The organism is Nocardioides sp. GY 10113, assembly GCF_004919105.1.
GTDB lineage: Bacteria > Actinomycetota > Actinomycetes > Propionibacteriales > Nocardioidaceae > Nocardioides.
In genome coordinates this window covers 1-113,789 of record NZ_STGK01000014.1, presented here as the reverse complement: position 1 = coordinate 113,789, position 113,789 = coordinate 1, and the positions used below count along the sequence as shown (strand labels likewise).

The window sequence follows — 113,789 nt, the reverse complement described above, 5'->3', positions numbered from 1 at the left end:
TGGCCCCGACCGCCGTCCAGGCGGCCTAACCCCAACTGTCACCTGTCCGTGCAGCAGTCCCGGGTGCCTGCGTGGGTCGTGTGCCTGAGGCATCGGTATACGGGGGTGTCAGGCACACGAGCCAGCTGATCACGCGGCGCGCGGAACCAAGCCGAGCGCGATCAGGTCGCGCGCGACCTCGTGGGGCTCGTGACGCACCTCGAACGCGGTCGCCCTGATGAGCAGGCGACCGGGCGCGGTGAGCCTCCGGGAGCGGCGGATGTCGGCCTCCCACTGGCTCGCCGCCATGTGGAAGCTGCCGTCGACCTCGAGGACCAGCGTCGTCCCGTCGCCCAGTCGCCACTCGCAGTCGGTCCAGCGCTGGCGGCCGTCGGCATCGGTCCGCGTGTTCTGCGTCTGCGGTTCGGGCCAGCCGTAGCGACGACACATCCGCAGCACGTCCCGCTCCGCCGTCGAGTGCGCGCCGCCCTCGATGTCACGCATCATCGCCCGGAACCCCGGAGCTCGTCGCAGCGGCTTGAGCACCCTGATCCACTCCAGCAGGCGGTCGGGGGTGGTCAGCCCCTGCTGGACAGCCGCCGCGAGCACCCCGTACGCCGGCCGCAAGGGGGCGTCGTACGCGGCCCACAGCAGCAGGGCGGGTTCGAGGTGGCAGGACGGCAGCCCCGACTTGGGCGACGCGAGCAGTCCGAACGGGCGGCGGGATCGGAAGAAGCGCACTCCCGGCACCGGTTCGAACGCGAGCTCGTCGTCGACCAGCACCGTGATGGTGGCGCGCTCCCACCCGACCAGGCCGTGCCGCGCGCCCGCGGTCAGACCGCCGAGCAGGCTGCATGGGCCAGCGTGGAGTACGCCCAGCCAGCGCTGTTGGTCGACGGTCAGCTCGCCGGTGAACGTGCTGATCACACGGGGCGTGCGAGTCGCCCATCGGCCGGCCGCGACCTGGCGGTCCACCGCGTTCCACCCGATCCCGCGGGCGGTCAACTGGCGCCGGGCGAGCATGCCGGACTGGCGGCGTGCGAGTGCTTCGATGTCGTGGTTCATGCCGCCTCGATGCCTCGTCAGGTGGCCCGGCAATCCTGCGATGTTCGTTGTCCACAGGATTGCCCTGGCCAGACTCTGGTGGGTCGTGTGCCTGAGGCATCGGAATTCCGGGTTGTGGGGCACACGAGGCGGTTCGGCGTGGGCGGCTGCACGGGCCGTGTGCCTGAGGCATCGGTATAGCGGGGTGTGGGGCACACGGCGGCTCTCAGGCACACGCCCCACCACCGCCGCGGGGTCTGAGGCACACGCCCCACCACCGCCGCGGGGTCTGAGGCACACGACCCACCACCGCCGCGCGCTCCGACGCACACGACCCACCACCGCCGCGGGGTCTGAGGCACACGACCGCACCCCTCCCGACCCGACTACCGTGGCGCCCGTGATCCGTGCGCACACCGTGGAGCAGGTCCGCGCCGCCGAGCAGGCGCTGATGGCTCGTCTGCCCGAGGGCACGCTGATGCAGCGCGCGGCCACCGGACTGGCGCACGCGGTGGCCGGCCTCCTCGGTGGGGTGTACGGACGCCGGGTCGTGCTGCTGGTCGGTCCCGGCGACAACGGCGGCGATGCCCTGTACGCCGGAGCGCAGCTCGCCCGGCGCGGCGCAGCCGTCGAGGCCTGGCTGCTGGCGGCCCAGGCCCACCCCGCGGGCGGCGACGCCCTGCGGGCGGCCGGCGGACGCCTGGTCGACGCCAGCGACGGCCCACCCCGCACGAGCACGAGCCCCAGCGCCAGCCCGAGCCCCAGCGCCAGCCCCAGTACCCCCGACGTCGTGGTCGACGGCATCGTCGGCATCGGCGGGCGCCCCGGCCTCCGCGCCAACGCCGTCGCCGCCCTGGCCGCCCTCCAGGGGGTCCCGGTGGTGGCGGTCGACGTGCCCTCGGGGGTGGACGTGGACACCGGCGAGGTCGACGGGCCGCACGTGGTCGCCGACCTCACCGTCACCTTCGGCACCCACAAGGTGGCGCACCTGGTCGATCCCGCGGCCCACGCCGCCGGCGCGCTGCACCTGGTCGACATCGGACTCGACATCGGACTCGACACCGGCCCCGACGGTGACCTCGCCGACCGCCCGGCCGACGTGACCGCGCTGCAGCCGGCGGATGTCGCCGCGCTGCTGCCGCGCCCGGCCCCCGACGCGCACAAGTACTCCCGCGGCGTGGTCGGCGTCCGCGCCGGCTCGGCGACCTACCCCGGGGCCGCTCGACTCAGCGTCGCCGGCGCCTCCTGCGGCCTGGTCGGCATGGTCCGGTACGTCGGCGACGCCAGCGTGCGCGCCGCGGTCCAGGCCGACCATCCCGAGGTGGTCGGCGACGGTCGTGTCCAGGCCTGGGTGGTCGGCTCCGGCAGCGACGAGGGGGCGCGGGCCGCGCTGGAGGAGGCGCTGGCCGACAACGTACCGGTCCTGGTCGACGCGGATGCGCTGGCGCTGCCCGACCTGGCCGACCTGGTCCACGGCCGCCCCGGGCCACGGCGCGCGGTGCTCACCCCGCACGCCGGTGAGCTGGCCCGGATGCTCGGCGTCGACCGCGCGCGGGTCGAGGCGCGGCCGTTGGCGCACGCCCGCCGCGCGGCACGCGAGTACGACGCCGTCGTGCTGCTCAAGGGCCACCACACCCTCGTCTGCCGGCCCGACGGGCGGACCGCGGTGACCACCACCGGCACGCCGTGGCTGGCCACGGCCGGCGCGGGCGACGTGCTCGGCGGGGTGATCGGTGCGCTGCTCGCCGCGGGGCTGGATCCGTTCGACGCGGCGGCCGTCGGATCGTGGCTGCACGGTGCCGCCGCGACCCTCGCCGCGGGCCGCGGGCCGATACGCGCCGGCGACGTCGCCGCGGGGCTGCCGGCCCTGATCGGGCGAGTGATGGGAGAATCGATGGCATGAACCCCACCCCGGGCCACCCGGAGATCCGCGTCGATGTCGGCGCGATCCGGGCCAACGCGCGCCTGCTGCGTGCCCATGCCGGGGTGCCGCTGATCGCCGTGGTCAAGGCGGACGGCTACGGGCACGGGATGGTCGAGTCGGCCCACGCGGCCCTGGCCGGAGGAGCGGACTGGCTCGCGGTGGCCACGCCCGAGGAGGCGCTGGCGCTGCGCGAGGCGGGACTCCCGGGCCGCATCCTGTGCTGGCTCACCACGCCCGACACCGACTACAAGGCGTGCCTGCGGGCCTCCCTCGACGTCACGGCGTACTCGGTCGCCGAGCTGGACGAGATCGCGGAGGCCGCCGCCACGCTGACCGGTGCGGGCGCGGGTGACGGCCGGGCGCGGGTCCAGCTGAAGGTGGACACCGGCCTCTCCCGCGGTGGGGCACCGCGCAGCGAGTGGGCGGAGCTCTTCGAGCGCGCCCGCCGGGGCGAGCGGGAGGGCTCGTGGCGGATCACCGGCGTGTGGTCCCACCTGGCGTGCTCCGACGACCCCGAGCACCCGGCCAACGACGCCCAGGAGGCCTCGTTCCGCGAGGCGATCACGGCGGCGCGGGCCGCCGGCCTGACGCCCGAGATCTGCCACCTGGCCAACTCGGCGGCCGCGATCCTGCGCCCCTCGGCGCGGTTCGACGCGGTGCGCTGCGGGATCGCCCTCTACGGCCTCGACCCGGCGCCCGGGAACACCCCGGACCTCGGGCTGCGGCCCGCGATGACGGTCCGCGCCCCGCTGGTGATGGTCAAGGACGCCGCGCCCGGCGCGGGTGTCTCCTACGGCCACCTCTGGCGGGCACGGCGCGAGACCACCCTCGGCCTCGTGCCGTTGGGCTACGGTGACGGCATCCCGCGGCACGCCTCCTCCGCGGACCCCGCCACCGCCGCCGAGGTCCTGGTCGCCGGACGCCGACGTCCGATCCGCGGGCGGGTCTGCATGGACCAGTTCGTCGTCGACCTCGACGGGGACCGGCCGCCGGTCGGTGCCGACGCGGTGCTGTTCGGACCCGGCGACGACGGCGAGCCGACCGCGCAGGACTGGGCCGAGGCGTGCGGCACCATCAACTACGAGATCGTGACCCGGATCGGAGGACGCATGTCCCGGACGCACCACGACGGCGGCGACGTCGGGGGCCCCGGCCCGGACGGGAGCACGCCGTGAGCGCCCGTGGCCGGTTCCTCACCTCGATGGCGGGCGCCCTGGGCGTGGCCGCCGTCGGCACCGCGCTGGGCATCGCCCGGGAGCAGCGCCAGATCAGCCGCCGCGCGGGCGAGGACCTGTCGTTCGGCGAGCTGCGCTCGGAGCCGATGACGGTGATCGCCGACGACGGCGTCCCGTTGCGGGTGGAGGTCGACGAGCTCGGCGAGGAGATCGCCACCGGGCTGTTCCGGCGCAGCCGTTCGAGCACACCGCCGGTGACCGTGCTCTTCGTGCACGGGTTCTGCCTGCAGATGGACTGCTGGCACTTCCAGCGCGCGGCGTACCGCGGCCTGGTCCGCGCCGTCTTCTACGACCAGCGCTCCCACGGCCGCTCGGGCAAGTCCTCACGGGAGAACGCCACGATCGACCAGCTCGGCCGTGACCTCAAGGCCGTGATCGACGCCGCCGTGCCGGACGGCCCGGTGGTGCTCGTCGGGCACTCGATGGGCGGGATGTCGATCATCGCGCTCGCCGAGCAGTACCCAGAGATGATCGGTGACAAGGTCGTCGGGGTCGGCCTGATCGCCACCACCGCCGGCGGTCTGGACCCGAGCCGGATGCTGCTGCCGCTGGTGCCGGCCAAGCTCGCCGGCCCGTTCAGCCACCGCGCCGTCAGCACCCTGCACCGCCGTCACCGACACATCGACGGCCTGCGTCGGCTCGGTCGGGCGGTCGCCACCGTGGCCACGGACCGGCTCGCCTTCGGCAAGGAGGTCCCCCGGGGGTACGTCGAGTTCGTCGACGACATGCTCTCGGCCACCTCGTTCGAGGTGATCGCCGACTTCTTCCCGCACTTCGCCGGGCTGGACAAGTTCCACCTGATCGAGCTGTTCGGGAACGTGCCCACCTCGATCATCGGCGGCACCGCCGACCGGCTGACCTCCATCGGCCACGCCCGCAAGCTGCACAGCCGGATCCCCGGATCGCGGCTGCTGGAGTGCGAGGGCGCCGGCCACATGGTGATCCTGGAGTGCCACGACCTGGTCAACGCCGAGCTGGACCAGCTGATCACCGCGGCCACGGCGGTCCGATCCCGATGAGCACGACGGAGACCGGGCGCCACGGCGACCCGGCGGAGGGCGCCGGCGCGACCGGCACGACCGGCACGACCGGCACGACCGGCGCCGAGGAGCTGACGATCCGTGCGGTCGGCCCCGAGGCCGCGGGCGCGGTGCTCGCGGTGGTCCGCGCCGCCTTCGCCGACCGCGTGCCGCTGGACCCGCCCACCGACGCGCTCAGCGAGGACATCGACTCGCTGACGACCAAGCTGTCCCACACCGGAGGCATGGTCGCCGAGGTCGACGGCCACCCGGTCGCCGCGGTGGTCTTCGACCCGGAGGGCGAGCCCGGCGAGGAGCCCGACCACGCCGCCGTCTACCTGCGCCGGTTCGGGGTCGCCCCCGCCGCGCAGGGCAGGGGCGTGGCACGCCGGCTGGTCGCCGCGGCCGTCGAGCACGTCGCTCGGCACCTGCCGAAGGCGGACCGGTTGGTCGTGCTCGCCCGCGAGGAGCTGCCGGCCACCATCGGCTTCTGGCGCGAGCAGGGCTTCGTGGAGACCGGCCGGCACACGCCGTACGTCGAGCTGTCGCGGCCCGTCCCGCGTCGCTACGAGGTGCCCACCGCGGAGGCGATGCGCGAGCTCGCGGAGCGACTGGCGACCGTGCTGCGCGCCGGCGACGTACTGGTCCTGACCGGAGAGCTCGGGGCGGGCAAGACCACCTTCACCCAGGGCCTGGGGGCGGGGCTGGGGGTGCGCGGCGGGGTGACCTCGCCGACGTTCGTGATCGCACGGGTGCACCCGTCGCTCAACAGCGGGCCGGCGCTGGTCCATGTCGATGCCTACCGCCTGCACGGGTCCGCCGAGCTCGACGACCTCGACCTGGACACCGACCTCGACCAGGCCGTCACCGTCGTGGAGTGGGGTGAGGGACTCGCCGAGGCGCTCACCGACTCCCCGTTGCAGGTCCGGATCCTGCGCGAGCTGGCCGCGCCCGACGCCGACCCCGACGACGACCCGCGGGTCGTCGAGGTGGTCCGCGCCGGTGCCCGGTGGGTGGGTGCCCGGCTGCCGATGCGCTAGGCGACTGCCGGGGAGGGATGCTGGGGCGATGCCCTAGGCTCGTCGAGTGCTGCTCGCGTTCGACACCGCCTCACCGACGGTGACCGTAGCCCTCCACGACGGCAACGAGGTGACCGTCGAGCTCACCTCCGACCAGGCCATGCGCCACGGTGAGCAGCTGGCGCCGCTCATCGAACGGGCGCTGGCGCAAGGCGGCGTCGCCCCCGGCGACCTGACGGCGATCGCGGTCGGCGCCGGGCCGGGGCCGTTCACCGGCCTACGGGTCGGGCTGGTCACCGCGCGCACCCTCGGCCACGTCCTGGGCATCCCCGTGCACGGCGTCTGCTCCCTCGACGTCCTGGCCGCCGAGGCCATCGCGAACGGCATGGCGACCGGCGCCGTCGAGGGGCCGTTCCTGGTGGCCACCGACGCCCGGCGTAAGGAGGTCTACCTGGCCTCGTACGACGAGCGCGGCCGCCGCGTCGAGGGGCCCGTGGTGGACCGGCCCGCCGCGGTCGCCAGCGACCTGCCGGTCGTGGGGGAGGGCGGGGCGCTCTACCCGGACGCGTTCCCCGGGGCCCGCCCCCCGCTGCGCCCCTCGGCGGGCTTCCTGGCGCGTGCCGTCGCCGGCTGGCTGGTCGAGCTCCTCGACCCGGAGCCGCTCTACCTGCGCCGCCCGGACGCGGAGATCCCGCGCTCGCCGAAGCCGGTCTCGTGATGGGTCTCGGGGACCCGGTCCGGGTGCGCCCGGGCGAGGTGAGCGACCTCGACGCTGTCGTCGCCCTGGAGGACGAGGGGTTCGGTGCCGACTCCTGGTCGCGCAACCTCGTCGCCGACGGCCTCGGTGGCGGGGTGCCGACCGTCAGCTACCTGGTGGCCGACCGGTCGGGCCCCGACGGCGTCCCGGACGTGCGCGCCTACGCGGTGGTCAGCGTCGTCGGTGACGACGCCGAGCTGCAGAGGATCGTGACCGCGCCGGCGCAGCGCCGCGAGGGCCTGGCGCGGCGGCTGCTGGACGGCGTACGGGACCTGGCGAAGGGAGCCGGCGCCACCCGCCTGCTGCTCGAGGTCCGGGAGGACAACCGCCCGGCGCTCGCGCTCTACCTGGGCGAGGGCTTCGTGGAGATCGCCCGGCGCCCGCGCTACTACCGCGACGGCGCCACCGCGGTGATCCTGGAGCGCCACCTGAACCCGATCGGCGGCGACGCGACCGCGAACAGAATGGAGGTCTGAGCATGCGCGAGGAACCGCTGGTGCTCGGCATCGAGACGTCCTGCGACGAGACCGGCGTCGGCATCGTGCGCGGCCACACCCTGCTCGCCGACGCGGTGGCCAGCAGCGTGGAGGAGCACGCCCGGTTCGGCGGCGTGGTGCCGGAGGTGGCCAGCCGGGCGCACCTGGAGGCGATGGTCCCCACCATCGACCGCGCCTGCGAGACCGCCGGGATCACCCTCAAGGACGTGGACGCGATCGCGGTCACCCACGGTCCGGGCCTCGCCGGCGCGCTGCTGGTCGGCGTGGCCAGCGCGAAGGCGCTGGCGCTGGGTCTGGGCAAGCCGCTCTACGGCGTCAACCACCTGGCCTCGCACGTGGCGGTCGACCAGCTGGAGCACGGTCCGCTGCCCGAGCCGTGCCTGGCGCTGCTCGTCTCCGGCGGCCACTCCAGCCTGCTCAGGGTCACCGACATCACCGGCGACCACGGTGAGGGCGCCGGCGTGGACCCGATGGGCGCGACCATCGACGACGCGGCCGGCGAGGCCTTCGACAAGGTCGCCCGGCTGCTGGGCCTGCCGTTCCCCGGCGGCCCGCACATCGACCGCAGCGCCCGCGAGGGCGACCGGGTCGCCATCGACTTCCCGCGCGGCCTGACCAGCCGCCGCGACCTGGAGCGGCACCGCTTCGACTTCTCGTTCTCCGGGCTCAAGACCTCCGTGGCGCGCTGGGTCGAGGCGCGGGAGCGCACCGGCGAGCCGGTGCCGGTGGCCGACGTCGCCGCGTCGTTCCAGGAGGCGGTCTGCGACGTGCTGGTCCGCAAGGCGTTGGACGCCGCCCGCTCGGAGGGCATCGAGGACCTGATGATCGGCGGCGGCGTTGCCGCGAACTCGCGGCTGCGGGCGATGGCCGAGGAGCGGGCGGCGAAGCTCGGCATCCGGGTGCGCGTGCCCCGGCCGGGCCTGTGCACCGACAACGGCGCGATGGTCGCGGCGCTCGGCTCCACGATGGTCGCTCGCGGGCGCACGCCGTCCTCGCTGGACCTGCCGGCCGACTCCAGCCTGCCGGTCACCGATGTGCTTGCCGGATAGGCAGTTCACTGCCAGGCGTGACTGTTTACCCGAAGGCAACCTCTGATCGTTAGTTTTGCCCCGCCCGTCCCCTTCGGCGCCTCGTTCGAGCGCCACCCCACCAGGAGGATCCATGCAGCAGGTCAAGGCCGTCGTCGCGCGCGAGAAGGGTGCCCCGGTCGAGCTCACCACGATCAACGTGCCCGACCCCGGTCCGGGCGAGGCGGTGGTGAAGATCCAGGCGTGCGGGGTCTGCCACACCGATCTGCACTACCGGGAGGGCGGCATCAACGACGAGTTCCCGTTCCTGCTCGGGCACGAGGCCGCGGGCATCGTCGAGTCGGTCGGCGAGGGCGTCACCGAGGTCGCCCCGGGCGACTTCGTGGTGCTCAACTGGCGCGCGGTCTGCGGCGAGTGCCGGGCCTGCAAGCGCGGTGACCTGCAGTACTGCTTCGCCACGCACAATGCCACGCAGCGGATGACCCTCGCCGAGGGCCCCGACGCCGGCACCGAGCTCTCCCCGGCCCTGGGCATCGGCGCGTTCGCCGAGAAGACCCTGGTCGCTGCGGGCCAGTGCACCAAGGTCGACCCTGACGCCCGCCCGGCCGCGGTCGGCCTGCTCGGCTGCGGCGTGATGGCCGGCATCGGCGCCGCGATCAACACCGGCGCGGTGACCCGCGGCAAGTCGGTGGCCGTGATCGGCTGCGGCGGCGTCGGCGTGGCCGCGATCGCCGGCTCCGCGCTGGCCGGGGCGAGCCCGATCATCGCCGTCGACATCGACGCGAAGAAGCTCGAGGCCGCCGCGAGGCTCGGCGCCACCCACACCGTCGACTCCTCGCAGGTCGACCCGGTGGAGGAGATCAAGCGGATCTGCGCGGAGACCTACGACGGCGCCGACGGCGCCGACGTGGTGGTCGAGGCGGTCGGCCGCCCCGAGACCTGGAAGCAGGCCTTCTACGCCCGCGACCTGGCCGGCACCGTGGTCCTGGTCGGCGTGCCCACCCCGGACATGAAGGTGCCCGACCTGCCGCTGATCGACGTGTTCGGCCGCGGCGGCGCCCTCAAGTCCAGCTGGTACGGCGACTGCCTGCCCAGCCGGGACTTCCCGATGCTGGTGGACCTCTACCGGCAGGGCCGGCTCGACCTGGACGCCTTCGTCTCCGAGGAGATCGGCATCGAGGACGTCGAGGCCGCCTTCGAGCGGATGCACCACGGCGACGTGCTGCGCTCGGTGGTCGTCCTGTGAGCGTGCGCGTCGACCACGCGGTCACCAGCGGCACGTTCAGCCTCGACGGGGAGACCTTCGACGTCGACAACAACATCTGGGTGGTCGGCGACGACGAGGAGTGCGTCGTCATCGACGCCCCGCACTCGGTCGAGGACATCCTGGCCGTGGCGGGGGAGCGGACGATCAAGGCGATCGTGCTGACCCACGCCCACGACGACCACTGCCGGATGGCGCCGGCGCTGCGCGAGGCCGCCAACGGCGGCTCCGGCGCGCCGATCCTGCTGCACCCCGACGACCGTCCGCTGTGGGAGCTCACCCACGGCGGGCCGGACGCCGAGGACGGCTACCTGTGGGACCTGGACCTGGCCGACGGCCAGACCATCGAGGTCGCCGGCACCACACTGCGGGTGATCCACACGCCGGGCCACGCCCCGGGCGCGGTCTGCCTCTACGCCGAGGACCTGGGCTGCGTCTTCACCGGCGACACGCTCTTCCACGGCGGCCCCGGCGCGACCGGCCGGTCCTTCAGCGACCGGCCGACCCTGGAGGCCTCGATCCGGGCCTCGCTGTTCGGCCTGCCGGCCGACACCGTCGTGCACACCGGCCACGGGGACGACACCACGATCGGCGCGGAGGCCGACGCGCTGGGGCGCTGAGCCTCGTGCACGGATGAGGGGTCGTGTGCCTGATGCCCCGGCATGGGCGGGTGTCAGGCACACGACCCGAGGCGGTGCCGGCGCGACCACCAGCAGCAACGCCAGCAACGCCAGCGGCCCCGGCCACCCGAGTGATCGGGCGACCGGGGCCGCTGCGCGTGGTGCTGCTGGAGCAGTCGTCAGGCCCGGACGGGCTCCTCCACGGGCTCGTCCGGCTCGGCCGGCGCCTTTTCGTCCCCGTGGCCGGGCCACCAGGCGGCGTGCCCGATCAGCGCGGTCAGCGCCGGGGTGAAGAACATCGCCATCACGAAGGCCGCCATGAAGATGCCGAACGAGAGCGCGAAGCCCATCGAGACGATCAGCGTGTTGCCGCCGAGCATCAGCGAGGCGAACGTGCCGGCCAGGATCACGCCGGCGGCGGCGATCGTCGGACCGGCGTGCTTGACCGCCTCCGCGGCGGCTGCCCGCGGGTCCTTGCCCTCGCGCGCCTCCTCGCGCAGGCGAGCGATCATCAGGATGTTGTAGTCGGTGCCGAGCGCCGTCACGAACAGGTAGATGTAGATCGGCAGCATGAAGATCAGGCCGGGCTCGCCCTGCACGTGCTGGAAGACGATCACCGTCGCGCCGAGGGTCGCGGCGAAGCCGAGGCCGACCGCCGCCATCAGGTAGAGCGGGGCGACCAGGCTGCGCAGCAGCAGCGCCAGGATCAGCATGATCACGAGCGCGGCCACCGGGAAGACGACCTTGTAGTCGCGGACCATCGCCTGCTGCATGTCGACGAAGATCGACGGCGTGCCGCCGACGTACGCCGTGGTGCCCTCGGGTGCCGCGGAGTGCGCGACCTCGCGGAGCGGCCCCTCGACCAGGTCCTGTGCCTCGTCGGAGGCCGGGTCCACGGAGAGGATGAGCGAGATCTGGGCCGTGGTCCCGTCCTCGGAGAGCTGGGTCGGCGCGACCTGCGCGACCCCGTCAGCGCCGGCCAGGGCCGAGCTGTACGTCGCCAGCGCCTGCTCGTCCAGGGTGCCCTCGTCGGCCTGGACCAGCACGGGCACCGGGTCCGAGGTGCCCGCCGCGAAGTGGTCGAGGTAGGTCGCCTGCGCCTGGCTGGACTCGAGGTCCTCGGGGACGCTGGAGCTGAAGTCGAACGACGGCGCGAAGCCGAGGGCGAAGACAGCGAGCGCGGCCATCACCAGGCCGGAGCCGGTCGCGTAGAGGCCGGGTCGGCGCGCCAGGCCCTCGCCGCGGGCCGCGAAGCGCGCCGCCTCGGGCTCGACCTTCCACTTCTTCGACGGCCAGAACAGGGCGCGGCCGAGCACCGTGACCACGGCCGGGACCAGGGTCAGCGCGGCGACCAGGGTGACCGCCACCGCGATCGCCAGGGCCGGGCCGATGGCCTTGAAGATGCCCAGCGAGCTCAGCACCAGGGCCATGAACGCCGCGATCACGGCACCGCCGGCGGAGGCGATAGCCTCGCCCGCACGCTCCAGCGCGTAGACCACGGCGCCCGGGGTGTCGGCGACCTGCCGCATCCGCTCCCGGTAGCGGAAGAGGAAGAACAGGATGTAGTCGGTGCCGATGCCGTAGAGGACGACCACCAGGATCGTCTCGATCGACGAGTCGGCCTTGAGATCGAAGGCCTCGTTGGCCCAGGAGATCAACCCGGTCGCCACGAGCGAGACGATGGTGACCACGACCACCGGCATCAGGCAGATGATCACGCTGCGGAAGATGATCGCCAGGAGCGTGACGATCAGGACGATCGTCGCGATGCCGACGATGGCCAGGGTCTTCTCGCTCGACTCCTGGGAGTCGAGGCTCTGCAGCACCGGGCCTCCGGACTGCACCGTCAGGCCGGAGTCGGCGACGAGGTCGTCGAGGTCGCTGCGCAGGGCCTGGCCGTCCTCGATCGCCTGCGGGTCGTAGCCGGTGGCGCCGTCGGCGAGGCCGACGATGCCCAGCGCGACCTGGCCGTCGGCGGAGACGTTGGGCTGGCCCTGCTCGTTCACGACGAAGACCTGCGGCAGGAAGGTCTTGGTCTCGAGCTGCGGGCCCAGCTCCTCGGCGACCCGGGCGACCTCGGCCTGGTCCTCCTCGGTGAGCGGCTCCCCGTCCTCCCGCTCGAAGACCAGGATGGCGGCAGGCGTGATGGCGGCCGGGAACTTCTCGGCCTGCAGCGTCATCGCCTGGATCGACTCGTAGTGGTCGGGCAGGAAGTCCGACTCCTCCGAGGTGGTCTGCAGGGCGGGGGCGAGCGAGACGACGGCGACGGCGAGCGCCACCCAGGCGCCGATCACGTACCAGGGATGACGGGAGATGAACCGTCCTAGGGCTTTGAACACGGGAGAAAACGCTAGCGTGGTCGATCGGGTGGTCAGCGCCATTTTCGGTTGCGATCCGGTGACGGCTGGCGGCGCACTGCCTAGGCTCGACGGCGTGAGCGAGGGCTACTTCCCGCCGGGCTCGATGCTGCGGCACGTGCAGTCGCACCGCGCGGTCGGCCAGACCTACGGCCAGCGGGCGCTCATCATCGGCGCGACCCACCCGGTGCCCTATGTCGGCACCTCGCAGTCGACGCTGGCCAGGGAGCGCCCCTTCGAGCGACTGGCGCGCACCGCGCTGGCGTTCGAGACGGTCTTCTTCGCGCCGCGGGAGGAGGCCGATCGGCTGCTCGGCGCGGTGCGCGGGATGCACCGCCGGGTGCGCGGCGAGCTCGACCGCGACGAGGGCACCTTCGCGGCGGGGACGCCGTACGACGCCTTCGATCCCGAGCTGATGCTGTGGACGATGGCGATGCTGGCCGACTCCTCGCGGGTCGCCTTCGAGACGCTGGTCCGTCCGTTGAGCCGTGCCGAGCGCGACGACCTGTGGGCCGACTGGGTGCGGTTCGGGGTGCTCTTCGGGATGCCCGAGGACGTGGCGCCCGCCGACTCGGCGGCGTTCGAGCGCTGGATGCAGGGCTGGTACGACGGCGGGCGGATGCACCTGACCGAGGAGGCCCGGGCGGTGGGTCGGGCGATCGCCACCGACATGCCGGTGCCGTGGCCGATGACGCCGGGCATCCGGATGACGAACCTGACGGTGATCGGGATGCTGCCGGCCCCGGTGCGCGACCTGTTCGGCCTGCGCTGGACCCCCGCGCACGCGGCGGCCTGGCGGTCGCTGACCGCCGCCGTCCGTGCCTCCCAGCGGGTGGTCCCGGACCGGGTCCGGCTCGGCGACAACGCGGACCTGCATCGGCTGGTGATCCGCACCGAGCGCGCCGCCGCGGCCCGCGGTCGCCGCACGATCGACCTCCCGGCGGCCTGAGGCCGCAGGCTGACGTCGCTCAGAGCGGCTCGACCAGCAACGCCGTCCCCGCCCCCGCCACGCGCGTCAGCACGATCGTCGCCGGCACGTCCCCGGAGAGCGCCAGCCGCTTGCGCAGCTGCTCGGGAACGACGTCCACGCCGCGCTTCTTGATGGTCAGGGTGCCCACGCCGCGCTCGCGCAGGGCGGCCTTGAGCTGCTTCTCCCGGTACGGCAGCTCCTCGAGCACCCGGTAGCCGCGGGCGAACGGGGTGTGGAACGCCTGCTCGGCGGAGACGTAGGCGATCTTCGGGTCCAGCAGGCCGCCGCCGACCCCCGCGGCCACGGCGGTGACCAGGCCGGCGCGGATCACCGCGCCGTCGGGCTCGTACAGGTAGGCGCCCACCGGGCGGACGCCGACCGCCTCGGGACCGGGGTCCTCCTCGTCGGTGATCGTGGCCAGGCCGCCGTCGCCGAGGACCGTCGCGCGGCGGCCGGTCGTCGCGGTCCGGCCCGACCACAGTGCGGCCTCCTTGACCTCGCCCGCGTCGCTGACCCACTCGGCCTCGACCCCGGACGGGATCAGGTCGTGCGGGATCCCGGGGGCGACCTTCACGCAGGCGTCGCGGCGCAGCAGCTGCTCGACCCAGGTCCACGGCGGCGTCCAGTCCTCGGCCCGCCAGGCGCGCCCGGCGCCGCCGCGGCGGGCCGGGTCGGCGAAGGCCAGGTCGAAGGGGGAGTGGTCGAGCGTGGTGGCGTCGGCGACCTGGACCGCGCCGGGCACGCCGAGGGCGGCGAGGTTGGCCTCCGCGACCGCGACCCGGACCGGGTCGAGGTCCACGCCCGCGACGACCAGGCCGGCCCGCGCGGCGGCGATCAGGTCGCCGCCGATCCCGCAGCCGAGGTCGATCAGGGTCCGGGCGCCGAACGCCGCGTACCGGCCCGCGCGGTGGGTGGCCACCCTCGACCGGGTGGCCTGCTCGAGGGCGTCGGGGGTGAAGTACATCCGCGCCGCGTCCGCGCCGAACTTCGGCTCCGCCGCGCGCCGCAGCGCGACCTGCGTGAGCGCCGCGGCGGCGTGGTCCGCGCTGGCGGTGCGCCGCAGCAGGGTGTTGACCCGCAGCTCCGGCTCGCCGGCGGCGATCGCCGTGCCCGCCTGCGCGAGCAGCGCCTGGCCGTCGTCGGTGAGCAGCCACCGGAACGCGTCAAGATCCACCGGGACATCCTGCCAGCCGGTCAGGTTCGGGGTCCCTTCTGGCACTCGCTGGGAGTGAGTGCTAGTTTCGTCGTTGGCACTCTCCTGGTGAGTGTGCCAGTGCTTGTGACGGAGTGCGACCCCCGCGACGGCGTACCCCCTCCCAAGCCCCAACGTGGGAGGGCATTGCTCTCCGATCCAAGTCAGACAACTTCTCAGCAGAGAAAGAGGTCGAACACGTGTCGATCAACATCAAGCCCCTCGAGGACCGCATCGTCGTCAAGCCCCTCGACGCCGAGCAGACCACGGCTTCGGGCCTGGTCATCCCGGACACCGCCAAGGAGAAGCCCCAGGAGGGCGAGGTCCTGGCCATCGGTCCCGGTCGGATCGACGACAACGGCAACCGCGTCCCGCTCGACGTCGCCGTCGGTGACAAGGTCATCTACAGCAAGTACGGCGGCACCGAGGTCAAGTACGCCGGTGCGGAGTACCTGATCCTGAGCGCCCGCGACGTTCTCGCTGTCGTTTCCTGATTCCCGACGGGTCGTGTGCCTGTGACATCGCTGTGACGCGGTGACAGGCACACGACCCGTTTCGCATCCCTCGAAGGAGAAGCAATGCCGAAGATCCTGGAGTTCGACGAGAACGCCCGGCGATCGCTCGAGCGCGGCGTCGACGCGCTCGCCAACACCGTCAAGGTGACGCTCGGCCCCAAGGGTCGCTACGTCGTCCTCGACAAGAAGTGGGGTGCCCCCACGATCACCAACGACGGCGTGACCGTCGCCCGCGACGTCGAGCTGGACGACCCGTTCGAGAACCTCGGTGCCCAGCTCACCAAGGAGGTCGCGACCAAGACCAACGACATCGCCGGTGACGGCACCACCACCGCGACCGTGCTCGCCCAGGCGATGGTCCACGAGGGTCTGCGCGCGGTCGCCGCGGGCTCCAACCCGATGGGGATCAAGCGCGGCATGGACAAGGCCGCCGCCGCCGTCTCCGACGCGCTGCGCGAGGCCGCTCGCGAGGTCGAGTCCCGCGAGGACATGGCCTCGGTGGCCACCATCTCCAGCCGCGACTCCCACATCGGCGACCTGCTCGCCGAGTCCTTCGACAAGGTCGGCAAGGACGGCGTGATCACGGTCGAGGAGTCCAACACCATGGGCACCGAGCTGGAGTTCACCGAGGGCATGCAGTTCGACAAGGGCTACCTGTCGGCCTACTTCGTGACCGACCAGGAGCGCATGGAGGCCGTCCTGGACGACGCCTTCATCCTGCTGCACCAGGGCAAGATCTCCTCGATCCAGGAGCTGCTGCCGCTGCTGGAGAAGGTCATCGCCGCCGGCAAGCCGCTGTTCATCCTCGCCGAGGACGTCGAGGGCGAGGCGCTCTCGACCCTGGTGGTCAACAAGATCCGCGGCACGTTCAACGCCGTCGCGGTGAAGAGCCCGGCCTTCGGCGACCGCCGCAAGGCGATGATGCAGGACATCGCGATCCTGACCGGCGGCACCGTGGTCGCCCCCGAGGTCGGCCTCAAGCTCGACCAGGTCGGCCTCGAGGTGCTGGGCCAGGCCCGCCGCGTCGTGGTCACCAAGGACAACACCACGATCGTCGAGGGTGCCGGCGACCACGCCGCCGTCGAGGGCCGCGTGGCCCAGATCAAGGCCGAGATCGACTCCACCGACTCCGACTGGGACCGCGAGAAGCTCCAGGAGCGCCTCGCGAAGCTGGCCGGCGGCGTGTGCGTGATCAAGGTCGGCGCCGCCACCGAGGTGGAGCTGAAGGAGAAGAAGCACCGGATCGAGGACGCGGTCTCCGCGACCCGCGCCGCGATCGAGGAGGGCATCGTGGCCGGCGGCGGTTCCGCCCTGGTGCACGCCGTCTCCGTCCTCGACGACGACCTCGGCCTCACCGGCGACGAGGCGGCCGGCGTGCGGATCGTCCGCAAGGCCGCCGACGAGCCGCTGCGCTGGATCGCCGAGAACGGCGGCGACAACGGCTACGTGGTGATCTCCAAGGTCCGCGAGGCCGGCCCCGGCAACGGCTTCAACGCCGCCACCGGCGAGTACGGCGACCTGGTCGCCCAGGGTGTCCTGGACCCGGTCAAGGTCACCCGCTCCGCGCTGGTCAACGCCACCTCGATCGCGGGCATGCTGCTCACGACCGAGACCCTGGTCGTGGACAAGCCCGAGGAGGAGGAGCCCGCGGCGGCCGGTCACGGCCACGGGCACGGGCACGGCCACTGATCCTGGCCGAGCCTGACGCTCCCCGAGCAGCGCGAAGGCCCCCACTCCGATGCGGAGCGGGGGCCTTCGTCGTACCTGCCCGACGGCGGGAGCGTCAGCCGGCGATGCCGGCCTCGCCGCCGGCGATGTACTTCGCCGGGCCCAGGCCCTGGGCCTCGGAGAGGGCGTCGGTGAGGTGGCGGACGAGCGCGGCGTCCAGGATCGAGTGGAAGGTGCCGTCGTCGTTGAAGTTGATGTTGGAGCCCTGGATCACGAAGAGCACGTTGGTGTCCTCGGTGTTGGTCTCGGGGCAGGCCAGGGTGTGCACCGAGGAGCCGGGCTCGTAGAGGTAGGAGCCCGCGGTCTGCGGCTGGTCCGGGTACTCGATGTAGTGCCAGGAGCCGGAGAGCGTGTACGCGTCCACCGCGTTGGTGTGGTAGTGCAGCGGGATCCGGGCGCCGGGGGCGAAGGTGGCCAGGACGACCCACACGCCGTTCTCCATGTCGATGCGGAGCGGCTTGAAGTGGACGCCCTCGCCCAGCGCGTCCTTGATCAGCGGCTGGTCGTTCGTGTTGACGGTCAGCAGCTCGCCCTGGGGGAGCGCGACGAACGGGAGCGGCGCGCCGGTCGAGGTGGCGGCGGGGCCGGGGGCGGTCGTGGTGACGGACATTGCTTCTCCTTGATCGGGGGACCGGTGAATCCGGTACTCGGTCGCGGCTCTTCCGGACACCTGTGACCATAGTCACCGTGACGGGGGTCATACTTGACGTCGTGCGACAGGGTTTTGACACTCCGCGACACTCCTCCGGGGCGCGCTGATGGCGATGATCAAGGCGAGCTCGCTCACCGGGTACGCCGACCTGGTGACCGAGCGCGGGGGCGATCCCGCGGCGCTGCTGCGCGCCGTCGGCCTGCGCCCGCGGATGCTGGACGACCCTGACGCCTTCATCGCCTACCGGTCCCTGGCGCAGGCCATGGAGCTGGCCGCCTCGTCGCTGGGGGACCCGTTCTTCGGCCTGGAGCTGGGCGGTCGCCAGGGCCTGGACATCCTGGGCCCGATCGCCGTGATCGCGCAGCACTCGCCGACGGTCGGTGCCGCGCTCGACAACATCGCCCGCTACCTGGTCGCCTACAGCCCGGCGATCGCCATCTCGGTGGCGCCGGTCTCCGGGACCGTCGCCCGCTTCGAGTTCGAGATCACCGCCACCGGGGTCGGCCCGGTCGCCCAGGCCTACGACCTCAGCCTCGCCGTGGCCCTGCAGAGCTTCCGGATCCTGGCCGGGGAGCGGTTCACGCCGGCACGGGTGCTGCTGCCGCACGCCGCGGTGGTCGCGCCGGCGGCGTACCGGGAGCGGATCGGCTGCACCGTGCTCTTCGACCAGGGCGTCTGCGGCTTCGAGTTCGACGCCCGCCTGCTCGGGCGGCACCTGGCCACCGACGATCCTCGGGTACGGCGACTGGCCGTCGACTACCTCAGCGGGATCGGCGCCCCCGCCGCCGACCGGCTCGAGGACCGGGTTCGGCTGCTGGTCAGCCGGACCCTCGCGGCCGGGCACTTCTCGATCGAGGCCACCGCGAGCCACCTCGCGCTGCACCCGCGCACCCTCCAACGCCGGCTGGCCGCCGAGGGGCTGCGGTTCGCCGATCTCGTCGACGAGGTCCGCCAGGAGACCGCGCGCCGCTACCTGGCGGAGTCCGGGCTCCAGTTCGGGCAGATCTCCGCGCTGCTCGGCTACAGCGAGCAGTCCGCGTTCAGTCGCGCGTGCGTGCGCTGGTTCGGGGAGCCTCCCCGCGTGGTCCGTGCGCGGTCCGCGAACGACCGCGCACCGGCCGAGGGCTCCCGGCCACGGCAGCCCCTCGAGTGATCGGGCGAAACATTCGCGGTCGCTTCGCGTGACCTCGCTCGGGCATAGTGAGGCCATGTTGTGGCGAGTGCGCGCCGACCTCCCCGACCGGCCCGGGACCCTGGCCGGTCTCGCCGCCGCGTGCGGTGCGTCGGGCGTCGACATCAAGCAGGTCCAGATCTTCCCCGAGCACGACCGGGTCACCGACGACCTCGTGCTCAGCACCCCCCAGGACTGGGGGCCCGAGGAGATCGAGGGCCTGGTCGCCGGGGCCGGCGGCACCGAGATCTCGGTGATGCGGTGCGGGACCGCGGCGCTGGACGACCAGCCGACCCGCTACGTCAACGCGGTCCGCTCGATCATCGCCCAGCCGGCGTCCTTCCCCGACGTCGCTGCGCACCTCTTCGACGCCGACGTCGCGGTCACCGGCGGCGAGCTGGACGTCCTGGAGATGAGCGTCGGCCCGGCCGCGACGATCCAGATCCGCCGTACCCCTCCCTTCACCGCCGTGGAGCGCGCCCGGGCCGAGGCGTTGGCCGAGCTGGTCCGTGAGGTGCTCCACGTGCGCACGCCCCCGGTTCCCATGACCGGCGCGATCGACGGAGACCCCGAGTTCGTCACCGAGGGCGGGGCGATCTCGGCGCTCGTCTCGGGCCTGGTCACCGGCCGGGCCACGGTCGAGGTGCTCGGCCACGCGGCCGACCCGTGGCCCGTGGACCTCTGGGTCGACCCTGCCTGGCACCGTCGCGGTATCGGCACGCGCCTGCTCTCCGGCATCGCGCGCGTCGCGCGGGCCCACGGAGCCGAGGAGATAGTGCTGACCGCGCCCTCCGACAGCCAGGCGGTGCTGCCGATGGTGCTGGCCGCCGGCATGCGCGGGCGGATCCGGATGGCGGGGGAGTCCCTCACCGTTCGGATCGCGGTCACCGAGCTCCGGGTCTGATCTCCGGGTCTGATCTCCGGGTCCGGGCCCTACGACCCCTGGAGCATCTCGTCGGCCGGACGGCTGCCGAGCCGCCAGCCGCCGATGGGCAGGTCGACGGCCTCCGCCGGGCCCCAGGTCCCCTGGTCGTACGTCGACACCGGCGGGCGGCGGTCCAGCACCGGCTGGCAGATCTCCCACAGCCGCTCCACCTCGTCGGAGCTGATGAACAGCGTCCGGTCCCCGCGCAGCACCTCCAGCAGCAGCCGCTCGTAGGCCTCGAGCGGGTCGGAGTCGGGTGCGTCGCCGACCAGGTCGAGGCGGAACACGCCCTCCACCAGGGACATCTGCGGCCCCGGGCGCTTGGCACGGACCTCGATCGCGATCCGCGGCTGGTCGGCGAGCTCGAAGACCAGCTCGTTCGGCGAGGGCTGGCTCCCGTCCTCCGGCTTGAGCCAGCGATGGCGGGGGTCGTGGAAGCGGACCGTGATGGTGCGCCGCCCCTCGGCCATCGCCTTGCCGGTGCGCAGGTAGAACGGCACCCCGCGCCAGCGGTCGTTGTCGATCCAGGCCTCCATCGCGACCAGCGTCTCCACGTCGGAGTCGTCGGCCACGTCGGGCTCGTCGCGGTAGCCCTCGTACTGGCCGAACACGACCCGCCCCGGGTCCAGCGGGCGCACGGCGCTGAAGACCGCCGCCTTCGCGGCGCGCAGCGCGGACTCCCGGTAGGCGTGGGGGTCCTCCAGCGCGACGAAGCCGAGCAGCTGGAACAGGTGGGTGGTGACCATGTCGCGCAGGCAGCCGGTGCCCTCGTAGAAGGAGCCCCGGCCCTCGGTCGTCAGCTGCTCGGGGACGTCGATCTGCACCGACTCGATCGTGTGCCGGTTCCATGCCGGCTCGAACAGCCCGTTGGAGAAGCGCAGCGCGAGGATGTTCTGCACCGCCTCCTTGCCCAGGAAGTGGTCGATGCGGAAGACCTGCTCCTCGGCGAAGACCGATGAGATCACCGCGTTCAGCTCGCGAGCCGAGGAGAGGTCGGTGCCGAACGGCTTCTCGGCCACCAGGCGGGAACGGGCGACCAGGTCCTCGCGCTCCAGCATCCCCACCATGCCCCGCACCGCGGTGGGCGGCACCGAGAGGTAGAGCAGTCGTCGTACCTCGCCGAGCAGGCAGGAGCACTCGGCCAGCAGCCGGTCCTCGGCGTCCCGGACGGCCTTGCCCAGGGCGGCGCCGTCCTCCGCCGAGGACGGGACGTAGCGGACCTGCTCCAGCATGCGCCCCAGCGCCTCGGCGTCGACGTCGTCGGCGAACTCGTCGAGCGCCTCGCGCACCTGGTCGCGGAACTCCTCGTCGGACATCTCGTGCCGGCCGGTGCCGATCATCTCGAAGTGATCGGGCAGCCGCCCGTCGATGGCCAGGTGGTACAGGCCGGGGAACAGCTTGCGCGCCGCCAGGTCGCCGGTGGCGCCGAAGAGGACGAGTACGTGCGGGGCCAGGTCGGAGGTCACACCCCCAGCGTGTCTGACCAGTCAAGACCTGCGCCTAGACTGATCCGGTGGAGGTCACCGAAGTTCCCGCCAAGTTCGCACCGCTCGGACTCACCTACGACGACGTCCTGCTCCTCCCGGGGCACTCGGACATGGTGCCCGACGAGATCGACACGACCTCGCGGCTGACCCGCGAGATCTCCCTGAGGGCGCCCCTGATCAGCGCCGCGATGGACACCGTGACCGAGTCGCGGATGGCCATCGCGATGGCGCGGCAGGGCGGCATCGGGATCCTGCACCGGAACCTCTCGATCACCGAGCAGGCCTACCAGGTCGACCTGGTCAAGCGGACCCAGACCGGGATCATCTCCAACCCGGTCACCATCGGGCCCGACGCGACCCTGGAGGAGCTGGACCGGATCTGCGGGGAGTACCGCGTCTCCGGCCTGCCCGTCGTCGACGGCGACGACAAGCTGCTCGGCATCTGCACCAACCGCGACCTGCGGTTCACGCCGGTCGCGGAGTGGGCCACCACCAAGGTCGACGAGGTGATGACCCCGATGCCGCTGGTCACCGGCCGGGTCGGGATCAGCCGCGACGAGGCCACCCTGCTGCTGCGCCAGCACAAGCGCGAGCGGCTCCCGCTGGTCGACGAGGACGGTCGCCTGGGCGGCCTGATCACGGTCAAGGACTTCGTGAAGTCCGAGCAGTTCCCGCTCGCCTCCAAGGACGCCGACGGCCGACTCCTGGTCGGCGCCGCGATCGGCTACTTCGGCGACGCGTGGGAGCGCGCCACCACGTTGATCGAGGCCGGTGTCGACGTGCTCGTCGCCGACACCGCGCACGGCCACGTCACGCTGCTGCTGGACATGGTCCGCCGGCTCAAGTCCGACCCCGCGACCAAGCACGTCCAGGTGATCGGCGGCAACGTCGCCACCCGGGCCGGCGCGCAGGCGTTCGTCGACGCGGGCGCGGACGCCGTCAAGGTCGGCTTCGGCCCCGGCTCGATCTGCACCACCCGCGTCGTCACCGGCTGCGGCGTACCCCAGGTGACCGCCGTCTACGAGGCCTCGCTGGCCGCCGGCCCGGCCGGCGTCCCGGTGATCGCCGACGGCGGCCTGCAGCAGTCCGGCGACATCGCCAAGGCGATCGTGGCCGGTGCGGAGTCGGTGATGATCGGCTCGATGCTCGCCGGCTGCGAGGAGTCGCCCGGTGACGTGGTGTTCCACCAGGGCAAGCAGTTCAAGTCCTACCGGGGCATGGGCTCGATGGGCGCGATGTCCAGCCGCGGCAAGAAGTCCTACTCCAAGGACCGCTACTTCCAGGCCGAGGTGGCCAGCGACGACAAGATCGTGCCCGAGGGCATCGAGGGCCAGGTGGCGTACAAGGGTCCGCTGGCCGGCGTCGCGCACCAGCTGATCGGCGGTCTGTCGCAGTCGATGTTCTACGTCGGCGCCCGCAACGTCGCCGAGCTGCAGGCCAAGGGCCAGTTCATCCGGATCACCGCGGCCTCGCTCAAGGAGAGCCACCCGCACGACATCGAGATGACCGTGGAGGCCCCGAACTACCACCGCTGAGGCCCGGGCGCCGGATACGCGGGCGCTGGCTTCGTCAGGGGCGCTGGCCGACGGCCAGCGCCCCTGCTGCGTTCCCGGCGGCTGCGGATAGGCTGGCCCGGTGACTGAGTTCGAGATCGGCCGGGCCAAGCGCGCCCGTCAGGCCTACTCCTTCGACGACATCGCGATCGTGCCCTCCCGGCGCACCCGCGACCCCGAGGAGGTCAGCGTCGCCTGGCAGATCGACGCCTACCGCTTCGAGCTGCCGATCATCGCCGCGCCGATGGACTCGGTGATGTCGCCCGAGCGGGCGATCGCCTTCGGCAAGCTCGGCGGGTTGGGCGTGCTCAACCTCGAGGGCATCTGGACCCGCTACGAGGACCCCGAGCCGCTGCTCGCCGAGGTGGCCGAGCTCGACGGCCTCGCCGCGACCGAGCGCCTCCAGGAGATCTACACGGCGCCGATCAAGGCCGAGCTGATCACCGAGCGGCTGCGCCAGGTCCGCGAGGCCGGCGTCACCGTCGCCGGCTCGCTCTCCCCGCAGCGGACCAAGGAGTACGCGAAGGCCGTCGTCGACGCGGGCGTCGACATGTTCGTCATCCGCGGCACCACGGTCTCGGCCGAGCACGTCTCCAGCCAGGCCGAGCCGCTGAACCTCAAGGAGTTCATCTACGAGCTCGACGTCCCGGTGATCGTGGGCGGCTGTGCCACCTACACCGCCGCGCTGCACCTGATGCGCACCGGTGCGGCCGGCGTCCTGGTCGGCTTCGGGGGCGGCGCCGCCCACACCACCCGCACGGTCCTCGGCATCGCGGTCCCGATGGCCTCGGCGGTCGCCGACGTCGCCGCCGCCCGCCGCGACTACCTCGACGAGTCCGGCGGCCGCTACGTGCACGTGATCGCGGACGGCTCGATCGGCCGCTCCGGCGACATCGCCAAGGCGATCGCCTGCGGCGCGGACGCGGTGATGGTCGGCTCGCCGTTCGCGCGCGCCACCGACGCCCCGGGCCACGGCTTCCACTGGGGGGCCGAGGCGCACCACGCGGAGCTGCCGCGCGGCGCCCGCGTGCAGTTCGACCAGATCGGCACCACCGAGGAGATCCTGTTCGGTCCCTCCCGGGTCGCCGACGGCACGATGAACCTGGTCGGCGCGCTGAAGCGCTCGATGGCGACGACCGGGTACACCGAGGTCAAGGAGTTCCAGCGGGTCGAGGTCGTCACCGCCTGACGCCTCGCCCGGCAGGGCGTCCCGCACCACCGTCCCTGTGCGCGGCGACGGTTGACCGATCTGGCCCGGCGCGGAACCGTGACCCCCGTTGCACTAGACGGAGGGGATCGATGAGTCAGACCATCACGCGGGAGGACCTGCGCCAGCGCGTCGCGGACCTGCTCGCCGCGCACGACCCGGCGACGACCGAGCGCCTCGACTTCCTGCGGGCCCGGTACGACGCCGGGCTGGCCTGGGTCTTCTTCCCGGAGGGGCACGGGGGGCTCGGCCTGCCCCGGGAGTGGCAGGCCGACGTGGAGCGGCAGCTGGCCGCCGCCGGTGCCCCGGACAACCAGCCGCGGCGGATCGGGATCGGGCTGGGCATGGCCGCGCCGACGATCCTCGCCTTCGGCACCCCCGAGCAGCACGACCGCTTCCTGCGCCCGCTGTGGACCGGCGAGGAGGTGTGGTGCCAGCTGTTCAGCGAGCCCGGCGCCGGCTCCGACCTGGCCGGGCTCGCCACCCGCGCGGTGCGCGACGGCGACGGCTGGGTGGTCAACGGGCAGAAGGTGTGGACCTCCAGCGCGCACACCGCCCGGTTCGCGATCCTCGTCGCCCGCACCGACCCCGACGCGCCCAAGCACCGCGGGATCACCTACTTCCTCTGCGACATGACCGACCCCGGGGTCGAGGTGCGCCCGTTGCGCCAGATCACCGGTGAGGCCGAGTTCAACGAGGTGTTCCTGACCGACGTACGGATCCCCGACAGCCAGCGCCTCGGTGCCGTCGGCGAGGGGTGGAAGGTCGCCAACGCGACCCTCAACAACGAACGGGTCGCGATCGGCGGCGCGCCGATGCCGCGCGAGGGCGGGATGGTCGGCAAGGTCGCCCAGGCCTGGCGCGAGCACCCCGAGCAGCGCACCCACGACCTGCACCAGCGGCTGCTCCGGCTGTGGGTCGAGGCCGAGGTGGCCCGGGTCAGCGGCATGCGGCTGCGCCAGAAGCTCGCCGTCGGCCAGCCCGGCCCCGAGGGGTCGGCGATGAAGCTGACGTTCGCCCGGCTCGCCCAGCAGCTGTCCGGGCTCGAGGTCGAGCTGCTCGGCGAGGACGGGCTGCGCTACGAGAGCGACGAGGGCTGGACGATGGTCCGTCCCGACCGCGTCGACTTCACCGGCCGCGACGCCGGCTACCGCTACCTGCGGGCCAAGGGGAACTCGATCGAGGGCGGCACCTCGGAGATCCTGCGCAACATCGTCGCCGAGCGGGTGCTCGGCCTGCCGGGCGAGCACCGCACCGACAAGGACATCCCCTGGAAGGACAGCCTCCGATGAGCGAGCTCGACCTGCTGCCCAGCGCCGAGGACGACGACCTGCGCGACGCCGTGGCCGGCCTGCTGGCCCGTCGCTGCGAGGTGGACGCGGTCCGCGCGATGTACGACGGGGACCGCGGTGTCGTGGCGCCGCTGTGGAAGTCGGTCGCCGCGGAGCTCGGCCTGGCCGGCCTGCTGGTGCCCGAGGCCGACGGCGGCGCCGGCGCCACCGCCCGCGAGGCCGCGGTGGTGATCACCGAGCTGGGCCGCTCCGTGGCTCCCGTGCCGTTCCTGACCAGCGCGGTGCTGGCGACCGGCGTGCTCAGCGCGGCCGTCGACGCCGGCACCGCCACCGACGCCGCGGGATTCCTGCTGGCCGACCTGGCCGCCGGTGACCGCACCGCGGCGCTGCTGGTGCCGCTGAGCGCCGGCCCCGGCGCCACCCGCTCGGGCGCGTTCGCCGCGGCCGAGGTGGACGGCCCCCCGTGCGCCGTGCGCAGCGTCGCCGGAGCGCTGGAGGCGGACGTGCTGCTGGTGCCGGTCGCGACGCCCGAGGGGCTCGAGGTGCGTGCCGTCGCGGCGACCGATGCCCAGGTGGAGCCGGTGGTCTCCCTCGACATGACCCGCCCGTTGGCCGACGTCACCGTGGCGCCCACGGAGGGCGCACCGGTGCTCGTGCAGGCCGGCGGCGGGAAGGCGGCGATCGAGCGCGGGCTGCTGGTGGGTGCCGGGCTGCTCGCCTCCGAGCAGGCGGGGGTCGCGGCCTGGTGCCTGGCGACGACCGTGGCCTACCTCAAGGAGCGCCGGCAGTTCGGTCGCGTGGTGGGCGGCTTCCAGGCGCTCAAGCACCGGCTGGCCGACCTCTACGTCAGCGTCGAGTCCGCCTCGGCGGTGGCCGCGTACGCCGCGGCCGCGCTGGCCGCCCACGACCCGGACGCCGAGGTCGCGGTGCACCTGGCGGCGGCGTACTGCTCCGACACCGCGGTGACCGCCGCCGAGGAGGCGGTGCAGCTGCACGGCGGGATCGGCATGACGTGGGAGCACCCGGCGCACCTGTACCTCAAGCGCGCGAAGGCCGACCAGATCGCCCTCGGGTCGCCCGGTGCGCACCGGGCGCGGCTGGCACAGCTGGTGGACCTCCCGGCGCCCGGCTGAGCCCGGGTCGGGGCCGAGCCGGTCACGGGCGGATCCCCCTCTCCAGCAGGAGCGTGAGCCGCTCGGCCCACGCCTCGTCCAGGTCGGCCGGAGCGAGCAGCAGCCCGTTGAGGACGCTGCCGACGATCGCGGCCATCAGGTCGTCGGCCCGTACCCCGACCGCCACGCTGCCGGCCTCGACGCCCTCGCGCAGCCGGGTGTCGAGGCCGGCGAAGACCCCCTCGAAGCGCTCGATCAGGTCGGCGTGCAGCTCGGGGTGGGTGGAGAACTCGGCCAGCAGCAGCGGCAGCGCGGCCGCGACCACGGGGGTCGTGAAGACGTCACGGGTGCCGCGCACCAGCGCGCCGAGGTCGATCCCCTCGCCGCGGTGCTCGCCGGCCAGCAGCTCGGCGGGGAACGCGGCGTCGTAGACCAGGTGGACCAGGCTGGGCCAGCGCCGGTAGAGGGCCGCCTTGGTGGTGTCCGCGCGGTCGGCGATCGCGGCCATGGTCAGCTCGCCCGCGCCGCCCTCGATCAGCAGGGTCCGGGCCGCGGCCAGCGCCGAGCCCTCGATCCGCGGGTCGCGGGGACGCCCCGCCCGCCGCTCGGGCGGCGGTGATCCGTCGGTCATCGCCTCTTCCCCCATTCCGAGACGCGTCGTACCGTATCCTCACTGATTGTGATGGGGGTCACATGGTGCAGGCAAGTCCGGCGGATCCGAAGGCGCTCGACGACCTGGTGGAGACTCGCTCCGGCCCGCGTGCACGCAAGGGGTGTCCGCGTGGTGCCGCCCCTGCCCGCGGGGAGGCGCTCGCGCCCTCCGGTGCTGGTCAGGTCGCCCTGCGTGCCCGGTGCGGCCCTGGCTCCGAGTGACCATTGACACCTAGAACACGTTCTAACAGGCTGACCCCACGTGTGCCGATGATGCCGCGCGACTCCCAGGAGGTCCGATGACCCAGCCACCGCCCGCCGACATGACGCTGCAGCGCTCGAGCCGTGATCCCGTCGAGATGTCGGCCGCGCTGCGCTCCTGGCTCGCCGACGTGCTGCCCGCCGGGGCCGACCCCGACGTGACGGTCCATGCCGGGGTCGACGCCAACGGCATGTCCAGCGAGACCGTGCTGCTGGACGTGACCAGCACCGAGCACGGCGAGCGCGTCACCCGCGAGTACGTCGCCCGCGTCGCGCCGGCCGCAGCCGACCTGCCGGTCTTCCCGGAGTACCGGCTCACCGACCAGTACGACGCGATGCGCCTGGCCGGCGAGCTGGCCGGCGTACCGGTGCCGCGGGTCGGGCTGAACGAGCCGACGGGCGACGTGCTCGGCACGCCGTTCTTCCTGATGGAGCGGCTCGAGGGCGTCGTGCCGCCCGACGTGCTGCCCTACACGTTCGGCGACAACTGGCTCTACGACGCGGCGCCGGACCAGCAGCGGGCGCTGCAGGTCGCGAGCGTGGAGGTGCTGGCCCGGCTGCACGGGATCCCCGACGCCGCGGAGCGGTTCGCGTTCCTCGACCCCGCCGTGACCGGTCATGCGGGGGCCACCCCGGTGGAGCGGAACCTCTCGAAGACCCGCGGCTGGTACGAGTACGCGCTCGCCGAGGGCAGTCCCCGCTCGCCGCTCACCGAGCGGGCGCTGGACTGGCTGGAGGCCCACGTCCCGGCGACCGATGAGGCCGTGCTGGTCTGGGGGGACGCCCGGATCGGGAACATGATGTACCGCGACTTCGCGCCCGTCGCGGTCCTCGACTGGGAGATGGCCACCCTCGGCCCCCGCGAGCTGGACGTGGCCTGGATGGTCTTCGCGCACCGGGTCTTCGAGGCGATCTCCGGCATGCTCGAGCTGCCCGGGATGCCCGACTTCCTGGTCGAGGCGGACGTCGTCGCGACGTACCGCGATCTCACCGGGGTCGAGCTCGGCGACCTGACCTGGTACCAGGTGCTGGCCGCCGTCAACTGGAACTGCGTCTTCCTGCGCACCAGCGCCCGCCAGATCCACTTCGGCGAGATCGAGGAGCCCGATGACCCCGAGTCCGTCTTCCACCACCGTCCCCTGCTCGAGCAGCTCCTGAGGGAGGTCGGCGCATGAGCACCGGAGAGAACCTGCACGGCGAGTACGTCGGCCTCGGGCCGCTCGACGAGTTCCCGATCCACCAGCTGCCCCGGCCGGTGGCCTGGGCCGGCAGCAGCGACCGCAACTTCTACGACCGCTGCTACCTCAACGCCCACGACCGCACCGGTGACATCTTCCTGATCACCGGGATGGGCTTCTACCCGAACCTGGGCACCAAGGACGCCTTCGTGCTGGTCCGCCGCGGCGACGAGCAGACCGCCGTCCACCTCTCCGACGCGGCCGACCCGCGCGGCGCGGACCGGATGGAGCAGCAGGTGGGCGGCTACCGGATCGAGGTCGCCGAGCCGTTGCGCAAGCTCCGGGTGGTGCTGGAGGAGACCGAGGGGATCGGGCTGGACCTGACCTGGCGCGGCTCGTTCGACGTGGTGCAGGAGCTGCCGCACGTGATGCGGCAGGGCAGCGGCACCGCGCTGGACGCGCAGCGGTTCGCCCAGGTCGGTACCTGGGAGGGCGTGATCTCGATCGACGGCGCGGACATCGCGGTCAGCCCGGACACCTGGCTCGGCAGCCGCGACCGCTCCTGGGGGATCCGGCCGCTCGGCGGCGCCCCGACCGGCGCGAAGCCCTACGACCCGCCGTTCGAGGGGATGTGGTGGCTCTACGTGCCGCTGCGCTTCGAGGAGTTCTGCGTCGTCCTGATCATCCAGGAGACCCCGGACGGCTACCGCACCCTCAACGACTGCACCCGGGTCTGGGCCGACGGTCGCGTCGAGCAGCTGGGCTGGCCGCGGGCGACGATCCGCTACGCCTCGGGCACCCGGGTGCCGACCGGCGCCACCATCGTGTGCACCACGCCGAAGGGCGAGGAGCTGGTGCTCGAGGTGACCTCGAAGCTGCCGGTCCCGCTCCACGTCGGCGGCGGCTACGGCGGCGACTCCGACTGGGCGCACGGGCTGTGGAACGGCGAGAAGTTCACCGAGCGGGTCACCTACGACATGACTGCCGACGACATCGTCGGGCGGACCCCGTTCGGCGTGATCGACCACGTCGGCCACGCGATCGCCAGCGGCCCCGGGCTCGGGGTGGCCGGCGGGTCCGGCGGCACCGCCGAGGGCTGGGGCCTGTTCGAGCACGGCCTGCTCGGCCGGCACGACCCCAGTGGCTTCAAGGACTGGTTCGACCCCGCGCCGTGACGGAGTGGCGCCTCGAAACCACCATCAACGACACTCCAAGGAGATCCGACATGACCCTGGACCGCGACGCGCTGTTCATCGGCGGCGCCTGGGCCACGCCCGCCACCGACGCCGTGCTGGAGGTCGTCTCGCCGCACAGCGAGGAGGTCGTCGCCCGCGTGCCGGAGGGCTCGACAGCAGACATCGACGCCGCGGTCGCGGCGGCCCGCCGGGCGTTCGACGAGGGCCCGTGGCCACGGATGAGCCCGGCGGAGCGGATCGAGGTCGTGCAGAACCTCTCGATGCTCTACGCCGCCCGGCTGGAGGAGATGGCGACCGTCATCTCGACCGAGATGGGATCCCCGATCTCGTTCTCCAGCCTGGCCCAGGCTCCGGCGCCGTGGATGCAGATCGAGGCCTTCCTCGCGATCGCGCGGGAGTTCCCGTGGGAGTCGACGCGCCCCGGTGCTCTCGGCGCCGACGTGATGGTCCGGCACGAGCCGGTCGGTGTGGTCGCCGCCATCCCGCCGTGGAACGTCCCCCAGTTCACCGTGATCTCCAAGCTCGTCCCGGCGCTGCTCGCCGGCTGCACCGTGGTCGTCAAGCCCGCGCCGGAGAGCCCGCTGGACTGCTACCTGCTGGCGGAGATCGTGGCCGAGGCCGGCGTACCGGAGGGTGTGGTCAGCATCGTCGCCGGCGGCCGCGAGGTGGGCGAGCACCTGGTCCGCCATCCCGGCGTGGACAAGGTGGCCTTCACAGGATCCACCGCGGCCGGCCGGAAGATCGGCGCGATCTGCGGCGAGCAGCTCAAGCGGGTCTCGCTGGAGCTCGGCGGCAAGAGCGCCGCGATCGTGCTCGACGACGCCGACGTCGCCGCCACCATCGAGGGCCTGAAGTTCATCGGCCTGATGAACTCCGGGCAGGCCTGCGTCGCCCAGACCCGGGTGCTGGTCAGCCGCGCCCTGCACGACGACTTCGCCACCGCGCTCGCCGAGGCGGTCGCCGCCATGAAGGTCGGGGACCCGCTGGACCCGGCCACGGAGATCGGGCCGATGGTCGCCCGTCGCCAGCAGGAGCGCGTCGAGGGCTACATCGGCATCGGGCAGCAGGAGGGCGCCAAGCTGCTCACCGGCGGCACCGGTCGCCCCGACGGGCTGGACAGCGGCTGGTACGTGCGTCCGACCGTCTTCGCCGCCGTCGACAACCGGATGCGGATCGCGCAGGAGGAGATCTTCGGCCCGGTGCTCTCGGTGATCCCGTACGACGACGTCGACGACGCCGTGCGGATCGCCAACGACTCGGCGTACGGCCTGGCCGGGACGGTGTGGACGACCGACGCCGAGGCCGGGGTCGAGGTGGCGCGTCGGGTGCGCACCGGCACCTTCGGCGTGAACACCTACACGATGGACTTCGCCGCGCCGTTCGGCGGGTTCAAGGACTCGGGCGTCGGGCGCGAGTTCGGGCCGGAGGGGCTGGCGCAGTACACGGAGCTGAAGTCGGTGTACCTGGCGGCGCCGGAGATGTGAGGGGTGCGGGGAATCCCCGGTCGACCGGGGAAACTCTTGCGTGACGGCCATTGCCGTGGCCGTCACGCACCAGAATCCCCGGTTGACCGGGGATTCCTGAGGCGGGTGTGACGACGACAGCCCGTTGACACGCGCTGATCGTGTGTAAAGCGGCACAGTCGCTACCGATCGGTAGTCAGCGTGACGGTCCTCACCTACGCTCGCGCCCATGGGGAATGGCATGGGCAAGACCTTCGACTACGACGTCCTGGTCATCGGCTCCGGCTTCGGCGGCTCGGTGACCGCGCTGCGACTGACCGAGAAGGGCTACCGGGTCGGCGTGCTCGAGGCCGGCGCGCGGTTCGCCGACGACGACTTCGCCGACACCTCCTGGGACCTCAAGCGCTACCTGTTCGCGCCGGCGGCCGGGTGCTACGGCATCCAGCGCATCGACGCCGTCCGTGACTGCCTGATCCTCGCCGGGGCCGGCGTGGGCGGCGGGAGCCTGGTCTACGCCAACACCCTCTACGAGCCCCTCGACGCCTTCTACGCCGACCCGTCCTGGGCCGGCATCACGGACTGGAAGGCCGAGCTCGCGCCGTACTACGACCAGGCCAAGCGGATGCTGGGCGTGGCGACGTACCCGCGGATGACGCCCGCCGACGAGGTGATGAAGGCGACCGCCGAGGAGATGGGCGTGGCCGACACCTTCCACCCGACGCCGGTCGGCGTCTTCTTCGGCGGCCCCGGGCAGCCCGACGGCACCCCGGCCGACGACCCCTACTTCGGCGGGGTCGGGCCCGCGCGCACCTCCTGCACCCACTGCGGGGAGTGCATGACCGGGTGCCGCCACAACGCCAAGAACACCCTGGTCAAGAACTACCTCCACCTGGCCGAGCAGGCCGGCGCGGTGGTCCATCCGCTGACCACCGTCACCCGCGTCCGCCCGCTGCCCGACGGCGGCTACCGGGTCGACGCCCGGTGGACCAAGGCCAAGCTGTCCCGGCGCAGCGCGGTGACGTCGTTCACCGCCGACCAGGTGGTCTTCTCCGCGGCGGCGCTGGGCACCCAGAAGCTGCTGCACCAGCTCAAGGAGACCGGCGACCTGCCCGGCGTCTCGGACCGGCTCGGCGTGCTGACCCGCACCAACTCCGAGTCGCTGCTCGGCTCGATCGCCCCGGTCGACGCGGGCGTGGACTACAGCCGGGGCGTGGCCATCACCTCGTCCTGGCACCCCGACGACGTGACCCACATCGAGCCGGTCCGGTACGGCAAGGGCTCCAACGCGATGTCGCTGCTGCAGACCGTGCTCACCGACGGTGACGGCCCGCGACCGCGCTGGCAGACCTGGCTGGGCGAGATGTGGAAGCAGCGGCGCAACGTCCGCGCCCTCTACGACCTCCGGCACTGGTCCGAGCGGACCGTGATCGCGCTCGTCATGCAGACCGTCGACAACTCGATCACCACCTCCGGACGTCGTACGCCGTTCGGCTGGCGCCTGACCTCCACCCAGGGCCACGGGGAGCCCAACCCGACCTGGATCCCGATCGCCAACCGTGCCGTGCGGGCGATGGCCCGGCGGATGGGCGGCACCCCCGGCGGGACGATCGGCGAGCCGTTCGGGATGCCGCTGACCGCGCACTTCATCGGTGGCTGCACCATCGGCGAGAGTCCCGAGACCGGCGTGGTGGACCCCTATCACCGCCTCTACGGCCACCCCGGGCTGCACGTGGTCGACGGCTCCACCATCTCGGCCAACCTCGGCGTGAACCCGTCGCTGACGATCACCGCGCAGGCCGAGCGCGCGATGGCGCTGTGGCCCAACAAGGGCGAGCCCGATCCGCGCCCGTGGCTCGGTGCGGGCTACGAGCGGGTCGAGCCGGTCGCGCCCCGCGCGCCCGTCGTCCCCGAGGACGCGCCGGGCGCGCTGCGCCTGCCGATCGTCGAGGTCCGCTGAGGCACGGTCGTGTGCCCGAGGACCCCCTCCGGGCGGGTCTCAGGCACACGACCCGGTCCGGGCGGCCGACGCCGCTCCAGAACTTTCTGGAACTTGTTGGACTGCGCCGTAACCCCGGTTCGGTGGGATCGTTTCAACTAGCAAGCCCGGAGATTCACGCTCCCTCCCGAAGTCCGGGCGAGGTCCAGGCTCTGTCCAGCAGCAGCGTGGACAGCCAGGGCCCGGCCACCCTCCCTCCCCGGCCGGGCCCTGGTGACGTTTTCGGCAGGTGCCGGCGGACCTCGCGCGCCTACAGTGGCCGGGTGAGCATCGTGGTGGACCTCGAGGACCTGGCCCGGGCGCTGGGTGAGCACGACTACGGCTACCTGCTGACCACGGCCGCCTCCGCCGAGGCGCCGGGGGTGAAGGTGGTGACCGTCGAGCCGACGCTGGTCGACGACACGCTCCGGATCGTCGCCGCCGGCCGCGGCTCGACCCGCAACATCGCCGCCAACGAGGTGGTGACGCTGACCTTCCCGCCGCGGACCTACCGCGGCTACACGCTGATCGTGGACGGCACCGCCGAGGCCGCCGACGGCGACGTGGTGGTCACGCCGACCAAGGCCGTGCTGCACCGCCCCGCCGACCACGCCGACGGTACGGTGCCCGACGACGGCTGCGGGCACGACTGCGCGCCCGTGTGATGGCCGGCCCCGGCACGCCGTCGTGGGTCACGGCCTTCCTCGACCACCCCGCCGACGCGTGGGAGCGGGGCGTCGACTTCTGGGCGACGGTGACCGGCCACCCGCGCTCGGCGGCCCGTGGCACGACCGGTGAGCTCGCCACGCTGGTCCCGCCGGACGGCGCCCCGTTCCTCAAGGCCCAGCGGCTCGGCCACGGCCCCGGCCGGATCCACCTCGACCTCCACGTGGCCGACCCCCGTGCTGCGGCCGACCACGCCGTGACCCTCGGCGCGATCGAGCTGACCGAGGACCCCGAGGGCTTCGTGGTGCTGAGCAGCCCCGCGGGCCTGGTCCTGTGCTTCGTCGACCATCCCGCCGCGGGTCGGCCCGCGCCGCTCGTCCGGGAGGGCGGTCACACCGCGCTGGTGGACCAGGTCTGCCTCGACGTCCCCCCGGCGTCGTACGACGCCGAGTGCGCGTTCTGGGCGGACCTGACCGGCTGGGAGCGGCGGTCCTCGTCGGTGTCGACCGACTTCGTCTCGCTGCAGCGCCCCGAGGGGCAGCCGCTCCGGTTCCTGCTCCAGCGACTGGCGGGTGCCGAGGACGAGGCCGGCGCGCACCTGGACTGGGCCACCACCGACCGCGCGGCCGAGACCGAGGCGCACGTGGCGCTGGGGGCGACGGTGGAGGCGGTCAACCCGGTCTGGACGGTGCTGGCGGATCCGGTGGGCCGGCGCTACTGCCTGACCGACCGGGACCCGGCCACCGGGCTGCTGCCGGCGGGTTGACCCGCGGTCGCACCACCTGTCCCAGGGGGCACTGCGGACGGGGGTTTCCCGCACGTGACAGGCGTTGCAGTGCCTGTCACGCGCAGGAATCACCGGTCGACCGGTGATTCCTGGGACTCATCCCCGGGCCGTGAACCCCGGCACGAACTCCTCCATCAGCGCCCGGAACGGCGCCTCCGCGCCGAGCTGGCTGAGCACCCCGATGCCGCCGATCCAGGTGCGGTGGATCAGCAGGTACTGCGGCGGGAGGTTGAGGCGCATGGTGATCGTGTAGGCCGGGTTGCGAGGGTCGTTGAGACGCTGGAACTGCTCGCGCATCCACTCCCGGGTGAACCGGAAGCGCTCCACCAGGGTCGGCTCGACGAACGGGTCGAGGTAGTCCATCAGCAGCTGCGGGTCGACCCGCATGCGGTCCTTGAGGAACCCCTCCTCGCGCAGCGCGTCGATCAGCGCGTCGCCGTCGCCGGCGGCGCAGAGCGAGATCAGCCGACCCAGCGGCTCGGGGAGGCCGTGCTGGGGGAGCCGGGCGACGGAGCCGTAGTCGAGCACGCCCAGCCGGCCCGGCGAGCCGTCCGGGTTCGGGATGATCCGGAAGTTGCCGGGGTGCGGGTCGGCGTGGAGCAGCCCGGTGCGAGCCGGGCCGGAGAAGAGGAAGCGCGCGAACAGCGCGCCGTAGTGGTCGCGCTCCTCGGGGGTGCCGTCGGCGATCACCGAGGCGAGCGAGGCGGGGGAGTCCAGCCACTCGGTGACCAGCACGCGACGCCCCACCGCCACCACGTCGGGGACCGCGATGTCGGGGTCGTCGGCGAAGGCGGCGGCGAACGTTCGCTGGGCCTCGGCCTCGAGGTCGTAGTCGAGCTCCTCGGCGGCGCGGGCCTGGACCTCGTCGATGAGGGGCTTGAGATCCATTCCGGGGGCGAGCGGCCCGGCGATCTTCGCCGCTCGCGCCATCGTCCGCAGGTCGGCCTGGAGGGCCTCGGCCGCCTCGGGGTACTGCACCTTGACCGCCACCAGCCGCTCGGTCCCCCCGTCGCTCCCGTCACTCCCGTCGCGCCAGCGGCCCTGGTGGACCTGCCCGATCGAGGCGGCCGCGGTGGGCCCGCCGTCGAGCCACACCAGGTGCTCGCGCCAGTCCGGGCCGAGGTCGGCGGTGAGGATCTCCCGCACCGTCTGGGTCGGCATGGGCGGGGCAGAGTCCTGCAGCCGGGTCAGGTTCTCCCGGTACGGCGCGGCCAGCTCCTCGGGCAGCGCCGCCTCGAGCACCGAGAGCGCCTGGCCGACCTTCATCGCGCCGCCCTTCAGCTCGCCCAGTGTGCGGAAGAGCTGCTCGGCGGTCCGCTGCTGGACCTCGGTGAGCACTGCCTCGGCGGGAGCCCCGCCCAGGCGCTTGCCGAACCCGAGGGCGGTGCGACCGGCGTAGCCCAGCGGCAGCGCCGCCAGGCGCGCGGTCCGGGCGGCGGCTTTGCGCGGCAGATCGGCCATGGCCTCATTCTGTCCGCACGGGCCAAGCGGCGCACTCAGGTCGTGGCGCCGAGCGCGTCGTGGACCAGGCCAGCGACGACTTCGGGGCGCTCGACGGCCAGGAAGTGCCGCGCTCCCGGCACGGTGACGACGGTGACGTGGGGGCAGCGCGCCAGCGTGTCCCGCTCGGTGCGGGTGAGCCCGACGTGGTCCTTCGTGCCGTGCACGACCCACGCGGGGACGGCGGCGTGGCAGAGCCGCTCGGCGACCGATCCGTGGAGGTCCAGGTAGTCCAGGTAGGCGTGCAGCGAGAGCCGCACGTGGTGCGGATCGTTGCGACGCAGGTCGGCGGCGAGCGCCCGGTGGCGCTCCGCCGGGAGGTCCCGCGGCAACGAGAGACCGGCGATCCGCAGGGCGGCGCGGAACGGGAGGTCGAAGAAGACCTGGCCGAGGCGGTCGAGGGCGCGCGGCACGAGCGACTCGTCCGCACGGGAGAGGCTGGGGGCCAGCAGCACCACCGGCCCGCGCCAGCGGCCGCTGGCGACCACCTCGAGGGCCACGTTGGCGCCGAGACTGTGGCCGAGCACCACCGTCGCGCCGACCTCCTCGGCGAGCCCGGCCACCAGGCGGGCGTGGTCGGCGACGCTGAGGTCGCCCTGGGGCTTGCTGCCGCCGTGGCCGGGAAGGGAGGCCGCGACCAGGCGCACTCCGGCCATCCGCGGCTCGTCGGCGAGGTCGCGGAAGAACTCCGCCGAGCACAGTGCGCCGGGCAGGCAGAGGACGGTGGGACCGTCCTCCGGTCCGAGCTCCAGCACGTCCCACCCGGGCGCCATGGCGACCACGATGGCACCGCGCGGGCTGCTCGGGAAGGGGGAGCCGGACGCGCGCCGGGGAGGGCCCGCGTGATCCCCGACACTGTCGGCCGCGCGAATACCGTGTTCCGGCGTGACCGTCGCCACCTGTCGGCGTCGTGATCACGACATGGCGGTTTGTCGCCGCTGTCAAGACCTAGCGTGGCGAAATCGCACCGCGATCTCATGCTCCGGTGAAGCGTACAAGTCTCCTCCTCGCGACCGGGGCACTCGTCGTGCCCACGGCCTTCGTGAGCGGCGCCGTCCATGCCGCCGACGAGTCCGACCAGCCCCCCGTCGAGCGGATCGTCCTGCTCGACCCCGCGAAGGCCGCCGTGCACGCCGCGCCCGGCCGGGCGCGCAAGGCCGCGCTGGAGGAGGTGCGCGCCGGCCAGGCCACGCTCGAGGCGGCCGCGGAGGGCGCCGGCATCGACCTCGGCGTCGAGGAGCGCTTCGAGTACGTCGTGAACGCGGTGTCGGTCACCGTGCCCGCCGACGAGGTCGCGGACCTCGCGGCCCTGCCCGGCGTCGTCGACGTCGTCGCGCCGATCGTCTGGGCCGCGCCCGAGCCGGCGACCGAGCTGGACCCGGCGGTCCTGGAGATGGCGCTGGCGAAGGCCGCCCGGACCAGCAAGGACGACGTCACCGTCACCGACCTGACCGGTGTGCCGCAGGCCCACCGGGCCGGCCACACCGGCGAGGGCGTCGAGATCGGCATCATCGACTCGGGCCTGGCCTACGACCACCCGGCGTTCGCGGGCCGCTACCTCGGCGGCTACGACTTCGCGATGGGTGACGCCGACCCGTACGACGACATCACCGGCGGCGCGGCCGGCCACGGCACGCACGTCGCCGGCATCGCGCTGGGCGACGACGAGAACATGACCGGCGTCGCGCCCGAGGCCAAGGTGCGCGCCTACCGGGTCTTCGGCAGCGGCGGCAGCGGCGCCACCGACCAGGTCGTCCTCGCCGCGCTCGAGCAGGCCGCGAAGGACGGCGTCGACGTCGTCAACATGAGCCTCGGTGACCCGACGCAGCGCAGCACCGGCGCGGTCGCGCTCGCGGTGAACGCGCTCTCCGACTCAGGCGTCCCGGTCGTGGTCTCCAACGGCAACGGGTGGGCCGGTCCGTTCTCCTCCTCGGCGCCCGGCGTCGCGGAGAAGGCGATCTCGGTCGGCAGCGTCTACACCGAGTCGATGCCGTGGATGGCCTTCACGCTGAACGACGGCTCGGGCGACCCGATCCCGTTCCAGATCGGCAACCGGAACGCCAACGCACCCTCCTCGGGAACCTTCGAGGTGGTCGAGGTGACCACCGGCTGCCAGCCGCTCGCGCCGGGCAGCCTCGAGGGCAAGGTCGCGCTCTTCGCGCTCCAGTACGGCAGCTTCACCTGCCGCGGCATGGATCAGGCGCGGGTCGTCCGCGCCGCCGGCGCCGTCGCCGGCCTGCACTACAACCCCCGCGGCGCGGAGGGCTCCTTCACCACCTCGGTCTGCTGCGGCGCGGCGATCGACATGCCGATCGCGCTGCTCCGGCCCCGCGACGCGGCCCGGATCTCCGCCGCCGAGACCCCGGAGATCACCTGGGGCGCCTACTACACCGAGGCCCGCACCGCGTCGCAGGCCGGGATGATGTCGGGCGGCTCCTCGTGGGGCCCCGGCGCCGAGATGGAGTTCAAGCCCGACGTCGCCGCGCCCGGCGAGTACGTCTTCTCCACCGTCCCGCCGGCGATGGGCTACTACTCCCAGTTGGCCGGCACCTCGATGGCCGCGCCGCACGTGACCGGCCTCGTCGCGCTGCTGCTGCAGGCCGACCCGACCCTGACCCCGGAGCAGATCCGCGAGGTCCTCGGCAACACCGCGACGCCGATGGACTTCACCGGCGACCCGGGCCGCGGCAAGCAGCCGACCGCCCAGCAGGGCGCCGGTCGGGTCGACGCCGTCCGCGCGCTGGCGGTGGTCAGCCGGGGTGCGCCGACCGCCAGCCCGTCGCGCCTGGCCTTCGGTGACCTCGAGGGTCGCCAGGGCGTCCGCCGGATCGAGGTGCGCAACGACGGCGACGGGGCCGTCACCTACGCCGTGTCGCACCAGGCCGCCGTGTCCGCCGAGCCGCCGTACACCAACTCCTGGGTGCCCGACGACGCCGCCAGCGCCGTCTCCTTCAGTCGCAGCACCGTGACGGTGCCGGCCCACGAGGTCGCGTCGGTGACGGTGCAGGTGCGCGAGCCCGGCACCGTCCCGCCGGGCACGCTGCTCGGCGGCTGGGTCGTGCTGACCCCGACCACGGCCGGCCACCAGACCATCCGGGTGCCCTACCAGGCCCTGGCCGGCGACCGCGACGCGGTCTCGGCGATCAACCCGACACTGACGGCCATCAACACCAAGATGGACAACCCGTCGCTGCGACCGACGTACAGCTTCAACAAGAGCGTCCCGGTCACGCTGGACTACTCCGACACGCTGAGCACCAACAACACCGCGTACCTGCTGGTCTCGCACGGGTTCCCGCTGCTCGAGCGCTACCGGATGCAGGTTGTCGACGCGGGTGGCAACGTGGTGGCCACCCCGATGGACCAGCGCTGGGCGTTCCGGATCTCGGGCGCCGGCACCGGCTACCAGATGCTCACCTGGGCCGGCAAGGACGACAACGGCGACCCCGTTGCCGCCGGCACGTACCGCCTCCGCCTGGTCTTCGAGAAGGCGCTCGGTGACGCGGACGGTGCTCCGCGGACCGAGACCTGGACCTCGCCCGACATCACCCTGGTCCGCTGAGGATCCGGAAGCGGGGCATCGCGGTGCCGGGGACCCAGGACGGGTCCCCGGCCCCCGAGGTCCCGGAGGACATGGGCCAGAATGCCCCCCGGATCGTTCGGGAGCGGCGGAGGGGTCGGGTGGCACTGGAGTACTTGGGCGTGACCTCCGACGAGGAGGAGGTCTACCGCGCGCTGCTGTCGCGCCCGGACGCTCACTCGGTGGAGATCGCCGAGGTCCTGTCGCTGCCGCCCGGGCGGGTCGCGGTCGCCCTCGACGGGCTGGTCTTCCGCGGGCTGGCGACGCCCCGCGCCGCGGACCGGTTCACCGCGATCTCACCCGACATCGCGCTCGGCACGCACCTGTCGGACCAGCGCGGGCGCCTCTACGAGGCCGAGGCCGCCCTGGCCGAGCTGGTCGAGGCCTACCGGTCCAGCGCGCTCGGCAACTCCGAGCGCGAGCTGATCGAGGTCGTGCACGGCGCGGACGCGGTGCGGGCCCGCTACCTGCAGCTCCAGCTGGGGGCGACCGAGCGGATCGACACGTTCGTGACCGGCCGGCCCCAGGTGGTCGGCGACGGCAACACCGAGGAGTCGACGGTGATGTCGCGCGGCATCCGCGCCCGCGGGGTCGTGGATCGCGACTTCCTGGCCGAGCCCGACGGCGTCCGCAACGTGGAGGAGTCCCTCGGCGCCGGCGTCGAGGTACGTGCGACGAGCCAGATCCCGCTCAAGCTGATCGTCGTGGACGGCCGGTTCGCGATGCTGCCGCTGCTCGGCCGCGGCGACGGCGTGGACCCGAGCCTGGTGCTCCGCGGCGGGCTCGCGCACCTGGCGCAGGGCCTCTTCGACGCGGTGTGGGCGCGCGCCCGCCCGTACGGCACCACCAGCGAGTCGCTCGACCCGGTGGACAACCGGATCATGCAGCTGCTGCTGGCCGGGTTCACCGATGCCGCGGTCGCCGGGCAGCTCGACATGTCCAGCCGCACCGTGCAGCGCCGGATCAGCGCGCTGATGGCGCGTGCGGGCGTGGCCAGCCGGGTGCAGCTGGGGTGGCACGCACGCGAGCACGGCTGGGGCTGAGCGGCGGGGTGGGTCGTGTGCCTGAGACCCCGCCATGCCGATGCCTGGGGCACACGACGCAGGGGGGCGCTGCGGCACACGACCTTCGCCGGCGGCGGCTGAGCCCGGGGAGGCTCACCAGAGCCGGCGGACCTCCTGCGGCCAGCCGCACGCCTCGGCGAGCCGGCCGGCCCACTCCGCAGCCGCCGCTTCGTCGGCGACGTCGACGACGGTGAACCCGCCCAGCCACTCCTCGGTCTCCCGGTAGGGACCGTCGGAGATCACCACGGTGCCGCTGGTCGCGTCGGCGCTGAAGGAGCGGGCGCGGTCCTCCACGCCGGCCGCGACCACGTGGACCCCGGCCTCCTTCATCTCCTCCACCACCGCGTTGGCGAGGGGGCCGCGGGAGGCGAACCACTCCTCGGTGTGGTCGCCGACCCACTGCTGGTTGAAGTAGATGAGGTACTGCGGCATGGCTCCTCCTACGATCGCGGGCTGTGCCGGGACCGACCCCGCCGCCGCCGCAGACTCATCGGCGGCGGCTGATCAGCCCTCGTCGGGGAACGGGATGCCGGTGTTGGCGTGGCAGCGGTACCCGTTCGGCACCTTGAACAGGTACTGCTGGTGGTGCGGCTCGGCGTAGTAGTACTCGCCGGCCGGGGCGATCTCGGTGGTGATCTCGCCGTAGCCGCGGCGCGCGATCTCGTCGCCGTACACCTTGGTCAGCTCCCGGGCGGTCTGCTCCTGCTCGGGGGAGTGGTAGTAGATCGCCGAGCGGTACTGGGTGCCGATGTCGTTGCCCTGGCGCATCCCCTGCGTCGGGTCGTGGACCACGAAGAACTGCTTGACCAGGTCGGCGTAGGAGACCACCGCCGGGTCGAAGACGATCCGCACGGCCTCGGTGTGCCCGGTGCGGCCGGAGCAGACCTCCTCGTACGTCGGGTGCGGCGTGATGCCGCCGGCGTAGCCCACCGAGGTCGACCAGACGCCGGGCACCTTCCAGAAGATCTCCTCGGCGCCCCAGAAGCAGCCGAGGCCGAACTCGGCGACCTCGAAGCCGTCGGGGATGGTGGTCTCGTCGGTCACCAGCGGGGTGTGCAGGACCTCGTGCTCGCTCGGGAGCGGGAAGGCGGGGGCCGTGCGGCCCGGCAGCGCCTCGGCGGGCGCGACCATCTCGGTCTTGCGGCGGGAGGAGAACATGAGCCCATTGTCCCCGCGCCCGCAAGGTCTCGCTCCCGCGGGATCACCACGGTCGTGAGTAGGCTCGCGGGGTGAGCGAGCGTGACCTGAGCAAGAGTGGCTTCGAGACGCGAGCGGTCCACGCGGGATACGCGCCGGATCCGACCACCGGGGCGGTGATCCCGCCGATCTACGCCACGTCCACCTACGCCCAGGACGGCGTCGGCGGGCTCCGCGGCGGCTACGAGTACAGCCGGTCGGGCAACCCGACCCGGACCGCGCTGGAGGAGACGCTGGCCGCGCTCGAGGGTGGCAGCCGCGGCTTCGCGTTCGCCTCCGGCCTGGCCGCCGAGGACACCCTGGTCCGGGCGCTGTGCCGCCCCGGGGACCACGTGGTGCTGCCCGACGACGCCTACGGCGGCACGTTCCGGCTCTTCGACAAGGTCGAGCGCGCCTGGGGACTGGAGCACTCCCCGGCGCCGGTCTCGGACCCCAGCGCGATCGCCGCCGCGATCCGCCCGGGCGAGACCCGGCTGGTCTGGCTGGAGACCCCGACGAACCCGATGCTGACCATCGGCGACATCGCGGTGGTCGCCGAGATCGCGCACGCCGCCGGCGCGCTGCTGGTCGTCGACAACACCTTCGCCTCGCCGTACCTGCAGCAGCCGCTGGCGCTCGGCGCCGACGTGGTCGTCCACTCCACCACCAAGTACGCCGGAGGCCACTCGGACGTCGTCGGCGGCGCCCTGGTGGTCGACGATGCCGACCTGGCCGAGCGGATCGGCTACCACCAGAACGCGATCGGCGGCGTGGCCGGGCCGTTCGACGCCTGGCTGGTGCTGCGCGGGCTGAAGACGCTGGCGCTGCGGATGGAGCGGCACTGCGACAACGCCGAGGCGGTGGTGGAGTTCCTCTCCGGACACCCCGAGGTGACCGAGGTGATCTACCCGGGACTGGCCGACCACCCCGGGCACGAGGTCGCCGCGCGTCAGATGCGGCGTTTCGGCGGCATGGTCTCGTTCCGGGTGGCCGGCGGTGAGGAGCGGGCGCTCGCGGTCTGCGCGGCGACGGAGGTGTTCACGCTCGGCGAGTCGCTGGGCGGCGTGGAGTCGCTGATCGAGCACCCGGGGCGGATGACCCACGCCAGCGTGGCCGGCACGGACCTGGAGGTCCCCGCCGACCTGATCCGGCTCAGCGTCGGCATCGAGACCGCCGAGGACCTGGTGGCCGACCTGGGCCGGGCGCTCGGATGAGCGACCACCGCACCGGTGCGGGGGAGTCCGGCGATCCGGGGGAGCTCCCGGGCGAGCGCTCGTACCAGCCGGAGCACGAGCACCAGCCCGAGCACCACCAGCCGGGGCACGGGGAGACGGCCGACGAGCAGGCCCAGCGCCGCGTTCGCCGGCTGCCCCGCCTGCTCTCGCGGGGCGAGGACGGCGAGGAGACCCCGGAGGAGCGCGCCGCGCGTGTGCACCGCGAGGTCGAGGAGGAGACGCTGCTGCGACGCTTCGCCCAGCAGTGGGCGCACGTCCGCGAGGAGCGGCGCTCCGAGCCGGCGCCGATCGGGGCCGGGCCGTCCAACCTGCGGCGCGCGGAGGTGCCCTGGGGCCTGGACCTCGCCGCCGGCTGGGCGTGGCGGCTGCTGCTGATCGGCGCCGCGGCGTACGGCCTGCTGTGGCTGCTCGGCTTCTTCTCGGTGGTGACGGTCCCGATCGCGGTCGCCCTCCTGGTCAGCGCCCTGGCCAGCCCGTTCGTCGAGGGGCTGCGGCGGATCGGGCTCCCGCGGGGGATCTCGGCGCTGCTGGTGGTGCTCGCGGGCTTCGCGCTGGTCGCGGCGCTGCTCACCTTCGCCGGGCAGCAGGTGGCCACCGGTGCCACGGACCTGGCCGACTCCACCGTGCAGGGCCTGGAGGAGATCCGGCGCTGGCTGCGCGACGGTCCGCTGCACGCGAGCGACTCCCAGATCAACTCCTACCTCAAGAGTGCCCAGGACCTGATCCAGCAGCGGTCCCAGGACGGGCAGGTGCTCAGTCAGGTCACCGAGGTCGGCAGCGCGGTCACCCATGTCGTGGCCGGCTTCTTCATCTCCCTCTTCGCGACGTACTTCTTCCTGGCCGACGGGGACCGGATCTGGTCCTGGCTGGTCCGGATCGCCCCGCGCGCCGCACGGGAGCGGGCGGACAGCTCCGGCCGGGTCGCCTGGATCTCGCTGGTCCAGTTCGTCCGGGCCACCGTGCTCGTGGCGCTGGTCGACGCCATCGGCATCTCGATCGGGGCCGCGATCCTGGACGTGCCGTTCGTGCTCGCGATCGGCGTCCTGGTCTTCCTCGGCGCCTTCGTGCCGATGATCGGCGCCACCATCGCCGGCACGGTGGCGGTGCTCGTCGCCCTGGTCGACCAGGGACCGGTGACGGCGCTGCTGATGTTCGCGGTGGTGATCGGCGTCCAGCAGCTCGAGGGCCACATCCTCCAGCCGTTCCTGCTCGGTCGGTGGGTCTCGCTGCACCCGCTCGGGGTGATCGTCGCGATCGCGGCCGGCGTCCTGGTCGCGGGTGTGGTGGGCGCGCTCGTCGCGGTGCCGCTGGCCGCCGCCGGCAACGCGGTGGTCCTGCACCTGGCCGAGCTGGCCGTGCCGGCGGACGAGGCGGCGACCGTGCCAGGCGCCGACGGAGGCGACGAGACACCGCGTGACGATCGGCGCGATGATGGGTGACGTGCACATCGGCCTGTCGGAGGTGGAGGCGGCGCGGCCGCTGGTCGACGAGGTGGCGGTGCGGACCCCGCTGATCGAGTCTCGCTGGCTCGCCGGCCTGCTGGACCGACCCGTGTGGCTCAAGTGCGAGAACCTGCAGCGCACCGGCTCGTTCAAGGTGCGCGGCTCCGCCGTCCGCATCGCCCGGCTCGACCCCGAGGTCCGCGCACGCGGCGTGGTCGCGGCCTCGGCCGGCAACCACGCCCAGGGCGTGGCGCTGGCGGCCCGCCAGCACGGGGTCCCGGCCACCGTCTTCATGCCCGAGGGCGCCCCGATCAACAAGGAGCGCGCCACCCGCGGCTACGGCGCCGACGTGGTCTTCTGCGGCGCCACGCTGGAGGACGCGCTGGCGGCCGCCGAACAGCGCGCGATCGAGACCGGGGCGACGCTGATCCACCCCTTCGACCACGCCGACATCGTCGCCGGGCAGGGCACGGTCGGCCTCGAGATCCTGGAGCAGTGCCCTGATGCGGCGACCGTGCTGGTGCCGACCGGTGGTGGCGGGCTGCTCGCGGGTGTCGCCCTGGCGGTCAAGGCCCGCCGGCCCGACGTCCGGGTGATCGGGGTCCAGGCGGCCGCGGCGGCCGCGTTCCCGCCCTCACTCGCGGCCGGCCACCCGATCCGGTTGACCGACATGCCGACCATGGCCGACGGGATCGCCGTCGGCCGACCGGGCGAGATCACGCTGCCGCTGGTGCGCGACCACGTCGACGAGATCCGCACCGTCTCCGAGGACGCCCTGGCGCGGACCCTGCTGGCGCTGCTGGAGCGCGAGAAGCTGGTGGTGGAGCCGGCCGGCGCCGCCGGCGCGGCGGCGGTCGCCGCGGCGGCGCTCACCGGCACCGCCGAGGACCTGACCGGGCCGGTCGTGGTGCTGCTCTCCGGGGGCAACATCGATCCGCTGCTGCTGGGCAAGGTGATCCGGCACGGCATGACCGCGGCCGGCCGCTACCTGACCCTGCAGGTGATCATCCCGGACCTGCCCGGCGGCCTGGCGCGCCTGCTGACCGAGGTCGCCGACGCCGGCGCGAACGTGCTCGAGGTGGTCCACGAGCGGACCACGCCCCAGCTGCACATCGGCGAGGTCGAGGTGCACCTGCAGCTGGAGACGCGCGGGCAGGAGCATGCCGCGGCCCTCCTGGAACGACTGCGGCAGCACGGGTTCGTCACCGGTCGGTGACGAGCCCGTGCTGCCGTGAAGGGTCAGCCGTCGCGCTCAGCCGGCGTACGGCTTCGCGTCGAGGATGATCACCGTCTGCGGGCGGCCGTTGACCTCGAAGGTCACGCTCTCGCCCTTGCTGCGGCCGCTGATCGCGGCGCCCAGCGGGGCCTCGGGGGTGTAGACCTTGACGTTCTCCGGGGCGGCCTCGCGCGCGCCGAGCAGCAGGAACGTCTCGGCCTCGTCATCGTCGTCGCCGTCGAACTTGAAGGTGACGAGCATGCCGGGCTCGACCACGCCGTCGTCGGCGGGGGTCTCCCCGATCTCGGCGCGACGGACCATGTCCTCCAGCTGCGCGATCCGGGCCTCGTTCTTGCCCTGCTCCTCGCGGGCGGCGTGGTAGCCGCCGTTCTCCTTGAGGTCGCCCTCGTCCCGGGCCGCACTGATCTCGGCCACGATCTCCTGGCGACGGGTGCCCTTGAGGTGCTCCAGCTCGGCCTGCAGCTTGTCGAAGGCGTCCTGGGTCAGCCAGACGGTGTTCTGGCCTCCGGACTGCTCGGTCTGCGTCATGGCTCTACTCCTGAGTGCTGCTTGGTTACGGGTACTGCCGTGCACGGCCGGCGTGGTTGCGCCGGCCGACGCTGAGTCGGCGTGCGAGCCGTCCGGTCGTCGATGAGTCGCTCGGCCCCGATGCTGCGACCTGCACGCTAGCGGCCCGGAGCGTGACCTGGACGGCGATGCACCCAGTTTACCAACGGGGTGCTCGCGGGGCCGAGTTCTGAGGAATCACGGCCCATCGAGCACCGGCGGGTCGGTCGTCCCGCGCGCAGCCGTCGGTGCGGTCGGTGCGGGGGATCAGTGGGGGCGCGGCTGGCCCTCGGCGGTGCAGCCGAGCCAATCGACCGCGGTCGCCCGCCGATCGGTGCTGATCTCCCAGGTGTGGTCGGGGCCGTCGGCCGGGTCCGGGCTCACGGTCACCTCGCCGACGATCGTCTTGTCGTGGGCGATCGCGCGGATCGTGCAGGTGGCCTCGACGGGCCCGTCGCCGTACTGGATCCGGGCCGTCACCGTCGCGGTGTGGTCGTCCAGCACGTCGTTGGTGAGCATCTTCGAGGAGACCGGCGGGTCGGCCCAGAAGTCCGCCGTCCAGACCAGCCAGCCCAGCAGGGCGGCCACGATCGCGCCGCCGACGGCGGCGACGGCGATCCGTCCGGTGCGCGACGGGGCGCCGTATCGCTGTTCGAGGGAATCCTGGTCGGTGCTCACCGGTTCATGGTCGCATGACGACGGTTCCTACGATGGGGCGCATGTCCGCTGACCGCACCGCCCGCGCCGGGCTCCGGCTGATGCACGTCCACGCCCACCCCGACGACGAGTCGAGCAAGGGCGCGGCTTCCACCGCCAGGTACGTCGCCGAGGGGGTCGACGTCCACGTCGTCACCTGCACCGGCGGCGAGCGCGGCTCGGTGCTCAACCCGAAGATGGACCGGCCCGACGTGCTGGCGAACATCACCGAGATCCGCCGTCAGGAGATGGAGCGCGCCCGGGACATCCTCGGCGTCACCCAGGACTGGCTGGGCTTCGTCGACTCCGGGTGGCCCGAGGGCGACCCCAAGCCGCCGCTGCCCGAGGGCTGCTTCGCGCTGGTGCCGCTGGAGGAGTCCGTCGAGCGCCTGGTGGCGCTGGTCCGCTCGTTCCGGCCGCACGTGATGACCACCTACGACGAGCGCGGCGGCTACCCCCACCCGGACCACATCCGCTGCCACGAGGTGAGCGTGGCGGCGTTCGAGGCGGCCGGCGACCCGGAGCGGTTCCCCGACGCGGGCGAGCCGTGGCAGCCGGCGAAGCTCTACTACCACCACTCCTTCAACCGCCCCCGGATGCAGGCGCTGCACGACGCGATGCTCGAGCACGACCTCGAGTCGCCCTGGGCCGAGCGGCTGAAGGAGTGGAAGCCGGAGCCGGAGTGGGACGCCCGGATCACCACCCGCGTGCCGTGCGCGGAGTACTTCGGCGTACGCGACCAGGCGCTGCTGGCGCACGCCACGCAGATCGATCCGGACGGCTTCTGGTTCGCCATCCCGCGCGAGCTGCAGGAGAAGGTCTGGCCGACCGAGGACTACGAGCTGGTCACCAGCCACGTGGAGAGCCCGGTGCCCGAGGACGACCTGTTCGCCGGGATCACCCCGGACCCGGCGTGATCCACGCCGAGCCCCGATCCACGCCGGGCCCGGATCCACGCTGAGCCCTACCGGGTCCGGCCGGATCCCGGGGGCGACCTAGACTGAGGGCATGTACGCCGGTGTCGCCGCCCTGTCGCTGCTCGTCGCCGAGGAGGAGCCGAACATCGTCGCCGGCCCGCTCGGCTTCGTCTTCTTCATCGGCGGTGTGATCGCGGTGGGTCTGCTCGGCTGGAGCCTGACCCGCCACCTGAAGAAGACCGAGCGCGCCGCGGCGGCGGGTGTCTTCGATGCCGACCGGACCGAGGGCGCGGGACCGGACGCCGGCCCCGACCGGGCCGGTCGCGCCGAGTCCGGCCCCACGGACCAGTGATCGTCGGCGCCGACCAGCTCTGGGGGTTCGGGCTGGCGGCGCTGGTGGTCATCGTGATCCCCGGTCCGAGCGTGGTCTTCACCGTCGGCCGCGCCCTCGCCTACGGCCACCGGGTGGCGATCGCCACGGTGGTCGGCAACACGGCGGGTCTGTTCCTGGTGATGGTGCTGGTCGCTGCCGGGCTCGGCGCGATCGTCGCCGAGTCGATCCTGGTCTTCACGGTGATCAAGCTGGTCGGCGCGGCGTACCTGGTCTGGCTCGGCGTGCAGGCGCTGCGGCACCGCCACCGGCTCCGGATCTCCGCCGACCGGTCGGCCGGGGTGCTCACCTCCCGGCAGGCGGTCCGGCAGGGCTTCGTGGTCGGGGTCAGCAACCCGAAGGGCTTCCTGCTCTTCGCGGCCCTGCTGCCGCCGTTCGTGGACCGGTCCGCCGAGGCCGCCTCGGTGCCCGTGCAGATGGCGGTGCTCGGGCTGTTCGCCGTTGCGATCGGCCTGGTCTGCGACTCGGCCTGGGCGCTGGCCGCCGGTCGCGCGCGGGACTGGTTCGCGCGCTCGCCGGGACGTGGTGCGGGGCTGGGCGCGATTGGGGGCACCTCGATGATCGGCCTCGGGGTGGGACTGGCCCTGACGGGTCACGCCACGAGGTAGGCCGTCACCATCGTGGTGATCTCGTCGAGCACCCTGTCCCGCTCGAACGCGGGGCGGTCCAGCGTCCAGCGCAGCGCAATGTTCTCGACCGCGACCACGATCACCCACGCCGCCAGTGCGACGTCGGGACGCCGGGTCGCGTTCGGTCGGGCCGACAGATAGGTCGAGATCAGGTCGCGCACCCGGCGCTCGAGGGCGGCGCGACGGTCCCGGTTGGCCGACTGCGGAAGCTCCTGGACGAGGACCCGGAGCAGCGCCGGGTCGCCCTCGAGCGCCCGCAGCAGCGCGTCCGCCATCGCCCGCAGCGTGGTCGGGCCGAGCGGCTCGGGTCCGATCCGGTCGCTCAGGGACGCGGCCACCTGCTCGGCGATCTCGTCCCAGTAGCGGTCGATGACGACGGCGAGGATCGCCTCCTTGTCGGCGAAGTACTGGTACAGCGAGCCGGGGCTGACCCCCGCCGCGGCGGCGACCCGGTTGGTGGAGAAGGCGTCGTACCCCTCGTCGGCGAGGACGGTGCGGCCGGCCGCGACGATCCGCTCCACGGTCTGCCGAGAGCGCGCCTGGCTGGGGTTCCTCCGCATGGCCGCAGTCTGGCACCGACGGTCGCTGCGTCGTGGCGGCACGCGCCGAGACGCGAGTTGAAAGCGAGCAAATGCTCGCTTCATGCTGGTGGCATGACCACCGGCGACGTGCTCCCCGCCTACCCCCGTCGATTTCGCGAGGCCGAGGAGCGGTCCCGGCGGATGGGCCGCCCGCTCCGCGTGTTCGGCCGGATCGCGGAGGTCGACGAGGAGCTGATGAGCCGCATCGGCCGGGCCTTCAACGAGCGCGACGAGGTCGGCGCCCGGCTCGCCGAGGCGATCCGGACGCGAGCAGGAGAGTCCGGTCGGGTGACCATGGAGCAGCTGCGCGCCGCGCTCGCCGGCGGGCTGGAGGCGGTCCCGGGCCCGCCCGCGGCCCTGGTGGACTTCATGCACGCGGTGCAGACCGTCCCCGACTGGGTGGACTGGGCGAAGGTCGAGCGCGGCGGCGTCGTCTTCCGGCGGTTGGGGCAGAACGCCGCCGACGTGCTGCTCCAGCTGGCCCTCATCGGCGGCTACCGGTTCGGCGGTCCGACCGACCTGCTGGTGGCCACCGGCGGCCTGACCGGGGACATGACCCGGCGACGGCTCGCGGAGACCCAGATGTGGGGCAACAGCCTCGCCGACCCCGGCGCGCTGTCCCCGCCCGCGGGCGGCGCTCCCGGCGGGGAGGGGTGGCGGCTGACGGTGCACGTGCGGGCGATGCACGCGCTGGTCAACCACTCGTTCGAGCCGCGCTGGGACACCGAGCGCTGGGGCCTCCCGATCAACATGGCCGACCAGGCGTCGACCCTGGGCCTCTTCGACGGCGTGCTGATCATCGGCTGCCGCGCGCTCGGCGTGCCGATCAGCCGCGCCGAGTCCGCCGACCTGATGCACCTGTGGAAGTACGTCGGCTTCCTGATGGGCGTCCACGACGACTTCCTCGTCGACGACGAGTGGGAGCGGCACCGGATCAACTACCACGTGCTGATGGCCCAGGCCGACATCTCCGAGGCGGGCCGTGAGCTGACCCACGCGGTCGTCGGGGCCCAGGCGGAGCGGGCCTTCCCGGGGTGGCCGGCGCCGCTGCTGGGGGTGCGGCGCCGGTTCGAGACCGAGCGGCTGCTGAGCATGCTGACGGTCTTCCTCGGTCGGCAGAGCATGCACGAGCTCGGGCTGCCGCTGCGGCCGCCGTGGGCGCATGTCTACGTCGCCGCGCTGAACACCGCGCGCTACCGCGTGCTGGGCCGTACGGCGGCCGGTGGGCGCTGGTTGGAGGCCTGGGGCGCGCGGCGCGGCAGGGCCGTCGTGCGCAGCTATTTCGCCGGCGAGACGGCTGCCCTCGGCGAGCTGCGGCGCTGAGTCTCGCCCTCCCCTCCCGAACGGCCCCGAGAGCCCGAGGAACGGGGCCGATCGGGAGGTGACGACGAGCGACGCGCGCCTCAGCCGTAGGTGTAGAACCCGCGGCCGGTCTTGCGGCCCAGCAGGCCGGCGTCGACCATCCGGGCCAGCAGCGGCGGGGGAGCGTAGAGCGGCTCCTTGAACTCCTCGTAGAGCGACTCGGCCACGGCCTTGGTGGTGTCCAGGCCGATCAGGTCGGCCAGGGCCAGCGGGCCCTGGGGGTGGGCGGCACCGCGGACCAGGCCCTCGTCGATGTCCTCGGCGCTCGCGAAGCCGGACTCGAACATCCGGATCGCGGAGAGGATGAACGGGATCAGCAGGGCGTTGACCACGAAGCCGGCGCGGTCCTGGCAGTCGATCGCCTTCTTGCCCAGGCCGGTCTCCACGAACGACCGGGCGGCCTCGGTGGTCTCTGCCGAGGTCATCAGCGACGGCACGAGCTCGACCAGCGAGAGCACGGGCACCGGGTTGAAGAAGTGGATGCCCATCACCTGCTGCGGGCGGGAGGTGGCGACCGCGAGCTTCATGATCGGGATCGAGGAGGTGTTCGAGGCGAGGATCGCGTCCGGGGAGGCGACGATCTCGTCCAGCCGCGCGAACAGCTCGGTCTTGGCCTGCTCGTTCTCGACGATCGCCTCGACGACCAGGTCGCGGTCGGCGAGCTCCTCGAGGTCGGCGACGAACCGGATCCGGCCGAGCACCGCGTCGGGGTCGGCCAGCTTGCCGCGGTCCGCGGCCCGCTTCAGGGACTTGTGGATCCGCTCCCGCGCTGCGTCGGCCGCCGCCTCGGTCGCCTCGGCGACGATCACGTCGCGTCCGGATCGCGCGCAGACCTCGGCGATGCCGGAGCCCATCAGCCCTCCGCCGACCACGCCGACCTTGTCGAGACCGCCGGAGGTGGGGTGTCCGGTGCCGCTGTCCATGCTCATCTCACTCCTTCGTGGGGATCGCGGCAACGGTAGTCCTCGCGGGTCGGTGGCCCGGGTCCGGGGCGCCCGCCGGTGCGTCGCCGTCCGGCGCCGGCGGCCACCGGCGGCCACCGGCGGCCACCGGCGGTCACCGGAGGCGCTGGTCCTGCGGTGGCGCCCCGTCCGCGCCGGCACTGTCGCTGAGGCTGCGTCCCCACGCTCGCGCTCGGTCCAGCTCGCCCTCGGCGAGCGGCCCCTTGAGGTCCAGCACGAAGAAGCTCGCCCGGTCCACGATGGAGAATCCGCGCGCCCGCAGCACCCGGCCGGTGCGGCCCGATGCCGATCCGGGGAGGTGGCGGGTCTGGTGCGCGCGGGTGTCGAAGACGGCCGCTGGCGGCCGGTCGTGCGCATGGGGGAACGCGGTGTCGAGGGTGCCCAGCCACTCCCGGACCCCGGTCCGCGCGCGGTTCGGGTCGGCACCCTGGCGTACGGCGTCCTCGCGGGTGCGGACGCGGCTGAGGGAGAACACGTGGGTCGGCGCGCCGACCACCAGCAGGTCGCAGCCCACGAGGTCGTCGGCGACCAGGTGGCCCACGTCGACGCTGGCGGCCTCGGCGTTCGCGTCCGCGAGGCCGGCCGCGATGGCGCGCGCTACCTGTTCGGTGTTGCCGAACATCGATTCGTAGACGACCACGCCGCGCATGGCCTCCCCTTCCTCCCGGGAACGGAGCACCACCGATCACCATCCAATCCCTCCTGGCCGCCGTTGGCCAGGGGTCGTCGGACTGGCCGGCGGTGGCCGTTGGTCCCTAGGGGATCGGGGCGCCCGGGTGCATCGTGGAGGTGCATCGTCCGGGCGCCTCACGGTGGCGTCCGCCGAGGGCGCACCGCCAAGCCGCAGGAAGCGAGGAGCGAGCGATGAGCGCGAGCGAGATGAACCCCGTGGTCGTGGCCGTGGGGCACGATCCGATCGACGCCGCGCTGAGGTTCGCGGCTGCCGAGGCCCGGCGCAACGGATGCGGCCTCCACCTGGTGCATGCGCTCCGGCGCCAGCACGACGGCCCGGAGTCGATCCTGGTGACGATGTCGGACCGCGAGTTCGTCGGTCGGCAGGCCCTCGAGGCTGCCCGGGAGCGGGCGCGCGACTACCTCGGTGAGGAGCTCCGGCTCTCGGCGGAGATCCTGCACGGCCCGGTCGTCTCGGCGGTGGTCTCCGGCGCGGCCGAGGCTCGGATGATCGTGCTGGAGCACCGTGACCTCTCCACGCTGCGCCGGGTGATGACCCGTTCGACGGCATCCGGCGTCGCCGCCCGGGCCCGGGTGCCCGTCGTGTCGGTGCCCGCACGGTGGGACCCCGACGCCGAGCAGCCCGCGGAGCGGACCGTCGTGGTGGGGATCGACATCCCCGACCGGTCCGAGCAGATCCTGCGGGTGGCGGCCCAGCAGGCGCGCTCGCGGGGCGCGATCCTCCGGGTGATCCACACCTGGTCGCTGCCGGCGCCGTACGAGGACCTGGTGGTCACCCGCACCGAGGACGACCGGTGGGGGGAGCGCGCCAACGCCGAGATCAAGGCGGTGATCGAGAGCCTCGGCGCGGAAGCGTCCGGGGTCGAGGTCCGGGTCGAGACCGTGCACGCGCCCGCCCCCGACGCACTGATCGCGGCCAGCAGGGAGGCCGAGCTCCTCGTCGTCGGTCGCCACGACCCCGTCGTCCCGTTCGGCTCGCACCTGGGTCCGGTGGCGCGCGCGGTCCTCAACGAGACCGCGTGCCCGATCCTGCTCGCCGACCCGAGGCCGGTGCTGCGGTGGGGACGCCTCGCCGAGGACGTCGCGCAGCAGGCCGGCGTGTGAGGCGACGGCAGGTCCCACGCCGCGGTCGCCGCCGTCGCCTCACCGACGGCGGTAGGGTCGCGCCGTGGCCGATGAGCGCGCCGAGGGCGACAGGGCGGTGCCGAACCCTGAGTTCGACCAGCTGCTGGATCAGCTGATCCACCCCGCGGAGGACGTCCTGACGGCACAGCAGCGGCTCCGGGGGCTGCTCCGGGCCAACCGATCGGTGATCGGGGACCTCTCGCTCAGCAGCGTGCTGCGGCGGATCGTCGAGGCCGCCTGTGAGCTGGTCGATGCGGAGTACGGCGCTCTGGGCGTGATCTCGCCCGAGGGCGGGCTCGACGAGTTCATCCACGTCGGCATGGACGAGGACGCGGTCGCCCGGATCGGGCGCCTGCCGGAGGGCAAGGGGCTCCTCGGGGCGCTCATCGAGGATCCCTGCCCGATCCGGCTGCGGGACCTGCACGACGACCCGCGCTCGGTGGGCTTCCCCGCCGGGCACCCGCCGATGCGCGGGTTCCTCGGGGTCCCGATCCGGGTGCGCAACGAGGTGTTCGGCAACCTCTACCTGGCCTCGGAGGCCGACGCGAACTTCACGGCCGAGGACGAGGAGATGGTCTCGGCGCTGGCCGCCACCGCTGGCGTCGCGATCGAGAACGCCCGGCTGTACGGCGAGGCGGAGCGCCGGCAGGTGTGGCTGCGCGCGACGACCGAGATCACCCGCCAGCTCCTGCTCGTCGAGGACGGCGACGCGCTGCGGCTGATCAGTGAGCGCGTCGTCGAGCTCGCCGCCGCCGACATCGTCACGGTGGTGCTCCCCGCGGAGGAGGGGAGGGACCTCGTGGTCGCCGTCGCGGTCGGCCCCGGTGCCGGCGACGTCCGCGATGCCGCCTACCCGATCGAGGGCACGCTCACCGAGCGGGTGCTGAGCACCGGGCGCGCGGCGGTGCTCGAGGACTCGGCCGAGCTGAGCCGCATCGAACGCGGCGTCGTCGACCTGCGGGACGGCTCCTCGGTCGGTCCGGTGATGGCGCTGCCGCTGGCCGGCGCGCGCGGGATCCGCGGCGTGCTGATGATCGGCCGGCGCCACGGTCGACGTACGTTCGGCGAGGCCGACGTCGACATGGCGACCACCTTCGCCAACCAGGCCTCGGTCGCGCTCGAGCTGGCCGACGGTCGCCGCGACGCGCAGCGGATGACGCTGCTGGAGGAGCGGGCGAGGATCGCCCGCGACCTCCACGACCACGTGATCCAGCAGCTCTTCGCCTCCGGGATGACCCTCCAGGGCGCGCTGATCGCCCTCGGTGACTCGCCGGCGGCCGAGCCCGTCGCCCGGGTGGTCGACGACATCGACGACGCGATCCGACAGATCCGGACCTCGATCTTCCAGCTGCGCCCGCACAGCCCGCTGGGTGGGGGCCTGCGGGCCGCGGTGCTGGAGGTGGTCCGGACGGTCGTCCCCTCGCTCGGTCACGAGCCGTTCGTCTACTTCGCCGGGCCGGTGGACGTGGTCAGTGACGACTCGCTCGCCGATGACGCCTCGGCGGTGGTGCGCGAGGCGCTCACCAACGCCGCGCGGCACGCACGGTCCACGCGGGTCGACGTCGGCGTCAGCGTCTCCGGCCCCACGCTGCGGATCACCGTCGACGACGACGGGGTCGGCCTCTCGACCAGCCCGCGCAGCAGCGGGCTTGCGAACCTCCAGCAGCGTGCGGAGGAACGCGGCGGCTCGTTCCGGGTGGGCACCCCCGACTCCGGCCGCGGAACACGCGTGGTGTGGGAGGTCCCCACCCGGTGACGTCGATCCGCACGGCGGCTGTGCCGGCCGGGGCCCGGGAACCGGCCCCGGGGGCCGGCGGTCGACCGGTGGTGGGGGCGACCGGGCCGACCCCGGTTCCGGCGTCGCGTCGGCCTCGGTGACCCCGGTCCAGGTCGTGCTGGCGATGGTCACGCTGGTCCCGACGGTGCGCCTCCTGCGCCGGCTACCGGACGGAGCCGGCCCGAACGGTGTAGAAACGGGGCATGACGGAAGCGCCGATCCGCGTGTACCTGCTCGACGACCACGAGGTGGTCCGCCAGGGCATCCGCGCCCTGCTCTCGTCCGCCGGCGACATCGAGATCGTCGGCGAGTCGGGCTCCGCCGTGGAGGCCGCTGCGCGGATCCCGGCACTGCACCCGCACGTCGCGGTCCTCGATGCGCGCCTGCCGGACGGCAACGGGATCGAGGTGTGCCGGGCCATCCGCTCCGTCGACCCCACCATCAACGCGCTGATCCTCACCTCCTACCCGGACGACGAGGCGCTGTTCGGTGCGATCATGGCCGGCGCCGCGGGTTACGTGCTCAAGGAGGTCAAGGGCGGGGACCTGGTGAACGCGGTGCGCCACGTCGCGGCCGGCAAGTCCCTGATCGACCCCGAGCTGACCACGGCGGTGCTCGAGCGCGTGCGCAACGGCCCGGCGACGGCGCCCGAGCTGGCGTCGCTGACGGACCAGGAGATGCGGCTCCTCGGCTTCATCGCCGAGGGCCTCACCAACCGCCAGATCGGTGAGCGGATGTCGCTGGCGGAGAAGACCGTGAAGAACTACGTCTCCAGCATCCTGGCCAAGCTCGGACTGGAGCGGCGAACGCAGGCCGCGGTCCTGGCCGCCAAGTTGCTGGGCACCGAGGAGCACTGACCGGCCCGCCCCGAGCGAGGCGCCGGCGTCCGGCTCAGTCGGCGCCGCTCGGCACGATCGCGACCGTGCGGTGCGCGTGCTCGACGACGGACGCGGCCACCGAGCCGAGCAGGAACTCCGACGCGGCGCCGCCGTGGTGCGACCCGACGACCACCAGGTCCATCCCTTCGGCGCGGGCGATGATGGAGTCGGCGGCGAGTCCGCGCGCCAGCTCGTAGGTGACCTGCACGTCGGGGTACTTCTCGCCCATGCCGGCGACGATCTCGGCGAGCACGGCGCGCTGTTCCTCGATCTCGGTCCCCGTGCCCGAGACCAGGTGCGGCTCGACCAGGGTGGCCAGCACGTCGCCGAAGGCGTGCAGGACCGTCAGCGGCTCGCCCCGCTGGGCGGCCTGGCGGAACGCGAACTCCAGCGGTGCCCGCGACTGCTCGGTGGCGTCGACCCCGACCAGTACGCCGTGGCGCGGCTGGTGCGGCTCGGACGGGCGCAGGATGACCACCGGGCAGGCCGCGTGCCGTGTCACCGCGACGCCGACCGAGCCGAGCAGCAGGCTGCGCACCGGGCCCCGACCGCGCGAGCCGAGCACGATGCAGGCCGCCCGCTCGGAGGCCTCGATCAGCACGCTCCGGGCGTCGTCGACGCGGATCAGGCTGTGCACCTCCAGGTTCGGTGCCAGGTCGAGCGCGGCGTCCCGGGCGGCGGCGATCAGCTTCTCCGCGCCGGTCATCGCACCCTCCAGGGTGCCCCGGTCGCCGCGGGTGTCGTGTCCGTCCTCGTCCAACCACACCGCGCCGACCGGGTTGATCACGTGCACGAGGGTGAGCGAGCGTGCCTCGGCGGCCGCCTGCTCGGCGGCCCACGCGACGGCCAGCTCGGAGGACTCCGAGCCGTCGACGCCCACGGCGACGGTGCCGACGGGAATCTCGTTGGTGTGCATGGTCTCGTCCTCTCGGCTCGTCCCCCAGGTCGACGCGTCCCCCCACGCTCTCCCCTCACGATCGCTCGCGGACCGCGTCGACGGAAGTGCGGATCGCACCGGGCGCGGGGGACCAACGGCCCTGGGGCGGGACGTGCCGGTGGGGCACAGTGGTGGGGAGGCGAGGGAGGCCCCGCGGTGGTGGTCGATGCGTATGAGCTGGGAGAGGCGGAGTGCGAGCGCCTGCTCGCGTCCGGGGTGGCCGGACGGTTCGCGATCACCACGCCGGACGGGCCGTACGTGTTCCCGGTGAACTACGCCGTGGTCGACAAGGCGGTCGTGGTCCGAACCTCGCCCTACGGCCTGCTCGGGACGCACGCGCCCGGCGCCACGGTCGCGTTCGAGATCGACCAGTTCGACTACGACTACCAGCGCGGTTGGAGCGTGCTCGCCCGCGGGCGGGCCGAGGTGGTCCCGACCGGACCGGAGGAGGAGCAGGTCCGGGGCGCGCTCGCGCCGAGGCCCTGGGCCAGTGGCGCTCGGCCGCTGTTCCTGCGCGTGCGGTGGCAGGAGCTGACCGGACGGCGTCTGGGGGCCGGCTGGGATCCGCTGTCGGGTGCCCCGGTGCGACGGGCTCGCTGAGGGAGCGCTGAGGGAGCCCGGTCGGGGAGGGACGCGCTACCGTCGAGAGGGTCGCGTGACGTGCGCGGGAGCCCGTGTCGTCGGACGAGGAGGCGACATGGTGGAGGCGGCCCGGTCGTTGTCCGCGCGGGTGTGGCGGAGGGTGCGCGGAGCACCCGCCGGTGTCGTGGTCGCCCTGGTGATGCTGGCGACAGCGCTGCTGAGGGTGCCGATGCTCGACGCTCGGCTCGGCTCGGACGAGGGCGGCTTCCTGATGGTCGCCGGTCAGTGGGACCCCGGTCGTTCCCTCTACGGCGACTACTGGGTCGACCGCCCACCGCTGATCATCGGGATCTTCCAGATCGCTGACGCGCTGGGCGGCGGGGCCGTCGCGCTGCGCCTGCTCGGCCTGACCTGCGCGGTCGCCTCCGTGGGGCTCGCCGCGGTGCTGGGACGGCTGGTCGCGCCGGACCGCCGCTGGGCGCCGGTGGTCGCCGCCGCGACCGCCTCGGTCTTCCTGCTCAGCCCGCTCTTCGGTGCGTTCGAGGTGAACGGCGAGCTGCTGGCCTCGCCGTTCGTGCTGGGCGGGCTGGCGGCCGTGCTCCGCGCGGCGCGATCGGGCCGGACCGCGACGGCCCTCGCCTGGTGGACGGTCGCCGGCGCCGCCGGCGCCGCGGCCGCGTCCACGAAGCAGAGCATGCTCGACGTGGCGGCGGCCGCCGGCGTGGTGGTCCTGATCCACCTGGCCCGGCGCCGGTGGCGCGCGGCGGCCGTCGCGGTGGCCGGTTTCGGTGCCGGCGCCGCGGGCCTTCTCGCCCTGCTCCTGACCTGGGCACGGGCCGAGGGCACGTCGGTGCGCGGCCTGTACGGCGCCGTGGTCACCTTCCGCTTCGACGCCTCGGCCGTGATCTCGCAGTCGGCGTCCGCGGCGACCTCGCATCGGGCGCTCGCGATCACCGCCTCCTTCCTGGCCAGCGGCGCGGTCCTGCTGCTCCTGGTCGCCGCGTTCCCTTCGCTGCGGCTCGCGCGGCCGCGCCGCTGGTTCGAGGCCGCCCGGGCCGACCCCGTGGCCAGCGGCGTGACGGCGGCCGTCGTCGGGTGGGAGCTGGCGGCCGTCGTGGCGGGCGGCAGCTACTGGCACCACTACCTGCTGGGAACGGTGCCGGGGGTCGTCCTGGCCACCGCCCTGGCGCTCCAGCACCGTCCGCGCCGGACGCGGTGGGTCGCCGCGGTGCTGGCCTATTCGGCCCTGGTCACTGCGGTCACCCTGACCATCGTGGTGCCGTCGGCGAGCAGCGCGACCAGCGAGACCCAGGTCGCCCGCTACCTGGCGACCCACTCGGGGCCGGGCGACACCGGGGTGGTGGCGTTCGGCGCGCCGGTGATCCTCCGCGAGGCGGGCCTCGCCAGTCCGTACCCGAACCTGTGGAGCCTTCCGGCGCGGGTCCGCGACCCCGACCTGCGCCACTTCGCGCGCGTGCTGCGGAGCCGTGAGCGGCCCACCTGGGTGGTGGTCGCCGGCGCCAGCCTCGGCACCTGGGGGATCGACGCCCGGCGCGCCGAGCCGGCCCTGGCGCGGCGCTACACGCTGGTCCACGTGATCGGCGACTGGCACGTCTACCGGGAGAACGCGCCGGATCGCGGAGTCAGGTGAGCGGCGGAGTCAGGTGAGCGGCGGCAGCAGCCCGCCGGTGGAGAGTGCCCGCGCGACCCTCTCGCGCAGCCCCGCCGGGTCGGGCGAGCAGACCACGACGCCGTAGACCATCTGCTGGGCGAGCATCACGTCGTCGACCGTCAGCGCCGGGTCGACCAGGCCGGCGGCGACGGCGCGCTCGAGCGGGGGACCGATCAGTGCCCGCATCCGCTCGGCGCCGTCGTACTCGGTCTCGGTGCGCCGCGCGTCGAGGACCATCTCCACGAAGGCGACGTTCTCGATGGTCCGGTCGACCACCAGCCGCCAGAGCCGACCGAACGCACTCGGCTCGGGGTCCTCGGCGAGTGCCTCGTAGGCGGCCCAGTGCTCGTCGAACACGGCGAACGCGAGCTGCAGGCGGGTCGGGAAGTGGCGGTACAGCACGCCCTGCCCGACCCCGGCGGCCTTGGCCACCGCGGAGAGCGGCGCGTGGTAGCCGCGCTCGGCGAAGACGGTGCGGGCTGCGGCCAGGATCGCGCGCCGGTTCTCGGCAGCGGCTGCCGGACCACGATTGATCGTCGCCTCGGAGTGGGGCACACTCGCAGTGTAACCGGACACGATTGTCCGGATTGCCCGGCGATCTGGGTGGGAGGCGTCATGGAGCACGACACGACCTGCGACGCGCAGTACGACGTCGTCGTGGTGGGCTCCGGTGCGGCCGGGTTCGCCACCGCGCTGGGCGCGGTCGACGAGGGCCTGTCGGTGCTGATCCTGGAGAGCACCGACCACTGGGGCGGCAACAGCGCCATGTCCGGCGGCGGCATGTGGCTGCCGGCCAACCCGCTGATGCGCCGTGACGGCGTGCTGGACTCGCGCCAGGAGGCGCTGGCCTACCTGGAGCGATGCGTCGGCGACGCCGGACGCGCCACCAGCCGCGAGCGCAAGGAGGCCTTCGTCGACGGGGTGGCCGACTTCGTCGACACCGCCGAGCGCTACGGCATGGAACTCGTCCGCGCCCCCGACTACGCCGACTACTACCCCGAGCTCCCGGGCGGGAAGATCGGTCGGGCGGTGGAGCACAAGCCGTTCAACATCCGTCGGATCGGTGGGTGGTGGAGCACCTGCCAGGCCCCGGCGGCGCTGCCCGCCACGACCGACGACGTGTGGCTGCTGGGACGCGCCTGGTCGACGCCGAGCGGCTTCGTGCGCGGTGCGAGGCTGGTCGGCCGCACGCTCGGCGCGCTGGCGCGCGGGCAGGTGCCCGCCGGCATCGGCGCCGGGCTGATGGCGTCGTTCCTCGACGTCGTGGTGCAGCAGCGGGGCGCCGAGCTGTGGCTCTCCTCGCCGATGGAGGACCTGGTCGTGCGCGAGGGCCGGGTGGTGGGCGTACGGGTGCGGCGCGAGGGCCGCTCGCTGGTCGTCGGCGCGCGTCGCGGGGTGATGCTGGCCGGCGGCGGCTTCGACGCGAACCGGGCGCTGCGGCGCGAGCACCACGGCATCGACGGCTCACCCTCGGGTGCGCCCGGGAACCTCGGCCGCCCGATCGAGATCGCCGCCGCGCACGGCGCCGCGCTGGAGCTGATGGACGACGCGTGGTGGGGCGTCTCGACGGCGCCGACCGAGGTCTCCGCGCCCGGGTTCCTCGTCGGGGAGCGATCCTTCCCGTTCAGCATCATCGTCGACGGGCGAGGCGACCGGTTCGCCAACGAGTCGGAGTCCTACGTCGACCTCGGGCACCACATGCTCGAGCACGACAAGGACGGCGCGTACTGGATGATCACCGACCGTCGCCACGCGCTGCGCTACCTGCGCTCGTACGCGTTGGACCCGCGCGCCGCCAAGGCGCTGCGGGCCGAGGGGAAGATGGTCAAGGCCGACACGCTCGAGGAGCTGGCCGGCCTGATCGGGGTGGACCCCGGGCGGCTGAGCGCCACCGTGGAGCGGTTCAACGGCTTCGCGCGGGCCGGCGTCGACGGCGACTTCGGTCGCGGCAACTCCGCCTACGACCGCTACTACAGCGACCCGCTCGTCCGCCCCAACCCCAACCTCGGCCCGCTCGAGAAGCGCCCGTTCACCGCGGTACGGCTGGTGATCGGCGACCTCGGCACCAAGGGCGGGGTGCTGACCGACGGCCGGGGCCGCGCGCTGCGCGAGGACGGCACCGTGATCGACGGGCTCTACGCAGCCGGCAACAACTCGGCCTCGGTGATGGGCCGCACCTACCCCGGACCCGGTTCGACGATCGGCCCCGCCGTCGTCTTCGGGCTCCGGGCCGCGCGCACGATGGCGCGCAGCACGCGCAGCGAGCAGCTGCTCCCGAGCAGCCCGAGCACGGCCTGACCAGGGCCTGAGAAGAGGAGCACATGAACATCAACGACCGCGTCTTCGTCGTCACCGGCGGGGGCAACGGCATCGGCCGTGAGGTCGTGCTCGCCCTGCTGGCCAAGGGGGCGCTCGTCGCCGCCGTGGACATCAGCGAGGCGGGCCTGCAGGGGACGGCCGACCTGGCCGGCGCCGGCCAGCGGCTGAGCACGCACGCGCTCAGCATCACCGACCGCGAGGCCGTGCTGGCGCTGCCCGAGCAGGTCGCCGCGGTGCACGGCCGCGTCGACGGCCTGATCAACGTCGCCGGCGTCATCCACGACTTCAAGCCCGTCGCCGAGCTCTCCTTCGAGGACATCGAGCGCGTGATGGCGGTGAACTTCTGGGGCACCGTGAACACCACGAAGGCCTTCCTGCCCGCGCTGGAGGACCGCCCCGAGGCGGCGCTGGTCAACGTCGCCAGCATGGGCGGCCTGGTGCCGTTCCCCGGGCAGAGCGCGTACGGCGCCAGCAAGGCCGCCGTGAAGCTGTTCACCGAGGGCCTGATCGCCGAGCACCAGGGGGTGGGTCTGAAGGTGACCATCGTGTTCCCGGGAGGCATCGACACCGGCATCGCCGAGAACTCCGGCGTGGAGATGCCGGAGATGGACGTGGACGAGGAGAAGGCCAAGGCCAGCCTGACCAGCGCCCCGGACGCCGCCGCGCAGATCGTGGGCGCCGTGGAGTCGGGCAGCCCGCGGATCACGATCGGCAAGGACGCCCGGATGGTCGACGCCCTGGGTCGGCTGATGCCGGCGCGCGCGATCAGCCTGATCGCGAAGAAGATGGCGTCGTTGGTCTCCTCCTGACCCGGGCCGACGGCCGCGCGGCCCTAGGGTGGAGCCGCTGCCGGCCGCCCGCGGGTCGCGGCAGCTCGTCCGCTCGCCCGAGGAGAGAGCCGTGTCCATCGCCGTCACCCCGCCCGAGAACCGCTACCTCGACCGGTTCGGTGCGGTGCTGCTCGTGGTCCTGGCGACCGTCTGCGCCCAGGCGCTGATCGACGTCCGCGACGAGCCCGTGTGGGCGCTCTTCTCGTGGTCGGTCAGCGGCCTGGCGCTGGTGCTCGCGGTCCGCGCAGGCGGGGTCCGCAAGCGGTGGCGGCGCGCCGCCGACGTGGTCGTGGTCGTCTCGCTGGCCAGCAACGCGCTCCTGGTCGGGGCCGCCGAGGCCTTCCCCGCCGTCCGGTCCTCGGAGAGCATCGGTCTCCTCTGGCTGGTCACGGCCGCGTTGGTCCCGGTCGCGGTCGCGCGCCGGGTGCTGCGGCACCGTCACGTCACCGTGGCGACGGTCCTGGGAGCCGTCGCGGCGTACGTGCAGATCGCTGTCGCCTACTCCCTGATCCTCCAAGCGCTCGACACCGTCACCTCCGGCCACCTGTTCGGGGAGGAGGTGTCGACCACGGTCTACACCTACGCGAGCCTGGAGACCATCACGACGCTCGGGTACGGCGACTACACCGCGACCACCGACCTGGGCCGGCTCATCCTCGTCTCCGAGGCGCTGGTCGGCCAGGTCTACCTGGTGGTGTTCGTGGCGCTGATCGTCTCCCGCTTCCCGGTTCCCTCCGCCGACGACGAGGCCGCGGACTAGGTCGGGGCCGGGTCAGCGGTGGTGCAGGGCGCCGTCGCCGCCCTTGTCCAGCGAGCGGCCGATCACCAGGCGCTGGATCTGGTTGGTGCCCTCGAAGATCTGCATCACCTTCGCCTCGCGCATGAACCGCTCGACCGGGAAGTCCTTGGTGTAGCCGGCGCCGCCGAGCACCTGGACGGCGTCGGTGGTCACCTTCATCGCGTTGTCGGTGGCGACCAGCTTGGCGACCGAGGCCTCGCGGCCGTAGGGGAGCCCGGCGTCCTTGAGCCGGGCGGCGTGCAGGGTGGCGGCGCGGGCGCTCTGGATCGCGGCCTCCATGTCGGCCAGCAGGAACGAGAGCCCCTGGTGGTCGATGATCCGGGAGCCGAACGTCTCCCGGTGCCGGGCGTAGGCCACCGCGTGGTCGAGCGCGCCCTGGGCCAGGCCGGTCGCGACCGCCGCGATCCCGAGGCGGCCGGCGTCGAGGCCGGCCAGCGCGATCCGCAGGCCCTCGCCCTCGGCGCCGAGCCGGCGCTCGACCGGCACCCGGACGCCGTCGAACCGCATGGTGGCGGTCGCCGACGCGGTCAGCCCCATCTTGTGCTCCGGCGGGTCCGCGGTCAGTCCGTCCGCGTCCCCGGGGACCAGGAAGCAGGAGATGTCGCCCCGGCCGTCGCCGGTGCGGGCCATGACCTTGTAGTAGTCCGCCCGGCCGCCGTGGGTGGTCCACGCCTTGGCGCCGGTGATCACGTACTCGTCGCCGGCGCGCCGCGCGCGGGTGGTCATCGCGGCCGGGTCGGAGCCGGCGTGCGGCTCGGAGAGGCAGTAGGCGCCGAGCAGGTCGCCGGCGAGCATCTCCGGCAGCCAGCGTTTGCGCTGCTCCTCGGTGCCCGCGGTGGCCAGCCCGAAGCAGCTGAGCGCGTGCACCGAGACGCCGACGCCGACGCTGGCCCAGACCGCGCCGATCTCCTCCAGGACCTGCAGGTAGACCTCGTAGGGCAGCCCGCCGCCGCCGTACTGCTCGGGGTAGGGGAGGCCCAGCACGCCGGCCCGTCCGAGCAGCCGGAAGGTCTCGCGGGGGAACTGCTCGTCGCGCTCCGCGTCGGCGACCAGCGGCGCGAGCTCCTTGGTGGCGAGGTCACGGACGAGCCCGACCAGGTCGGCGGCCTCCTCGGAGGGCAGCAGGCGGGTGGCGGGCATCGAGTTCTCCAGTTCAGCGGGGGGCGTCTCGACGATACCCGCGCCGGTGAGGGCACCGGGGCCCGGCACCGGAGGGCTCCGGCACGGGCTCCGGCTCGGTCAGAGGACGATGCGTCGCACGTCCTCGGCCAGGTGCGCGAGGTGGGCGGTGAAGCGCGCGGCCAGTGCCCCGTCGACGACCCGGTGGTCGTAGGAGAGGCACAGCGGCAGCATCAGCCGCGGCACGAAGGCCTCGCCGTCCCAGACCGGCGCCATCTTCGACCGCACCACGCCGAGGATCGCGACCTCGGGGGCGTTGACGATCGGCGTGAAGTGGGTGCCGCCGATGCCGCCGAGGCTGCTGATCGTGAACGTCGCGCCCTGCATGTCCGCCGCGGCCAGCCTGCCGTCCCGGGCCTTCGCCGAGAGGTCGGCCAGGTCGCGGCTGATCTCTCGGATGCCCTTGCGGTCGGCGTCGTGGACGACCGGGACCACGAGACCGTCCGGGGTGTCGACGGCGACGCCGATGTGGACGTAGTCCTTGAGCACGAGCGAGTCGCCCGAGAGCGAGCTGTTCAGCTCGGGGTACTCCCGCAGCGCGGCGGCCGCCGCCTTGATCAGGAAGCTGAGCAGCGTGATCCGGTAGCCCTCCGCCTTCGCCGCCTCGTCGAGCTCGCGACGGTAGGCGTCGAGGTCGGTGATGTCGGCCTCGTCGGCGTGGGTCACGTGCGGGACGTTGAGCCAGGAGCGGTGCAGGTGCGGTCCCGACAGTCGCTTGATCCGCGACAGCGGAACGGTCCGGACGGGCCCGAACTTCGAGAAGTCGACCTCCGGGACCGGCGGGATGCCGGCGCCACCGGACGGGCCGCCGCCGGTCGCAGCCCCGGCGGCGGCGCGCTCGTAGTGGCCGAGCAGGTCCTGCTTGGTGACCCGGCCCTTCGGGCCGCTGCCGGAGACCGCGGCGAGGTCCACCTCGAGCTCGCGCGCCAGGCGGCGTACCAGCGGGGTGGCCCGCAGACCCTTCTCGGCGTCCGCGTCCGTCGGCGCGGGCGCGGCGGGAGCGGACGGGGCCGGTGCGGGCGCGGCGGGGGCCTCGGTCGGGGCCTCGGTCGGGGCCTCGGTGGGGGCCTCGGCGTCCGCGGTCTCGGCCACCGCGATCACGGTGCCCTGGCTGACGGTGTCGCCCACCTGGACCGCCAGGGACACGATGGTGCCGGCCACGGGGGAGGGGATCTCCATGGTGGCCTTGTCGGTCTCCAGGGTGACCAGCGGTGCCTCGGCCTCGACGACGTCGCCGGGGGAGACGATCAGCTCGATGACGGGCACGTCGCTGAAGTCGCCGATGTCGGGAACGCGGATCTCGATGGTGCTCACAGTTGCTGTCCTCACGCCTGGGCCGGGTCGAGCCGGTCGGGGTCGATGCCGTACTTCTCGATCGCCTCCGCGACGGTCGCGGTGGTGACCACGCCCGCGTCGGCGAGGCGGCGCAGGGCCGTGACCGCGATGAAGTGGCGGTCGACCTCGAAGTGGCGGCGCAGGTTGCGCCGGTAGTCGGAGCGGCCGAAGCCGTCGGTGCCCAGCGCGGTGTAGCTGCCGGGGACGAACGCGCGGATCTGGTCGGCGTAGGACTTCATGTAGTCGGTCGCCGCGACCACCGGCCCGGCCGTGTCGCCCAGGCACTGCTCGACGTACGACGTCCGGGGCTCCTCCAGCGGGTGCAGCGTGTTCCACCGCTCGGTGGCCAGCCCGTCGCGGCGCAGCTCGGTGAAGCTCGGCGCGCTCCACACGTCCGCCTTGACCTTGAAGTCGCTCGCCAGCAGGTCGGCGGCGGCCAGCACCTCGCGCAGGATGGTGCCCGAGCCGAGCAGCGTCACCTTGGCGGCGCCGCGCCCCTTGCCCGGCCGCAGCAGGTACATCCCCTTGAGGATCCCCTCCTCGGCGCCCTCGGGCATCGCCGGGTGCTCGTAGTTCTCGTTCATCAGGGTCAGGTAGTAGAAGACGTCCTCCTGCTCGGCGTACATCCGCCGGAGTCCGTCGGCGACGATCACCGCGAGCTCGTAGGAGTACGTCGGGTCGTAGGCGACGCAGTTGGGGATCATCGCCGCCTGCAGGTGGCTGTGCCCGTCCTCGTGCTGCAGCCCCTCGCCGTTGAGCGTGGTCCGGCCGGCGGTGCCGCCCAGCAGGAAGCCGCGGGCCCGCATGTCGCCGGCGGCCCAGGCGAGGTCGCCGATCCGCTGGAACCCGAACATCGAGTAGTAGATGTAGAACGGGATCATCGGGGTGTCGCTGCTCGAGTACGACGTCGCTGCGGCGATCCACGACGACATCGCGCCCGCCTCGTTGATGCCCTCCTGGAGGATCTGGCCGCTGGCGTCCTCCTTGTAGAAGAGCAGCTGCTCGGCGTCCTCGGGCGTGTAGAGCTGACCGCTCTGGGAGTAGATCCCGACCTGGCGGAAGAGGCCCTCCATGCCGAAGGTGCGCGCCTCGTCGGGGACGATCGGCACGACCCGCCTGCCGATCTCCTTGTCGCGCAGCAGCTTGGTGAGGATCTGCACGAACGCCATGGTCGTGGAGACCTCGCGGCCGTTCGAGCCGGCCAGCTGGGCCGCGAACGTGTCGGCGCCCGGGACGACCAGCGGGGCGGACCGCTCGCGGCGGGCGGGCAGGTAGCCGTTCAGCTCCCGGCGCCGCGCGTGCAGGTAGGCGTGCTCGGGGGTGCCCTCGGCGAAGGAGACGTAGGGGTAGTCCATCAGCCGGTCGTCGCCGACCGGGACCGCGAACTTGTCGCGGAAGGCGCGCAGCGCGGGCTCGGCGACCTTCTTGGCCTGGTGGCTGATGTTCTGCGCCTCGCCGGCGGCGCCGAGGCCGTAGCCCTTGATCGTCTTGGCCAGCACGACGCTCGGTGCGCCGGTGTGGCTGGCCGCCGCGGCGTAGGCGGCGTACACCTTCTGCGGGTCGTGGCCGCCGCGGGTGAGCCGCCAGATCTCGTCGTCGCTCCAGTCGGCCACCATCGCCGCCAGCTCGGGGTCGACGCCGAAGAAGTGCTCGCGGACGTAGGCGCCGTTCTTCGACTTGTAGGTCTGGTACTCGCCGTCGACGGCCTCCATCATCCGGCGCTTGAGCGCACCGGTGGTGTCGCGGGCCAGCAGGTCGTCCCAGCCGGAGCCCCAGACCACCTTGACGACGTTCCAGCCGGCGCCGCGGAAGACGCCCTCGAGCTCCTGGATGATCTTGCCGTTGCCGCGGACCGGGCCGTCGAGTCGCTGCAGGTTGCAGTTGACGACGAAGACCAGGTTGTCGAGGCGCTCGCGGGCCGCCATCGCGATCGCGCCGAGCGACTCGGGCTCGTCGGTCTCGCCGTCGCCGAGGAACGCCCAGACCTTGCGGCCGGCGGTGTCGGCGAGGCCGCGGGCGTGCAGGTACTTGAGGAACCGGGCCTGGTAGATCGCCATCAGCGGGCCGAGGCCCATCGAGACGGTCGGGAACTGCCAGAAGTCGGGCATCAGCCACGGGTGCGGGTACGACGACAGGCCGGTGCCGCCGGTCTCCTGGCGGAAGCTGTCGAGCTGGGCCTCCGTGAGCCGACCCTCGAGGAAGGCGCGGGCGTAGATGCCGGGGGAGATGTGTCCCTGCAGGTAGAGCAGGTCGCCGCCGTGCCGGCCGGAGGGGCCCTCGCCCGCTCCGTGCCAGAAGTGGTTGAAGCCGACGTCGTACAGCGTGGCCGCGGACTGGAAGCTGGCGATGTGGCCGCCGAGCTCGGTCGACTCCTTGTTGGCGCGCAGCACCATCGCCAGCGCGTTCCACCGGATGGCGGCGCGGATGCGGCGCTCGATCTCGGCGTCGCCGGGGTGGGCGGGCTCCTCGTCGACCGGAACCGTGTTGACGTACGGCGTCGTCGCCACGAACGGGACCCGTGAGCCGAGGCGCTGCGCCTCGTCGAGGACCTGCTCGAGCAGGTAGCGGGTGCGGGCCTCGCCCTCGAACTCGAGGACGGCAGCGAGGGCGTCGCGCCATTCCTGCGTCTCGGCAGGATCGATGTCGGTCATCCGTGTCCTTGCGGTCGGTGATGGGCGTCACCCATCCTGCGGCCATCGAATGCCATGCGTCCAATGCCTACGTAAAAGCGCAATCATGCATACGGCGCATGGATCGTCTCGCTGGCGTGGAGCGCGTGCGTCCGGAAGGCCTCCGACGCCGGGGGAAGGATCCGATCCCGGACCCATGCCAGCCCGATCTCGCGCGCCGCGCGGACGTCGGTCACCTCCAGGTGCGGTGCCGCGGCGCCTCCGCCCCGGGGCTCGGGCAGCAGCGCGACGCCCAGGCCGGCCGAGACCAGGCCGCGCAGCGTCTCCACCTCCTCGCCCTCGAAGCTGATCCGGGGCGCGAACCCGGCCTGGGCGCAGAGCTCCTCGGTGACGGCGCGGAGACTGAAGCCCGGGCGCAGTGCGATGAACTGCTCCTCGGCCACGTCGGCCAGCCGGGCGGTGCGTCGGCCCGCGAGGCGGTGGTCCGGCGGGACCACCAGGCGCAGCGGCTCCAGGAAGAGCCGCTGGCCGTCGATCGCGGGCAGGGCGGGCCGGTCGCCGGTGATCGCGAGGTCCACCACCCCGCCGAGCAGGTCGTCGACGAGGCCGGCGTCGCCGTGCTGGCGCAGGTCGAAACGGACGTGCGGCCGGGTGGCGCGGAAGCCGCGGATCAGCTCCGGGACCAGCCAGGTGCCCAGGGTGTGCAGGAACGCGACCGGGACGAAGCCCGCGTCGGGGGAGGTGATGTCCTCGACCGATCGCACGCCGCGGTCGTAGGCCTCGACCGTGTCGCGGGCGTGCCGGACCAGCTCCCGACCCGCCGGGGTGAGCACGAGGCCGCGCCCGACCCGCTGGAACAGCGCGGCGCCCAGCTCGCGCTCGAGCCGGGCGAGGGCGCGGGAGAGCGAGGGCTGCGTCCGGTGCGAGAGCTCGGCGGCCTCGGTCACCGTGGTGCCGCCCGCCACCTCCAGGAATGCGCGGATCGTCTCGATCTCCATGGCCCCATGTTGTCAGCGCATGGGTCCTCCTGGGTCAGCGGTCCAGCAGCTCCGCCGCGATCGCCTCGCGCACCTCGGCCAGCCGCGCGCCGACGCCGGCCGCGCGGCCGGTGAGGTCGGCCGCCGCCGCGTCGCGCTCGGCGTCGCTCAGGTGCACCAGGTCGAGCACGTCGCGCGGGTCCCAGTCGTCGTACGCGATGCACTGGAAGCGGGCGCCCTCGCGGGTGCGTCGCTGGGAGATGCCGACCACCTTGCGGGCGCCGATCACCACCTCGCCCGGGCCGAGCGCGGCGAAGCAGACCAGGCGTCCCCACGGGGTCTGCTCCAGCCCGCCGCGGTAGAGGTCGGTCTCCAGGCCGACCCGGCGCAGCGCGCGCTGCCACGCCTCTCCGAGCCAGTACGTCGCCTCGCGGACGTCGTCGCTCCAGCGCGGGTCGTGCTTCGGGAGCACCACGTCGAGCCACACGCAGCGGTCGGGGTCGACGTACACGGCGCCGCCGCCGCTGCGCCGGCGCACGACCTCGACGCCGGCGGCGGCGGTCGCCGCGGCGTCCGCCGTGGCCTCCTGCTGCGCGCTGCCCAGGACCAGTCCGCGATGGTCGGGCTCGAAGAGCCAGGCCTCCGGCTCGGCCAGGTCCGCTGGGATCGGTCGGGCGTGGAAGTCGGCCATCGACCCGGTCAACCGCAGCAGTCGCACGTCCGGATTCTGCCCGACGCCCTCAGCGGAACGCCGAGAGTCCGGTCATCGCCTGGCCGATCGTGAGCGCGTGCATCTCCGAGGTGCCCTCGTAGGTCAGCACCGACTCGAGGTTGGCCATGTGCCGGATCACGGGGTACTCGAGCGAGATGCCGTTGGCGCCGAGGATGGTGCGCGCGGTGCGGCACACGTCGATGGCTTCCCGGACGTTGTTCAGCTTGCCCAGGCTGACGTGCGCGGGCAGCAGCCCCGTGTCGTCCTTCATCCGGCCCAGGTGCAGGGCCAGCAGCGTTCCCTTGACGACCTCGAGGGTCATGTCGGCGATCTTCTGCTGGGTCAGCTGGAAGCCGGCGATCGGCCTGCCGAACTGGGTGCGCTGGCCGGCGTACTCCACGGCGGCCAGCAACGCCGATCGGGCGGCGCCGATGGAGCCCCAGACGATGCCGTAGCGGGCTTCGCCCAGGCAGGTCAGCGGCCCCTTGAGGCCATGTGCGCCGGGAAGGACGGCGTCGGCGGGCAGGCGCACCCCGTCCAGGACGAGCTCGCTGGTGACCGAGGCCCGCAGCGACATCTTGTGCTTGATCAGTGGCGCGTCGAAGCCGGGGGTGTCGGTGGGCACGACGAAGCCGCGGATGCCGTCGTCGGTCTGGGCCCACACGACCGCGACGTCGGCGACCGATCCGTTGGTGATCCACATCTTCCGCGCGTCGAGGATCCAGTCGCTGCCGTCTCGACGGGCGCGGCTGCGCATCGAGGCGGGGTCGGAGCCGGCGTCGGGCTCGGTGAGGCCGAAGCAGCCGATCGCGCGGCCGGCCGCCATCTCGGGGAGCCAGCGCTGCTTCTGCTCCTCCGAACCCCAGTGGTGGATCGCGAACATCGCCAGCGACCCCTGGACCGAGACGAGCGAGCGCAGCCCGGAGTCGGTGGCCTCGAGCTCGAGGCAGGCCAGCCCGTACTCGGTGGCGCTCATGCCGGGGCAGCCGTACCCGTCCAGGTGCATGCCGAGCACGCCCAGGGAGCCCAGCTCGACCGCGAGGTCGCGGATGCCGGGGATCGTGCCGTCCTCGAACCAGGTGCCGACGTACGGCGCGACCCGCTCGTCGCAGAAGCGCCGTACGGCCTCGCGGACGTCGCGCTCGTCCTGGGTCAGGAGGGCGTCGATCCCGGCCGGGTCGGCGGGGTTGAAGGTCGGCGCGGTGGTGGTGCTGGTCATGATTCCTCTTCGGGTCGTGCGGTCGTGGTGGACAGCCAGTCACGAAGCTCGTGGTCGTGCTGGCCGAGGCTGGGCGGGGGAGTGGGCGAGCGCGGGGCGAAGCCCGAGTAGGTGACGGGGTGGGCGACCTGGTCGGCATGCCCGCACGGCATCGGGTGACGCACGTCGAGCCCCAGCTCCTCGGCGAGCGCGAACGCCTGGTCGATGCCGTGCACCCGGCCCGCCGGAACCCCGGCCGAGGTGAGGCGGGCCTGCCACGACGCGGCGTCGTCGGCGGACAGCCGCGCCTCCAGCGCCCGGACCAGGTCCTCCCGGTGCGTCACGCGATCGCGGTTGGTGGCGAACCTGGGGTCGGTGCCCAGGGCCGGGTCGCCCAGTACCGCGGCGAGGGCGCGGAACTGCCCGTCGTTGCCGCAGGCGAGGGCGAGCTGGCCGTCGCGGCAGCGCAGCGTCTCGTACGGCGCGATCGAGGGGTGCTGGTTGCCCATCCGTCCGGGCGCGGTGCCGGTCGCGAGGTAGCTGCTCGACTGGTTGACGAGTCCGCTGAGGAGGCTGGAGAGGAGGTTGACCTCGACGCGCTGGAAGTCGCCGGACCTGTCCCGGGCGCGGAGGGCCGCCAGGATGCCGATCGTCGCGTCCTTGCCGGTCAGCACGTCGACGATCGCGACCCCGACCTTCATCGGGTCGCCGGTCGGGTCGCCGGTGATGCTCATCAGCCCACCCAGCGCCTGGACGACGAAGTCGTAGCCCGGGATCGCGGCGCCACCCCGGCTGCCGAACCCGGTGACCGAGCAGTGCACGAGGCGCGGGTTCAGCGTCCGGGTCTGCTCCGGAGCCAGGCCGAACCTGGTCAGCTTCGTGTCGAGGAAGTTCTCGATCAGGACGTCGGCCCGGCGGACCAGCTCGTGCGCGAGCGCGAGGTCGGTCGCGTCGGTCAGGTCGAGCCGGATGCTCCGCTTGGACCGGTTCACGGCGGCGAAGTACGACGAGCCGTGCGGCGTCCACGGCGGTCCCCAGGAGCGTGTGTCGTCCCCGCGGGACGGGTGCTCGACCTTGATCACCGTCGCGCCGAGGTCGGCCAACGTCATGGTCGCCATCGGCGCCGCGAGCACGCGGCTGAAGTCGGCGACCACGACGCCGTGCAGAGGAAGAGCGGGGTCGTCGCCGTCGGACGGAAGGGGGAAGGCGGCCACCGCAGGAGAATCTTATAATTTATAAAATCTGTCAACGGCGCTAGGATGCCGCGCATGACGTCCGCTGCCGGGGGAAACGGGCGACCCACCGCCCAGCAGGTCGCCCTGGACCACCTCCGCCGTCGGATCAGCGATGGCACGCTGGCGCCCGACGAGCGCATCCGGCAGGAGCGGATCGCCGAGGAGATCGCCGCGAGCGTCGTCCCCGTGCGCGAGGCGCTGAAGACGCTGGAGGCGGAGGGGCAGGTGCGGTACGTGCCGCACCGGGGCTACCAGGTTCGTCGGTTGGGGCTGGCCGAGCTGCTCGAGACCTACCACCTGCGTCAGCTGCTCGAGGACGATGCGATCCGACAGGCGTGCCCGCACTTCGACGACGGCCTGTTCGAGGCGCTCGAGGCGGAGATGGCCACGATGGAGACGGCCGCGCGGGAGGTCGACCTCGTCGCGATGGCCGAGGCCAACCGCCGGTTCCACTTCCTCCTCTACGAACGCTCCGGCATGCCGAGGATGACGGACTTCATCCGCCAGCTCTGGCAGTCGACCGATGCCTACCGTGCCCGCTACTACGCCGAGCCGGGTCACCGCGACCGGGTCAACGAGGAGCACCGGCAGATCGTGGCGGCGCTGCGGGCGGGCGCTGTCGAGGAGGCCATCGCCCTCCTCCGCCGCCACCGGGACGCCGCGGTCGACAGCCTGCGGAGGGTCGTCGAGCCCGAGGAGAGCGCCTCCTGAGGGTCGCGCGACCTCCGTCGGGCCGGTGTTCCCCGGCCGGCCGGCTAGCGTGGGCTGCGTGCCGAACCGACTCGCGTCCGCCACCAGCCCCTACCTGCTCCAGCACGCCGACAACCCCGTCGACTGGTGGGAGTGGGGCCCCGAGGCGTTCGAGGAGGCCCGGCGCCGCAACGTGCCGGTCATCGTGAGCGTGGGGTACGCCGCCTGCCACTGGTGCCACGTGATGGCCCACGAGTCGTTCGAGGACGAGGCGACGGCCGCGCTGATGAACGAGCGGTTCGTGAACATCAAGGTCGACCGCGAGGAGCGCCCGGACGTGGACGCGGTCTACATGCAGGCCACCACCGCGCTGACCGGCAACGGCGGCTGGCCGATGACGGTCGTGGTCGACCATGACGGCGCCCCGTTCTTCGCCGGCACCTACTTCCCGGACCAGCCGCGGCACGGGCAGCCCGCGTTCACGCAGGTGCTGACGGCGCTCGCCCAGGCCTGGAGCGACCGCGGGGAGGACGTGCGGACCACCGCCGGCCGGGTGGCCGAGCACCTCGCGAAGCAGGTCGAGCTGCCGTCGTACCCGTTGGACGCGGAGCGGTTGACCGCCGCGGTGGCGCGGCTGGCCGGCGACTTCGACCCGATGGCCGGCGGCTTCGGGGACGCGCCGAAGTTCCCGCCGACGATGGTGCTGGAGTTCCTGCGCCGCGTGGCCGACGCCGGCGTGCTGCCCGCCGAGCAGGAGCAGCGGGCGCGGCACATGCTGGCCCGCACCACCGCGGCGATGGCCGGGGGTGGGATCTACGACCAGCTCGGCGGCGGCTTCGCCCGGTACGCCGTGGACCGCGGCTGGGTCGTTCCGCACTTCGAGAAGATGCTCTACGACAACGCGCAGCTGATCGGCCTCTGCGCCCGGCTGGGGACCGAGCAGGGCACCCGGGTCGCCACCGAGACGGCCGACTTCCTGCTCCGCGAGCTGCGCACCGCCGAGGGCGGCTTCGCCTCTTCCCTGGACGCCGACAGCCTGGTCGAGCCCGGCGGGGAGAGCAAGGAGGGCGCGTTCTACGCCTGGACCCCGGCGCAGCTCGTCGACGCGCTCGGTGAGGAGCGCGGCCGGTGGGCGGCCGAGCTGTTCGCGGTCACCGAGGCGGGCACCTTCGATGCGTCAGCAGGCGGGGAGCGAAGCGACCGACGCCAGGAGGGGACGTCGACGCTCCAGCTGCGCCACGCCCCGACCGATCCGCGGGACGTCCGGCGCCTGGCCGAGGTCCGCGCCCGGCTGCTCGACGCCCGGGGGCAGCGGCCGCGCCCGGCACGCGACGACAAGGTGGTCGCCGCCTGGAACGGGCTGGCGATCAGCGGGCTGTGCGACCTCGGCCGCCGCACCGGCCGCCCCGAGTACGTCGCCGCCGCCCGCGCCGCCGCCGAGCTGCTGGAGCGGGTCCACCTGGTCCCTGCCGCGGTCGAGGGGGTCGAGGGCGTGCGGTTGCTCCGGGTCTCCCGGGAGGGCGTCGCCGGCCCGCACGCCGGAGTGCTGGAGGACTACGGCTGCGTCGCCTCGGGCTTCCTGGCGCTGGCGCAGGCGACGGCTGACCCGCGCTGGCTGCGCCATGCCACCGACCTGATCGATGCGGCGGTGGCCGGGTTCGCCGCGCCCGACGGCGGGTTCCACGACACCCATGCCGACGCCGAGGCGCTGATCGCCCGGCCGCGCGACCCCGGCGACAACGCCTCGCCCAGCGGCTTCTCCAGCCTCGTGCACGCGCTGCTCGAGGCGCACGCGCTGACCGGGGAGGGCCGCTACCGCGACGTCGCCGAGGCGGCGCTGGCCACCGCAGCGGTGCTGGTGGACAAGGCGCCCCGGTTCGCCGGCTGGACGCTGGCCGCCGCGACGGCCGCGCTCGACGGGCCGCTGGAGGTCGCCGTGGTCGGCCCGCCCGGCGACGCCCGCGACGCCCTGGAGTCCCGTGCCCTCGCCCTGCCCGGCGCGGTGGTGGTCGCCGCGGCCGGCCCGGTGCCCGGGATCGCCCTCCTGCAGGGCCGGCAGCCGGTGGACGGGCACCCGGCGGCATACGTGTGCCGGGGGCAGGTCTGCGAGCGTCCGGTCACCGACCCCGACTTGGTCGCGGTCGTGCGTACTGCACAGTAGATTCGGGGCATGACCACCACTGAGGCCGTCACCGCCGACGCCACCGAGGCGCCCACCACGTTCGACTCGCTGAACCCGGCGACGGGGGAGGTCGTCGGCACCCACCCGATCCACGACGCCGCAGCCGTGCAGGCGGCCGTCGAGGAGGCGCGCCGGCAGGCCGACTGGTGGCAGGGCCTCGGCTTCGACGGCCGCAAGAAGCAGCTCGGCGCCTGGCGCGCGCTGGTGACCCGCCGGATGGACGAGCTGGCCGCGGTGATGTCGGCCGAGACCGGCAAGCCGAAGGGCGACGCGCTGCTGGAGATCTCGCTGGCCATCGACCACCTGGCCTGGGCGGCCGCGCACGCGCCGAAGGTGCTCGGCCGGCAGAAGGTCTCGCCCGGCCTGCTGATGGCCAACCAGGCCGCGAGCGTCGCCTACCGGCCGCTGGGTGTCGTCGGCGTGATCGGCCCCTGGAACTACCCGGTGTTCACCCCGATGGGCTCCATCGCCTACGCGCTGGCCGCGGGCAACGCCGTCGTCTTCAAGCCCAGCGAGTACACGCCGGGCGTCGGCGTCTGGCTCGCCGAGACCTTCGAGGAGGCCGTCGGCCGCCCGGTGCTCCAGGTGGTCACCGGCTTCGGTGCGACCGGTGGCGCACTGTGCGCCTCCGGCGTGGACAAGCTGGCCTTCACCGGCTCGGCGCCGACCGGCAAGAAGGTCATGGCCGCCTGCGCCGAGACGCTCACCCCGGTGATCATCGAGGCGGGCGGCAAGGACGCGCTGCTGGTGGCCGAGGACGCCAGCATCGCCGACGCCGCCGAGGCGGCGCTGTGGGGCGCCTGCGGCAACGCCGGCCAGACCTGCGTCGGCGTGGAGCGGGTCTACGTCCACGAGCGGGTCTACGACGACTTCGTCGCCGAGCTCGTCGAGCAGGCCAAGCAGGTCAAGGCGGGCCCCGGTGAGCAGGTCGGCCCGATCACCATGCCGAAGCAGATGGACACCATCAAGCGGCACATCGACGACGCCCTGGCGCGCGGCGGCCGCGCCCTGGTCGGCGGCGCCGACGCCGTCGGCGAGCGGTTCGTGCAGCCCACCGTCCTGGTCGACGTGCCGGAGGACTCGGCGGCGATCAAGGAGGAGACCTTCGGGCCGACGGTGACCGTCACCAAGGTGGCCGACATGGACGAGGCGGTCCGGCTGGCCAACGACACCGCCTACGGCCTCGGCTCCACCGTCTTCTCCGCCAAGCAGGGCATGGAGATCGCCGAGCGGCTGCGGGCCGGCATGACCGCCATCAACGGCGTGATCTCCTTCGCCGGCATCCCGACCCTGCCGTTCGGCGGGATCGGCGAGTCCGGCTTCGGCCGGATCCACGGCCCGGACGGGCTCAAGGAGTTCACCTACGCCCACGCCATCGCCCGGCAGCGGATGAAGCCGGTGCTGGCGCTGACCACGTTCAAGCGCACGGCACGGGCCGAGAAGCAGCTGACCAGGATCGTCGGCGCGCTGTACGGCCGCGGCGGCAAGAAGGACTGAGCTGACCGCGATGCTCCACGCGGTCCTCGACTGCGCGCACTACACCGCCGGCGAGTGCCGGTCCTGCACGTGGCTGCCGACGCCGTACGACGAGCAGCTGGTCGCCAAGGACGCCGCGGCCCGTGAGGCCGTGGCGTCCGGTGCGTCCGCGGCGCCGGGGGAGGGTGGGACCCGGTGGCTCGCGCCGCACGCGAGCGCCCCGGCCGGGTTCCGCAACAAGGCGAAGATGGTGGTCGCCGGCACCACGGAGGCTCCGACGCTGGGGATCCTCGACCCGCGCGGCGGCGGCGTCGACCTGCGCGACTGTGCGCTGCACACCCCGGGCCTGGCGGCCGCGCTGCCGACGCTCGCGCAGTTCGTCACCCGGGCCGGCCTGGCGCCGTACGACGTCGCGGCCCGCCGTGGGGAGCTCAAGCACGTGCTGGTCACCGAGTCGCCCGACGGCGAGCTGATGGTGCGCTGGGTGCTGCGCTCGACCGAGGCCGAGGCGCGGATCCGCAAGCACCTGGCGTGGTTGCTCGAGGCGCTGCCGGCGGTCCGCGTGGTCACGCTCAACGTCCAGCCGGCGCACGCCGCGGTGCTGGAGGGGGAGCGGGAGATCGTGCTCACGCCCGAGCGCACGCTGCCGATGCGGCTGCCGGACGTGACGCTGCACCTGGGCCCGCGCAGCTTCTTCCAGACCAACACCCCGGTCGCGACCGCCCTCTACGCCCGCGGTCGGGAGTGGGTCGCCGACGTGGCGCCGGCCAGCGTGTGGGACCTGTACTGCGGCGTCGGTGGCTTCGCGCTGCACCTGGCCGCACCCGGGCGACGGGTGACCGGGGTCGAGATCAGCGCCGAGGCGATCGCCAGCGCCGAGCAGAGCCGCGCCGAGATGTCGGCGCCCGGGACGGTGGAGTTCCTGGCCGGCGACGCGACGGCGTACGCCGCCGGCAGCGATCCGGCCGCGCGCCCCGACCTGGTCGTGGTCAACCCGCCGCGGCGCGGGCTGGGCGGCGAGCTGGCCGGGTGGCTGGAGCGCTCCGGGGTGCGGCACGTGCTCTACTCCAGCTGCAACCCGGTGACGCTGGGACGCGACCTGTCCACCATGGCCTCCTACCGGCCGGTGCGGGGGCAGGTCTTCGACATGTTCCCGCAGACCGCGCACGCCGAGGCCCTGGTCCTCCTGGAGCGTGCGTAGCGCGCGTCAGCGCAGCGCGTACGTCGCCATCGAGACGCCGACGTAGTGCGTCACGAAGGCCAGCACGGTGAGGCCGTGGAAGACCTCGTGGAAGCCGAAGACCCGCGGCCACGGGTTGGGGCGCTTGAAGCCGTAGACCAGGCCGCCGAAGGTGTAGAGGGCGCCGCCGACGCAGATCAGCACGAAGATCGCGATGCCGATCCCGACGCCGAGCTGGGTGGCGCCGTCGAAGAACGCCGGGATGAAGAAGATCGCCGCCCAGCCGAGCGCGATGTAGATCGGCACCGAGAGCCAGCGCGGCGCGGTCGGCCAGAACACCTTGAACGCCACCCCGAGCAGTGCGCCGCTCCACACCACGGAGAGCATCACCACCCGTGCCGTCCCGTCCAGCAGGATCAGCGCGAACGGCGTGTAGGAGCCGGCGATGAACAGGAAGATGTTGGAGTGGTCCAACCGCTTCAGCACGCCGAGGACGCGCGGGGACCAGGTGCCGCGGTGGTAGGTGGCCGACACCCCGAACAGCAGCAGCGCCGAGCCGATGTAGAGCACCGACCCGATCCGCGTCGCGGCGGTCGGGGAGAGCGCGATCAGCACGATCCCCGCCGCCAGCACCAGCGGCGTGCTCGCCAGGTGCAGCCAGCCGCGCAACCGGGGCTTGACCTCCGCGATCGTCTCGCCGATCGACTCGAGGCCGGCCCGGACGCTGTCTCCTGCGTTGTGGATGGCCTGGCTCATGTCGCTCAGACTACTGACGGTCGGTAACAGGGTCGTAAAACGCGGGAGATCGGTGCGGTCGGGGGTCAGTGGCTGTGCTGCGCGACGCCGCCCTCGGAGGGCTGCACGATCACGAATCCCTGGCCGGCGAACGAGACCTGGAACGCCTCGCCCGACCCCCGGCCGATCATCGATCCGGCGGTGAAGGTGGAGCGCAGCGTCGTCTGCAGGTGCAGCGACCACGCCACCAGCGCGTTCGCGTCGGCGAAGGTCGGCGCCTCCCCGGCGTCGAGGACGACCGGCGCGCCGTCGGTGGTGATCGCCACCCACCCGGTGCCGCGCAGCGTGGTGTTGAACAACCCGCCGGCCGCGATGCTGCCGCCCCGGACCCGCTCCACGTTCCAGTCCAGCCCGGCGGAGAAGGCGAGCACCCGGTTGCCGTTGACGGACAGTCCGCTGTTGTCGAGGTGGAGGAGGTGCACCTGCAGGCCGCGGTCCGCCAGGAAGACGTCGCCCTGGCCCTCGACCCGCATCAGCGGCAGGCCCTCGCCGGTGAACGCCTTCTTGAGGAACTTGCTCGCCCCGCTGCCCTGGTAGGCGAAGTTGACGTTCCCCTGGTAGGCCACCATCGAGCCCTGCCGGGCCAGGAACGGCTCGGTGATCCGCACCCGCAGCAGGCGGGTGTTCTGGCGCTGCGGGCCGGGACCGCTGATCTCGCGGTACCGACCGTCGATCAGCTCGCCGCTGATGCCGCCCGTGCCCGTGCCCTTGCTTGCGGCCGACTGCTCGTCAGCCGGTCCGGGCGGAGCAACGGGGGCCTCTCCCTCGGGCGGGACGTCCAGCGGGGAGACCGACATCTCGCCGTCGTCGGCGACGTGATCGGTCCACGCCGACCCGTCCCAGTAGCGGAGGTCGTGTCGTCCGGAGGGATCGGGGTGCCAGGCAGCGGTCATGCGTCGTCCTCTTCTCGTGATCCGAGTCGTCGCGACGTCCTCGCGTCGGTCCACCGTCCAGTGTGCCCGCCGCCACGGCGCCGCGATCCAGAACTGGTCGCGGCGGTCCCCGCGTGTCCTACGATCGGCATGTGGCGGACTGGAAGCGGGGAGCACGCCGGGTGCTCTACCCGGTCTACGAGGCGCGGATGCTGCGCCGGATGCCGGACAACCTCCCGCAGCACATCGGCGTCATGCTCGACGGCAACCGGCGGTGGGCCAAGGCGGTCGGCCGCGACACCGCGCACGGTCACCGCGCCGGTGCTGCGAACATCGAGCCCCTGCTGACCTGGTGCGACGAGGTCGGGATCGAGGTGGTCACCCTGTGGCTGCTCTCCACCGACAACCTCAACCGCCCGCAGGCCGAGCTCGACCCGCTGCTGGAGATCATCGGCGACGCCGTGGATTCGCTCGCCGACCAGCGGCGCTGGCGGCTGCATCCGGTCGGAGCCCTCGACCTGCTGCCGGCGACCACCGCGGAGCGGCTCAAGGCCGCGGCGGACCGCACCGCGGACGTGGACGGCATGCTGGTCAACGTCGCGGTGGGGTACGGCGGGCGGCGGGAGATCGCCGACGCGGTCCGGTCGCTGCTGACCGAGGCGGCCGAGAGCGGCACGTCGCTGGAGGAGCTCGCGGAGAGCATCGACGTCGAGATGATCTCCGACCACCTCTACACGAAGGGGCAGCCCGACCCGGACCTCGTGATCCGCACCTCCGGGGAGCAGCGGCTGGGCGGGTTCCTGCTCTGGCAGAGCGCGAAGTCGGAGTTCTACTTCTGCGAGGCCTACTGGCCCGACTTCCGACGCGTCGACTTCCTGCGGGCGATCCGGGCCTACGCCCAGCGGCACCGCCGTTTCGGCACCTGACCGGTCACGGCGGCGCTCCGAGGGCGTGCGAGCCACCCGGGACGGAACCGGTCAGTACGCCCCGCGGTGGCCCAGGACGGCGCCGAACGTCCGCATCACGATCTGCAGGTCCAGCGCCAGGGACCAGTTGTCGACGTAGGCGAGGTCCAGGCGGACCGACTCGTCCCAGGAGAGGTCCGAGCGCCCGGAGACCTGCCACAGGCCGGTCAGTCCCGGCTTGACGGCGAGGCGACGGCGCGGGTCGTGGTCGTAGCGGGCCACCTCGTCCGGCAGCGCCGGGCGGGGGCCGACCAGGGCCATCTCGCCGCGGACCACGTTGACCAGCTGGGGCAGCTCGTCGAGGGAGTACTTGCGGAGGACCGCGCCGATCCGCGTGATCCGCGGGTCGTTGCGCATCTTGAACAGGACGCCGGCACCCTCGTTCTGGTCGCTCAGCGTCGCCTTCACGACCTCGGCCTCGGTCCGCATCGTGCGGAACTTCAGCATCGTGAACGTCCGGCCGTCCCGGCCGACGCGCTCCTGGCGGAACAGTGCGGGACCCGGTGAATCGCAGCGGATGGCAATGGCCACGACTAGCAGCGCCGGCCACAGAGCGAGCAGGGCGAGTCCCGCCACGGCCCTTTCGGTGGCCCCCTTGAAGGCCCGCATCGGACCACGTTCGGGGACCGTCCGGACGTGGAGCAGCCGCAGGCCACCCATCTTGGCGACGGCGGTGCGCGCAGGGTTAACGTCGAGGAGCCCCGTGCCGAGGAACAGGTGGGTGTTGCTGGCGGCGAGGGCCCACCCGAGGCGCTGCAGCTCGCGTGAGCTCACACAGGCTCCCGGCAACACCATCACGGCATTCGCACCGCTCTGCTGCGCGGTCTCGGCCACCGAGGAGAGGCCATCGCTGACGGGTAGGCCGCTGAACGGGTGCTTCGGCCCGCCCAGTGAGCAGATGGCGACCGGAACAATGGGCTGTCGGATCGCTTCGATCTCCGCGAGGACGTCGGCTACTTCCGCTTCCTGGCCGGCGATCAGCAGTCGAGTCGGCGCGGCCGGCGTCCTGCTGCCGGCGAGGGATCCAATGGCGGTCACGGCGGTCAGCGTGGCGGTCAGTGCGAGGAGCGCACGTTCGTGGACCGGAAGGGGTGTCAGGACTCCCACGATCCAGCAGCCGAGCCCGAAGAGACATCCCGCCTGGATCACTGCACGGACACGCACAAGGTGGGTGCCCGCCACATCGCGAAGGCGGTGGGTTCCGGTGATCGCGACGAGCGCGGGCCAGACCACGGCCAGGATCACCACCGCGGCTGGAGGGAGGTGCCCCATCATCCAGGCGATCACCACAAGGCCGAGGGCGATGGCGACGGTTTCCGGCAGCCACTGGGCGAAGCGTGTACCGCCGTATCCCAGCGCCCGGACTCTCGATGCTGCTGCGCTCGGTACGGCGGTGAGCGTCGGCGTCGTCAGCGTCGGGGTGGTCACCCTTGCTCCCCCCGGTGTGGTTCGGATGGCGATCGGTGCTTGCGGCACTACGGTTCTCCTCGCGCTGTTCTCCGGGCATGCCGCAATTTGGGCATCTGCCACAGGGGCCATCTGCGGGTTGGGCACGGCGGTCACTGGACGCTCCAAGGGGTCTCTGCGCCGGGGTGGTCGATCAACCAGGTATCTGCGCGGTCGGCGCGGACCGCGCGCCACAGCTCCGCCCCGCGACGGCGCGCCAGGTAGACCACGCGTCGGGCGCCCTCGTCACCAGAACCGGTGATGGGCGCCGTGACGAAGCGGATGTCGTTGGTGCGGAGGTTCCAGAGCGATGCTGCGAAGAACAGGAGCCGCAGGGAGGTCCAACGCTCGTCGACGGCGACGGAGGTCAGCAGCTGCCTGACGATGCGGACCAGCGATTTCGGTTGGCGGTGGAGCTCCTGCACCAGGGTCTGTTGCACCAGCTGCCGCAGGACGACCTGTTGACGCCGGACGTCCTTCAGCGCGTCCCCGGGTGACTGCACTCCCACGTAGCGGAGCGTCGCGTCGCCGTCGAGGGTCTGGCGGCCAGGCGGCCAGGCAGGCCCTGCCGACGCCTCGGAGGCCTCGGGGACCGTCACCTCGATCCCACCCAAGGCGTCGACGAGCGAGGCGATGCTGGGCCAGCCCACCACTGCGACGTGGTCGATGTGGACGTCGGTGAGGTCTTCCAGGGTGCGCACCAGAAGCGGCAGGCCGCCTCGGTCGTACGCCGTGTCCAACGCCGCGTGCCCGCGGCCGGGCACCCGGACCCAGCTCGCCGTGGGGATGGAGACTGCCTCGACCGATCTCCGGTCCGCGGCGAGGTGGAGGAGCGTCGTCGTGTCGAGGCCCGAGGCGTCGGTCCCGGGGAGGTCGGTGCCCACCAGCAGGATGTTCATCGCTGCACCCGCGCCCCCGTCGGCCCGTTGCGGCCGGTCGCCGAGGCCGACGAAGGCCGGCTCGCTGTGAAGGAGGGGCGGCAGTTGCTGGCGTCCCCAGACCAGGAACGTGGGCGTCCTGGACGCCGCCGCGACCGATACGAGGGCCGCGACCCCCAGGGCGGTCGATCGGCGACGGGTCGCGGAGGTCACGTCGGTCTCAGTCGCGGCGGGGGCGTAGACCATCGGTCGTCTCGTCGTACTCCCGCCCGCTTGAGGGGCTCCGCCACGTCCCGTCGCCGACCGCGACGAGGCGGCGTCCGTCCTCGCCCACCCAGCCGATCCGCCGGGCAGGGACACCGGCTACCAGCGCATGGTCGGGGACGTCCCGGGTGACCACGGATCCAGCCGCGACCATTGCCCAGCGGCCCACGACGACGGGGGCGATGCACACGGCCCTGGCGCCGATGCTGGCACCGGCGCGCACCACGACGCCCACGGCGTCCCAGTCGTCGGCACTCTTCAGCTCGCCGTCGGGTGTCACGGCCCGGGGGTGGAGATCGTTGGTGAAGACCGCGGCGGGGCCGACGAAGACGCCCTCCTCGAGCACGGCCGGCTCGTAGATCAACGCGTGGTTCTGCACCTTGCAGCGGTCGCCCATGGTCACGCCCGGACCGAGGTAGGCGCCGCGGCCTATGTTGCACTCGCTACCGACCCGCGCATCCTCACGGATCTGCGCGAGGTGCCAGATCCGGGTCCCCGCGCCGATGCGGGCGCTGGCGTCGACGTCGGCCGACGGCGCCACCGCGGCTGCGTCGCTGCTCGCTGCGTTCCGGGTCATCGCCCCTCCTAGTCGTCGGACCAGAGGAGGCTCGGCCCTCGGGAGCGTCGAGGCGTGTCGGGCGGGGACCGGTTACCCAGAAGTGGTCACGGTGATCAGGTGCGCGGTCGACGGGCAAGGGAAGGGGACTCCCCGAAATCGGGGAACGGTGCCGTTTTGGTCGGCCGCGCGCTCGGATAGGCGGGATTGTCTGGGCTTGGGTCGGGCCACCGGGGGCCGCTGGAGCGAGCCGGTTTGCCCGTCGCTCCTGGGCCCGCAACGAACTACCCCGGCAGACAGACAGGACGGCGTGGTGGCCCGAAACAGCAGACTCCGATCCAGGGTTTCGTCCGCGATCCGGCGGTTGCCTGCGCTCGTCGTGGCAGCGGCGCTCGGGGCCGGCGCGCTAACGACGCCCACCTCCGCTTTGGCGACTCCCGCGACCTCGGCGCCCCAGGCCTCGGCGCCCCAGGCCTCGGCGCCCCAGGCCTCGGCGACCCGGGCCTCGGCGACCCGGGCCTCGGCGACCCGGGCCTCGGCGACCCGGGCCTCGGCGACCCCGACCTCGGTTCTGGCGGCGGTGGACCCGTGCGCGCCGTCGAGCAACCCCGTCGTCTGCGAGAACAGCAAGTCGGGAACGGATCCCGCCGTCTGGGACGACTTCTGGGGCGCTGGCAGTGACACGATCCAGGGCTTCGCCACCGACATCAGTGTTGACGTGGGCCAGAAGATCGACTTCAAGGTCGACACCGACGCCTCGTCCTACGACATCGACATCTACCGGATCGGCTACTACGACGGGGACGGTGCGCGGCTGATCACCTCGATCGAGCCCAGCGCCCCGCTGCCGCAGCAGCAACCGCAGTGCGTCTCCGACGTCCAGACCGCCCTGTACGACTGCGGCAACTGGATGGTCTCCGCCTCGTGGACCGTCCCGACCGCGGCCGTCTCAGGCGTGTACATCGCCCACCTCAAGCGCCGGGATACCGGAGCGTCCAGCCACATCACGTTCGTGGTGCGCGACGACAGCAACACCTCCGACCTCGTGTTCCAGACCTCCGACCCCACGTGGCAGGCGTACAACGACTACGGCGGTGCCGACTTCTACACGGGTGGCGAGAACGGCCGGGCGTACAAGATCTCCTACAACCGGCCGGTGATCACCCGTGGTGGCCCCGGAGGGCGCGACTTCTTCTTTGCGAACGAGTACCCGACGATCCGCTTCCTGGAGCGGAACGGTTACGACGTCAGCTACATCGCCGGCGTAGACACCGACCGGCACGGCGCCCTGCTCCGGAACCACAAGACCTTCCTGTCGGTCGGCCACGACGAGTACTGGAGCGGCGCGCAGCGTGCCAACGTGGAAGCAGCCAGGGACGCCGGCGTCAATCTGATGTTCCTCTCCGGCAACGAGATCTACTGGCGCACCCGGTACGAGAAGGACCTCAACGGCACCGGCTACCGGACGCTGGTCTCGTACAAGGAGACCTGGGACAACGCCAAGATCGATCCCTCCGCCGAATGGACGGGCACCTGGCGCGACCCACGATTCGCGGCGGCGTCGGCGGGCGCCGGGCGGCCGGAGAACGAGCTGACCGGCACCGCCTACATGTCCAACGCCAGCGACCTGCCGGTGACCGTCAGCGCCGAGGAGGGGAAGCTGCGGCTCTGGCGGAACACAGGCCTCGGATCGCTGGCGCCGGGGACGACGGCGGCGCTCGCGCCGCACACCGTCGGCTACGAGTCGAACGAGGACCTCGACAACGGGCACCGCCCGGCCGGACTCGTCCGCCTCTCGACCACCACCGGTCCGACCTCGCAGTACCTACGGGACTACGGAAACACGGTCACCCCGGGGACGACGACCCACCACGTCACCATGTACCGCGCTCCCAGCGGGGCTCTGGTCTTCAGCGCGGGCTCCATCCAGTGGGCCTGGGGCCTCGACTCCGAGCACGACAGTCCGTACGCCGCCGAGCCGGCCGATCCCCGCATGCAGCAGGCGCAGGTCAACCTGCTGGCCGACATGGGGGCCCAGCCCGGAACCCTGGACCCCGCGCTGACGCCCGCCACCGCCTCCACGGACACGACGGGTCCGACGGTCGCCATCACAAGCCCTGCGGCCGGCGCGAACGTGGCCAACGGCGCGACGGTGACCGTCGCCGGGACCGCGTCCGACACGGGAGGGCGGGTCGCCGGAGTGGAGGTCTCGGGGGATGGCGGGGCGACCTGGCACCCGGCCAACGGAACCTCCTCGTGGTCGTACTCCTACCTCCAGCGCGGTCAGGGAAACGTGGCGATCATGGTGCGGGCGACCGACGACAGCGCCAACATCGGGGCGACGGCGAGCCGTGACGTCTCCGTGGCATGCCCGTGCAGTGTCTTCGGGGACGAGGTGCCGGAGACGCCGGCAGCGGACGATTCCGGCGCCGTCGAGCTCGGGATGAGGTTCAGCGCCACCCGTGACGGCTACATCAGCGGAGTCCGCTTCTACAAGGGGACCGGCAACGGCGGCACCCATGTCGGGTCGCTGTGGAGCGCCAGCGGCGCTCTCCTGGCCCGGGTCACCTTCGAGGCCGAGACCGCGACCGGATGGCAGAAGGCGACCTTCCCGACGGGGGTGGCGGTCTCCGCCGGAGAGACCTACGTCGTGTCGTACACGGCGCCGCAAGGTAGGTACGCCGTCCAGAAGAACGCCTTCTACGACGCGCCGCGCGTCTCCGAGCCGTTGCGGGTCGCAGGAGGCTACGGCGCGCAGCCGGCTGGGGTCTACGGGGCTACGGGGCAGTTCCCCGCCAGCGTTTACCAGAGCTCGAACTACTACGTCGATCCGGTCTTCGTGCTGGTCGACGACTCGCCGCTCCAGTTGAGTGGCCAGTGGCCGCTCCCCGGATCCTCCAGCGTCCCGATCGGAACGACCGTCCAGGCGACCTACTCCAAGCCCATCGTCGCGGGCTCGGCAGGGATCACCGTGACCGACGCCAACGGCCAGAGGGTGACCGGTAGCACCACCTACGACGCCACGTCCCGCACCCTCACCTTCACGCCGTCGGCCCCGCTCCCCGGCTTCGTGAAGTACCAGGTGGCGGTGGTCGGAACGGACCAGGTCGGCCACTCCGTCACGGGCGGCACCTGGAGCTTCACCACCGCGAAGCCCGCTGGCGCAGCCGGCGTCTGCCCGTGCACGCTCTTCGACGACGATGCCGTACCCGCTGTCCTGGAAGCCAACGACACGGATGCGGTCACGCTGGGCGTCCGGTTCGCGTCAAGCGCGAACGGCACCATCACGGGTGTCCGGTTCTACAAGGGAGCGGGCAACACGGGCGCGCACACGGGGGCCCTCTGGGCCATGGACGGCACCCAGCTGGCCGTCGGCACTTTCTCGGGCGAGTCCACCGCTGGGTGGCAGACCCTCACCTTCGCCACGCCGGTCCCGATCGCTCGCGACACCGAGTACATCGCTTCCTACCGGACCACGGTCGGCCGCTACTCGGTGACCCCGAGCGGGTTCCAGACGAACCTCTCCCGGGACCCGCTGCGCGTGGCCCCCGACTCGGGCGCCTACACGTACGGCACCGGGTTCCCCTCGGCGCGATCGTCGAGCAACTACATGGTCGACGTGGTCTTCGAGCGGTCCCCCGACCCCCTGACGATCGTCCGGCAGGATCCGGCGCCCGGCGCCACGGGTGTCGCGCGCGGCGCGACCATCGAGGTCGAGTTCTCGACGGCGGTCACCGGCGCGGCCAGCATGTCGGTCCGGTCGGGCGGCACGGTGATCGCCGGCAGCACGACTCAGTCCGGTGGCGGCACGGTGCTCACCTTCGTCCCCGCCGATGCCCTGCCGGCCGACGCCGACATCACCGTCGGGCTGTCGGGGGTGTCCTCCGCCGGAGGCGCCACGCTTCCTGACCAGTCCTGGATGTTCCACACCCGATCGAACGAGGACCCGGAGACCCTCTTCACCGGCCAGTTGCCGGCCACGGCGGCCGCGAACGACGGTGCCCCGGTCGAACTGGGCACGGTGATCGTGCCTGCCGTGGACGGCCGGATCACCGGCGTCCGCTTCTACAAGGGGGCCGGCAACGACGGTATCCACACCGGCTCGCTGTGGAGCGCCTCCGGCCAGCGGCTCGCGACGGTGACCTTCCAGGGCGAGAGCGCCACGGGTTGGCAGACCGCCCTGTTCTCGACGCCGGTCGACGTCACGGCCGGGACCACGTACATCGCGTCCTACTACGCGCCGCAGGGCCACTACGCCTTCACGTCAGGCTTCTTCGCCCAGCCGCTGGTGAGCGGGAACCTGACCGCTCCCGCCAGCAACAACGGCCGCTACCTCTACGCCGCCGGCGGCGGCTTTCCCGCATACTCCTACAACTCGGCCAGCTACTTCGTCGATGCCCTCTTCGTCTCCGGCGCCACTCCGCCGGCACCGACCCCGACGATCTCGCTGGCCTCGACCACGCCGGCCAGCGGAGCGGTGGACGTCCCCACCTCGACGACTCCCAGCGCGCGGTTCTCGACGCCGATCCGCACCACGGGCTGGGCGATGACCCTCAGCCAGGGCACCAGCGCCGTGGCCGGAGCCGCGGCGCTGTCGACTGACGGCACCACCCTGACGTTCACGCCGAGCGCGGCGCTGGCGTCTGGCGCCACCTACACGGTGACGTTGACGGGGGTCACGTCGACCGATGGAGCCACGCTGGGGACGAGCACCTGGACCTTCACGACCACGCCTCCGACGACGCACACGATGTTCGGCAGCACGACACCCGCCACGACGTCGCTCTCGACGTTGGCGACCGAGGTCGCGACGCTCTTCCGGCCGTCGGTCGACGGCCGGGTCACCGCGATCCGCTTCTACAAGGCGACCGCCAACACGGGTACGCACACCGGGTCGATCTGGACGACCGGCGGTCAGCGTCTCGGCACCGTCACCTTCACCGGCGAGACCGCGTCGGGCTGGCAGACCGCCACACTCTCCACCCCGGTGGCGGTGACGGCAGGCAGCACCTACCTGGTCTCCTACTACGCCCCTCGAGGGCGCTACTCCACGACCTCGGGTTTCTTCAACACAGCCTTCACCGCGGGTCCCCTGACCGCGCCGGCGCACACGATCGCCAGCCCCAACGGTCGTTACCGGCTCTTCAGCTCGGGCTTGCCGAACCTGTCCGGCTCGGGCACCAACTACTTCGTCGACGTCGTCCTGACCGTCCCCTGAGCGAGCCCGTCCTCGGGCCGAGGTCCACAGGACCTTGGCCCCTCGCTCGGTCCCCAAGTTGTGGTAACCCGGGCCCGTGCCCCAGCGGCCGGGCGGGTGGCCGGATCGAATGGTGGAACCAACCGGAAAGGGAGCAGCGCAATGACGAGGAAGCGAGCGCTCGGCGTAGCCGTGGTCGGCGCGGGCTACTGGGGGCCCAACCTGATCCGCAACTTCGCCAGCAGCGGCGACTGGGCACTCCGTGCGGTGTGCGACCTGGACCTGGACCGGGCGAGGGCCGCGGTGGCCGGACGCGGCGAGGTGGCGGTGGTCACCGACCTCGAGGAGGTGCTGTCCCGGACGGACGTCGACGCGGTTGCGATCGCGACCCCGGCCCGAACCCACCGAGCGATCGCCGAACGTGCGCTCGCGGCCGGCAAGCACGTCCTTGTGGAGAAGCCGTTGGCCGACACGCCCGCGGCGGGCGCGGCGATGGTCCGCCTCGCCGCCGAGCGCGGCCTGGTCTTGATGGCCGACCACACCTACTGCTACACCCCAGCGGTCCTCAAGATTCGCGAGCTCGTCGCCTCCGGCGCGCTGGGGAAGGTGCTGTTCGTGGACTCGGTCCGGATCAACCTCGGGCTCGTGCAGCCGGACGTCGACGTCTTCTGGGACCTCGCCCCCCACGATCTCTCCATCCTCGACTTCGTGCTGCCCGGCGGCCTGCGGCCGGAGGGCGTCGCCGCCCAAGGGGCGGACCCGATCGGTGCTGGCAAGGACTGCGTCGGCTACCTCAGCCTCCCGCTGGGAGACGGCGTGATGGCCCACGTCCACGTGAACTGGCTGAGCCCGACCAAGATCCGCCAGATGGTCATTGGTGGCTCCGAGCGGACTCTGGTCTGGGACGACCTCAACCCGCAGCAACGTCTCAGCGTCTACGACCGCGGGGTAGACCTCACGCAGCAGGCGGTCGACAGCATCGACCGCGCGGGTGCGACGGTCTCCTACAGGCTGGGCGATACCTGGGCCCCTGCCTTACCCGAGCGGGAGGCGCTGGCGTCGATGGTCGCCGAGTTCGCGGGGAGCATCCGGGAGCGCCGCGCCCCACTCACCGACGGGGAGGCGGGTCTGCGCGTCCTTGGCGTACTGCGCGCCTGTGACCGGAGTCGTGCCGCAGGGGGAACCCTCGTATCCGTCGCGGCCCCGGACCCAGCCCCGCTCGAGGAGGTCGGCGCATGAGTGCCCTCCAAGGTGCCCGCGTGCTGGTGACCGGCGGAGCCGGCACCATCGGATCGACGCTGGTCGACCAGTTGGTCGACGCTGGCGCCTCGGACGTCGTCGTCCTCGACAACCTGGTCCGTGGGCGGCTGGCGAATCTGGATGCCGCCCGCGCCACGGGGAAGGTCAGGCTCGTCGAGGGCGACGTCGTCGACCGCGACCTGGTGCACGACCTGACCCGCGGTCGGGACCTCGTCTACCACCAGGCCGCGATCCGGATCACCCAGTGCGCGGAAGAACCCCGGCTGGCCCTCGAGGTGCTGGTCGACGGTACATTCAACGTCGTCGAGGCGGCGGCGGCCGCGGGCGTCGACAAGATCGTCGCGGCCTCTTCCGCGTCCGTCTATGGGATGGCAGAGGTGTTCCCGACCACGGAACGTCACCACCACCACAACAATGACACCTTCTACGGTGCGGCGAAGTCTTTCAACGAGGGGATGCTGCGCAGCTTCCGCGCGATGAGCGGCCTCGACTACGTCGCGCTTCGCTACTTCAATGTGTACGGGCCGCGGATGGACGTCCACGGTCTCTACACCGAAGTGCTGGTGCGCTGGATGGAGCGGATCGCCGACGGTCAGCCGCCGCTGATCTTCGGCGACGGTGCCCAGACGATGGACTTCGTCCACACCCGGGACATCGCGCGCGCGAACGTGCTCGCGGCGCTCGCCCCCGTGCGCGAGGGTGTCTACAACATCGCGAGCGGGGCGGAGACCAGCCTGGCCGAGCTGGCTTCGGCCCTGCTGCGGGCGATGGACTCCGACCTCTCCGTCGAGCACGGCCCCGAGCGTGCGGTCAACGGCGTGGTCAGACGACTTGCCGATGTCGAGGCCGCGCGCCGCGACCTCGGGTTCACCGCGGAGATCGGGCTCGAGGAAGGCCTTCGCGAGTTGGTGGACTGGTGGCGGCCGCTGCGCGCGGAGATCGCAGAAGGACGTCGGCTAGCGGGAGTGGTCTCGTGAAACGCATCAACGTGATGCAGCCGTGGTTGGGCGAGGACGAGATCGCCGCGGTCACCGACGTGCTCCGGTCCGGCTGGGTGGCGCAGGGGCCGAGGGTCGCGGAGTTCGAACGCCGCTTCGCCGACATGCAGGACGCTCATCACGCGGTGGCGACGTCAAGTTGTACGTCGGCGCTGCACCTGGCCCTCGTCGTGGCGGGGGTCCGCCCTGGGTCTCACGTGGTGGTCCCGTCCTACTCGTTCATCGCGACGAGCAACGCCCCCACGTACGTAGGCGCCTCGCCGATCTTCGCCGACGTCGACCCCGTCACGGGGAATATCACCGCCGAGACCATCGCTGCGGCGCTCACGCCCGAGACGACGGCCGTGATCGCGGTGGACCAAGGTGGGGTGCCGGTCGACCTGGACCCCATCAAGGCGCTCTGCGAGCCGATGGCCATCACGGTGATCGAGGACGCCGCCTGTGCCGCCGGGTCCGTCTACCGCGGCCGCCCGGTCGGAGCGGGCGCCGAGGTGGCCGCATGGTCGTTCCACCCTCGCAAGATCCTCACCACCGGCGAGGGCGGCATGCTGACCTCGACCAACGCCGCCTGGGCTCTGCGTGCTCGGCGGTTGCGGGAGCATGCGATGTCGGCGTCCGCGGCGTCGCGCCACGCGGAGGTACTCTCGGGGCCCGAGGAGTATGCGGAGGTGGGTTTCAACTATCGGATGACCGACCTCCAGGCAGCCGTCGGTCTGGTCCAGATCGAACGCCTTGGCGAGGTGGTGCGACGTCGCCGCGAGCTGGCCGCCGCCTATTCCAAGGAGATCGCGGAGATCGATGGTCTCCGGGCTGTCGAGGATCCCTCGTACGGAACCACCAACTACCAGTCGTACTGGGTGGAGGTGCGCGAGGACTACCCGGTGAGCAGGGACGGGCTGCTCGGCGCGCTGGCGAGGGCAGGGGTCTCCGCTCGTCGGGGGATCATGGCGGCACACCTCGAGCCCGCGTACGCCGATCACCGCGGCGTGGTAGTCCCGTTGCCGGCCACCGAACGCTTGACCCGCAACACGCTCATCCTCCCGCTCTACCACCAGTTGCTCGCCTCCGAGCAACAGCGGGTGATCGACGTTCTCCGAGACCCGGCGCCGAGTTGATGACGGGCCCGCTCCTTGTCGCCGGCGGCTGACTCGCTCGGGAGATCCTCGCCGCAGGCGACAGGTGGGCCTTTCCGGCGACTACCTCGGCGTTGCCGAATCGGTGCGGGAGCGGGTCGAGATCGGTGGCGAGTCGGTTCTGGTGTTGGGTACCGCGCTGCTGAACGATCTCCCGGCCGTCGAGCTCTGGGGCGGTGTGCCGGCACGGCCGCTGGGGGGACCGCGGGAACTGACCGAGTGGCTGGCTGTCTTGACGCTTCAGCGCACGACCGCTGGCGACCAGGCCTGCTCGATCAGCAGCTGCGGCGTCGCGTCGGCAGTGGTGTCGAGCGACCAGACGTCGGTGACCCCCGCCTCGTCGTCGCGCGGCAGGCCGTAGAGGATCGTGTCGTCGTCGAGCCACTCCGCCTGGTCGTCGACGTTGGCGGTCTCGCCCTTGAGCACGGTCTCCTCGTCGGTGGCCAGGTCCAGGACCGCGAAGGACCAGTGGGTTCCGGACGCCGTGTCGCCGACCTTGTACGCGATGCGGGCGCCGTCCGGGGACACCGATGGGCACTCCGCGTTCTGGCGCAGTGAGGTGAGCGTCCGCGCCTCGAGGTCGCCCCGGACCAGCCAGGTGTGGTCGCCGGTAGCGACGGTGGCATAGAAGGCGTTGTCGTCGGCGAAGGTGACGCCCCAGATGTTCCGGTCCCGGGGATGCACTTCCTTGCCGTCCAGGATCAGGGTGAACCTCTCCAGGTTGCCGTACCCCCCGCCGCCGACCTTGCGGATCTCGGTCGCTGTCGAGAAGCCCTCCTGCATGTAGGAGTGGCCCGCCACGAAGGTGGTCGTTGCGATCAGCGATCCGTCCGGCGAGATCCGGGTGCGGCTCGGCATCCCGGGCAGTGCGACCGAGCTCGACTCGTTCAGGTCGGCGTCCAGTTCGACCAGGCGGTAGCGGGTGACCACGCCGCGCAGCGTGCGCAGGCACGACACCGTGTCGGGAACGACATAGGCACGGTCGCATGCGACGTCGCTGATCTTTCGCGCGCCACCGGGGTCGGCGAGGGGAACCGAGGCGAGCAGCCCGTAACTGTTGTCGACCCCGGTGTGCCGGAAGTAGATGCGCGGAGCGTCAGGGTCCGCGGACCCTGACGCGACTGCCACGTCCGGAGGTGCGGAGTGCCGCTCGTCGAACCGGTGGGCCGCTTGGGCTACGACGCCGATGGAGACGAGAGCAACCGTGACCGCGATTCCGACGAACACGGCCACGCGGTGGTCGTTGAGCCATCGGCGTGGGCCGTCCTGGTTGCTGCCTACCGCTCGGTCCCGGTTCACCGGCCAACTCTGGCACGGTCGACGCCGGTCATGGCGAGGAATGCGCCGGGAATGATGAGGGCCAGCAAGGTCGCGACGACCAGAATCGCGGTCGCCGGACCGAGCACAGCCCAGGCGAGCCCGAACCCGAACGCCGCGAACATCCGCGTGACGGCGACGACGCTCTGCGCAGCCGCGATGCCGGTCGCCTGCGCCTCCGGCGGGGCGACGGTGCCGGCGACAGCGGCCAGCACGCCGTCGGTGGCAGCGTAGAAAAGCCCGAGGAACCCGAGGACGAGCAGCGTGGCGGCAGCGGCCCCGAGCGGCGCTACGGTTGCCAGGTACGCCGCCATCAGCGCCGTGTGGCCCAGCGCCATCGTCCGTGCCCGGCCGTACCGATCGGCGAGCCTGCCGACAGGGATGGCGAGCGCCAGGTAGGCGGCGCTGGTGCCGACGTAGAGCAGAGGGAACCAGTGCAGGGCGAACCCGCCGCTGTCGAGCAGGGCGAGGTATACGAATCCATCGCCGACGGTCAGGAGACCCAGCGCGCCGGCCGTGACGAGCACGCGAGGCATGCCCGGGGCGAGCAGGCTGCGCCACCTAAAGCCGGACCCGGCGGGTGACTCCGCCGCGCCGGCTCTAGCCGAGCCGTCCGTCGGGTCCTCGACGAAGAGACCGAGCAGAGCAAGCCCCACGATGGCGAACGCGAGCGACACCACCATGACGGTCCGGTACCCGTCGGGGATCCACCACAGGATCGCGAACGCCAGGAGAGGGCCGATCACAGCGCCCGTCGTGTCGAGGGTGCGATGGACGCCGAAGGCGTAGCCGGTCTGGGACGGCGGACTGGCGGCGACGATCAAGGCGTCGCGGGGCGCGGTGCGGATGCCCTTGCCGACCCTGTCCGCGGTGATGACCGCCGCAATGGCACCGAGGCCCCCGGCGGCCAGGAAGCCGACCCGCGCGAGAGCGCTGACCCCGTAGCCGAGGAAGGCGACCCACTTGGGATGGCCCGAGCGGTCCGAGAGCCAGCCGCCGCCGATGCGCGCCAGCACGCTGACACCCTGGTAGAGGCCCTCGACCACGCCGTACGCCGCGGTGGAGAGACCGAGGCCGACGGTGAGGAAGAGGGGGAGCACCGCGGCGACGGACTCCGACGAGATGTCGGTCAGCATGCTGACCACGCCGAGCGTGACCACCACGGGGGCGACGCGTCGCTTCGCGTCGGGCGCGCTGCCGGGCGAGGACCCAGGTCGGTCCCGGACGGAGACGTACATCAGGCCGCCCTGGCGGTCAGGGTGGCGAACACCGTGTAGTGCTCGGCCTCGGGACCGGCGGTGACCACAACGCTGCTCTCCTTCCACGCGAATCCGGCCGACTCGGCGCCGGGCACGCTTGCCGAGGGCACCTCGTGGAAGCGATACCGGCCGAGGTGCTCCCGGTAGAAGGCCAGCACCTTGTTCGCGCCGGCGCCGGTGGCCACCAGGCTGACCTGGACCCGGGTGCCCTCGCTGCTGAGGCTGCTGGAGATCACCTGGGTGCCGGGGACGCGGGGGAGGATCTGGTGCGGGAATGAGCCCACCAACCTCCCGTAGCTGGCACCGTCCGCGGGAACCCGGGCCAGGACCGGTTCGGGGGCGTTCCGCTCCTGTTCGGCCACCACCTCGCCGGGCTTGCCGGTCGGCTCCGCCGACGGCGCGGGCTCGATGCCTGCGTTGCCGGTCGCGGTGCCGTCAGCCGCCCCACCGCTACCCAAGCCGTCCGCGTCGGTCGCCAGGGGAACCGGTGCGGACCCCTGGGCCGAGCTGGGGGTGTCGCTCGCCCCGACGGAGCTCTCCGTACCGTGCGCCGACCCGGGCTGCGCAGGTGGCGCACTCGCACTGCTGTCGTTGGGGCCACCCACTGCGGCGAGAACGGCTATCGCCGCCACCAGCAGCCCGGTCGCCAGAAGCGGCCCACCTCGCATGCCCCCTCCTCGCCGTCTGTGCCCTCTCGAGCCACGCTCCCCGCCGCTACGAACCTAGGAACGGGGGGCTCGAGTACCGGGTCGACTGGGTTGCAGTTACCCAATCGGGGTGACGAGGCGCGCGGCCGTATGCGGTGGGGTTCGTATAACGCGCTGGGCGTTGGCCGCGCGGGGCAGCGCTGACCGGTCGGCACCCATGGGGGGAGGCGCGTGCCGCCTCCCCTCCGAGCAGGCGTCGACGGAAGGAGGGCCGATGCCGGATCTGGCCGGACATCCGCCGCCCTCCAGCGGGCAGGGTGGGGCGACTTCGCTGGAGGTCGTCGTCGTCTCCGATCAGGCACTGATCGCCGAGGCCGTGGCCGCCGCACTGCGCGCCACTGGGCTTGAGGCCAACGCCGAGGGGTGGGCTGCGGTCCTTCCCGCGGGGACGGTCCAGGGTCGGCAACTGCTGCCGGTCGGGATCGCCTTGATCGAGAGCGACCACACCGACATGCTCACCTCGATCCGCGAGCTGGTGGAGAGGGGCGGGGTGACGCGCTGGATCGTGCTCACCGCCGTGCCGCCCGGCCCGCTCTGGGGTGCGGCGCTCGAGGCCGGCGCCACGCTGGTGATGCCCCGATCCAGCTCGCTCGACCAGGTGGTGGCGGCCGCGCGGGGCGTCGCCAGCGGGGGTCGGCTTCGGGAGGTCGAGGACGCCGGACTTCGAAGTGCGTGGGAGCGCGCCCGCGGAGAGCGGGAGCAACTGCTTGAGGCGTTCGCCAGCCTCACCCGCAGCGAGCGTGAGGTCCTTGACCAGCTCTACGCCGGCCGCACCGTGCAGGAGATCGCCGACTCGCGCGATGTCGCGGTGGTCACCGTCCGCCACCAGGTGCGGTCGGTGCTGCGCAAGCTCGGGGTCTCGTCCCAACTGGCGGCCGTCGCGCGCTATGCCCGCCTCCGGGAGGGCGGACCCGGCGCTTCCGGCACCGCAGGCGGAACCGGAACTGGGTCGTCCTAGGAGACCGCGCCGTTGGGGGACGGCGGGGCCCACCCGACCTGTCGGGCCAGGCCGACCGCCGCGAGCTGCGAGGTCACCTCCAGCTTCGCCAGGATCGCCTTGACCTGGGTCCGCACCGTCGCCTCGGAGACCACGCTGGACCGGGCGATCTCCCGCACCGGGTGGCCGGCGATCAGCTGGCCGAGCACCTCCCGCTCGCGCGGGGTGAGACGCTCCAGCCGCTCGCGCAGCTCGTGCTCCTGCTGCCGCTGCTCGGACCAGAGGCTGATCAGCTCCTCGCGCTCGGAGGCGTCCATCACCGGCAGCCCCTGGCAGATCTTGCGGACCACCGACAGGATCTCGTTGAGCGGCTGGGTCTTGGGGATGGCCTTGCGGGCGCCCTGGCGCACGCAGTCGCCCCACCGCGAGCGGTCCGTCGAGGCGGTCAGCACGACGACGTTGGCCCCGGTGCGCGCGATCGGGTTGATCAGGCGCGCGCCGTCGCCGAGGTCGCCGAGATCCAGGTCCAGCAGAACCACGCGAGGCTGGTAGCGGGTGACGCCGGCGAGGAGCTGGCTCGGGGTCATGTTGGCCGCCGGCACCCGCCGGACGTCGTACCCCTCCATGTTGAGGCTCAGCTCGAGGGACTCAGCGAAGAGGACGTGGTCGTCGACGATCAGCACCCGCGGGCGACGGTTGGTGCCGTTGTTGCCGATCACGAGGCCTCCTCGAAGGTGCCGGCCTGGTGCAGTGCCAGTTCCGGAAGGTCGGTGAGCTGGTCGAGCTCGCCCCGCGTGCCCCGGCTCGCGCGGCCGTTGGTGCCGCGGACCCGGTCAGGCCCCGTGTCGGAGCCACCCAGCAGGCGCACCACGAAGGTCGCGCCCACCTCGGCCGGCGCCACCTCGAGGGAGCCACCGCAGCGCTCCACCCGGGTGCGGGCCACGTTCAGGCCGATGCCCTGGCCCTTCGAGGACGGGCCGCGCTCGCCCCAGGTGAAGGAGCGCTCGCCGATCTCGGGGGCGATGCCCGGGCCGTCGTCGGAGACGACGACCTCGGTCGACCCGGCCACCTCGCGGGCGAGCACGGTGGTGGTCGCCCCGGGCGCGTGCTTGCGGGAGTTGTCGAGCAGGATGTTGAGCGCCTCGGTGATGGCGTCGGCGTCCCCGGTCGCGGAGACACCTGACGGCTTCCACCGGATCTCGCGCCCCAGGGCCTGCTGCGCCGAGACCAGCGGGCGGATCAGGGTGTCCAGATCGACCGCAGTGGCTGTGCGGCCGCCCTGATCGGCGCTGTCGGAGCCGTCGAGGGTGCCGTCCGGCGCGCCTGGTGCCGCGCCCTCGTCCGCCGTGCCCGCCAGGATCCGCGCCAGTCGCGCGGACTCCCGGTCCAGCATCTCCTCGAGGCGGGACCGGTACTGCTCGGACAGGTCGTCGCTGCTGCGGATCAGGTTGGACGCGCAGGCGATGCCGGCGACCGTGTTGGTGATCTCGTGCAGGCGGGAGCGCTGGTCCATCTGGTCCTCCTCGAGCCGGGCGAGCTGGCTGCCCAGCGACTCGAGCCACTCCTCGTGGCGCTGGATCTCCAGGCGCAGGCCGGCGAGGCTGCCGCAGACGACGAGGATGCCGCCGAGGTTCGTCAGCACCAGGGCGGTCGCGGTGGCGCCGGGGACGTCGACCAGGCCGGCCACCCGGCCCGTCGCGAGTGCCACGAAGCCGACGCCGATCCGGTGCGTCACCCAGGGGTGCACCGGCGAGGTGCTGCGCACCAGGGTGGCCGCCGAGAACGTCCACAGCGCGATCGTCAGAGCGCCGATCCCCACTGCCGGAAGCCACTCGGGCGGGGCGGGGGAGGTCGTGTCGATCAGCGAGTGCAGGAAGGCGACGGTCAGCCCGATCAGCGTGCCGGTGGCGAGCGGGTCCACCCGGCAGGTCCGGCTACGACTCAGGTACGCCGCCACGGCCACCGCGATCGCGATGTCGAGGTTGAGCATGAGGGTCCAGACGGGCTGAAGAATCTCCCCGGAACCGCTCAGCTGGATCATGGCCACGCCGATCGACTCGGTGCCGTAGATCGCCATGCCGAGCGAGGTCCATGCGAGGACCTGGAGCCGGCTGACCCGGTACTGGAAGTAGACGACGACCGCGGAGGCCGCGCACAGCGACGCCACCACGACCTGGGCGACCGTCGTCGCCTGGTTCACGGCCAGTGCGTCTGGTGCGGTGAGTTGGAAAAATAGCTGTGGTGCTGCTGTCACCAGGAGTACCAGCGCGGTCGCCGGCCAGCCCCAGATGCCAGGTGGCAATGGGTTGCGCATATGACATCCCTTTTCCTGGACGGCGAACCGTCCAGGCGTCCCCGTTTGTGTGATCCCGTGTCCCCGAGTCCACGTCCCCTACGCCGCGGGCGACCCCGTGGGGTCAACCGCAACTGCAGACGGCCTGTGTGCCGCCCTCGTTCCCAGCAACCTGCGCGCGACAGTCCCTTGTCCCGTTGCGGCGAGTCGAGCGAAACCGACCCATCCGTCGAGGCTTCCCGAGTGCCTCGCTGGCGAACCTAGGGTCCCGTTTCACCGCGTCTCCACCGCGACCGCGACGCTATACCAGATATTGAGGACGGGGGAAGAGATGGACACGGTCGGTCTTAGTAAAGACTCGCGACGGGGCCTTGCTGGGGGCGTGCGCTGGTCGCCGGGGCGTCCGCCGACGGGGTGGCGGCAGACGCACAGATCGAGGTGTCGTACCACGTCACAGGGGGGCGTGTGACGCCGTCGGCACCTGGACCCGTCCCGGCGACCAGGGGGGCTCGCGCCCAGGAACCACCTTCTGGTCTGGGCAGGGTGCTGACATCGCCAAACTGTGGGAAGTCGAGGGCGCCCGGTGACGGTTGGGAGGTGGTGGGTGCGCGCGGCTAGGGTCCACGCCTGTGAGCAAGCCGCTGACCGAGCTGACCGTGGTCGCCACCGAGCGACTGACCCCCTCCATGGTGAGGCTGCGGTTCCGTGCTGACGACCTGTCAGCCTTCGCGGGGAGCGCCCACACCGACCGGTACGTGAAGCTGGTCTTCGGCGACCCGGCCGAGCTCGCCGCCGGTGGGCGCCCCGTGATGCGCACCTACACCGCCCTGGAGCCGGACGTCGAGGCCGGCACGCTCTCCATCGACTTCGTGGTGCACGGCGACGAGGGCGTGGCCGGCCCGTGGGCGGCGGCCGCGCAGCCCGGCGACACGATCACCGTCCGCGGCCCCGGCGGCGCCTACGCGCCCGACCCCGACGCCGACTGGCACCTGCTCGCCGGCGACGAGGCCGCGCTCCCGGCGATCCGTCAGGCGCTGACCGCGCTGCCCGCGGAGGCGGTCGGACACGTCGTGATCGAGGTGGCCGACGCCGACCACGAGCAGCCGCTGCACGCCCCTGCGGGGATCGGCGTGACCTGGCTGCACCGCTCGGCCGGCGGCGGTCGGGCCGCACTGGTCGACGCGGTGCGGTCGCTGGAGTGGCTGCCGGGCCGCGTGCACGCCTTCGTGCACGGCGAGGCGCAGGCAGTGATGCACGGCATCCGCCCCTACCTGCTGACCGAGCGCGGCGTGCCGCGGGCCGACGCCTCGGTGTCGGGCTACTGGCGCGTCGGGCGCACCGAGGAGTCGTTCCGGCAGTGGAAGGCCGACCTCGCGGCTGCCGAGAGCGCGAACGAGCCCACCGACACGAGCGCCGAGGAGGCCTCCCGATGACCCCCACCCGCCTGTTCCGTCGTGTCGCGATCGCCGAGGTGGTCACCTGGGCACTGCTGCTGTTCGGCATGTACCTCAAGTACGGCAGCGAGACCACCGAGCTGGGCGTGCGGGTCTTCGGCATGCTGCACGGCGTGGTCTTCGTGGCCTACGTCGTGACGACCGTGCTGGTCGCGGTCGACCAGCGCTGGCGCCCGGGTCGAGCGCTGCTCGCGCTGGCCGCGGCCGTGCCGCCCTTCGCCACGCTGCCGCTGGAGTGGCGGGCCGTCAAGCGCGGCTGGCTGGCCGACACCTGGCGCCTGCGCGCCGACGCCCCGACGGGGCTGCTGGAGCGCTCCGCGGCGTGGGTCCTGCGCCGGCCGCTGCGCGGTGCCGTGGTCGGTGCCCTTGCCGTCGCCGCGCTGACCGGCGCCGCCCTGCTGGTGGGGCCGCCGACCGCCTGACCTCCGCCCGGGGCCCTGGTCCCGGCTTGCCTGGCCCGAACGGGCCAGATCGCCCCCCTCTTCTGGATCATCCCAGGTCAGAGGGGGGTTTCGCGTAGCGCAACTGCACCGCTGGCGTTCCGGTGCCGTTCATCCGGTGCACCCCGTCCGGTCGCGCATCGCCTCCAGTGTTGCCCCGCCGAGCGAATCCGCGCGGCGCCAGCACGGCCCCTTCTCGGGCGGCCACGGACCAGGAACGATGCGTGACCACCCTGCCTGTCAACGACGCGGGCGCGCCCGAGGCGACCCCGCGCCGGATCAGTCGCCGCGCCACCGGCGCCGACGCCGTCTTCGAGCACGCCGCACGTGCCGTCGGCGCCTCCGTCCTGCTCATCACCGGCGGCGTCGGCGTCTTCCTCGCCTGGCAGGCGGTGCCGACGCTGCAGCACTACGGTCTCTCCTTCCTGACCGAGGAGCGGTGGGAGCCGGAGTCGGACGTGATCGGGATCGGCGGCGTGCTCGTCGGCACGGTCTCCATCGCGGCCGTCGCGATGTGCTTCGCGTTCCCGCTCGCGCTGCTGACCGCGCTCTACATCAGCGAGTACGCCCCGGCGCGGGCCAGGGGCCTGCTGGTCTCGGTGATCGACCTGATGGCCGCCATCCCGTCGATCGTCTACGGCCTGTGGGGCTTCTTCCTGGTCATGCCGCACGCGGCCGAGCTCGCCCGCTTCCTGGAGTCGACGTTCCCGTGGGTGCCGTTCTTCGACGTGCGCGGATCCGACCCGGACGCCGCCGTCTGGGACACCAGCCGGTACGTCGCCAGCGCGTTCTGCGCGGGCATCGCGGTCGCCATGATGGTGATGCCGATGGCCTGCGCGGTGATGCGGCAGGTCTTCTCGCAGTCGCCGCCCGGCGAGCGGGAGGCCGCGCTCGCGCTGGGCGCCACGCGCTGGGGAGTGATCCGCACCGTCGTGCTGCCGTTCGGCCGCGGCGGCATCATCGGCGGGACCATGCTCGGCCTGGGCCGGGCGCTGGGCGAGACCATCGCCGTGGTCCTGATCATCTCGCCGGCCTTCGAGATCAAGTGGAACGTCCTCGAGATCGGCACCAACTCGGTCAGCGCGCTGATCGCGGTCCAGTTCGGTGACGCCAGCCCGGCGCAGCTCTCCGCGCTGCTGGCCGCCGGCTTCGTGCTGTTCCTGCTGACCCTGGTGGTCAACACCTTCGCCGCGGTGATCGTGAACCGCAGCCGCGCCGGGGACGGTGACGCATGACGACCTACCTGCCGCTGCGCGACCGCGACGACCTGGACGCGCCGCCCGCCGTGCCGCGCCGCGCCGTCGGTGCCCCGACCGCGGACGAGACCTTCGCCCGGGTGGGCGCCTGGGCGGCGGCGCTGGCGATGACCTGGCTGATCACCCAGCGGTTCCTGCCGCTGAGCGGCCTGGCCTGGTTCCTGGTCTTCCTGCTCGGCACCGGACTGATCATGACCGGCCTGCTCACCGCGATGACCTCGACGCTGGTGGAGGTACGCGACCGGCTGTCCGGGGTGGTGGTGACCGCCGGGGCGCTGGCGGTCGGTGCGGCCATCGTCTCCGCGGTGGTCTTCGTCTACGTGCGCGGTTGGCGGCCGCTGACGTACTGGACCTTCTTCACCGAGGACATGGCGGGCGTCGAGCCCAAGGCGCCGCTGGACCAGGGCGGGATCCTGCATGCGATGGTCGGGTCGGTGATCCACCTCGGCATCGGGATCTCGATCGCGCTGCCGCTCGGCATCGGCACCGCGGTCTACATGACCGAGGTCGGCGGGCGGTTCTCGCGGGTCGTCCGGACCGTCGTCGAGGCGATGACCGCGCTGCCCTCGATCGTCGCCGGCCTGTTCATCTACACCACGGTGATCCTCGCGCTCGGGCTGCCGCGCTCGGGCTTCGCCGCCGGCCTGGCGATCGCGGTGATGATGCTGCCGATCATCGCCCGCGCCGCCGACGTGGTGCTGCGCGTGGTGCCGAACAACCTCCGCGAGGCCAGCCTGGCGCTCGGCGCCAGCCGCTGGCGCACGGTGTGGCACGCCGTCCTGCCCACCGCCCGCCCCGGCCTGGCCACCGCGGTGATCCTCGGCGTCGCCCGCGGCGTGGGGGAGACCAGCCCGGTCCTGCTCACCTCCGGCGCGGCGCCGTTCCTGGTGGTCAACCCGTTCGACGGCGCGATGAACTCGCTGCCGCTCTTCGTCTACACCCAGGCCCGCAGCGGCGTCCCGATCGCGATCGAGCGCGGCTTCGGCGCGGCCGCGGTGCTGATGGTCATGGTGCTGACGCTCTTCGTGGCGGCGCGTCTGATCGCCCGCCCGCGCCGCGCGCGGCCGTCCGTCCTCCGCCGGTTGGGCCGGCTGCCCGTCGCCTGGTTCCACGCGGCGCGCCGCATGGCCCGTCGACGTACCGGGCCGGCGCCGGTCGTCCCTCCAGCCGGCGCCGCCCGCGCCACCGTCCCCCCGTCCGCACCCGCACCCGAGGTCCGCCCGTCATGAACCGCCGCCCCCTCCCACTCCTGCTCGCCGCCGCGCTGGCGGGCCTGCTCGCGCTCGCCGGCGCCGGCAGCGCCGCCGCGGTCCCGCTGGTGCAGCGGACGACGTACACGACCATCGAGGGCACCGGGTCGACCTGGTCGGAGCTGATCGTCCAGAAGTGGATCGCCGACGTCGACGCCAACGGCATGAAGGTCGTCTACACCGGCGGCGGGTCGAGCAAGGGGCGCAAGGACTTCGCCCAGTCCACCAACGACTTCGCGATCTCCGAGATCCCCTACCAGGGCGTCGACGAGAACGGGAACGCCGACAAGTCCGACCGCCCCTACGCCTACCTGCCGATCGTGGCCGGCGGCACCGCCTTCACCTACCAGCTCAAGATCGGCAACGAGCTGGTCCGCAACCTGCGGCTGTCGGGGGAGACGATCGCCAAGATCTTCACCAACCAGATCACCAACTGGAACGACCCGGCGATCGCCGAGGACAACAACGGGCGCACCTTCCCCTCGCTGGCGATCACGCCGGTGGTCCGCTCCGACGGCTCCGGCACGACGGCGCAGTTCACCACGTGGATGGACGCGCAGTACCCGAGCATCTGGCGGCCCTACTTCGGGCACTCCGGCCTCACCTCGTACTACCCGCGCAAGTCAGGGTCGCGGACGGTCGCGCAGGCGGGCTCCGACCAGGTGATGAACACCGTCAAGGGATTCGCCGGCAACGGCACCATCGGCTACGTCGAGTACTCCTACCCGGTCAACGCCAACTACCCGGTCGTGAAGGTGCTCAACAAGGCCGGCTACTTCGTGGAGCCGACCCAGTACAACACCGCGGTCGCGCTGACCAAGGCGAAGATCAACCCGAGCACGCTCACCCAGGAGCTCGACGGGGTCTACGTGAACCCCGACCCGCGGGCCTACCCGATCTCGTCGTACTCCTACATGGTCATCCCGACCTCGGCCACCGACGCCCGGATGACCACCGCCAAGCGCCAGACCCTGGCCGACTTCGTCTACTACTCGCTGTGCGCGGGCCAGACCAGCGCCGGCTCCTACGGCTACTCGCCGCTGCCGCTGAACCTGGTCCAGGCCGGGTTCGACCAGGTCGCGAAGCTGAAGAAGGCCGACCCGGAGGTCAACCTGACCGACCGGGACGTGCGCAGCTGCAACAACCCGACCTTCGACGGCACGAACCTCAGCCACAACGTGCTCGCCGACAAGGCGCCGCAGCCCGCAGCCTGCGACAAGGTCGGTGCCGGGCCGTGCGGCACCGAGACCGGCACCAACAAGCCGTCCACCGACGACACCGGTACGCCGGGGGCTGCCGACCCGGACGCGCCCGCCGCTGCCGACGCCGACGGCGGTGCCGGTGCCGGTGCCGACGACGCCGGCTCCGGGCCGGGCGTCGGTGCCGACGGGCCGGCCGCCGAGGTCGATCCGGAGACCGGCCTGCCGGCCGCTGACTCCGCCGTTCCCACCGACGCGGCCGGCGCCGCGGTCTACGCCAACCCCACGCTGGTCTCGGCACGGCCCGGGGACCAGCGGCCCTTCGGTGTGCTCGCCGTCCTCCAGCTGTTCGCGCTCGTGCTGGTGCCCGGGCTGGTCGTCGCGGTGCTCCACCGGCGTCGGGGAGGCCGTCCGTGAACCGCACCCGCGCCCTCGTCGGCGCCACGCTCGGCGGGCTGCTCTCCCTCGTCGTCCTCGCGCCGGCCCCGGCGCCCCGGGCCGACGCGGTGGCCCCGCTGGTCGCCGCCGCACCCGACTCCACCTCCGACGCCGCGAGCGGCACCTACCGGGCCACCCGCTCGCTGGAGCGGACCATGGTCGAGGCGACCGGTGAGAAGACGGTCGGCTCGTACTCGATGACGGTCAGCGCCGACCACACCACCAACCTGCGCGGCCGCGAGCGGATCCGGATCTCCTGGACCGGCGCCCCGCCCAGCGGCGGCCGGGCCAGCAACCCGTACGGCGAGAAGGGGCTGGCCCAGGAGTACCCGGTGGTGGTGCTGCAGTGCCGCGGCACCGACGACCCTGAGCTGCCCGCCGACGAGCAGCTGAGCAGGCAGACCTGCTGGACGTCGTCGTACTTCCAGCGCTCGCAGGTGCTGACCTCGCCGAGCGCCGCGCTGTGGACCGTCGACCGCTACGCCGCCGACGCCGACGTCGAGCGGCTCTCCGGCCTGGCGGACGTCCCCGAGGACGCCTGCACCACGGTCCGCGACTCCACCAGCTTCTACAGCCACCTGACCCCCTTCGTGGCGGCGTCGGGCGCGGTCTTCCCCGCCTGCGACCGCGACACCATGCCGCCCGAGGCCGCCGTCGGCGCGGCGTTCCCCGCGGCAGAGGTCGCCGCGTTCTCCGACGCCGACGGCGCCGGCTCGGTCGACTTCGAGGTCCGCTCCGCGGTCGAGAACGAGTCGCTCGGCTGCTCCGCGGAGGTCGCGTGCTCGATCGTCGTGGTGCCGATCGCGGGCCTGAGCTGCGGGGCGTCGTCCGACCCCGTCGGCACGGTCGACAGGAACTGCCGGCAGTACGGCGAGTTCGCCTCCGGCAGCAGCAACTTCGCCGGCCTCGGCATCGACGAGGCGGTCGGCCCGGCGCTGTGGTGGTCGGAGTCCAACTGGCGCCACCGGTTCTCGATCCCGATCACCTTCGGGCTGGCGCCGGACGCGTGCGACGTGCTCGACCCGCGGGCGCCGGTCGGCTTCTCCGGCTCCGAGCTGATGGCCCAGGCGGCGCTGCAGTGGGCGCCGGCCTACTGCCTGAACCGGAAGCGGTTCAAGTTCCAGCTCAACCAGATGCCCGACCAGACCGGGTGGAACCTGATGGAGAAGGGCGAGACGGCGGCGGCCTTCGTCTCGGGGCGCAAGGACCAGGTCGGGGACGACCCGGTCGGCTACGCGCCCACCGCGGTCACCGGGTTCGCGATCGGCTACGTCGCCGACAGGCCCGACAACGGCGGCGAGGTGCCCCGGCTCAACCTCAACCCGCGGCTGCTGGCCAAGCTGCTCACCCAGAGCTACCCGGGCTCGGCGCTCGGCCGGGGCCACCCGGGGCTCGAGGAGAACCCGCTCTCCCTGCTCAGCGACCCGGAGTTCATCAAGCTCAACCCGGGGCTGAGCCAGCGCGACACCGAGGCGGCGGCGACGCTGCTCTCGCTGTCCAACTCCTCGGACCAGGTCGAGCAGCTGACGGCGTACATCGCCGCCGACGCCGACGCGACGGCGTTCGTCGACGGCGACGCCGACCCGTGGGGGATGACCGTCAACCCGTCGTACGAGGGGCTGGCGCTGCCGACCGCGGAGTGGCCGCTGCTCGACACCTACACGCCCGAGACGCAGGACCCGTGCCGTCAGGCCAACCCGTCGGTCTACCTGACGCAGCTGGCCGCGCCGGTGACCACGCTGCGGAAGATCTCCGACGCGCTGATCGACTCCTGGCCCAACGTGCAGACCCGGTGCGACGCCGACCTGACGTCGGTGGCCGGGTGGAAGGTCGGCCGGATCGACCGCCAGTCCTACGGCGCGCGGTTCATGCTCGGCCTGGTCAGCCTCGGCGACGCCGAGCGCTACGGGCTGCGCACCGCCTCGCTGGCCACCGCGAAGGGCACCTACGTCGCGCCCACCCAGGGGTCCCTGGCCGCGGCGATCGGGATCTCGGCCCAGGCCGACGGCGACGACTACGGACCGTTCGCCCTCGACCCGGCCGACGTGCGCGCCGCACGCGCCGCCTACCCGGGCACCCAGGTCGTCCACACCGCGGCCCGGATGACCGGCATGGAGGCCGACGAGGCCGCCACGGTCGCCTCCTTCATCCGGATCGCGGTCTCCGAGGGCCAGCGGGTCGGTCGCGACAACGGCGACCTGCCCGAGGGCTACCTCCCCATCGTCAGGACGGGGGTCACCGCGAAGCTGTGGCGGGCGGCCCAGCGGGTCGCCGACGCCGTCGAGGCACAGGAGGTGCCGAGCGAACCCGAGCCCGACGAGCCCGCCGAGGAGGAGCCGTCGGCGACCCCCGACCCGGGCCCGGCGACCGTGGCGCCGGCACCGCCGGCGGTCGAGGAGCCGGCCGAGCCCACCCCGCCCGCCACGCCGGGCGAGAAGGGCAGGAAGGGCAAGCGAACCCCGCCCGAGGAGACCGTCGTCGCCACCGAGGCGGCCAGCTCCACGACCGCGTTCGCGATGCTGCCGACCCTGCTGGTCCTGGGCCTGCTGGCGGCCGCGGCGTCGCTGGTCACCCGGCTGGTCGGGACGCGGCGAGGAGGTCGACCGTGACCGCCACCGCACCGCCGCCCGCCACCTCACCGGTGCCGCCCGCGCCGGCTGGGACCTCCGCGCCGACGGCGACCGCGCCGACCGCGCCGACCGCGCCGGCGGCCGGCGGGCCCGGGAAGGGCCGCCGCGGCCAGCGAGCCGCCCGGCCCGAGCGCCCGCCCCGGCCACCACGACCGGAGCCGAGCGCCGGCAACCTCGCGGCCAGCACCTCGCTGACCGTGCTCGCGGTGCTGTGCCTGTGGCTGCTGGTGCACCTGCTGTTCCTCGGCACCGTCTCGCACGACCGGGCTCAAGCGCTGCTCCACAGCGACTTCCGTGCCCAGCTCGCCGGGGCCACCGCACCGGTCGGGCCCGTCGTACCGGCGGGCGAGCCGGTGGCGCTGCTCCGGATCCCCGCCATCGGCGTGCAGGAGGTGGTCGTCGAGGGCACCGCCGCGGGGGACCTGTTCGCGGGGCCGGGGCACCGGCGCAACACCGTGCTGCCCGGGCAGGTCGGCACCTCGCTCGTCTACGGCCGCTCGGTGACCTACGGCGCGCCGTTCGAGCGCCTCGCCGAGCTCGCCCCCGGCGACCTGGTCGAGGTGACGACCGCCCAGGGGAAGCGCAACCTCCGCGTGCTCGGGGTACGTCGCGACGGCGACCCGCTCCCGCAGCCGGCCGCGTCGGGCGCCGCGCGCCTGACGCTGGTCACGGCGGCCGGTGAGGGACGGTTGGCGGCGCTCAGCCCCGGCTCGGCGCTGTACGTCGACGCCGAGGTCCCGCAGGGCCACCCGGCCCCTGGCGGGGTGCCCGCGGTGGTGCCGCCCTCGGAGGAGGCGATGGCCTCGGGCACCGAGGCGCTGCCTCTGCTCACCCTCTGGCTGACGTGCCTGATCGCGGTGGTCGCGGCCGCGCTGCTGGCGCTCCAGCGGTGGTCCGCGGGACTGGTCTGGGTGGTCGCCGTCGCGCCGGTCCTGGCGCTCGCCTGGCTGGCCACCGACACCGCGATGCGGCTGCTGCCCAACCTGGTCTGACCGACCTGATCCGACTTTCCGACCTGCACAACCCAACCAAGTGATGCACCGAGAGAAGAAGAGGAAGAAATGTCTGCACGCAAGACGCTCGGGGGGATCGTCGCCGGGACCCTGGCGACCGCGGCCGTGGTCGCGGGCGCCGCTCCGTCCTACGCCGTGTACACCGCCGACGCCGACGACGTTCTGCCCACGGCCAGCTCCGACCTGATCGGCGCCGGCTCGGACACCACCCAGCACGCCATGAAGCTGGTCGCCGAGGCGTGGAACTCCTCGCTGCCGGCCCCCGACTTCGACGTCGCCACCCTCGCCGCCACCTCCGGCGGCACCGTCTCGGTCCTGGGCGACGAGATCACCCGGCCGAACGGCTCGACCGCCGGCAAGAGCCTGCTCTACGGCGACAACGAGAACCCCGAGATCGACTTCGCGCGCTCCTCCTCCGGCCTCAAGGACGCCGAGAAGGACGCGGGCCTGCAGCTCCTCCCGTTCGCGGTGGACTCGCTGAGGATGGCGGTCTCCCACGACGTCGCCTCGCACGCTCCGGGCACGCTCACGATCGCGCAGCTCGTCGGGATCTACGACGGCACCTACACCAACTGGAGCCAGCTCGGCGGCACCGCCGGCACCATCGTCCCGATGCTGCCGCAGGACGGCTCGGGCACGCTCAGCTTCTTTACCGACCAGCTGAAGGCCGCCAACGGCGGCACGGCCGTGACGCTGGCGCCGTCGGTGGTCCGGGTGCAGGAGCACGACGACACCGACATCAAGGGCGACGCCAACGCGATCGCGCCGTTCTCCGTGGGTCGCGCCGGCCTGCTCGGCGACACCGTCGCCCTGCTGGACGGCTTCTCCGCGGACCGAGCGCTCTACAACGTGGTCCGCGCCGACGACCTCGAGGACGCCGACATCCAGTCCGTCTTCGGCCCCGACGGCTTCGTCTGCTCCGACCAGGGCGCGCTGCTGATCGCCGAGGCCGGCTTCCAGCAGCTCGCCAGCGAGGCCGACGGCGGCGAGTGCGGCGTCGCGACCCAGAGCTCGACCTCGAACTTCACCACGAGCGGCGTGAAGGAGCCGATCGCGACCACGGTCGCGCTCACGGGTGCGAGCACCGCGGCCCGCAAGGCCACCCTCAAGGCCGTGGTCAAGGGCTCGACCAAGCCGGACGGCACCGTCACCTTCACCGAGGGCGGCACGGTCGTCGCCGAGGACGTGCCGCTGATCGGCGGCACCGCCACCGCCACCCTGACCGGCCTCACCCCGGGCAAGCACACCTACCAGGCGGTCTACGCCCCGGTGGTCGGCTCGCTCTTCCAGGCCTCGCAGGACGGCGGCGTCGTCACCGTGAAGACCACCGCCACCATCAAGGAGTCCTTCCCGGCGAAGCTCGCCAAGGCCACGAAGAAGGCCAAGGGCGTCGTCACCGTCGCGCTGAAGGGCGTCTCGGCGAAGGCCACCGGCAAGGTCACCGTGCTCAAGGGCACGAAGAAGGTCGCCACCGCCAAGCTCGTCAACGGCAAGGCGAAGCTGACCCTGGGCAAGCTGGCCACGGGCAAGAACAAGCTGACCATCACCTGGGCCGGCAACGCCGCGGGCGTCCCCGCGACCAAGAAGTTCACGATCACCAAGAAGTGATCACGGGGTAGCCACCGCAGGCGGCCGGGCCGGCAGGGGAGACCCGCCGGCCCGGCTCGCCACCACCGAACGGAAGACGAGTGAGTACCAGCATGACCAGCCAGCCCCCGGCGTCCGAGCCGATCGACGCCGAGCCCGCCACGACCCAGATCGACGCCGTCGGGGGTGCGCCCGCCCCGGTCGCCCCGGCCGCGCCGCGGTTGCCCGCCGCCACGCCGTACGGCGAGCTGCGGCTCCCGGCGCTCGCCGAGCTCGAGGCCCGCGAGATCACCGCCTGGTTCGGCGACCGGAAGGTCCTCGACCGGGTGTCGCTGACCATGGGCGCCGGGCAGATCACCGCGTTGATCGGTCCCTCCGGGTGCGGCAAGTCCACCTTCCTGCGGATCCTGAACCGCATGCACGAGCTGGTGCCGTCGGCCCAGCTCGCCGGGGAGGTGCTGCTGGACGGGGAGGACATCTACCGGCGGGAGAAGCGGCTGATCGACGCCCGTCGGGCGATCGGGATGGTCTTCCAGAAGCCCAACCCGTTCCCGGCGATGTCGATCCGGGAGAACGTGCTGGCCGGGCTGAAGGTGACCGGCACCCGGATGCGTCGCTCCGACAAGGACGACCTGGTCGAGTCCTGCCTGACCAAGGGCGGCCTGTGGAACGAGGTGAAGGACCGCCTCGACGCGCCCGGTGCCGGGCTCTCGGGCGGTCAGCAGCAGCGCCTGTGCATCGCCCGCTCGCTGGCGGTGCGCCCGCGCGTGCTGCTGATGGACGAGCCCTGCTCGGCGCTCGACCCCACCTCGACCCGGGTGATCGAGGAGACCATGGTCGAGCTGGCGAGCGAGGTGACGATCGTGATCGTCACCCACAACATGCAGCAGGCCGCGCGGGTCTCCGACCAGTGCGCCTTCTTCCTCGCCGCCCAGGGCACGCCGGGCGTGATCGTCGAGCACGGGGACACCCGGGACATGTTCGAGGCGCCGAAGGACAGCCGGACGTACGACTACGTGAACGGTCGGTTCGGCTGAGCCACCGGGCACCGGTCTAGGCCGAGCGGGCACTTGATCCCTCATTCTCGGTAATTCTGCGACCCGGCGCGGATCGTCTGTCGCGCCCGCGCGTCACTGGCGGAAATTGGACACCCCCCGCCGCGGATCCCGCTCCGGTCGGCTCGGGAGCCTGAGTGATCGGGGCGGTTGATGGACGGTCGACGACGACTTCGGAGTGGCGCAGGCCGCTGGTGGGTCCTGGCAGTGCTCGGGGCGGTGGTGGCGTCCGGGCTGAGCGTGGTGCTGCTCCCGGCCCCCGCAGCCGTCGCGGCACCGTGCGACGCCCCGATCGTCAGCCCGGTGGCGTGCGAGAACACGAAGACCGGGAACCCGGAGAGCCAGTGGGGCATCTCGGGCGCGGGTAGCAGCAACATCCAGGGCTTCGCGACCCAGATGAGCGTCAACGTCGGGGAGACGCAGGGCTTCAAGATCGACACCAACGCGTCGTCGTACCGCCTCGACATCTACCGGATGGGCTACTACAACGGCATGGGGGCGCGCCTCATCGCCACGGTCAACCCCACCACCATCGTGACCAACCAGCCGAACTGCGTCACCGCCTCCGCCACCGGCCTGGTCGACTGCGGGAACTGGACGCAGAACGCGTCCTGGACCGTGCCGTCCGACGCCGTCTCGGGGATCTACTTCGCGCACCTGGTCCGCACCGACGGGACGAGCGGCGAGAGCCACGTCTTCTTCGTGGTCCGCAACGACGACGCGCACTCCGCATTGCTCTTCCAGACCTCCGACACGACCTGGCAGGCCTACAACGCCTACGGCGGCAACAGCCTCTACACCGGATCGCCGGCCGGCCGCGCCTACAAGGTGAGCTACAACCGGCCGTTCACCACCCGTGGCAACGCGCCGGAGGACTTCGTCTTCAACGCCGAGTACCCGATGGTGCGCTGGTTGGAGTCCAACGGGTACGACGTCAGCTACACCTCCGGCGTCGACACCGATCGCCGCGGCGCCGAGCTGCTCGAGCACCAGGTCTTCCTGTCGGTCGGCCACGACGAGTACTGGTCGGGCCCGCAGCGGGCCAACGTCGAGGCCGCCCGTGCCGCCGGGGTCAACCTTGCCTTCTTCAGCGGTAACGAGATCTTCTGGAAGACGCGTTGGGAGAACAGCATCGACGGTTCCGGGACGCCGTACCGGACCCTGGTCTCCTACAAGGAAACCCACGCCAACGCGGTCATCGACCCCCAGGACCCGCCGACCTCGACCGCCACCTGGCGTGATCCTCGCTTTGGGGCACCGGCGGACGGTGGGCGGCCAGAGAACGCGCTCTCCGGCACGATCTTCACCTCCAACTGCTGCGCCACGAACATGGTCGTCGCGGCAGCGGACGGCAAGATGAGGTTCTGGCGCAACACGCGGGTGGCGACGCTGGGGACCAACCAGACTACGACGGTCGGCACCAACACGATCGGGTACGAGTGGGACGAGGACGCCGACAACGGCTCGCGGCCCGCGGGGTTGATCCGGCTCTCCCAGACCACCGCGAGTGCCGAGGTGCTGCAGGACTACGGATCGACGTACGCCAGCGGGAACGCGACGCACTCGATGACGCTCTACCGCGCCGCCAGCGGCGCGCTCGTCTTCGGCGCCGGCACCATCCAGTGGTCCTGGGGACTCGACGCCAACCACGACCGCGGCTCCGCGGCGGCGGATGTCGCCGCCCGCCAGGCCACCGTGAACCTGCTGGCCGACATGGGCGTGCAGCCGACGACGCTGCAGTCCGGGCTCACCGCGGCGACTGCGTCGACCGACACCACCGCACCCACCTCGACGATCACCTCGCCGACGGCCAACGCGACCGTTCCTGTCGGGAGCGCACTCACGGTCACCGGCACCGCGAGCGACGGTGGCGGCGGCCAGGTCGGCGGCGTCGAGGTCTCCACCGACAACGGGACCACCTGGCACCGCGCCAGCGGCCGGGCCTCGTGGACCTATACCTTCACCCCGGACGCCAACGGGACGCTGCGCATCCGCAGTAGGGCCGCGGACGACAGCGGGAACATCGAGACCCCGGGCTCTGGGGTCACGGTCACCGCGGGAACGGGGGTGCCCGGCAGCTGTCCGTGTTCGATCTGGGCGGCGTCGGCGACGCCGGATCGGACGGATCCGGATTCGGCGTCG

At 72.7% G+C, this 113,789-nt stretch carries 95 protein-coding genes; 61 read left to right on the top strand and 34 right to left on the bottom strand.

Annotation, left to right across the window (positions count from 1 at the left end):
- Positions 1–129 precede the first annotated feature (129 nt).
- On the bottom strand, positions 130–1,044 hold the full coding sequence (locus E8D34_RS16460; protein ID WP_136595741.1) for a hypothetical protein: 915 nt from the start codon (positions 1,042–1,044) through the stop codon (positions 130–132).
- A gap of 379 nt (positions 1,045–1,423) precedes the next feature.
- Between E8D34_RS16460 and E8D34_RS16455 the strand changes: the two genes are divergently transcribed.
- The 9 genes from E8D34_RS16455 (at position 1,424) to E8D34_RS16415 (ending at position 10,386) form a co-directional block, all read left to right on the top strand.
- Positions 1,424–2,926, top strand: a complete 1,503-nt coding sequence (locus tag E8D34_RS16455) for an NAD(P)H-hydrate dehydratase (RefSeq protein ID WP_206056764.1) — start codon at positions 1,424–1,426, stop codon at positions 2,924–2,926.
- Positions 2,923–4,122, top strand: a complete 1,200-nt coding sequence (alr, locus tag E8D34_RS16450; protein WP_136595740.1) for an alanine racemase — start codon at positions 2,923–2,925, stop codon at positions 4,120–4,122. Before E8D34_RS16455 ends, alr begins: the two co-directional genes overlap by 4 nt.
- Complete coding sequence (locus E8D34_RS16445; RefSeq protein ID WP_240771409.1) at positions 4,119–5,201, top strand: alpha/beta hydrolase; 1,083 nt, start codon at positions 4,119–4,121, stop codon at positions 5,199–5,201. Before alr ends, E8D34_RS16445 begins: the two co-directional genes overlap by 4 nt.
- Positions 5,198–6,241 carry a tRNA (adenosine(37)-N6)-threonylcarbamoyltransferase complex ATPase subunit type 1 TsaE gene (tsaE, locus tag E8D34_RS16440; RefSeq protein WP_136595739.1) on the top strand — a complete coding sequence of 348 codons (1,044 nt, stop codon included), beginning with the start codon at positions 5,198–5,200 and terminating at the stop codon, positions 6,239–6,241. The genes E8D34_RS16445 and tsaE overlap by 4 nt, the downstream gene beginning before the upstream one ends.
- 46 nt (positions 6,242–6,287) lie before the next feature.
- Complete coding sequence (gene tsaB / locus E8D34_RS16435; RefSeq protein ID WP_136595738.1) at positions 6,288–6,938, top strand: tRNA (adenosine(37)-N6)-threonylcarbamoyltransferase complex dimerization subunit type 1 TsaB; 651 nt, start codon at positions 6,288–6,290, stop codon at positions 6,936–6,938.
- Complete coding sequence (locus E8D34_RS16430) at positions 6,938–7,453, top strand: GNAT family N-acetyltransferase (RefSeq protein WP_136595737.1); 516 nt, start codon at positions 6,938–6,940, stop codon at positions 7,451–7,453. The genes tsaB and E8D34_RS16430 overlap by 1 nt, the downstream gene beginning before the upstream one ends.
- Positions 7,454–7,455: 2 nt before the next feature.
- The gene (gene tsaD, locus E8D34_RS16425) at positions 7,456–8,523 is read left to right on the top strand and encodes a tRNA (adenosine(37)-N6)-threonylcarbamoyltransferase complex transferase subunit TsaD (RefSeq protein ID WP_136595736.1); all 1,068 of its coding nucleotides are present in this window, start codon (positions 7,456–7,458) and stop codon (positions 8,521–8,523) included.
- Positions 8,524–8,635: 112 nt separating this feature from the next.
- Positions 8,636–9,748, top strand: coding sequence for an S-(hydroxymethyl)mycothiol dehydrogenase (locus tag E8D34_RS16420; RefSeq protein WP_136595735.1), 1,113 nt, complete (start codon positions 8,636–8,638; stop codon positions 9,746–9,748).
- Entirely contained in the window at positions 9,745–10,386 is a 642-nt protein-coding gene (locus E8D34_RS16415) for an MBL fold metallo-hydrolase (RefSeq protein WP_136595734.1), read from the top strand. The genes E8D34_RS16420 and E8D34_RS16415 overlap by 4 nt, the downstream gene beginning before the upstream one ends.
- A 179-nt stretch (positions 10,387–10,565) precedes the next feature.
- On the opposite strand, the gene E8D34_RS16410 is transcribed toward E8D34_RS16415, so the two are convergent.
- Positions 10,566–12,725: an MMPL family transporter gene (locus tag E8D34_RS16410; protein WP_136595733.1), complete on the bottom strand. Its 2,160-nt coding sequence runs from the start codon at positions 12,723–12,725 to the stop codon at positions 10,566–10,568.
- Positions 12,726–12,819: 94 nt separating this feature from the next.
- Here E8D34_RS16410 and E8D34_RS16405 point away from each other — a divergent pair, with 94 nt between their 5' ends.
- Positions 12,820–13,692 (top strand): oxygenase MpaB family protein, encoded by an 873-nt coding sequence (locus E8D34_RS16405; protein WP_168929481.1) that lies wholly within the window; start codon positions 12,820–12,822, stop codon positions 13,690–13,692.
- A gap of 19 nt (positions 13,693–13,711) precedes the next feature.
- On the opposite strand, the gene E8D34_RS16400 is transcribed toward E8D34_RS16405, so the two are convergent.
- Positions 13,712–14,887 carry a class I SAM-dependent methyltransferase gene (locus E8D34_RS16400; protein WP_136595731.1) on the bottom strand — a complete coding sequence of 392 codons (1,176 nt, stop codon included), beginning with the start codon at positions 14,885–14,887 and terminating at the stop codon, positions 13,712–13,714.
- A gap of 218 nt (positions 14,888–15,105) precedes the next feature.
- On the opposite strand from E8D34_RS16400, the gene groES reads away from it, so the two are divergent.
- Positions 15,106–15,399 (top strand): co-chaperone GroES, encoded by a 294-nt coding sequence (gene groES / locus E8D34_RS16395; protein ID WP_136595730.1) that lies wholly within the window; start codon positions 15,106–15,108, stop codon positions 15,397–15,399.
- Positions 15,400–15,483: 84 nt separating this feature from the next.
- Entirely contained in the window at positions 15,484–17,109 is a 1,626-nt protein-coding gene (groL, locus tag E8D34_RS16390) for a chaperonin GroEL (protein WP_136595729.1), read from the top strand.
- 94 nt (positions 17,110–17,203) lie between these two features.
- Here the strand turns inward: groL and E8D34_RS16385 are convergent, their stop codons facing one another.
- The gene (locus E8D34_RS16385) at positions 17,204–17,758 is read right to left on the bottom strand and encodes a 2,4'-dihydroxyacetophenone dioxygenase family protein (protein ID WP_136595728.1); all 555 of its coding nucleotides are present in this window, start codon (positions 17,756–17,758) and stop codon (positions 17,204–17,206) included.
- A gap of 148 nt (positions 17,759–17,906) precedes the next feature.
- Between E8D34_RS16385 and E8D34_RS16380 the strand changes: the two genes are divergently transcribed.
- Together E8D34_RS16380 and E8D34_RS16375 are read left to right on the top strand one after the other, a co-directional pair.
- Complete coding sequence (locus tag E8D34_RS16380) at positions 17,907–18,953, top strand: AraC family transcriptional regulator (RefSeq protein ID WP_136595727.1); 1,047 nt, start codon at positions 17,907–17,909, stop codon at positions 18,951–18,953.
- A gap of 55 nt (positions 18,954–19,008) precedes the next feature.
- A complete protein-coding gene (locus E8D34_RS16375) occupies positions 19,009–19,875 on the top strand; it encodes a GNAT family N-acetyltransferase (protein ID WP_136595726.1) in 867 nt (288 codons plus the stop codon).
- A 29-nt stretch (positions 19,876–19,904) separates the two neighbouring features.
- Here E8D34_RS16375 and zwf read toward each other — a convergent pair whose 3' ends face one another.
- The gene (gene zwf, locus E8D34_RS16370) at positions 19,905–21,362 is read right to left on the bottom strand and encodes a glucose-6-phosphate dehydrogenase (protein WP_136595725.1); all 1,458 of its coding nucleotides are present in this window, start codon (positions 21,360–21,362) and stop codon (positions 19,905–19,907) included.
- Positions 21,363–21,409: 47 nt separating this feature from the next.
- Here zwf and guaB point away from each other — a divergent pair, with 47 nt between their 5' ends.
- The 4 genes from guaB to E8D34_RS16350 all read left to right on the top strand — a co-directional run bounded on the left by guaB (position 21,410) and on the right by E8D34_RS16350 (position 26,568).
- Positions 21,410–22,918 (top strand): IMP dehydrogenase, encoded by a 1,509-nt coding sequence (gene guaB, locus E8D34_RS16365; RefSeq protein ID WP_136595724.1) that lies wholly within the window; start codon positions 21,410–21,412, stop codon positions 22,916–22,918.
- A gap of 100 nt (positions 22,919–23,018) precedes the next feature.
- Positions 23,019–24,125, top strand: a complete 1,107-nt coding sequence (locus tag E8D34_RS16360; RefSeq protein ID WP_136595723.1) for a GuaB3 family IMP dehydrogenase-related protein — start codon at positions 23,019–23,021, stop codon at positions 24,123–24,125.
- A 110-nt stretch (positions 24,126–24,235) separates the two neighbouring features.
- Complete coding sequence (locus E8D34_RS16355; protein ID WP_136595722.1) at positions 24,236–25,435, top strand: acyl-CoA dehydrogenase family protein; 1,200 nt, start codon at positions 24,236–24,238, stop codon at positions 25,433–25,435.
- On the top strand, positions 25,432–26,568 hold the full coding sequence (locus tag E8D34_RS16350) for an acyl-CoA dehydrogenase family protein (protein WP_136595721.1): 1,137 nt from the start codon (positions 25,432–25,434) through the stop codon (positions 26,566–26,568). Before E8D34_RS16355 ends, E8D34_RS16350 begins: the two co-directional genes overlap by 4 nt.
- 22 nt (positions 26,569–26,590) lie before the next feature.
- Here E8D34_RS16350 and E8D34_RS16345 read toward each other — a convergent pair whose 3' ends face one another.
- A complete protein-coding gene (locus tag E8D34_RS16345) occupies positions 26,591–27,178 on the bottom strand; it encodes a TetR/AcrR family transcriptional regulator (protein ID WP_168929480.1) in 588 nt (195 codons plus the stop codon).
- A gap of 319 nt (positions 27,179–27,497) precedes the next feature.
- Between E8D34_RS16345 and E8D34_RS16340 the strand changes: the two genes are divergently transcribed.
- From E8D34_RS16340 to E8D34_RS16315, 6 genes are all read left to right on the top strand, one after another.
- The gene (locus tag E8D34_RS16340) at positions 27,498–28,634 is read left to right on the top strand and encodes a phosphotransferase family protein (protein ID WP_136595719.1); all 1,137 of its coding nucleotides are present in this window, start codon (positions 27,498–27,500) and stop codon (positions 28,632–28,634) included.
- Positions 28,631–29,812, top strand: coding sequence for a hypothetical protein (locus tag E8D34_RS16335; RefSeq protein WP_136595718.1), 1,182 nt, complete (start codon positions 28,631–28,633; stop codon positions 29,810–29,812). Before E8D34_RS16340 ends, E8D34_RS16335 begins: the two co-directional genes overlap by 4 nt.
- 50 nt (positions 29,813–29,862) lie before the next feature.
- Positions 29,863–31,317: an aldehyde dehydrogenase gene (locus E8D34_RS16330; protein WP_136595717.1), complete on the top strand. Its 1,455-nt coding sequence runs from the start codon at positions 29,863–29,865 to the stop codon at positions 31,315–31,317.
- 208 nt (positions 31,318–31,525) lie between these two features.
- A complete protein-coding gene (locus tag E8D34_RS16325) occupies positions 31,526–33,253 on the top strand; it encodes a GMC family oxidoreductase (RefSeq protein WP_240771408.1) in 1,728 nt (575 codons plus the stop codon).
- 302 nt (positions 33,254–33,555) lie between these two features.
- Positions 33,556–33,936 (top strand): pyridoxamine 5'-phosphate oxidase, encoded by a 381-nt coding sequence (locus E8D34_RS16320; RefSeq protein ID WP_136595716.1) that lies wholly within the window; start codon positions 33,556–33,558, stop codon positions 33,934–33,936.
- Positions 33,936–34,703 carry a VOC family protein gene (locus E8D34_RS16315; protein WP_136595715.1) on the top strand — a complete coding sequence of 256 codons (768 nt, stop codon included), beginning with the start codon at positions 33,936–33,938 and terminating at the stop codon, positions 34,701–34,703. Before E8D34_RS16320 ends, E8D34_RS16315 begins: the two co-directional genes overlap by 1 nt.
- Positions 34,704–34,820: 117 nt before the next feature.
- On the opposite strand, the gene E8D34_RS16310 is transcribed toward E8D34_RS16315, so the two are convergent.
- Together E8D34_RS16310 and E8D34_RS16305 are read right to left on the bottom strand one after the other, a co-directional pair.
- Entirely contained in the window at positions 34,821–36,185 is a 1,365-nt protein-coding gene (locus E8D34_RS16310) for an AarF/ABC1/UbiB kinase family protein (RefSeq protein WP_136595714.1), read from the bottom strand.
- A 35-nt stretch (positions 36,186–36,220) separates the two neighbouring features.
- The gene (locus E8D34_RS16305; RefSeq protein WP_136595713.1) at positions 36,221–36,997 is read right to left on the bottom strand and encodes an alpha/beta hydrolase; all 777 of its coding nucleotides are present in this window, start codon (positions 36,995–36,997) and stop codon (positions 36,221–36,223) included.
- Positions 36,998–37,209: 212 nt separating this feature from the next.
- Here E8D34_RS16305 and E8D34_RS16300 point away from each other — a divergent pair, with 212 nt between their 5' ends.
- Entirely contained in the window at positions 37,210–39,786 is a 2,577-nt protein-coding gene (locus tag E8D34_RS16300; RefSeq protein WP_136595712.1) for a S8 family serine peptidase, read from the top strand.
- 119 nt (positions 39,787–39,905) lie between these two features.
- Positions 39,906–40,847 carry a LuxR family transcriptional regulator gene (locus E8D34_RS16295; protein WP_136595711.1) on the top strand — a complete coding sequence of 314 codons (942 nt, stop codon included), beginning with the start codon at positions 39,906–39,908 and terminating at the stop codon, positions 40,845–40,847.
- Positions 40,848–40,961: 114 nt separating this feature from the next.
- Here the strand turns inward: E8D34_RS16295 and E8D34_RS16290 are convergent, their stop codons facing one another.
- Together E8D34_RS16290 and msrA are read right to left on the bottom strand one after the other, a co-directional pair.
- Entirely contained in the window at positions 40,962–41,300 is a 339-nt protein-coding gene (locus E8D34_RS16290) for a YciI family protein (RefSeq protein WP_136595710.1), read from the bottom strand.
- A gap of 72 nt (positions 41,301–41,372) precedes the next feature.
- A complete protein-coding gene (gene msrA, locus E8D34_RS16285) occupies positions 41,373–42,026 on the bottom strand; it encodes a peptide-methionine (S)-S-oxide reductase MsrA (protein ID WP_136595709.1) in 654 nt (217 codons plus the stop codon).
- A gap of 71 nt (positions 42,027–42,097) precedes the next feature.
- Here msrA and E8D34_RS16280 point away from each other — a divergent pair, with 71 nt between their 5' ends.
- From E8D34_RS16280 to ilvA, 3 genes are read left to right on the top strand one after another with little or no spacing between them, the layout of a single operon-like run.
- The gene (locus E8D34_RS16280) at positions 42,098–43,258 is read left to right on the top strand and encodes a cystathionine gamma-synthase (RefSeq protein ID WP_136595708.1); all 1,161 of its coding nucleotides are present in this window, start codon (positions 42,098–42,100) and stop codon (positions 43,256–43,258) included.
- On the top strand, positions 43,255–44,718 hold the full coding sequence (locus E8D34_RS16275; RefSeq protein WP_136595707.1) for an AI-2E family transporter: 1,464 nt from the start codon (positions 43,255–43,257) through the stop codon (positions 44,716–44,718). The genes E8D34_RS16280 and E8D34_RS16275 overlap by 4 nt, the downstream gene beginning before the upstream one ends.
- Positions 44,693–45,937 (top strand): threonine ammonia-lyase, encoded by a 1,245-nt coding sequence (gene ilvA / locus E8D34_RS16270; RefSeq protein WP_346763613.1) that lies wholly within the window; start codon positions 44,693–44,695, stop codon positions 45,935–45,937. The genes E8D34_RS16275 and ilvA overlap by 26 nt, the downstream gene beginning before the upstream one ends.
- A 36-nt stretch (positions 45,938–45,973) precedes the next feature.
- Here the strand turns inward: ilvA and greA are convergent, their stop codons facing one another.
- Both greA and E8D34_RS16260 read right to left on the bottom strand, forming a co-directional pair.
- Positions 45,974–46,486, bottom strand: a complete 513-nt coding sequence (gene greA / locus E8D34_RS16265; protein WP_136595706.1) for a transcription elongation factor GreA — start codon at positions 46,484–46,486, stop codon at positions 45,974–45,976.
- A 285-nt stretch (positions 46,487–46,771) separates the two neighbouring features.
- Positions 46,772–47,182, bottom strand: a complete 411-nt coding sequence (locus tag E8D34_RS16260) for a DUF4307 domain-containing protein (RefSeq protein ID WP_136595705.1) — start codon at positions 47,180–47,182, stop codon at positions 46,772–46,774.
- Between the two features lie 41 nt (positions 47,183–47,223).
- Between E8D34_RS16260 and mca the strand changes: the two genes are divergently transcribed.
- The 3 genes from mca (at position 47,224) to E8D34_RS16245 (ending at position 49,116) form a co-directional block, all read left to right on the top strand.
- On the top strand, positions 47,224–48,117 hold the full coding sequence (mca, locus tag E8D34_RS16255; RefSeq protein ID WP_136595704.1) for a mycothiol conjugate amidase Mca: 894 nt from the start codon (positions 47,224–47,226) through the stop codon (positions 48,115–48,117).
- Between the two features lie 91 nt (positions 48,118–48,208).
- The gene (locus E8D34_RS16250; protein ID WP_136595703.1) at positions 48,209–48,469 is read left to right on the top strand and encodes a hypothetical protein; all 261 of its coding nucleotides are present in this window, start codon (positions 48,209–48,211) and stop codon (positions 48,467–48,469) included.
- Positions 48,466–49,116: a LysE family translocator gene (locus E8D34_RS16245; RefSeq protein WP_240771407.1), complete on the top strand. Its 651-nt coding sequence runs from the start codon at positions 48,466–48,468 to the stop codon at positions 49,114–49,116. The genes E8D34_RS16250 and E8D34_RS16245 overlap by 4 nt, the downstream gene beginning before the upstream one ends.
- Here the strand turns inward: E8D34_RS16245 and E8D34_RS16240 are convergent.
- Positions 49,101–49,697 carry a TetR/AcrR family transcriptional regulator gene (locus E8D34_RS16240; RefSeq protein WP_136595702.1) on the bottom strand — a complete coding sequence of 199 codons (597 nt, stop codon included), beginning with the start codon at positions 49,695–49,697 and terminating at the stop codon, positions 49,101–49,103. The genes E8D34_RS16245 and E8D34_RS16240 overlap by 16 nt on opposite strands.
- A gap of 93 nt (positions 49,698–49,790) precedes the next feature.
- Here E8D34_RS16240 and E8D34_RS16235 point away from each other — a divergent pair, with 93 nt between their 5' ends.
- Positions 49,791–51,041, top strand: coding sequence for an oxygenase MpaB family protein (locus tag E8D34_RS16235; protein ID WP_136595701.1), 1,251 nt, complete (start codon positions 49,791–49,793; stop codon positions 51,039–51,041).
- A gap of 80 nt (positions 51,042–51,121) precedes the next feature.
- Here E8D34_RS16235 and E8D34_RS16230 read toward each other — a convergent pair whose 3' ends face one another.
- Together E8D34_RS16230 and E8D34_RS16225 are read right to left on the bottom strand one after the other, a co-directional pair.
- Positions 51,122–52,009 (bottom strand): 3-hydroxybutyryl-CoA dehydrogenase, encoded by an 888-nt coding sequence (locus E8D34_RS16230; protein ID WP_276606605.1) that lies wholly within the window; start codon positions 52,007–52,009, stop codon positions 51,122–51,124.
- 127 nt (positions 52,010–52,136) lie between these two features.
- On the bottom strand, positions 52,137–52,691 hold the full coding sequence (locus E8D34_RS16225) for a flavodoxin domain-containing protein (RefSeq protein WP_136595700.1): 555 nt from the start codon (positions 52,689–52,691) through the stop codon (positions 52,137–52,139).
- Positions 52,692–52,906: 215 nt separating this feature from the next.
- Here E8D34_RS16225 and E8D34_RS16220 point away from each other — a divergent pair, with 215 nt between their 5' ends.
- The 3 genes from E8D34_RS16220 to E8D34_RS16210 all read left to right on the top strand — a co-directional run bounded on the left by E8D34_RS16220 (position 52,907) and on the right by E8D34_RS16210 (position 56,494).
- Positions 52,907–53,839, top strand: a complete 933-nt coding sequence (locus E8D34_RS16220; RefSeq protein WP_136595699.1) for a universal stress protein — start codon at positions 52,907–52,909, stop codon at positions 53,837–53,839.
- 64 nt (positions 53,840–53,903) lie between these two features.
- Positions 53,904–55,616, top strand: a complete 1,713-nt coding sequence (locus E8D34_RS16215; RefSeq protein WP_136595698.1) for a GAF domain-containing sensor histidine kinase — start codon at positions 53,904–53,906, stop codon at positions 55,614–55,616.
- Positions 55,617–55,840: 224 nt separating this feature from the next.
- Positions 55,841–56,494 (top strand): response regulator transcription factor, encoded by a 654-nt coding sequence (locus E8D34_RS16210; protein WP_136595697.1) that lies wholly within the window; start codon positions 55,841–55,843, stop codon positions 56,492–56,494.
- 34 nt (positions 56,495–56,528) lie between these two features.
- Here E8D34_RS16210 and E8D34_RS16205 read toward each other — a convergent pair whose 3' ends face one another.
- Positions 56,529–57,431, bottom strand: a complete 903-nt coding sequence (locus E8D34_RS16205) for a universal stress protein (RefSeq protein WP_136595696.1) — start codon at positions 57,429–57,431, stop codon at positions 56,529–56,531.
- 180 nt (positions 57,432–57,611) lie between these two features.
- Between E8D34_RS16205 and E8D34_RS20845 the strand changes: the two genes are divergently transcribed.
- Together E8D34_RS20845 and E8D34_RS16195 are read left to right on the top strand one after the other, a co-directional pair.
- Positions 57,612–58,052, top strand: a complete 441-nt coding sequence (locus tag E8D34_RS20845; RefSeq protein WP_168929479.1) for a pyridoxamine 5'-phosphate oxidase family protein — start codon at positions 57,612–57,614, stop codon at positions 58,050–58,052.
- Between the two features lie 142 nt (positions 58,053–58,194).
- A complete protein-coding gene (locus tag E8D34_RS16195; protein WP_136595694.1) occupies positions 58,195–59,685 on the top strand; it encodes a hypothetical protein in 1,491 nt (496 codons plus the stop codon).
- Positions 59,686–59,694: 9 nt separating this feature from the next.
- Here E8D34_RS16195 and E8D34_RS16190 read toward each other — a convergent pair whose 3' ends face one another.
- On the bottom strand, positions 59,695–60,261 hold the full coding sequence (locus E8D34_RS16190; protein ID WP_136595693.1) for a TetR/AcrR family transcriptional regulator: 567 nt from the start codon (positions 60,259–60,261) through the stop codon (positions 59,695–59,697).
- Between the two features lie 60 nt (positions 60,262–60,321).
- Between E8D34_RS16190 and E8D34_RS16185 the strand changes: the two genes are divergently transcribed.
- From E8D34_RS16185 to E8D34_RS16175, 3 genes are all read left to right on the top strand, one after another.
- Positions 60,322–62,004, top strand: coding sequence for an FAD-binding protein (locus E8D34_RS16185; RefSeq protein WP_136595692.1), 1,683 nt, complete (start codon positions 60,322–60,324; stop codon positions 62,002–62,004).
- 23 nt (positions 62,005–62,027) lie between these two features.
- A complete protein-coding gene (locus E8D34_RS16180) occupies positions 62,028–62,834 on the top strand; it encodes an SDR family oxidoreductase (protein ID WP_136595691.1) in 807 nt (268 codons plus the stop codon).
- 91 nt (positions 62,835–62,925) lie between these two features.
- The gene (locus tag E8D34_RS16175) at positions 62,926–63,615 is read left to right on the top strand and encodes a potassium channel family protein (protein WP_168929478.1); all 690 of its coding nucleotides are present in this window, start codon (positions 62,926–62,928) and stop codon (positions 63,613–63,615) included.
- Between the two features lie 12 nt (positions 63,616–63,627).
- Here E8D34_RS16175 and E8D34_RS16170 read toward each other — a convergent pair whose 3' ends face one another.
- The 7 genes from E8D34_RS16170 to E8D34_RS16140 all read right to left on the bottom strand — a co-directional run bounded on the left by E8D34_RS16170 (position 63,628) and on the right by E8D34_RS16140 (position 72,899).
- Positions 63,628–64,794, bottom strand: coding sequence for an acyl-CoA dehydrogenase family protein (locus E8D34_RS16170; protein ID WP_136595689.1), 1,167 nt, complete (start codon positions 64,792–64,794; stop codon positions 63,628–63,630).
- A 99-nt stretch (positions 64,795–64,893) separates the two neighbouring features.
- Positions 64,894–66,147: a dihydrolipoyllysine-residue acetyltransferase gene (aceF, locus tag E8D34_RS16165; RefSeq protein WP_136595688.1), complete on the bottom strand. Its 1,254-nt coding sequence runs from the start codon at positions 66,145–66,147 to the stop codon at positions 64,894–64,896.
- Between the two features lie 11 nt (positions 66,148–66,158).
- Positions 66,159–68,819: a pyruvate dehydrogenase (acetyl-transferring), homodimeric type gene (gene aceE / locus E8D34_RS16160; protein ID WP_136595687.1), complete on the bottom strand. Its 2,661-nt coding sequence runs from the start codon at positions 68,817–68,819 to the stop codon at positions 66,159–66,161.
- Positions 68,820–68,902: 83 nt separating this feature from the next.
- Positions 68,903–69,796: a LysR family transcriptional regulator gene (locus E8D34_RS16155; RefSeq protein ID WP_136595686.1), complete on the bottom strand. Its 894-nt coding sequence runs from the start codon at positions 69,794–69,796 to the stop codon at positions 68,903–68,905.
- A gap of 34 nt (positions 69,797–69,830) precedes the next feature.
- Positions 69,831–70,493 carry a hypothetical protein gene (locus E8D34_RS16150; RefSeq protein WP_136595685.1) on the bottom strand — a complete coding sequence of 221 codons (663 nt, stop codon included), beginning with the start codon at positions 70,491–70,493 and terminating at the stop codon, positions 69,831–69,833.
- A 22-nt stretch (positions 70,494–70,515) separates the two neighbouring features.
- Positions 70,516–71,706, bottom strand: coding sequence for an acyl-CoA dehydrogenase family protein (locus E8D34_RS16145; protein ID WP_136595684.1), 1,191 nt, complete (start codon positions 71,704–71,706; stop codon positions 70,516–70,518).
- The gene (locus E8D34_RS16140; RefSeq protein ID WP_136595683.1) at positions 71,703–72,899 is read right to left on the bottom strand and encodes a CoA transferase; all 1,197 of its coding nucleotides are present in this window, start codon (positions 72,897–72,899) and stop codon (positions 71,703–71,705) included. The genes E8D34_RS16145 and E8D34_RS16140 overlap by 4 nt, the downstream gene beginning before the upstream one ends.
- Before the next feature lie 54 nt (positions 72,900–72,953).
- Between E8D34_RS16140 and E8D34_RS16135 the strand changes: the two genes are divergently transcribed.
- From E8D34_RS16135 to rlmC, 4 genes are read left to right on the top strand one after another with little or no spacing between them, the layout of a single operon-like run.
- Positions 72,954–73,631 (top strand): GntR family transcriptional regulator, encoded by a 678-nt coding sequence (locus E8D34_RS16135; protein ID WP_136595682.1) that lies wholly within the window; start codon positions 72,954–72,956, stop codon positions 73,629–73,631.
- 58 nt (positions 73,632–73,689) lie between these two features.
- Positions 73,690–75,771 carry a thioredoxin domain-containing protein gene (locus E8D34_RS16130; RefSeq protein ID WP_136595681.1) on the top strand — a complete coding sequence of 694 codons (2,082 nt, stop codon included), beginning with the start codon at positions 73,690–73,692 and terminating at the stop codon, positions 75,769–75,771.
- Positions 75,772–75,780: 9 nt separating this feature from the next.
- Positions 75,781–77,289 (top strand): aldehyde dehydrogenase family protein, encoded by a 1,509-nt coding sequence (locus tag E8D34_RS16125; protein WP_136595680.1) that lies wholly within the window; start codon positions 75,781–75,783, stop codon positions 77,287–77,289.
- Positions 77,290–77,299: 10 nt separating this feature from the next.
- Entirely contained in the window at positions 77,300–78,469 is a 1,170-nt protein-coding gene (gene rlmC, locus E8D34_RS16120) for a 23S rRNA (uracil(747)-C(5))-methyltransferase RlmC (protein WP_136595679.1), read from the top strand.
- Positions 78,470–78,475: 6 nt separating this feature from the next.
- On the opposite strand, the gene E8D34_RS16115 is transcribed toward rlmC, so the two are convergent.
- Together E8D34_RS16115 and E8D34_RS16110 are read right to left on the bottom strand one after the other, a co-directional pair.
- Positions 78,476–79,204, bottom strand: coding sequence for a hemolysin III family protein (locus tag E8D34_RS16115; RefSeq protein WP_136595678.1), 729 nt, complete (start codon positions 79,202–79,204; stop codon positions 78,476–78,478).
- Between the two features lie 65 nt (positions 79,205–79,269).
- On the bottom strand, positions 79,270–80,136 hold the full coding sequence (locus E8D34_RS16110; RefSeq protein WP_136595677.1) for an AIM24 family protein: 867 nt from the start codon (positions 80,134–80,136) through the stop codon (positions 79,270–79,272).
- Between the two features lie 131 nt (positions 80,137–80,267).
- On the opposite strand from E8D34_RS16110, the gene E8D34_RS16105 reads away from it, so the two are divergent.
- Complete coding sequence (locus tag E8D34_RS16105; protein WP_136595676.1) at positions 80,268–81,041, top strand: isoprenyl transferase; 774 nt, start codon at positions 80,268–80,270, stop codon at positions 81,039–81,041.
- Positions 81,042–81,092: 51 nt separating this feature from the next.
- Here E8D34_RS16105 and E8D34_RS16100 read toward each other — a convergent pair whose 3' ends face one another.
- From E8D34_RS16100 to E8D34_RS16090, 3 genes are read right to left on the bottom strand one after another with little or no spacing between them, the layout of a single operon-like run.
- Complete coding sequence (locus E8D34_RS16100; protein WP_206056763.1) at positions 81,093–82,643, bottom strand: sugar transferase; 1,551 nt, start codon at positions 82,641–82,643, stop codon at positions 81,093–81,095.
- Positions 82,640–83,650 carry an LCP family protein gene (locus E8D34_RS16095; RefSeq protein ID WP_136595675.1) on the bottom strand — a complete coding sequence of 337 codons (1,011 nt, stop codon included), beginning with the start codon at positions 83,648–83,650 and terminating at the stop codon, positions 82,640–82,642. Before E8D34_RS16095 ends, E8D34_RS16100 begins: the two co-directional genes overlap by 4 nt.
- The gene (locus E8D34_RS16090) at positions 83,625–84,245 is read right to left on the bottom strand and encodes an acyltransferase (protein WP_136595674.1); all 621 of its coding nucleotides are present in this window, start codon (positions 84,243–84,245) and stop codon (positions 83,625–83,627) included. The genes E8D34_RS16095 and E8D34_RS16090 overlap by 26 nt, the downstream gene beginning before the upstream one ends.
- A gap of 406 nt (positions 84,246–84,651) precedes the next feature.
- On the opposite strand from E8D34_RS16090, the gene E8D34_RS16085 reads away from it, so the two are divergent.
- The 4 genes from E8D34_RS16085 to E8D34_RS16070 all read left to right on the top strand — a co-directional run bounded on the left by E8D34_RS16085 (position 84,652) and on the right by E8D34_RS16070 (position 92,794).
- Complete coding sequence (locus E8D34_RS16085; RefSeq protein WP_240771405.1) at positions 84,652–89,442, top strand: DUF4082 domain-containing protein; 4,791 nt, start codon at positions 84,652–84,654, stop codon at positions 89,440–89,442.
- A gap of 141 nt (positions 89,443–89,583) precedes the next feature.
- A complete protein-coding gene (locus E8D34_RS16080; protein ID WP_136595672.1) occupies positions 89,584–90,660 on the top strand; it encodes a Gfo/Idh/MocA family oxidoreductase in 1,077 nt (358 codons plus the stop codon).
- A gap of 20 nt (positions 90,661–90,680) precedes the next feature.
- The gene (locus E8D34_RS16075) at positions 90,681–91,658 is read left to right on the top strand and encodes an NAD-dependent epimerase/dehydratase family protein (RefSeq protein WP_240771404.1); all 978 of its coding nucleotides are present in this window, start codon (positions 90,681–90,683) and stop codon (positions 91,656–91,658) included.
- 26 nt (positions 91,659–91,684) lie between these two features.
- Positions 91,685–92,794, top strand: a complete 1,110-nt coding sequence (locus E8D34_RS16070) for a DegT/DnrJ/EryC1/StrS family aminotransferase (RefSeq protein WP_240771403.1) — start codon at positions 91,685–91,687, stop codon at positions 92,792–92,794.
- Between the two features lie 258 nt (positions 92,795–93,052).
- Here E8D34_RS16070 and E8D34_RS16065 read toward each other — a convergent pair whose 3' ends face one another.
- The 3 genes from E8D34_RS16065 to E8D34_RS16055 all read right to left on the bottom strand — a co-directional run bounded on the left by E8D34_RS16065 (position 93,053) and on the right by E8D34_RS16055 (position 95,846).
- A complete protein-coding gene (locus E8D34_RS16065; protein WP_206056762.1) occupies positions 93,053–93,742 on the bottom strand; it encodes a PD40 domain-containing protein in 690 nt (229 codons plus the stop codon).
- A gap of 365 nt (positions 93,743–94,107) precedes the next feature.
- The gene (locus E8D34_RS16060) at positions 94,108–95,265 is read right to left on the bottom strand and encodes an MFS transporter (RefSeq protein ID WP_206056761.1); all 1,158 of its coding nucleotides are present in this window, start codon (positions 95,263–95,265) and stop codon (positions 94,108–94,110) included.
- A gap of 101 nt (positions 95,266–95,366) precedes the next feature.
- Positions 95,367–95,846 carry a hypothetical protein gene (locus E8D34_RS16055; RefSeq protein ID WP_136595669.1) on the bottom strand — a complete coding sequence of 160 codons (480 nt, stop codon included), beginning with the start codon at positions 95,844–95,846 and terminating at the stop codon, positions 95,367–95,369.
- Positions 95,847–96,309: 463 nt separating this feature from the next.
- Here E8D34_RS16055 and E8D34_RS16050 point away from each other — a divergent pair, with 463 nt between their 5' ends.
- Complete coding sequence (locus E8D34_RS16050) at positions 96,310–97,053, top strand: LuxR C-terminal-related transcriptional regulator (RefSeq protein ID WP_168929477.1); 744 nt, start codon at positions 96,310–96,312, stop codon at positions 97,051–97,053.
- Here the strand turns inward: E8D34_RS16050 and E8D34_RS16045 are convergent.
- Both E8D34_RS16045 and E8D34_RS16040 read right to left on the bottom strand, forming a co-directional pair.
- Positions 97,050–97,751 carry a response regulator transcription factor gene (locus E8D34_RS16045; RefSeq protein WP_240771401.1) on the bottom strand — a complete coding sequence of 234 codons (702 nt, stop codon included), beginning with the start codon at positions 97,749–97,751 and terminating at the stop codon, positions 97,050–97,052. The genes E8D34_RS16050 and E8D34_RS16045 overlap by 4 nt on opposite strands.
- Positions 97,748–99,232, bottom strand: a complete 1,485-nt coding sequence (locus tag E8D34_RS16040; protein ID WP_168929476.1) for a HAMP domain-containing sensor histidine kinase — start codon at positions 99,230–99,232, stop codon at positions 97,748–97,750. The genes E8D34_RS16045 and E8D34_RS16040 overlap by 4 nt, the downstream gene beginning before the upstream one ends.
- 722 nt (positions 99,233–99,954) lie before the next feature.
- On the opposite strand from E8D34_RS16040, the gene E8D34_RS16035 reads away from it, so the two are divergent.
- From E8D34_RS16035 to E8D34_RS15990, 10 genes are all read left to right on the top strand, one after another.
- A complete protein-coding gene (locus E8D34_RS16035; RefSeq protein ID WP_136595666.1) occupies positions 99,955–100,758 on the top strand; it encodes a siderophore-interacting protein in 804 nt (267 codons plus the stop codon).
- A complete protein-coding gene (locus E8D34_RS16030) occupies positions 100,755–101,201 on the top strand; it encodes a DUF3817 domain-containing protein (protein WP_136595665.1) in 447 nt (148 codons plus the stop codon). Before E8D34_RS16035 ends, E8D34_RS16030 begins: the two co-directional genes overlap by 4 nt.
- Before the next feature lie 242 nt (positions 101,202–101,443).
- Positions 101,444–102,454, top strand: coding sequence for a phosphate ABC transporter permease subunit PstC (pstC, locus tag E8D34_RS16025; RefSeq protein ID WP_240771400.1), 1,011 nt, complete (start codon positions 101,444–101,446; stop codon positions 102,452–102,454).
- Positions 102,451–103,704 (top strand): phosphate ABC transporter permease PstA, encoded by a 1,254-nt coding sequence (gene pstA / locus E8D34_RS16020; RefSeq protein ID WP_136595664.1) that lies wholly within the window; start codon positions 102,451–102,453, stop codon positions 103,702–103,704. The genes pstC and pstA overlap by 4 nt, the downstream gene beginning before the upstream one ends.
- On the top strand, positions 103,701–105,341 hold the full coding sequence (locus tag E8D34_RS16015; protein ID WP_136595663.1) for a substrate-binding domain-containing protein: 1,641 nt from the start codon (positions 103,701–103,703) through the stop codon (positions 105,339–105,341). Before pstA ends, E8D34_RS16015 begins: the two co-directional genes overlap by 4 nt.
- Positions 105,338–107,971, top strand: coding sequence for a hypothetical protein (locus E8D34_RS16010; RefSeq protein WP_136595662.1), 2,634 nt, complete (start codon positions 105,338–105,340; stop codon positions 107,969–107,971). Before E8D34_RS16015 ends, E8D34_RS16010 begins: the two co-directional genes overlap by 4 nt.
- Positions 107,968–108,984, top strand: coding sequence for a class E sortase (locus E8D34_RS16005; RefSeq protein WP_136595661.1), 1,017 nt, complete (start codon positions 107,968–107,970; stop codon positions 108,982–108,984). The genes E8D34_RS16010 and E8D34_RS16005 overlap by 4 nt, the downstream gene beginning before the upstream one ends.
- A gap of 69 nt (positions 108,985–109,053) precedes the next feature.
- On the top strand, positions 109,054–110,613 hold the full coding sequence (locus E8D34_RS16000) for a substrate-binding domain-containing protein (protein ID WP_136595660.1): 1,560 nt from the start codon (positions 109,054–109,056) through the stop codon (positions 110,611–110,613).
- A gap of 92 nt (positions 110,614–110,705) precedes the next feature.
- Positions 110,706–111,629, top strand: a complete 924-nt coding sequence (locus E8D34_RS15995; RefSeq protein WP_136595659.1) for a phosphate ABC transporter ATP-binding protein — start codon at positions 110,706–110,708, stop codon at positions 111,627–111,629.
- 225 nt (positions 111,630–111,854) lie between these two features.
- Positions 111,855–113,789 (top strand): N,N-dimethylformamidase beta subunit family domain-containing protein (locus tag E8D34_RS15990; protein WP_240771399.1); only part of this gene is annotated, 1,935 nt, incomplete at its 3' end.

Coding starts and splice junctions, on each gene's coding strand:
- E8D34_RS16460 (WP_136595741.1), bottom strand. CDS start 1,044: ATGAACCACGACATCGAAGCACTCGCACGCCGCCAGTCCGGCATGCTC.
- alr (WP_136595740.1), top strand. CDS start 2,923: ATGAACCCCACCCCGGGCCACCCGGAGATCCGCGTCGATGTCGGCGCG.
- tsaE (WP_136595739.1), top strand. CDS start 5,198: ATGAGCACGACGGAGACCGGGCGCCACGGCGACCCGGCGGAGGGCGCC.
- E8D34_RS16430 (WP_136595737.1), top strand. CDS start 6,938: ATGGGTCTCGGGGACCCGGTCCGGGTGCGCCCGGGCGAGGTGAGCGAC.
- tsaD (WP_136595736.1), top strand. CDS start 7,456: ATGCGCGAGGAACCGCTGGTGCTCGGCATCGAGACGTCCTGCGACGAG.
- E8D34_RS16420 (WP_136595735.1), top strand. CDS start 8,636: ATGCAGCAGGTCAAGGCCGTCGTCGCGCGCGAGAAGGGTGCCCCGGTC.
- groL (WP_136595729.1), top strand. CDS start 15,484: ATGCCGAAGATCCTGGAGTTCGACGAGAACGCCCGGCGATCGCTCGAG.
- E8D34_RS16385 (WP_136595728.1), bottom strand. CDS start 17,758: ATGTCCGTCACCACGACCGCCCCCGGCCCCGCCGCCACCTCGACCGGC.
- E8D34_RS16380 (WP_136595727.1), top strand. CDS start 17,907: ATGGCGATGATCAAGGCGAGCTCGCTCACCGGGTACGCCGACCTGGTG.
- E8D34_RS16375 (WP_136595726.1), top strand. CDS start 19,009: ATGTTGTGGCGAGTGCGCGCCGACCTCCCCGACCGGCCCGGGACCCTG.
- E8D34_RS16355 (WP_136595722.1), top strand. CDS start 24,236: ATGAGTCAGACCATCACGCGGGAGGACCTGCGCCAGCGCGTCGCGGAC.
- E8D34_RS16350 (WP_136595721.1), top strand. CDS start 25,432: ATGAGCGAGCTCGACCTGCTGCCCAGCGCCGAGGACGACGACCTGCGC.
- E8D34_RS16345 (WP_168929480.1), bottom strand. CDS start 27,178: ATGACCGACGGATCACCGCCGCCCGAGCGGCGGGCGGGGCGTCCCCGC.
- E8D34_RS16340 (WP_136595719.1), top strand. CDS start 27,498: ATGACCCAGCCACCGCCCGCCGACATGACGCTGCAGCGCTCGAGCCGT.
- E8D34_RS16335 (WP_136595718.1), top strand. CDS start 28,631: ATGAGCACCGGAGAGAACCTGCACGGCGAGTACGTCGGCCTCGGGCCG.
- E8D34_RS16330 (WP_136595717.1), top strand. CDS start 29,863: ATGACCCTGGACCGCGACGCGCTGTTCATCGGCGGCGCCTGGGCCACG.
- E8D34_RS16325 (WP_240771408.1), top strand. CDS start 31,526: ATGGGGAATGGCATGGGCAAGACCTTCGACTACGACGTCCTGGTCATC.
- E8D34_RS16315 (WP_136595715.1), top strand. CDS start 33,936: ATGGCCGGCCCCGGCACGCCGTCGTGGGTCACGGCCTTCCTCGACCAC.
- E8D34_RS16310 (WP_136595714.1), bottom strand. CDS start 36,185: ATGGCCGATCTGCCGCGCAAAGCCGCCGCCCGGACCGCGCGCCTGGCG.
- E8D34_RS16305 (WP_136595713.1), bottom strand. CDS start 36,997: ATGGCGCCCGGGTGGGACGTGCTGGAGCTCGGACCGGAGGACGGTCCC.
- E8D34_RS16290 (WP_136595710.1), bottom strand. CDS start 41,300: ATGCCGCAGTACCTCATCTACTTCAACCAGCAGTGGGTCGGCGACCAC.
- msrA (WP_136595709.1), bottom strand. CDS start 42,026: ATGTTCTCCTCCCGCCGCAAGACCGAGATGGTCGCGCCCGCCGAGGCG.
- E8D34_RS16275 (WP_136595707.1), top strand. CDS start 43,255: ATGAGCGACCACCGCACCGGTGCGGGGGAGTCCGGCGATCCGGGGGAG.
- greA (WP_136595706.1), bottom strand. CDS start 46,486: ATGACGCAGACCGAGCAGTCCGGAGGCCAGAACACCGTCTGGCTGACC.
- mca (WP_136595704.1), top strand. CDS start 47,224: ATGTCCGCTGACCGCACCGCCCGCGCCGGGCTCCGGCTGATGCACGTC.
- E8D34_RS16250 (WP_136595703.1), top strand. CDS start 48,209: ATGTACGCCGGTGTCGCCGCCCTGTCGCTGCTCGTCGCCGAGGAGGAG.
- E8D34_RS16240 (WP_136595702.1), bottom strand. CDS start 49,697: ATGCGGAGGAACCCCAGCCAGGCGCGCTCTCGGCAGACCGTGGAGCGG.
- E8D34_RS16235 (WP_136595701.1), top strand. CDS start 49,791: ATGACCACCGGCGACGTGCTCCCCGCCTACCCCCGTCGATTTCGCGAG.
- E8D34_RS16230 (WP_276606605.1), bottom strand. CDS start 52,009: ATGAGCATGGACAGCGGCACCGGACACCCCACCTCCGGCGGTCTCGAC.
- E8D34_RS16225 (WP_136595700.1), bottom strand. CDS start 52,691: ATGCGCGGCGTGGTCGTCTACGAATCGATGTTCGGCAACACCGAACAG.
- E8D34_RS16220 (WP_136595699.1), top strand. CDS start 52,907: ATGAGCGCGAGCGAGATGAACCCCGTGGTCGTGGCCGTGGGGCACGAT.
- E8D34_RS16210 (WP_136595697.1), top strand. CDS start 55,841: ATGACGGAAGCGCCGATCCGCGTGTACCTGCTCGACGACCACGAGGTG.
- E8D34_RS16205 (WP_136595696.1), bottom strand. CDS start 57,431: ATGCACACCAACGAGATTCCCGTCGGCACCGTCGCCGTGGGCGTCGAC.
- E8D34_RS16185 (WP_136595692.1), top strand. CDS start 60,322: ATGGAGCACGACACGACCTGCGACGCGCAGTACGACGTCGTCGTGGTG.
- E8D34_RS16180 (WP_136595691.1), top strand. CDS start 62,028: ATGAACATCAACGACCGCGTCTTCGTCGTCACCGGCGGGGGCAACGGC.
- E8D34_RS16170 (WP_136595689.1), bottom strand. CDS start 64,794: ATGCCCGCCACCCGCCTGCTGCCCTCCGAGGAGGCCGCCGACCTGGTC.
- aceE (WP_136595687.1), bottom strand. CDS start 68,819: ATGACCGACATCGATCCTGCCGAGACGCAGGAATGGCGCGACGCCCTC.
- E8D34_RS16155 (WP_136595686.1), bottom strand. CDS start 69,796: ATGGAGATCGAGACGATCCGCGCATTCCTGGAGGTGGCGGGCGGCACC.
- E8D34_RS16145 (WP_136595684.1), bottom strand. CDS start 71,706: ATGACCAGCACCACCACCGCGCCGACCTTCAACCCCGCCGACCCGGCC.
- E8D34_RS16135 (WP_136595682.1), top strand. CDS start 72,954: ATGACGTCCGCTGCCGGGGGAAACGGGCGACCCACCGCCCAGCAGGTC.
- E8D34_RS16125 (WP_136595680.1), top strand. CDS start 75,781: ATGACCACCACTGAGGCCGTCACCGCCGACGCCACCGAGGCGCCCACC.
- rlmC (WP_136595679.1), top strand. CDS start 77,300: ATGCTCCACGCGGTCCTCGACTGCGCGCACTACACCGCCGGCGAGTGC.
- E8D34_RS16115 (WP_136595678.1), bottom strand. CDS start 79,204: ATGAGCCAGGCCATCCACAACGCAGGAGACAGCGTCCGGGCCGGCCTC.
- E8D34_RS16110 (WP_136595677.1), bottom strand. CDS start 80,136: ATGACCGCTGCCTGGCACCCCGATCCCTCCGGACGACACGACCTCCGC.
- E8D34_RS16095 (WP_136595675.1), bottom strand. CDS start 83,650: ATGGTCTACGCCCCCGCCGCGACTGAGACCGACGTGACCTCCGCGACC.
- E8D34_RS16090 (WP_136595674.1), bottom strand. CDS start 84,245: ATGACCCGGAACGCAGCGAGCAGCGACGCAGCCGCGGTGGCGCCGTCG.
- E8D34_RS16080 (WP_136595672.1), top strand. CDS start 89,584: ATGACGAGGAAGCGAGCGCTCGGCGTAGCCGTGGTCGGCGCGGGCTAC.
- E8D34_RS16060 (WP_206056761.1), bottom strand. CDS start 95,265: ATGCTGACCGACATCTCGTCGGAGTCCGTCGCCGCGGTGCTCCCCCTC.
- E8D34_RS16050 (WP_168929477.1), top strand. CDS start 96,310: ATGCCGGATCTGGCCGGACATCCGCCGCCCTCCAGCGGGCAGGGTGGG.
- E8D34_RS16030 (WP_136595665.1), top strand. CDS start 100,755: ATGACCCCCACCCGCCTGTTCCGTCGTGTCGCGATCGCCGAGGTGGTC.
- pstA (WP_136595664.1), top strand. CDS start 102,451: ATGACGACCTACCTGCCGCTGCGCGACCGCGACGACCTGGACGCGCCG.
- E8D34_RS16015 (WP_136595663.1), top strand. CDS start 103,701: ATGAACCGCCGCCCCCTCCCACTCCTGCTCGCCGCCGCGCTGGCGGGC.
- E8D34_RS16000 (WP_136595660.1), top strand. CDS start 109,054: ATGTCTGCACGCAAGACGCTCGGGGGGATCGTCGCCGGGACCCTGGCG.
- E8D34_RS15995 (WP_136595659.1), top strand. CDS start 110,706: ATGACCAGCCAGCCCCCGGCGTCCGAGCCGATCGACGCCGAGCCCGCC.